We start from the raw sequence: 115343 nt of genomic DNA, 5'->3' as shown, positions 1-115343 counted from the left end.
CCAAAACCGGCTAGTATACTAGCTAAAACTGCAACTCCTATCGCTGAACCTAATCGATTTTGCACATTAAATATAGTCGTAGCTCTCCCCATAGAAGGTGGCGTGATATTATTAAATGCAGAAAATTGAACTGCTCCAACAGACTGACCTAAGAAAATACCGATACCAAACAATAATGCCCGAATTTGCCATGGGTTCGTATCGTGATTTACAAAACTTAATAAAACAAAGATAATCGCCGTACAAATTAATCCAATAGAAATTACCTTTCGAGCTCCTAGTTTCTTATATGACCATGGCACAATCTGTGACGATATCATTAACCCAATCGCCTCTGGGAATGTCGTAAGACCTGATTCCAATGCGGAAACCCCTATTACATTTTGATACATAAGTGGAAAAACAAATAACGTTCCTAGTAAACCAGCGGATGAAAACAATGAAATAAGACTCATTTTTCTAAAGACTGGTTCTTTTAATAAGCGTAAATCTAACATCGGTTGCTTTACTCTAAGTTCTACAATGATAAACAATGTAATGAATACAATCCCAGCTATTCCAGTACTTATAATCTCTGAAGCCCAGCCTTTTGACGGCCCTTGACTAAGTGCATAGATAAGCATCGCGAATCCTGGTGCTGAAAGAACAAAACCGAGAGAATCAAAGCGACCAGCTGATTTTTCAATATGCTCTTTTAAAAATAGTAGACCGAATAGTAATGCTACGATTCCGAACGGTAAATTAATATAAAATGCCCAGCGCCAAGACATTTGATCTACAAAAAAACCGCCAATAATTGGTCCTACTGCCGGTGCTACAGCAATTGGCAACACAATAAACCGTGAAATTTTCGGCCTTTCCTCTGGTGAAAATGTTCGGAATAACATCGCCATCCCAACTGGTGTTAAAAGCCCCCCGCCAGCACCTTGCATGATGCGAAAAAGATTCAATGAAGTAATATCATTCGCTATTCCACATAATGCAGACGCAGTTGTAAATACGAAAAGAGCGGTTAGAAATACTCTTTTCGTACCGAAGCGATCTCCTAACCAACCAGAAATCGGAAGAAAAACAGCTAAGCTAACTAAATACCCAACATTAACCGTCCCCATTGCAGATGGAGGCACTTGTAGTTCTTTACTTATCGTTTGGAGTGCTACATTCACAATTGTTGCATCCATCGCAGCCATAAACATCGCTGTTATATATACGATGCTTACAACTACTTTTGGATTTATTTTTGCCTTCATTATCGTTTTCCTACTAATATTTTTTCGCCCACTTGATTACTTTTCGGATTCAAATCTTCCCAATTATTTTCAACATATTGTAAACAATCATTCCTACTAGCCTCTTCATACACGACATTCCAACCAATAGGTACATCAAGAAAGACAGGCCAGAGAGAATACTGGCCCTCCTCATTTTTTAGTACTTTATATGTGTAATTATCATTTTCAAACGGATTCGTCATACTGTACTTACCCCTTTCTTATCCTGCAAATATTTCGCTAATACTTGTCCAATCTCTGTAAGTGGTCCTGGTTGACATAAATCTTTATGTCTACAATCAATATCGTGTTGCACAATTTGCCCCTCTAAATAATTTTGCCACGTATTTGGAGAGATAGGATCAAACCAGTCTGGTATAACAGTAGATCTAAAGAATAAAATATCTCCGTTATAAACTTTCGGTACATATTTCCCTAACAATCCTACCGAATTTACATATGTTTCTTTCAAATTTAAAATCGTCTCTTCTTCAAGACTTGCTAATGCACTTCCATCTTTACGAAGTATTTCTACTGCACTTTCCATCGTAAGTGGTTTACCATCCATGTTATCTGGATCGTATCCACCTAAAGCAAGTAATGCGATTAACGCTTCTTCTTCAGTAGGTGCTTCCGTATTCGGTAAGAAGTGACCTGGATAAGAATCCAGCATAACGAGTAATTCTACTTCTTCCCCTTCATTTTGCAGTTGCGCCGCCATTGCATGCACAACATTTCCTCCGAGCGACCAACCGAGTAAACGATATGGTCCGTGAGGCTGTACTTCACGAACGTGTTTTAAATAATCCGCCGCCATCTCCTCTAAACTTTTTGGAAGTTCTTCATTTTTAGCAATACCACGTGCTTGGACACCGTAGATTGGATAATCTGTTCCTAAAGATTTCATAAGTCCTGCATAGCACCAACTTAATCCACCTGCTGGGTGTACACAAAATAGTGGTAATTGGTCTCCGCTTGCTCGTAATGGAAGCAACACATCAAGTGCACTTTGTCCATTTCCCACTTCAAGTCTTTCAGCAAGACCCGCAACAGTAGGTGCTACAAATAAAGTTCCGATATTTAGTTCAACCCCAAGTGCTTCTTTAATACGACTCATAAGCTGCACTGCAAGAAGTGAGTGGCCACCTAGATCAAAGAATCCGTCATCAATTCCAATTTGCGGCACACTTAAAATTTCTGTAAACAGGTCACATAACATTTCTTCTTGCGGTGTTCTTGGTCCACGACTAGAAGATGATGCGATAAATTCTGGAGCCGGCAATGCCTTTCTATCTAATTTACCGTTTGGAGTTAAAGGCAACTCATTTACTACTACAAAAGCGTATGGAACCATGTAATCTGGTAAACTACCTCCAGCATACTTACGCATTTCATTCGTATCAATCATTTCATTATTTGATGCGACGATATAAGAAACTAACCGTTTATCCCCTGGTTGATCTTCCCGTACAATAACGGCTACTTGCTCAACTTTAGGATGTTTCATTATTACCGCTTCTATTTCCCCTAATTCAATTCGGAATCCACGAATTTTTATTTGATGATCTGCACGTCCTATATAATCTAGCGTCCCATCTTGACGCCAACGTGCTAAGTCCCCAGTACGATACATTCTTGTACCTGGCTTACCAAATGGATCTGCAATAAAACGTTCTGCAGTTAAGCCTGCTCTTCCTAAATATCCACGAGCAAGCCCTGCACCTGCAACATACATTTCTCCAACTACTCCAGGTGGCACCGGTTGTAAATAGTTGTCTAACACATACACTTTAAGATCAGGTATACTACACCCAATTAAACTGTTTGCTCGTAAAGAGACGATTGTTTCATCTAATTCAATATAACTAACATGTACTGTCGTCTCCGTAATACCGTACATATTAATAAGTTTTGGTGCGTTATGAGAATGTCGACAATACCAATCTTCTAATCGACTTAGCTCAAGTGCTTCTCCTCCAAAAACAACATATCGTAAAGATAATTTTTGGCCAATTTCTTCATTTTCATGATCTGCTTGCATCAATTGATAGAACGCTGATGGAGTTTGGTTTAAAACAGTTACCTTTTCTTTAACAAGAAGTTGTAAAAATTCTTTCGGCGAGCGACTTACAGTATGTGGTACTACGACTAAACGCCCACCATATAATAAAGGTCCCCAAATTTCCCAAACCGAGAAATCAAAAGCATATGAATGAAACATTGTCCATACATCGTTCTCGTCAAATTGGAACCAATGATCAGTTGCTCCTAAAAGTCTTACTACATTTTGATGAGGTATCATAACGCCTTTCGGTCTACCAGTTGAGCCTGATGTATAAATAACATACGCAATGTGCGAAGGAGATAACTGCTTCATGCGCTCCATTTCATCAATATTGTCTTCACTATATTTCTCAATTTCCCCTATTACTTTCACATCATCAACTAAAATTTTCAGTTCCTCATCACATTCAATTTCCACATCTGAATTTGTTAAAACACATGATGGTTTCGCATCGTGAAGCATAAATGAAATACGATCTGACGGATAATCCGGATCTAACGGAAGGTATCCCGCACCAGCTTTCAGAACAGCTAGTAAGCTTACAACCATATTTAAAGATCTCGGCATCGCTAAAGCAACGAGTTGATCAGGGCCTACTCCATTTGCTATTAGCAATCGAGCTATTTTATTCGCTTTTTTATTCAACTCTTCATAAGTTAACTTCTCATCTTCAAAGACAACAGCAATAGAATTTGGATTTATATGAGCCTGCTTTTCAAATAATTGTGGCAATGTCATTTCTGGTACAATTTGAAAACCACCATTCCACTTTTCTAACACTGTATTTTTCTCTGCTAAAGTTAATATTTCTAATGTGCCAATTGATTGATCCGGATGTTTCGCTGCATCATCTAATAACAAAATAAATCGTTCAACTAATTTTTGAACTGTTTCACGTGTATATAAATCCGTACTAAATTCTAGTAACCCGTTTAAGCCATCTGGAGTACCATCAACTCCGTTACTCTCGCTAATTTCAAATGTTAGATCAAACTTGGCAGAACCAACGCTTTGAATTTCAAGGTTCGCTTCTATATCCGGAGCATCAAACGTTGCTTCTGGCGTATTTTGGAAAGCTAACATAACTTGAAACAGCGGATGACTATTTCGAGTACGTACTGGATTTAACACTTCAACAAGTCGTTCAAATGGAACATCTTGATTTTCATAAGCTGCAAGATTTGATTGCTTCACTCTATTCAATAATTCTTTAAAGCTTGGATCTCCTGATGTATTTGTACGTAACACTAATGTATTTACAAATAAACCGACTATGTCAGAGAGTGCATCTTCATTTCTTCCAGCAATCGGACTACCAATTGGTATATCAGTACCTGCACCTAATCTTGTAAATAGCGCACTAAGTCCTGCTTGCAACACCATAAACAAACTAACTCCGTTTTTCCGTGCAAGCTCTACTAACCTACTATGCATACCCGCATCTATTTGAAAATGAATTGTTTCTCCGTGATAACTCATTTCAATTGGACGCTGGTAATCTGTAGGTAACTCTATTTTATCTGGTAAACCTTCTAACTCTTTCTTCCAAAAATCTAATTGTGTTGAAATAAGACTTTCTAGTGTAGTTTCATCACCAAGCAACTGTTGTTGCCAAAGTGCATAATCTGCGTATTGAACTGGAAGTGTCTCTAGCTGTACTCTGTTACCTTGACATCGTGCTTTATATGCCGCTGCAAAATCTCTCGTTAACGGTTGTAATGACCAGCCATCCCCTACAATATGGTGCAATAGAATTAGTAATACATGTTCGTTTTCATTCACTGTAAATAGTTGCAGACGAACTGCTGGTTCAACATCAAGGTTAAAACTATATCTTACCGCCTCTACAAGCACACTTTCTAATTTATCTTTACATGTTTTTGTTATTATCATTTCTAGATTTAAATTTTCCATATCTAAAATTTTCTGATAGGAACTACCTAATACGTTAGGGAAAATCGTTCTAAGCGTTTCATGTTTCTCAACTACATCATAAAAGGCACCTTGCAATGCTTCCTCGTTCAACTTTCCAGAAATACGAACGACTAATGGAATATTATAAGTAGGACTTGGACCTTCTAAACAATTTAAGAACCATAACCTGCGCTGTGCAAATGAAAGTGGAACTTCATTTGGTCTACTTACTTTCTTAATAGCTGGTCTTGCAGTTTTTGCTTGATCCAATTGTTTTTCCAGTTCAGCAACAGTTGGCGATTCAAATAATTTTCCTATTCCTAATTCAACACTTAACGTTTCACGAATTCTTGCCATTAGACGAGATGCAAGAAGCGAATGGCCACCCATTTCAAAGAAATTATCATCAATGCTAATGCGAGAAACACCAAGTACTTCTGCAAATAAATCACATAATATTTCTTCTTTCGGATTTCTAGCAACTCTCTCCTTGTTCATTTCATTAAAATCAGGAGCAGGTAATTTCTTTCTATCAACCTTACCATTTGGCGTTAATGGTAATTCTTCTAGCACAACAAATGCCGATGGCACCATATAATTCGCTAAACTTTCTGAAACATAAGAACGAATTTCTGAAAGGTTAATCCCTTCATTCCCTTCGGCAACGATATATGCAATGATTCGTTTATCATTTGGGCGATCTTCCCGTACCATTACTACCGCTTGTTGAATATATTCATGTCGTTGTAATACCATTTCAATTTCAGCTAATTCAATTCGGAAACCACGAATTTTAATTTGATGATCTGCGCGGCTCATGTACTCTAACACACCATCGTTACGCCATTTCACAAGATCACCTGTGCGGTACATGCGCTTCCCTGGTTTTCCATAAGGATCTGCAACAAACCGTTCAGCCGTTAACTCTGGTTTTCCTAAATATCCGTTCGCAAGCCCTTCCCCTGCAATATATAATTCACCAATTACTCCAGGTGGTACTGGTTGTAAACCTGCATCTAATACATACACGTCTGTACTCCAAATTGGCTTTCCAATAGGAGGTATACCAATTTCCTTTTTATCGATGTTCATGACAGTAGACCAAATAGTCGTTTCAGTTGGTCCATATAAGTTTGTAATAGAGCAACCTAATTCTTTTAATATATTTGCTAAATGGGCTGGAAGAGCTTCACCACCAACGAGCACATTTAGCCCTTGTAGCCTTTCTGGATATTCAGTTACTAACGCCTGCCATAACGTCGGTGTAGCTTGCATAACTGTCACTCTTTCTTCTTGTAACAGTGCCGTTAACGCAGAAGGCTCTTGAATTACCTCTTTTTGTGCAATTGTTAAACTTGCACCACTAATAAGAGGTAAATAAATCTCTAGAGCAGAAATATCAAACGCAAATGTTGTAACTGCTACTAAATGATCGTTCTCATTTAGTGAAAACATATCGTCCATAGCCAATAGAAAGTTACTTAAAGCTTTCATAGGAACAATTACACCTTTTGGATTTCCGGTTGAGCCTGAAGTGTAAATTGTATACGCAGGCTTTAAAAATGAATCATCATTTCTAAATGGTAGATTCCTATGAGAATATGCTTTTAATGCTAGTTCTGTTTCTTCTCGATCTAATTCGATTTTTTTTATATCATTTTCTATAACTAAAGTAGATGAAACAGATGAATGTGTGATGATATAAATTGGTTTTGCATCATTTACTATATAATGTATTCGCTCAGCTGGATATTCTGGATCTATCGGTAAATACGCTGCACCAGCCTTTAAAACTGCTAGCATACTAACTACCATTTCTATTGACCTTGGAAATACTAAAGCTACAAACTGATTTGGCCCTATTCCTTCTTCTACTAAATAGTGCGCTAGTTCATTCGCCCGTTCATTTAGCTCTTTATACGTAAGGTCTACTCCGTTACACGTAACCGCTATTTTATTTGGATTTTTTTGTACTTGTTTTTCAAATAATAAAGGTAGAGTAATTAAATCCTCAGCTTCCTTAGTTTCATTCCATTCGAATAAAACTTTATGATTTTCTTCTGGAAGAGTAATGTTTATATTTCCAATCGACACGTCTTTTTGATAATCATTTATCACTAATTCTAATACATTCATAAATCTCTCTTTATGCAATGCTAGTTCCGTATCACTATATACTAACGGATTCGCATCAAAATGAATCATTAGCTCATTTTGATCAAAACGTTTATATACATTTATCGATAAATCATCGACTGGTCCTGCTGATAAATTATGTGTAATACCACGATTCCCAGCAAAATTAAGCCCATAATCAAAAGGCATCACATTCACTAACGGCCCGTATAACCTTTGATTTTCACCTAGTAACTTTAAGTCTCTTCTTAATTCCTCATGACGGTATTTATGATGACGACGTACTTCTCGAATCTCTTTAGAAACTTGCTGTATGCATTCCGCAAGAGTTATATTTGGAGTTACTGTAATACGAAGTGGTACTAAATTCATTACCATGCTCGGTGTATAAATAGATGCAGAACCGAGACGCCCCATCATTGGTAAACCTAAAACAATATCATTTGCACCTGTTAATTTATGCATGTAAATACTTGTTACAGCTACAATAAATTCCGGCCAACTTGTTAAAGAAACATTAATATCTTCTAGTAAAGTTTTCGTGCTAGAACTGGATAAATAAGCTGTTTCTCGTAAAAATCCATTTGATGTTCTCGGCGCTCGTTCTGCTAAACTTATGACATCCGGTTCATCTGCAAATTTTTCTAACCAAAAAGTACGATCTTCTTGAAATTGTTTAGACTCACGATACTCCATATCTTCTTGTACAATTTTTGCAAGAGAACCAAATGGCTTTTCATTCTTTCTTGTTTCTTCTATAAGTGATGTATACTCTTTCGCTACCTTTTGGCTTAGAAGTGAAAATCCATAGCCATCCATCACAATGTGATGGATGCGCTGATACCAAAAGAAACGATTATTTTCAACTTGAATAAGTGCTTCAGTAAATAAAGTATCTCTTTTCAAATCGACTGGCATAGATAAATCATTTTTCATCCATACTTTAGCAGCTTCTTCAGGATTTTCTTCTTTACGAACGTCAATAAAATACATATGAAACTGTAATTCTTCAATAACTTGCCATGGACCAATTTCATCCTCTTCGAAGCGAACATGTAGTGCTTCTGCTTCTGTTACAACTTTACGTACTGCTAATTGGAAAATTTCTTGATTAATATTTCCGTTTATTTCAACATATTCCCCAGTATTATAAATCGGATTAAGCGGATCTAATTGCTGTGCAAACCACATACCAGTCTGCGCAGATGATAACGAATGACGAACCTTTTGACTATTAGGCATTCTTTACTACCCCTTTATTATGTAGTCTATTTGTTACAGCACCTGTGCTGTCTGTGAAGATAGTAAACTGTACCAATCGGAAACAGTTGGACGTTCTGCTAAATCTGCAAAAGTTATTTCTTTCCCTTCACGACGCCACATCTCTACTAAACTCATAATTCTGACCGAATCAAGTCCTCTATTTAGTAAGTCCTCATCAATATCAATACTCTCTACTGGCTCACGAAGTAGTTGTGCAACTAGTTCATGCACTTCCTGTAAAGTGATTCCTTCACTCTCATCACTTTTTACACTTTGTAAATCTTTTAACAGTAAGTTTGTTGATGTCGTTACTGCACATCTATTAGATGCATACTCCAATGCTTGTTTATGATGGTCTATTGAAAAATCAGCAACTGCATCTGCTACAAAAAATGATTCTATACCATCCATAAATGCTTCGCAAGCTGTTAAAAGGCAGCCGATATGCGCATAAATACCGCAAATAATAAGTTGATCTCTTCCCTGTTCATTTAAAATTTCTAATAGATTTGTCTTTTTAAATGCACTATATCTCCATTTTGTTAAGAATATATCATCTTCATTAGGAGTAAGTTCATCGACAATTTTCTTTTTATCTGGTCCAGCAGGAATACCGTCACCCCAGAAGTCTTGTAATAATCCACGTTGTTCTAACGTTTGTCCACCTGGTTGTGCAGTATAAACAACTGGTATACCAAGTTCCTTACATTTTTCTCTTATCACCTTAATATTTGAAATGAGTTCTACTTTGGGTGATTCTTTATCGCTATATGCATCAAGAAAATATTCTTGCATGTCATGGATTAAAAGAACCGCACGTTTCGGATCTGGCATCCAGTTCACTTTATTTTTTGGTAGTTCTGATTCAACTGGCATTTTGTATACTGAAATAGATGGGATAGCCATCTAATCACTTCCTTCCAATTTTTATTTTTTTATCGCTTTACCGTAATAAGTTTTTCCGTAATGACTTTACGTAACTCTTTTTTGCTTACCTTTCCAACACCTGTTTGCGGGAATGAATCAATAAATTCAATTCGATCTGGAATCTTATAAGCCGCTATACCCCGTTCTCTTAAAAACATTTTTAATTCACTTACTGTCGGAGCTTGTCCACGAGCTATTACAAACGCACAAGTACGTTCTCCTAAATAATCATCAGGCATTGATACGATGGCTACATCATGTACTGCATCATGTGCTAATAAATGATTTTCAACTTCTTCCGCAGCAACTTTCTCGCCACCACGGTTAATTTGATCTTTATCCCTACCTTCTACAATGATGTAACCTTGTTCATTTACTTTTACAAGATCACCTGTGCGATAAAATCCATCCTTTGTAAATGATCGTGCATTATGCTCTTCTGCTTTATAATAGCCACGAATTGTATAGGGCCCTCTTGTTAATAAACTACCTACTTCACCAGGTTTTACATCGTTATCATTTTCATCAACAACCCGTACTTCATCGAATGTAGACATCGGTCTACCTTGTGTATGAATAATGATTTCTTCCGGATCATTTAATCTCGTATAATTTACTAACCCTTCTGCCATACCAAACACTTGCTGTAACGTACATCCAAATGTAGGGCGAATACGCTTCGCAACTTCGGCACTAAATTTCGCACCACCTACTTGAATCACTTCTAGGCTCGATAAATCGTTATTACGGGAAGATGCAGCATCAAGCCAAATCATTGCTAATGGTGGAACGAGCGCTGTAATCGTTACTTTTTCTTTTTCTATAAGAGCAAATGCCTCATCTGGGCTCCCTCCAGTTGCTAACACTACTTTTCCACCCGCATAGAAAGTTCCAAATGTCCCTGGAGAACTCATCGGGTAATTGTGTGCTACTGGAAGAACTGCCATATAGACACTTTCTGCATTTAAATTACAAATTTCAGCGCTAACACGTAAACTATAAATATAGTCATCGTGTGTTCTAGGAATTAATTTAGAAAGTCCTGTTGTCCCTCCTGATAATTGGAGAAACGCAACATCACTTGGCTGAACTTCTGGTAATGGAACGGGATCTATATACAGATCACTTATGTTCACAAACTCTTCTTCTTCTCCCACTACAATTACATGTTGTAAAGTTGGTACTTTCTCTTTCACTTCTCTTGCTAGTTTTCGATAATCAAAGCCAAGAGCCTTATCTGAAATAACGTAAGCACTCGCCTCACCAAACTCACAAAAATAACTAATTTCACTGCTTCGATGTGAAGGTAGTGCAAAAACAGGAAGTGCTCCAATTCGAAATAGCGCAAAGCATATTTCGAAAAACTCGATAATGTTGGGTAACTGTATTACAACCCGGTCCTCTTTCTTTATTCCTAAATTCAGTAAACCTGAAGCTAAGCACTCTACTTTTTTATCAAGCTCACTATACGTTATATGCGTATTACCACTTACAACTGCAATTTCATCTCCATGCTTTTCAGCACGTTCTCTTAACAACGAACCAAATGTTTCTCCAAGCCAACATCCTTCTTCTCGATAACGATTTGCAAATTCTTCTGGCCATTCCGTGAAACCTGCTAACATTCTTTCTTCCCCCTATTTTTCATTCAGCGAATTATCACTTAACCCTAGAGCCTTCAGCATTGTTTGGAACTTAGCTGATGTTTCTGCTAACTCATCTTCTGGTTTTGACTCAGCAACAACTCCCGCTCCTGCATATAAACGAAGTGTATTTTCTTGCACTTCAGCACAGCGAATTGTAACAATCCATTCACCATCTCCATTTAAATCGCTCCATCCTAGCATTCCTGTAAAGAATTCACGGTCAAATGGTTCAATTTTTTGAATCGCCTCTCTCGCTTCTTCCATCGGTGTTCCGCAAACTGCTGGCGTAGGATGAAGAGCAATTGCTAATTCCAAAGAAGTAGTATTCGGATCCTTTAGTTCACCTTTCACTTCAGTAGACAAATGCCACATCGCTTCACTATGAATAACGGATGGTTTTTCCGGAACATGTAATGTATGACAGTATGGACGAAGCGCAGCAGCAACCGCTTCCACTACTACCGCATGTTCATGTAAATCTTTCGGAGAAGAAAGTAATTCCTCTACTCTTCTCTTATCTTCTACTGGATCATCACTACGTGGTCTTGAACCAGCTAACGGATTAGAAATAACTTGCATACCATTACGTGAAACGAGTAATTCAGGACTTGCTCCAATTAATGTTTTATTACACTCGTTTTCATCTTCCGGTAAATTCACAGCAAATGTATAACCACGCTTATTATGCTCTGCTAATTCTCGAAGAAGTTTTTGCTTATCAATCTTTTCGGAAGATTCAACATCTAATGATCTGGATAGAACGATTTTCTTTAAATCGCCGTCCTGTATTTTTTTGATCCCTTGCTTTACACCATTCATATAAACTTCAGGATCTGGTACAGGCGTCATTTCAAATGCCAGTTTCTCATTTCGTTTTATCTCATTTGTTGTCTCTAACTGTAAACGCTCAGTAATTCTACTATGTTCTGGTACGATAAGTTGAACTTCTTTTCTACGATCAAAAGGCAAAGCACCAACAACGATAGGATTCGGATTTCCAGCTTGTTTTGCATTACGTAATACCGCTTGTACAAGTTCTGTAAAACTTTCAATTTCATGATGTTTTACTGTAGTAAACTCTCCTTCTGTCAATATCGTTCGAGTTGGTGAAGCAAAAAAGAACGAAGATTCAGTTTTATAATCTTCTAATAATTTTTCCGACAGTTCCTTTACGGCTATAAGTTCATTCATAGTATTAAAACCTCCTGAATTTTTTATTAAACTCCTAATGTAGCTCCGCCATCGACACATAAATTGTGCATTGTAATATGACTCGCTTTATCAGAGGCTAAAAACAATACTGCTTCAGCAATTTCTGAAGGTTGTGCGATTTTTTGTAACGGAATACCGAGTCTATATGTATTTTGAGAACCAGCAATTATATTTTCAGCTCCATTCTCATCAGCCCATAATAATCTTTGCATTTCAGTTTCAGTAGAACCTGGAGAAACTAAGTTACAGCGAATATTGTATGCTGCAAGTTCTAACCCTAAACATTTCATAAACATCGTCGTTGCAGCTTTTGATGCAACATACGCAGCCATCTCCATTCTCGGAGTATTTGCCGCATTTGAGCCAACTGTAACAATTGCCCCTGACTTTCTTTGCATCATATATTTACTTACTGCTCGGCACATATAGAAAACTCCTGTAGAATTTACAGAGAATGTTTTATTCCAATCTTCATCACTTAAAGAGTGAATCGCTCCCATACGTAAAACCCCTGCAACATTTACTAATATATCTATCGGTGCTATATCATTTTCAATCCGTTCTACTACTTCTTCAACAGCGGCACTATCACTCACATCTAAACGAAACGTTTTCACACGTGTTTCATTTAATTCATTTTGATTTAAGAGTACGTTTAACCCCTCTTCAGTTTGATCAGCCCCAATAACTGTAGCTCCTCTTTCTAAAAACATGTTTGCTACAACACTACCTATACCTTGCGCTGCACCAGTTACTAAAACCGTTTTCCCATCAAATTCCCCTATGTTCATTTCCTCTATCCTTTCATATAAAAATTAATCCAGTTTAACATCATTAATGATAACGATTTTCATTATCACTGATGATGTAAAAAATAATACACTTACTAAACTAATTGGTCAAGTGTACTTTTCATCAAAATATTATTCATTGATAATGTTTTTCATTTAACATTCTTACAGCTAAATGATAATCTTTCTCAATAAACTTGTCAACCTATTTTTATTTTTCAGATAAAATATTTTGGTGATTCTCAATACAATTACATCTAAAAGCATTAATAAGTACTTACATTACACATTTAATTCATACTCCTCTTTTTAAACTTGTAGAAGACTAACTGTAGATACCTTCATTTACAAAGCCTTATCAAAAGCTCAAGTATATATTTTCTCAACATTTTTCTGAAAATACCGAGAAAATATATCTTGCAATTATTGATGTATGTCTTGTTTATATTTTAAGATTTAATACGTATTTCGGATATAATGTATCATTTTTTAATATTCCAATATAATCCAATTGGGTATTTCACTCGCTTTTTTGTCTCGAAAACCCCAAAGATTATATAACCTCCTTGCAATCATTCATAAAAAAAACACCCTATTTAATAGGATGCTTTTTCGTATTTATAGTGTGATAGAAGATTTATATACTTATGCTACGCTGCTATACTCTTCTTCTTGTTCTTTTTTCTGCTTAGGTGCTTGAATTAAAATTGCGATAACAAATGATACGACACATAATACACCGATCACCATGAAGGTTGGTTTGAATCCACCTAGAAGTGCACCGATAAAGGAACCTGCAAGTGCTCCAAATCCAAATCCTTGATACACAATTCCGTAGTTCTTACTATGGTTTTTCATACCGTAGAAATCACCAACGATAGCTGGGAAAATAGTGATATTTCCACCAAAGCAAAACGCTACGCTTGCTACACATACGAAGTAGATACCATAATTTAAATCTACGAAACTTAAAACCAAGACTGAAGCTGCCATAACAACAAATGTACCAGTAACGATTTTTAAACGGCCGATTTTATCTGATAACGGTCCTAAAATAATACGACCTAATGTATTGAAGATTGCAACCATAGCCACCGCATTAGCTGCTGTCGCTGCGCTAAGCTCTACAAGTTGAACACCAATGTCTTTTACCATACCAATTAAGTATAAGCCACTCATACATGATGTAAATAACATAATAAATAATAAGTATACTTGTTTTGTGCCTAACATTTCTTTCGTTGTATATTCCTGAGTTTTTGTTTCATGAACTGCTCCTTGATCTGCAGCTTGATGGATTAAACAAGCACCAAATACAATCATAGCTGTAACAATTAAACCCCAGTATATAAATGCTTGTGATACACCAACTGATTCAATTAACTGTGCGTTAACATATTTAAAGATTAAGCTACCCGAACCATATGCAGAGACAGAAATACCAGCAATTAAACCTTTACGCTTTGGAAACCACTTTATTAAATTGGATAGTGAAGTGATATATGCTGTACCATCTGCATAACCTACAACAACCCCTGCTAGTACATAAAGCAATATTAATGAGGAAGCTTGTGAACTAAGTATTAATCCTAGTCCTAATGCTAGTCCAGCTATCATAATAAGTTTACGAAGTCCCCATTTTTCTTGCAATTTACTCGCAAATAAAGTCGAAAACGCTAAGGAAAGACTAGTAATTGAGAAAGTTATAGCAACTGCGTTAAGACTCCAACCGTATTTACTAACTAAAGGCTGATTAAATAAACTCCATGTATAAATCGTTCCAAGTCCCATTTGTACTATGACTGTACCAAGGACAACAAGCCATGGATTAACATTTGATTTTTTCATACCTTTCCGCCTCCTCTTTCTATTTCAATGCTATTCGCTAAATTTTCTTTTTTTATGTTCATATTGGCCACCTCATTTGATTTAACACCTTCATTGTATAAGATGTTTCCGTTTATGTAAGCACTTACAAGATAGAGCGTCAAAAATATGGAATCAGTTACAGAAAACGAAGGACGAAATACAAAAACGAATTATTAAATACGTAAGTAGCTATTATAATGTTTTGCATCAGTACGACTTACAGCTGTTTTATCATCTCTCTTTATAAAAATTATGCCTCAAGTTATACGATACCTATATTGCAATATTTTGATTTCCTTATACAAACAGAAAAAAACTATTTTCACACTACAATGCACTTTATTTTTTATAAAATAAAAAATATTTTATTGATAAACAAAACTAAATATTCACTAATATATCTATACGTGGTTTAATATATATAATAAAAAATATTTCTGTCTTTAATGAGGAGGTACTATGAAAGCAAACGTAGGGGATACTATACTTTTTCAACGAAATAATTTAAAGATTACAGGATCTGTATTAAAACTTTATACTGAATCGGTCTTAGTTGAAATTACAAATGTAAGCGGTGGTACTTTTGAATTTGATCGAACGATTGTAAATCATAAAAACTATAAAATTTTAAATACGAATACATAAAACAACAAAAAATAGCCCCTGCTCACCAGCAGGGGCTATTTTATATGAAAATACTTCATTAGTTTATATATCCTAAAACACTTACAATCTTACTCGCTTTTAAATTATTAATATGATAATAAATTTCTAAACCTCTTCTCTCAGCTCGTAACACTTTACCTTTCATTTTTGATAAATGTTGCGAAACAGTCGATTGTGGAATATTTAGTAATTCTGTTAATTGTGTTACATTACAAGTTTTTCTCGTACTTAATTCATTTACAATTTGTAATCGGATTGGGTGCGCCATAATTTTCAAAATATCTACATCTTCTTCTGAAACTAAACTTTTTCTCATTTCACTCGTATATGTTGTCATAAGACATTCCCCTTTTATATGAATTCCTCTTATTTAGATCTATTTCCAAAATATTTAAAACTCCGATGTGAAACCTTTATATAAAAATAATAGAATTTTAAATTTTTAAAAACAGAACGAAATACAATTCACTTTATTTATTTGGTACATATACATAATACAATGTTAATATGTGCTCTATGTGAAGTTAGCATATATTTATAATGAAGATTTTTCAAACAATTCACATCTAACTATATACTCCCTCCTAACACTATCCAGTGATTTTAACATATTTTAGGCGTTTGTATATACTATCTACAAAATAAATGTTGTTTAGGGGGATTTCAAATGCCAACAATGTTACAAGAAGAAGTTGAAGAAGCTCGTGAAACATATGTCAGTCGTATCATATTAGTCAGTGGATCAGCTTTATTTTTAGTAGGTGGTGTTATATCGGCAATTTCGGCTTTTAAAGCTTATAATCGTTTGGAAAATACACCGCCTTCTCCAGATAACTCGTAGGTGAATTGTTTTATATTGAATAACAAACAAATGCCACCTCTATTAAGAGATGGCATTTGTTTTATCATAAGTTCTATACTAGAAACCCGCAAAGAATGCTTTAAGTATGAATTACACTTGAACTTACTTCACCACAAACCTCGTCTGACTACACCCATCCTTCTGCTTCGTTACTTCTAATACAGCCGGCATTGCGTTTTTCAGCTCTTGAACGTGTGAAATGACACCGATAAATCGGCCTGATTTTTGTAAGTCAATTAAGGCGTCAACTGCTTTTGTTAATGATTCCTCATCTAAAGAACCAAAGCCTTCGTCGATAAACATCGTTTCGATGGAAATACCGCCTTCATACGCTTGAATGACGTCTGCCATTCCGAGCGCTAAACAAAGTGATGCATTAAATTTCTCGCCACCAGATAATGTTTTTACATCGCGTGTTTGGCCAGTATATGCGTCGTATACATCTAAGCCTAATCCACTTTGACGATTTCTCTTTTCAACTCGTTCACTTCGTTTTAAATAAAATTGTCCATTTGATAATTTACGTAAGCGTTCGTTTGCAATTTGAACAATTTGTTCTAAATACTCAATTAAGATGTAACGTTCAAATGATATACGGCTTTCGTTATCGCCTTTCATTACTTCATATAAGTCAACAAGTTCCTGGAAAGCTTTTTCTTCCTCATGAATTTGTTCATCAATACGCCTAATATTTTCATGTAAATCAGAAATATATGTTACCGCATTTTGCGCACGTTGACGTTTTTCTTTAATGATATCAAGATTGATTTCTAAATCTTTTATATGTTCACCTAAAGCTGTAATATCCATATACTCTTTATCTTTTAATTCAGCACGTAACTCTTCAATTTGTTTTGCAAGTACTTCAAGAGATGAATAATAGCTTTGAATTTCTTTTTGTAACATATCCATCTCAGCATCACTTAATTTAGCTTCTTTATACGTAATTTGATCGGTAAATCCGCTCTGCTCAAGCTCTTTCATAAAGCGCGTAAACGTCTCTTCTTTCTTCAATTTTGTACTTTCAAATTGATTAGAAGCACTTTCCTGTTCTGCTTGAATACGTATATTTTCATTTTGCCAATGTTGATACGCTTCCTGCACTTTCTTCCATTCGTCCTCCATTAATTTGAGTTCATGCATAGCTTGGTCAAACTGGACTTTCCAAGCTTGGACTGTTTGTAAGTTTTCAGGAATATTTTTCTTATCATGTTCATATGACGTACGAAGCTGCATACACTCCATTTCTGTACGGTGCTGTACTGTTTCTACCTCACGCTTTTGTTTCTGAAGTGCATCTACTTTTTCTTCTACACTCTTTATATTCACAGCAGTTTGCTTACGCGTTTCTTCACTCGCTTTTAGCGTATTTACTTCAGTTGCTAATTGTTTTCCTTTTTGAACAAGTGCACTGTATGTTTCAACTAATTCCTCTGAGCGATAGCCTCGCTTCTTAACCTCCTCTATTACCTGTTCATATTGTAGGTGATAGAAATTCCATTTCTCCTCTAATTGAACATGTAATTTTTCAGCAACATTTTTCTTTTCTCTTAAATCATTTAACTCTTTTTCATCGATCGCATTACTTTGCTCTGTAGCTTTTTTCGGATGGTTCGTACTACCACATACTGGACAAGATTCGCCATCATGTAGATGAAGAGCTAATATACCAGCTTGTTCACTTAACCAGCGACGTTCCATATTTTCATATGCGTTAACTGCCAATCGCATCTTATTATATGCCGCTTCTTTTTCTTTCTCGAATTTTTGCTTTTCTTGCCAAACATCATATGCTTGCTTTAAAACTTTGGCATCTTCTCGCATATTCGTTAGTTCCTCTACTTTAGCTACATATTGCTCAAGTGCTCGTTCTAATTGCTGTAATTCATCAGACATTAGCTGTTTTTGATTTGTATGCTCATCTAATTGTCGATCTAAGTTTTGCATACTTTCTTTTAATTTCCCTATTTGAATTTCTGCATTTTGTAAATTCAACTGTTTCTCAGCTAATGATGCAATAATCGGTTGTAACTCTTCTAATCTTTGAACAAGTTTTTTTGCATTTTCTCTCTCAGGTTCTTTATTCTTTACCGCTTCATATTTCTCCTGAGCAAGTTCAAAGCTTTTCGTTACATTTTCTTTTTTAGCGATTATTTGTTTTAATAAACTTTCAGCCTTCTGCTCATTTTGCATTGCTTCTTCGTACCATTGTTCAAATGGTAATAAGCGCTTCGCTTCTTCCGCACGTTTAAAAGATTTTTCTTTCATTTCAATAACTGTACGATTTTCTTGTAAAGTGTTATATTTCTCATTCTTTTGTTGTAAATCTATAAATTTCTCATTTATGGATTTCGCTGCATGAAAACGTGTTTCAGCATCCTTTAATTGCTTCGTTTGAACATCTTGTTCTACTTGTAATTGCTCCACCTCTGCCTTATACACATCTGTTTCTTGTTCTAATGCTTCTACTACTTGATGCGTGTTTACATGTTCTTGTTCCACCAATGTCTCTAATAATGCTCCATCGCGGATTGGTAATTTGAAAACATTACGGAAGTATAGCTCTCGCTCTTTCTGTTTTTCTTGTAAAACGTCTTTCCATTGTTTTCGTTTTTGATCAAGTAACTCACGCATTAACTTATAACGATCCGTTTTAAAAATACGACGTAAAATTTCTTCTTTGTTTTCTGTCTCAGATGTTAATAGTTTTCGGAATTCCCCTTGTGGTAACATAACAATTTGGCTAAATTGATGTTTACTTAAACCAATTAAATCTTCCACTTTTTTATTTACATCCGTTACATGGAAACGATCAACAGCTGGAACATTCTCTTCATCAATCACTTCATATAGTTCTACTGCATGTCCCGTAATTGTCTTGTTCCCTTGTTTTTTATGTCCAAGTTGTCGTTTTATTTCATAACGTTTCCCTTTTAACTGAAAGGTTAGTTCTACACTTGTATACATATTATCATCAGCAAATTGACTGCGAAGCATGCTCGTATCACTACGTTCTTCTCCGCTTGCCTCACCATATAACACATAACAAATCGCATCAAAAATCGTTGTCTTTCCAGCTCCTGTATTCCCAGAAATGGCGAAAATACGATGATCTCCAAGATCATTAAAATCGATTACTTCTTTCTGTTTATATGGCCCAAATGCTGTCATAATTAGTTGAATCGGTCTCATCCTCGTTCACCTTCCCGTTCTTGCACTGTTTGTAGTACTTCTACAAATAGACGTTCTTTCTCTTCTGATAAATCTAAGCCTTTCATTTCTTTATAAAAAGCCTTTAATAACGATAAATCATCCGTTTTATGTCTTGAAACAGTTACTTCATTTGACTCTGTGAACTCTCGTCTTTGAATAGATCTTTCAACATGCATTGCATTTGGATATACAGATCGTATTTTTTCCATTGGCTGCAAGACAGGATTTTCATCTAATAATTTTACAAACACATAATCTTCACTTACTGGATGTTGTAATAATTCATCTATTTTCGCTTCTACTGTTCGCATTTTACGACGTGGTGCAAGTAACCTTTTTTCAATTGTTGCTTCACCTTGCTCGTCCAGTTCCACAATATAATATCCTTTTTTATGTTTTTCTTCAGAAATAGAATATGCAAGTGGAGAACCTGAATATCGAATTGTCTCATTACGTACAAAATGCGCTTGATGTAAATGTCCAAGCGCTGTGTAATGAAACTTATCAAAATAATGACTATTTACGTATTCAGCACCACCAATTGAAAGTGGTCGTTCTGCATCACTTGTATTCTCTTCCGCTTCTCCCGCAGAAGTTACGAATGCATGACCAACAAATACGTGTCTTGCTTCTTTATCCATTGTTTCAGAAAGCTCATTCATAAAAATACGCATCGCATCATCATGAGAACGTACATCTTCGTTTTTCAAAACATGTCTAACTATGCTTGGATCCGCATATGGAACGAGATGGAAGTGAACCTCGCCATATTCATCATTTAATATAATTGGCTCATATGGAAATTGAAATTGTCCCACAATAAATAATCCTTGTTTCTTCATTAAACTACTTCCAAAATGAATACGATCTGGACTATCATGGTTTCCTGCAACCGCAATAACTGGTGTTTGTAAATCAATGACTATTTTTTGTAAAACATCATTTAATAAGTCTACTGCTTCCGTAGGTGGAATTGCTCGGTCATATAAATCCCCTGCAATAATTACGGCATCTGGTTTTTCTTCTTCAACAGCTTGTACAAACTGATCTAATACAATCTTTTGATCTTCAGTCATATACACGCCATGAACGAGCTTTCCTAAATGCCAATCCGCTGTATGAAATAACTTCATAGTTTCCTGCTCCTTTTAATTTACTGATTTTAGTGATACGAGTTGATAGTTTATTGTAGTTTTTCCGTTTTCCCACTCTAACTTTTGTATCATTGCACTACCAATTCTTTCTTCATTTGATTTATATAAAGGCAATATTTCTTGAACTGTAAATAAGTGATAACCATCCAATTTTAATTGAAATATGTTTTCTTCTATATGTAATCTTACTTCTTTTTCATTTGAAATAATTTTTGTGTGCATCTCAAATTTCATGACAGATACAACCCCTTTTTCTAATCTCTACACTATTAATAGTATATTGGCTATGCAAGATTGACAAGTAAATACACGGCAAAGTACACACTTTTCTACCGCTATATGTTTTTTATTTTTATATATAATACGGTATGTGAAATTTTATTTTTATATATAATACGGTATGTGAAATTTTATTTATTGTAAAAATAAAAATGTCTAATGTGACATCTTTATTTTTGTATAAAGTCTTTCATTACATAATATAAAACTGTAATGAAAACGATCGCTACAAAAAATGAAAATACTGCGATAATGTACCCATCCTTATTTAATAAAATGCAAAAAGAAATAGATATGATAAAAATCGGAAATACAAGTCGTACTTTATCCTTCACTTCCTCTGTCGTATCTGTATGATGAAAATACTGCGTTATCCCTATCATTAAAGAAGACAAAATAATCACCGACAATAGTAAAGGTCCTGGCATTCCGATTTCTCCTTTCTCTATTTCTAATGAAAAGCAATTTTTCTTTCATCATAATCACTTCAAATACTCTTTTTGAAGTAATTATGCACAATTTACACATATATAATAGCGTGTTTATCATGATAATTTCAAATAATTACAATTACAGTAATGTTGTAATATTCATTTTCAACCTTCAAAATCCTGCAAATATAACTCGTCAAAATATGCAGTGTCGAAATTAACACGCACCGTCAAGTTTAGACAAAATTTATAAAGGACATTTCAGTACGTATCAAGAATTAAGAATAAGAAGATATGTAAGGGAGGATGAATTATGACTGAACACGTTTTATTTTCTGTTAGCGAAAACGGCGTTGCATCAATTACTTTAAACCGCCCAAAAGCACTTAATTCTTTATCTTATGACATGTTGCAACCAATTGGGCAAAAACTGAAAGAGTGGGAAAATGATGAGCGAATTGCGCTTATCGTATTAAAAGGAGCTGGCACAAAAGGTTTTTGTGCAGGTGGCGACATTAAAACTCTTTATGAAGCACGTTCGAATGAAGCTGCATTACAGCATGCGGAACGTTTCTTTGAAGAAGAGTATGAAATTGATACATATATTTATCAATATAAAAAACCGATCATCGCTTGTTTAGATGGAATTGTAATGGGTGGTGGTGTCGGTCTTACAAATGGTGCGAAATATCGAATTGTAACGGAGCGTACGAAATGGGCAATGCCAGAGATGAATATCGGATTCTTTCCAGATGTCGGTGCTGCTTATTTCTTAAATAAAGCTCCAGGTTTTGCAGGCCGATATGTTGCTTTAACAGCATCTGTTTTAAAAGCTTCTGACGTATTATTTATAAACGCTGCTGATTACTTTATGACATCTGATTCCTTACCAAATTTCCTTACTGAACTTGAAAATGTAAATTGGCATAAAGAAGATGATGTACATACTAATTTAAAAGAAGTTATTCGTACATTTGCAACTGCTCCAAAATTAGAAAGCGAGCTTGCTCCTTCATTAGAAGAAATGAATACTCATTTTGCTTTCGATACAATTGAAGAGATCGTCCATTCATTGGAGAAAGACCAAAGTTCCTTTGCTTTAAAAACGAAAGAAACACTATTATCCAAATCCCCTATTTCGTTAAAAGTAACATTAAAACAGTTTATTGATGGACAAAATAAGTCCGTTGAAGAATGTTTCGCTACTGACCTTGTACTTGCTAAAAATTTCATGAGACATGCAGATTTCTTTGAAGGAGTACGATCTGTTGTCGTTGATAAAGATCAAAATCCGAATTATAAATATAAGCAATTAAGTGATGTTTCAGAAGAAGATGTAAATCGGTTCTTTAACTTACTTAATGCATAATAAGGTGAAACATTAATCAGTGGGGGTTCATTACCCGCTTATTATTAGCCCTCACCGATCGTCCGGTCATGCGGGATAAAATTGAGGCTATATAGTAGTGGAGTTTCACTACTATATAGCCTCTTTCTCATTTAATAATTTTTAATAAAATTTAATTTTATTAAATCAAAAATGTGTGCTACACTATTTTTAATCAAATATTCTAAAAATAAAAAGGAGGAGCAACTATGATTGAAAATTATTTTCTTTTCATCATTATGTCTATTTGTCTTATTATTTTACCCGGTCCTGATACTGCAATGGCGACGAAAAATACATTGGTTGCCGGTAAGGTCGGTGGAGTGAAAACAGTGTTCGGTACATGTGTTGCACTTTTAATTCATACTTTAGCAGCAGTAATCGGACTTTCCGCAATTATTGTAAAGTCAGCTCTTTTATTTTCTATTTTCAAGTACGTTGGAGCTCTGTATTTAATTTATATTGGCATTAAAGCCCTTTTAGCGGTAAGAAACAAAGAAGGCTTTGATACGAACGATATATCTTTAAATGATGAAGATGAACACACTTCTTGCTTTCGCCAAGGGTTTCTTACGAATTTATTAAACCCTAAAGTTGCAGTCTTCTTTTTAACCTTTTTACCTCAATTTTTAAATCCAAATCATAATACGTTTATTCAACTTCTCGTAATGGGTCTTACTTACCTCGTATTAACAGTTATTTGGTTCGCTTTTTATATATTTTTAATTGATAAAATTAGTGCTTTTATGAAAAAACCGAGGACGCAACGTTATATTCAAGGCTTAACAGGAATCGTCTTAATTGGCTTTGGTATTAAACTAGCTTTTGAAAAAAATAATTAACAAGATGAAAAACACCACATCTTCAGAGTGGTGTTTTTCATTTAACAACTGTTTTGGCTGTTTACTCTCTATTAAAACCAGCGCTCTGTTACAACTTTTTTACGTGTATAGAATTGAACACCATCTGTACCATTTGTACCTAAATCACCAAAGAATGAAGCTTTATTTCCTGCAAATGCGAAAAATGCCATTGGTGCTGGAACGTTTACGTTTACACCGATCATACCAGCATCGATATTATCACGGAACGTTTGTGCATGTTTACCATTTGACGTATAAATAACCGCGCCATTTGCAAATTTAGATTGATTTGTTAATTTAATACCTTCTTCTAAATCTTTAACTCGTACAATGCTTAATACTGGAGCAAAAATTTCATCTTGCCAAATTTTCATTTCTTGATTTACACTATCAAAGATTGTCGCACCTACAAAGTAACCTTCTCCAACTTCTTCCTTAATTTTGCGACCATCAACTAATAAAGTTGCTCCATCTGCTACACCGCTATTAATATAGCCTAATACGCGCTCTTTATGAGATTCACGAATTAATGGTCCAACATAATTATCTTCGTGGAAACCGTCACCTACTTTTAACTTCTTCGTCTCTGCTACTAGTACGTCGATGAATTCATCAGCAATTTCATCAACTACTGCTACTACTGAACATGCCATGCAGCGCTCTCCACTACTTGCGAATGCAGATCCAATTACACCTTGCACTGTTTTCTCAAGATTGCAATCAGGCATTACAATCGCATGGTTTTTTGCACCAGCTAACGCTTGTACACGTTTCCCGTGTTTCGTACCTGTTTCATACACGTAACGAGCTACCGGCTCAGATCCAACGAATGAAATAGCTTGAATATCTTTACTTTCTAAAATGCTATTTACAACATCTTTTCCGCCTTGTACTAAATTCAATACCCCTTTTGGAAAACCAGCTTCATAGAATAACTCTACAAGTCGCTCTGCTAAAAGTGGCGTTTTTTCCGATGTTTTTAATACGAACGTATTACCGCAAGCAATTGCAAGTGGGAACATCCATAATGGAATCATCATTGGGAAGTTAAACGGTGTAATACCAGCAACAACTCCAATTGGGTAGCGCCAAATCGATCCATCAATGCCGCTAGCAATATTCGGAAGAGCTTGTCCCATCATTAAATTTGGTGCTGATGTTGCAAGTTCTACCGCTTCAATCCCTCGCTGCACTTCACCAGTTGCATCCGTTAATGTTTTACCATTTTCTAGCGTAATGATTTTAGCAAGCTCTTCTTTGTTTTCTTGTAAAAGCTGTAAATATTTATATAATTGTCTTGAACGATTCGGAACTGGTACTTTAGACCATGTTTCGTATGCTGCTTTTGCCGCTTCAACAGCTTTTTCAACATCTTCTTTCGGAGATAGCGGAACGTAAGCGATAATTTTTCCAGTCGCCGGATTCGGAACTGCTTCTACTTCTGTACCAGTAGATTCTACCCACTCACCATTAATATGATTTTTTACTCGTTTAATTTCAGTTGTAATCATTATATTCTCTCCTTTTTTATGATGTATATAAGTCTATTATTTTTGATTAGAAATTAACTGTTCACTAACTTTCTTATATAAAGCAGCCATATCGTTTTCACCATATCCTGCCTCACTTGCTTCTTCATATACGTTTAATAGCATTTCGCTTACTGGTAAGTGAAGTTCGCTTTTTTTCGCTAAATCTACTGCAAATCCTAAATCTTTCTTTAATAAATTCACAGTAAATCCTGGATCGTAGTTTTCAGTTGCAATGAAACTTTTATAATTACGCTCATAAATTCTACTTTGACCGTAACTTACATTTAAAATATCAAACATTTTATCTAAATCCATATTATTCTTTTTCGCTAATGTTAAAGCTTCACTCACACCAGCTGTATAAAAACCAATTAATAGGTTATTAATTAATTTAACTGTTGTGCCACTATCAATCTGCTCACTAACATGGAAAACATTCGCACCTAGTACGCCCATGATAGATTCCGTTTTCTCATATACTTCTTTCGATCCACCAACCATAAACGTTAATGTACGGTTTTCAGCTCCAATTACCCCACCACTAACAGGCGCTGCTAAAAAGTCTACTTTCTTTTCCTTTGCAGCTTCCTCTAACTGTTTGTTTAATTGTGGAGATACAGTACTTGTATCAATTAAAACTACATTCGAGTGGCTATTTTCAAATAATCCTTCTTCCCCAAAATACACCGCTTCAACAGCGCGAGGTGAAGGTAAACTTGTAAAAATCACATCGCATGTTTCTGCTAGTTTTGAGATTGATAAGCCAATAATTCCTCCTTCATTTTCAAAGGAAGCTTCGGCCTCTTTATTTAAATCCACACCGTATACTGTGTAACTCGATTTAACTAAATTTTTAGACATCGGAAGACCCATATTACCTAAACCGATAAAGCCAATCTTTTTCATATCGCTTTCCTCCTATTTACACAATATACTTTCCACGATTTATAATAGCTTTCGCAATTTCTCTCTTTTTTGTAAATACGTTCGTGTATAAAGGCACTAATAATTGACGAATTCCAGCTAAAATTACGTGTCTATCTTGTTCTTCTGTGACAGCCGCTGCAAGTATAGAAATCGCTGCTTCTTCTACTTTACGATAGCCTTCTTCACAAATAACATCAGTTATCATTTGTTTCGTACGCTCTTTCTCTTCACCATTTTTACTAATTGCTTTACTCGTGCGTAAAAATGCTGATTCCATGACGTACACGTCCGTTAACATATTTGATAATACACGTGAATATTCTTGTTCTTGGTCAATTTTTAACCCTGGAGTTTTAGAGAGCGTTTTCAAAGATTGTTTCAACAATTTTTTCGCTAATAAAATGTAACGATGGTTTCTTTCAACATTTGCTACATCAACTTCTACTTCAGTATCTTCAATTTGTTCCATTTGCTTCATTAACATTTTAGCAACTGTTAATCTATTAATTTCGTTCGTTCCTTCAAAAATACGACTAATTCTAGCGTCACGATATAATCGTTCTACCTCGTACTCTTGCATATAACCGTAACCACCATGAATTTGTACAGCTTCATCTACGATATGACCAAGTGTTTCAGAAGCATTTACTTTATTAAGTGCACATTCAATTGCAAATTGAGACATTTTCTTCATAAGATCTTCATCACTCTCATGAATTGCTTCATCAATTACACCTGCTGTACGGTAGGCTGCACTTTCTGCTCCATATGTAGCAATGATCATATTTGCAATTTTCTCTTGAATCATCGTAAAATCTACTAATTCCGTTTGGAACTGTTTTCGCTCTTTTCCATATTGAACCGACAAACCAATTGCTTGTTTTGCTGTTCCAATATTTCCAAAAGCCAGCTTTAGTCTAGCGAAGTTAAGAATATTAAGAGCTACGTGATGCCCTTTTCCAACTTCCCCTAAAACATTTTGAGCAGGGATGATAACATCTTCTAAAATTAGGGTAGCCGTTGAAGAACCTTTAATCCCCATTTTCTTTTCTTCTAGTCCAATGGATACACCTTCACATGTTCTTTCGACAATAAACGCTGTCATTCCTTTATTTGTCTTCGCAAAAACAACGTATACATCTGCCATATGAGCATTTGTAATCCACTGCTTCTCACCATTTAACTTCCAAGCAGTACCATCTTCATTTAATACTGCACTTGTTTTTGCACTTAAAGCATCAGAACCAGCATTTGGCTCAGTTAAAGCATAAGCCCCAATCCATTCTCCAGACGCAATTTTCGGCAAATATTTTTCTTTTTGTTCTTTCGTTCCGTAATATATGTAAGGCAATGTACCTACACCAGCATGTATATTAAAGGAAACACTAAATGCACCAGCGTATCCCATTTTTTCTGCTACAAGCCCTGAAACTGCCTTTCCTAACTCAAATCCGCCGTACTCTTCTGGGACTTCGATACTTAATAATCCAAGTTCTCCAGCTTTCTCAAATAATTGACGAGAAATTTTATAGTTATGTTGTTCTATATTCTCCATTTGTGGAACAATTTCTTGTTTAACGAATTGTTCTGTCGTTTTTGCGATTAAATCTTCATCTCCTGAAAAATCTTCTGGCGTAAAGAAAGTATAATTCACATCTTTATTAAGTGAAAAAAATTCATCCCACGGTAACTTTGTTTTCTCCATCTGAATCCCCCTATCATTTCGGCCTTACTTGCTACTACGTATGCTCGTCTACGATGAGTGGAATTTCTTATTTTTGAAAACAGAAGGCGATGAATTGTCACATCAAGCAGTTCATTTTGCCAAAGATGTATTCTCATCGCCTTAGTTGTTTTATCTATTGATCCTCTGATAATACTGTTTTTGCAATTCCAGTATCTAGTTCTTCAAAGTCATGATATGAAATTGTTTCATATAACTCACTTCTCGTTTGCATACTTGAAAGTGCATCTTTTTGAGAACCTGTTTCCTTAATTAAAGTAAACACATTCTCATATGCTTTCGCTGCAACACGAAGTGAAGTTACAGGATAAATAACCATTTGGAAGCCCATATTTGCAAATTCCTCTGCACTATAATACGGCGTTTTCCCGAACTCAGTCATATTCGCAAGTAAAGGCGTATTTACTTTACTATTAAATAGACGGAACTCTTCTTCTGATTGAAGCGCTTCAGGGAATATTGCATCTGCACCTGCTTTTACATAAGCGTTCGCTCTTTCGATTGCTTCATCTAAGCCTTCTACACCGCGAGCATCTGTACGTGCCACAATATATAAGCTTGGTGCAACTTCTTTAATCGCTTTAATCTTTTGAACTAACTCTTCTGTAGTAACAAGTTTCTTACCATTTAAATGTCCACATTTCTTCGGTAATTGTTGATCTTCAATTTGAACAGCCGCAACTTTTGCTTCCACCATTTCTACTGCTGTTCTCGCTACGTTTAATACACCGCCAAATCCTGTATCAATATCAACAAGAACTGGTAAATCTGTAGCTCTTACTAGATCCCTTGCTCTCTCTGCTACTTCAGTAGACGTCACGATTCCTAAATCTGGTAGCCCTTTACTTGCAGTATAAGCAGCTCCCGATAAATATAAAGCTGAAAAACCTGTATTTTTCGCAACAAGAGCAGCCATTGCATCATGAGCACCTGGAATTTGCAAAATCCCATTTGCTTCTACTAAAGCTCGGAAGCGATTTGCAAGCTCCTCTTGTGTTGACTGTTTATTCACAACCCAAGCCATTCTAAATTCCCCCTATTATTAATTTAAGAATAGATCTACAAATTCGTTTACATTCATATTTTCTAGTTTTTCTTCATTTAGACAAACTTCATGAATTTGTTCTTGTTGCTTACTAGAATAATGACCTGCCATATTTGCAGTGAATTTTTGAACAACTTTTGGAATTGCTTCGTCTCTACGGAAACGGTGACCAAGTGGATATTCACATTCCACATTTTCTGTTACAGTGCCATCCTTGAAATGAACTTGAACAGCGTTGGCGATTGAGCGCTTGTTCGGGTCAAGGTAATCTAAACTGTACTGTTTGTTTTCAACAACAACCATCTTATTACGTAATTCATCTACACGTGGATCATTTGCTACTACATCCTCATAATCATCCGCAACGATATCTCCTTTTAACAAACCAATTGCCGTAATGTATTGTAAGCAATGATCACGATCAGCTGGGTTATTTAATGGACCTTCTTTGTCGATAATACGAATTGCTGATTCATGAGTTGTAATCGTAATACGATCAATTTCATCTAATCTTTCTTTAATTTCTGGATGTAATTTCACAGCACACTCTGCAGCTGTTTGTGCATGGAACTCTGCTGGATATGAAACTTTAAATAATACATTTTCCATTACATAAGACTCTAATGGTCTTGCTAACTTTAATTCTTGTTTATTGAATAATACATCTTGGAATCCCCAGCCTGGTGCAGATAATGCTGTTGGATATCCCATTTCACCTTTTAGAGCAGTCATTGCAAGATGAACACCGCGGCTTGTTGCATCACCTGCTGCCCATGATTTACGTGAGCCTGTATTTGGTGCATGACGATATGTACGAAGACTAGAATTATCAATCCATGCATGTGATAATGCATTAAAGATTTCTTCACGTGTTCCGCCGAGCATTTTTGCAACTACAGCAGTTGTTGCTACTTTTACGTATAATACATGGTCAAGACCAACACGATTCAAACTATTTTCTAAAGCTAGTACACCTTGAATTTCATGTGCTTTAATCATCATTTCTAATACTTCACGTACTTTTAATGGTTCTTTTCCTTCTGAAATACGAACACGGCTAATATAATCTGCAACTGCTAAAATACCGCCTAAGTTATCAGATGGATGTCCCCACTCTGCTGCAAGCCAAGTATCGTTATAGTCTAACCAACGGATCATACATCCGATATTAAATGCACCTTTCACTGGATCAAGCACATATGACGTACCTGGTACACGTGTACCATTCGGCACGATCGTTCCTGGTACAACTGGTCCTAGTAATTTCGTACACTCTGGATATTGTAGTGCTAAAATTCCGCATCCAAGTGTATCAAGTAATACGTAACGAGCAGTACTGAATGCTTCTGCGCTAGTTACCTCTTTATTTAATACATAATCCGCAATTTCTTCTAATAATGCATCTTTTTGTTTAATTTCATTTGTTTTAATCATACTATTCTTCCCTTTCTGTCGAAAATTCGTTATTATTAATGATGGGTGTCGGTCAAACACCCATCTAGCGGGCGGCGCTAACAACTCCCCAGTTGTTCTTATTTACTAAGTACATGTCGCTCGCCAACATAATTTACACGTGGACGGAACAATCGATTGTTCGCATGTTGCTCAATTACGTGCGCGCATAGTCCTACTGTTCTAGAGCTAAAGAAGATTGGTGTGTAAAGTTGAATTGGAATACCAAGCATCCAATATACTGGAGCTGCATAATAATCAAGGTTCGGATAAATTCCTTTTTCCTTCTCCATAATCTTTTCTCCAGCTTCACACATTTCATATAGTGTATAATCGCCTTTTACATCACATAACTGCTTTAAAGCTTCCTTCATCATCAGTGCTCTTGGATCCATCTTCTTCATATACACACGATGTCCAAAGCCCATAATTTTTTCTTTGTTATATAGTTTCTTCTGTAACAACTCTTCAAACTTCTCAACATTACCAGCTTCTAAAAGCATGTACATAACCGCTTCGTTTGCACCGCCGTGTAAGCTACCTTTTAAAGATGCAACTGCACCTGTTAAAGCACCATATAAGTCCGATTGCGTTGATGCAATAACGCGCGCTGTAAATGTAGAGTTTGGCATTTCATGTTCACTATATAAAACAAGGGAACGATCAAAGATCTTCTCCTCAAGTTCAGTTGGTTTTTTACCTGTTAACATATAGAAGAAATTCGCGCTATATGTTAATTCCTTAAGAGGTTCGATTGGGTCTTCATTATTTAAAATATGATAGCTATTCGCTACAATGTTTGGTACTTTACTCAATAATTTGTACCCGCGGCTTTTGTTTACTTCTAACGAACGGTTTTCGATATCATTATCATAACCAGCTAATGCGGACACACCTGTACGCAATCCATCCATCGGGTGCGTTTCTTTCGGTAATGCCTTTAATACGTTGAATACACCTTCTGGTACCGCGTATTCTTCTTTTAATTTCTTTTCAAGTTTTGCTTTTTCATCCTCATTCGGTAGATGTTCTTCCAATAAAAGGTGCACAATGTCTAAATACTCTTTTGTTTTTGAGAGTTCGATTAAATCATACCCTTGAATTACAATTTCACCTTTCACTGTGTCAAGAAACGAAATTTTCGTCTCCGCTGCCACTATACCATCTAAACCCGGGGAAAATTTTTCTTCAGCTTTCATCATTATTTCCTCCAATCCTAATAGATCTTCGTGCACATAACTGTAAGCCTTTACAAAATCGTGAAACTACATTTCTATTTCAATGTATCAGAGTTTTTAGAAGATTTCAATTTATTTTATAATGATAAGTTTCCTATACTTTTACCGATGTAACAATACAATTTTTCAAAAATAATTTTCATATTTTATAAAGAAAGGACAGACTTCTTTGTTCGCCTTATTAAAACAAAATATAAGGATGAATCAGAAAATCCTACAGAACAGATCATTCTCCCATTTTTTTAAGAAAATAAAAAAAACGAGCTGCACACATATACAACTCGTTTCTTCATAATATTTATTTCACTATCTCTTCAATATAATTCTTATATAAAACTTATTTACTTTTAAAAAAGTTATTATTTTACATAATTAAATTAAATTCCTACGTTTCCCCGTACTAACCTACAACTAAATGATAGTTTTGAAAGTGCTAAAGATCATCAACTTACATAATTTACCATATAATTTCCTAAAGACTATTCCTAAAGAATATCCAGGCTGAATTAGACTATTAACATGCTATATTCAGAATTCTTCCTTAAACCATTGTAGAGCGTCATGTTCAATTAAAATTTTGATCTTTGTTCCTCTCGTTTACGCAAATTCTTTTTTACCTAATCGCTGTTTTACAAAAATGACAAAAATAATGAAAGCGATTAGTCCTGAAATTGCACTACCTGCAAATAAAATACGGTAACCGAACATTTGCGAAACAACTCCAAGTAAAATCGCACCAAGTCCAATCCCTAAATCAAATGCGGTAAAGAATGAAGCGTTAGCAACTCCTCTTTTACTCGGATCAACAATTGTAAGCATCGCTGCTTGTAATGCGGGCTGTGCTGAACCGAATCCAACACCATATAATGCAGCTGCGATAACTACCCCTATTAAACTATTTGAAATCGTTAATACAACTATCGCGATAATCGTAATACATAGTGCCGGGAGTATAATAAATACTTCTCCATACTTATCTAATAGTTTTCCTGAAATTGGTCTTACAATCGTTAAAGCAACTGCATATACAAGAAAGAATGTCCCAGGATTCACATCGATTGAAGATGCAAATAGCGGTAAAAACGTCGTAATTCCTCCATATGCAAATGATAAAAAGAAAACTACAATTGTAATGGAGAGAACCGATTTTTCAAACAACTGCATTTTCCCTTTTTCTTTTTGTGGTGTGAATGGCATTTTCGTCATGAACGATAATAGGACTGCCATAAAGGATAAAAGAGTTGCCAACAAGAATAGGCCGTGAAATGAATAATGTTGTACAACCGATAATCCAATCATTGGGCCGATCGCCATTGCAATTGTCATAGCCATCCCGTACCAACCCATACCTTCACCCCGGCGTGAATCTGGAATAATATCAGTTATCGCTGTTCCAACAGCTGTTGTAGAAACAGCCCATGTCACGCCATGAATAACCCGTAAAACAGCTAAAAGAACAATAGTCGATGCTAAATTATAAGAATACATCGTTATCCCAAAAAAGACGAGTCCGAAAATAATAAAAGATCTTCTCCCATATTGATCTAACATTCCTCCGATAATCGGTCGTATTACAACTGCTGCTATTGTAAACATTCCCATCATAAGTCCAACTTGTGATTCATTGCCGCCTATCTCTTTAATAAAGAGCGGGAGCGTTGGTACAAGTAAATAAAATCCTGTAAATAAAAATAACATTGCGAAAGTCATTTGAATAAATGATTTCGTCCATAATCGTTCCATTAAAATTCCTCCATAAACACGTATATTCTTGCAATTAACACCTCCATTTTACATTTTCTTAGTCCCTTTTCCCTCCGTAAATAGACGTAACTTTTTATAATAAATGGTCCACCATCAATATAAATTGGTCTTACAACTTTATAAGTATACATTAGCCTAAAGTCCTATCTATATGTACCTTTATACGCGTGAAAAGAATATACTATTTTATTATCACAACTTAGGAGTGATTATGTTATGTGGGTATCTTCAAGAGTAACAGCCGTCGTTCCTTCGACTCCTGGGATACACGTTCCAGCCGTTCATACAGCTAGTTCCGATGTAGGAATTGAACTTCCTGCAACTTGGCAACAATATCAAATTCCAGGTCAAGTTACTCCCTCATTTTGGCATCATGGCGCACATCCAAGTAGTACTACCTTTTACAACCCCAGTTATACTCCATTGCCTCAGGCTCAAGTTTTTTATCATTTTCCATCAATTTATTTTCAAAATTTCTACGGTACTTTTAACATTTAAATTTAAACGATAAAAAGCACTTAAGATTGTAATTTTTACAAATCTTAAGTGCTTTTTTGTACTTTTTATTAACTTCTCTTATTGTCCATTATTGACAGGGGCTTCTCCTGCATTCCCGCCAGTATCTGGTTGTGTGGTCGCTGGAGGTGTTGTATTTCCTTGACCTCCTCCATTATTTGCTGGAGGTGTTGTATTTCCTTGGCCTCCTCCATTATTCGCTGGAGGTGTTGTATTTCCTTGGCCTCCTCCATTATTCGCTGGAGGTGTCGTATTTCCTTGGCCTCCTCCGTTATTCGCTGGAGGTGTCGTATTTCCTTGGCCTCCTCCATTATTCGCTGGAGGTGTTGTATTTCCTTGGCCTCCTCCATTATTCGCTGGAGGTGTCGTTCCTTGGCCATTTCCATTATTTTGTTCATTTTGTTTCTTTTCTTCTTCTTGTTTCTTTTGTTCTTCTTGCTTCTTCAGTTCCTCTTGTTGCTTTTGTTCTTCTTGTTTTTTAAGCTCTTCTTGTTTCTTTTCTTCTTCTTTGTTTTTCTCTTCTTCAGTTTTTTGCTTTTGATCTGGTTTTGGTTGTTCCGTTGTATCCGGTACGCTCGTATTTGGTGAAGAATCACGTTTTTCACCTTTTATACGTAGCTCACTACCTTCTTGAATAACACTACTTGGCATTTTAAAGCGTGATTTGTCAGTAGCAAACTCACTCATCATTTCTTTAAAGATCAACTGTGCAATTTTCGTATTTTTACTACTAATATACTCGTCTTTACCATCTTTCATATATCCAGTCCATACCGCCATCGTATATTGCGGCGTATAACCTGCAAACCAACTATCACGAGTCGCACTTTCTGGAATTTTATATTGAGCTAGTTGTTTTGAATCATAGTTTGTTGTACCTGTTTTACCAGCTACATCTAAAGAACTAATATTTGCTGCTGTACCAGTACCAGATGTTACTACTGAACGAAGCATATCAGTAATCATATATGCTGTAGAGTCAGCTATAACTTGTTTTGGTTTTTGCTCAAAACTTTGTGACTTGCCGTCTGGATAAACTACTTTCTTAACAAAATGCGGTTTTGCATACTTTCCACCATTACCAAATGTCGCATAAGCACCCGCCATTTCAGTTGGTGATACTTCGTTTGTACCAATAGCGGTAGATTCTGCCGGCGGTTTATTAAATGTAATACCTAATTTCTCAGAGAATTCCTTTGATTTATTAAGTCCTACTTCTTTTGCAGTTTTAACTGCTGGAACGTTACGTGACATTTTTAATGCTTCACGCATAGTAATTGGGCCTAAATGACTTCTGTCCGCATTTCGAAGTTCTTGTCCAGTTGAATATTTAAATGGAGAATCATCAATTTGATGGTACGTAGCCCATTTTAAATATTCAATAGCAGGACCGTAATCAAAGATTGGCTTCATCGTTGAACCAGCTGCACGATCTAATTCAATTGCCATATTATGCCCTTTAAATACTGCTTTATTTTCACCGCGCCCACTACCTATAGCACGAACCTCACCTGTTTTCGTATCCATAAATGTGAAAGCACCTTGGAATTTATCATTTGGATAATTAATAATATTTTCATTTAATATCCTATCAGCAGACTTCTGTGCATCTCGGTCTAAAGTTGTATAAATTTCTAAACCGTCAGAACCAATGTTAGCATCTGGCAATTCTTTTTCAACTTCTTTCACAACCGCATCCATAAATGCAGGATATGGCATTGCCTGAACAGTTGCAGTTTTAAGTCCATCTGTTACTTTAACTTTCGAAGCTTCTTCCATTTCTGCCTTCGTAATATAACCATGTCGATTCATTAATTTTAGTACAACATCTCTTCTTTCTGTTGCTCTTTGAATATTGTCCGTTTTCGTTGGATCATAGTTATTCGGTGCTTTCGGTAAACCTGCAAGCATCGCAACTTCTGGTAATGTTAACTCTTTTAATTCTTTACCATAGTAGTTTTGTGCTGCTGTTGCGATACCATATGAACGGTTTCCTAAATTAATTTTATTTAAATACATTTCTAAAATTTCATGTTTTGAATACTGTTGTTCTAGCTTATACGCTAAATATATTTCCTGAACTTTACGTTTTGATGTTTTTTCCATCGATAAGAAATAGTTTTTAATAACCTGTTGCGTTATTGTACTTCCACCTTGTGAGCCGTAATCTCCTTTAAGGCTCACCAACACAGCACGGGCAGTACCTTTAAAGTCTACTCCACTATGCTCATAAAAACGTGAATCTTCTGTTGCTAAAAATGCATTTTCTACTAATTTAGGAATTTGATCATACGTAACATTCGTCCGTTTTTCTTTCCCGTATTCATATACCAAATCGCCATTTTTATCATAAATTTTTGAGGATAACGGATTAACAAGTTTTGCTTTCTCAAGTTTTGGTGCATCCTTAATCATTACGAAGAAGGTAGCAACCCCCGCCACTAAACCAACAATACCAAGTAATAAACAAGTAATTAAAAACTTACGAAAGAATGAAGTTTTCCCTTTTGGTTTTTGTGTTTTAGAAGCTGGCTGTTTTTTCTTTTTAACTTGTCGTCGTTCCTCTCGAGAACGATAATTTTCTGACATGTTACTTTCTCCTGCCTTTCAATTCTCCCGTTGATTTACTTAAAAATATTGAGGTCACTTTCTAAACTGAAGTTAATTAAGAAAGTATATCGACCTGGAGCATTCAATATTTTCCTAATTCACAGATTATAAATTTTAGAATACTTCTTATACAAACTATTTTCACTTCTATTTTTCCTAATAATGCTGCCCCTTTAAGCATAGAATGTAAAAAGTGAATTTTTAATACCTCGTATAAATAATATACCTTTTTTTCAAATGGTCAATATTTTCTTATTTATAAATCAAAGGTGAAATAAAAATAGCACAACGATATGTACTTCGTGTGAACTTCCTTATAATTACGTATAACGAACATTTAATATATTGCATATAAGTATAATACCTCTTTAATTATAAGGATTTCAACACCACAACCTCAACATCTACAAGAAATTATTAAAAATGAGAAGTGAGGAGTTGCGTAATGATGAAACTATCTCCCGTGATTTCAAAAAATATAGTTGCTGTTGGCTATAATCCTTTTTCTATGATTTTGCGCATTCAATTAAAGAATGGAATGTATGATTTCTTTAACGTGCCTGAAAACATTTACACCGGTTTATTAAGCGCACAATCTAAAACTAATTATCACAATACTTATATTAAAAATTCTTACCGCTATACTAAAATTTAAACTTAAACAGAATGAAAAAAAGAAAGGAGGTAGTCCCCCTTTCTTTTTACAATCATTTCACGACTTAGCTATCTTCTATTCCTCTTATTCATTTCATCATATGCTTCAATTTGTTTTTTTAATCTCCGGTCTGCTTTTTTATCATGTACAACTAATATCGCATGTATAACTCCTGGAACCCAAAATATTAATGTTAATAGGAAGTTAATTATTGCTTGAAATGGTTTTCCACAAAATAATACGGCTACTGGTGGTAGTAGAATTGCCAATAAATACATCATCTCTTGAAAACTCCTTGTTTTGTATTTTTTATCTCTCTTCTTTTCATACGCTCACAAAACCAATTATTTTTATATTTCATAAATTCCAATTAAGCATGAAAAACTTTTCTACTCTTATATATTCTATTCAAATGCCTAAAAACCTACTACTTCAATCTTACCACGTATGTAAAATTAAAATCCCCCTTCCTTTATCAAATGTGTATTTTCATATTTTTATTTTTTCTAATCTGTCTTCTTTCTCTATTATAGTTAATCCAATCGCAGAAATAATAGTTCCTATTGCTTGTATCCAAATACCAATGAGTGCTATTATCTTCTCATTCTTCTTATCAACCATACTGCCTTCATTTTCTATTTCGTTCTTTGATACATTAATAATACCTTGATACGCTTGAAGTCCAGCACCTAAACTTTGCAAAGAATTACCTAGTATTATAATTCTCTGTATTGCTTTCATCTGAAGTAAAGCTGCTTCTACTCCTAAAAAAGCACCAATCGATTGTAAACTGTTCCCGATAATTATGAGATAATCATTCTCTTTCAATTGTTTATTTATATTAAAATATGTTCCTATTACATTTGATATATTCCCTAATGCTAATAATTCAATGCCCATTTTATCAAGCATTTCACTTTTATTCTCCAAACACATATTTTGATTTTCTCTTTCAGCTTCATTTCCGGTATCATTACTCGCTATTATTTGTAATATATAACCGAGGGCTTGTAATGAGCTTCCTACAATTACAAGATCTGATTCAACTTTCTCTTCTCCAATAAATCCTCTTGTCGTCCCAATAGCCGCAGTAAGATTTCCTCCTACTTGAAACCATGCTCCTGTCACTTTTAAACCGCTTGGATTCATTTTTATCACCTATTTAGAAATTTTCTAGTGCTTTTTTCGCCATACACAAATGACATCCTTTATCTCATATTTATTTTCTATATGTAATTTTGTGCATTCTAAAATGTGTTAATCATACAAAAAAGCACCTTTAAGGTACTTTTTTTAGACAAAGCGTATATCACTGAAAATATGCTAATTAAAAGATACGTATACAATTCAAAATATATTTACATACATTCTGGGCATGTCAATGAAGCTCCATTTTTATCTATTGTTATATTTAATATATATTGAATCGCATGATGTGACCACATTTCAGGTGTGGGTGATTCATTTACATACTGTGGTGCACATGAATACAGCATTGGGCTCCTAATACTTCCGCCCGGATCTAAAGCAACTACAGCCATACCATAGGGTAATTCAAGTGCCATAGATTTCGTGATACCTTCAATTGCAAACTTTGAGGCACAATATGGCGCCAGCTCAGCTTCTCCCTCTCGGCCCCAACTAGAACTCATATTAATAATCATTCCTTCTTTCCTAGCTACCATCGCTGGGACAAATGCCCTAATTACATTTACTACACCATTTACGTTTACATTCATTACATTTTCGAATTCTTGAGCTGTTACTTTCCACAGTGGCGCATTTTTATTAACAATCGATGCATTATTTATTAACAAGTCAGGTGCTCTATATCTATGAAGTATATAACTCGCCCAATTACTTACTTGCTGGGAGTCTGAAACATCGATTATTTGAAAATCATGTATATTACCGTAATATTTTTTCAATTCTTCAATTTTATCTTTTGAACGTCCACAGCCATATATATTCCATCCCAATTCATGAAATCGATCAACCATTGCACGACCTAATCCTTGCGTCACTCCTGTAATCATTACAACTTTTCCAGTTTCGTTTCGCTGCATATACCTCTCCTCCTTTATAAAATTTTACACTCTCCCTTTTCATTCAGCCATTTACTAAAGTATCAACTCATTTCATACTTTAGTAGGAGTTTTTATGTAAGCAAAAAGAGTAACCATAACAGTTACTCTTGCTTATATATCAAAAAAGTCATTATTTATTTCGTTATTGCTTTTATATTTCAGCTTCTCTTTCCCGCATTTCTCACACAATATATAAAAGTTACACCTAGATTACCTCTTTTAAAATCTTCATTATCCTTAATAAAACCATATTTATGCTTACAGTGAGATTCATCTAAAAAAATTTTAAACCATTTTTTCAACATAGAACAGTTAACCTCTATGAAAGAATCTTCATCTATTCTGATTACCGATTTTTATTTAAATTCTCAATCTCATTTTGCAACTTTTTGAATTGTTCAAAATGCATAGTGATAGATTGACTATTTCCATAATCAACACTATGCTTCACAAATAAAACACCAGTGTCATGAAAAATTGCTTCCAGTTCTTTTCTGATGGATACTTTCATTATATGTGCTGTTTTAATAGCCGATAAAATTGCAATTTCATTAAACTTTAATTTTATTTCATTTGGACAAAATGCTTCTTCAACCAATATAACTTCATTGCTATAAATAAGTGCAACAAGATTACTTGATTTTGCATCTGTTAAATCTACTTTTTTTATAACATTATTCATTACATTTTGCCTCCTTTGATTTTGTATATATTAATTATACAATTGTTTTTTAAAATTAATCGACCTTACATTAATTTTAACATACTTTTATTGTAGGATTAAGCTACACTTCAAACGTTTTACTATTCCACAATTTTTGTTACATGAACCATTTGGACTATAAGGCCATATAGTAATGTTAACAAATGATTGTAAAGCGGGTGAAAACTATGCCCTCAGTTGTAGGGAATTTAGTTGTACAAAATAGTAACGGTTCATTTAACTTAGGCGATTTCTACAACGTTTCTCCGAAAGAAAATACGAAGGCTTATAATGGATCTGGTGCTTCAAACGTTGGTTTTGTTGTTAATACTTTTAATGGCGTGAGCGCGACTAATACGTTTGATTCTGACCTTGCAGATCAAAACCAAGTGGGTACAGCCTAATCCTATTTTTTCATCGTTCTGTTTAGGAATTTTAAATTTGTCTATACTATAATTAGGCTGTTACACAGCTATTATTGATTTTTGGAGTACCCTATCTTTTTCTCCCTTTCCCTGGGGCTCAGCAGCTAGTATGAAGCTAGCTGCTTTTTCGTTTCATTATTTATATCCCTCATCTAAAATAACGTAAAGGAAGCTAAAATTGAAATTTCAGCTTCCTTTACGTTATTTCAATAATATCAGAAGTATTAAATACGTAAGTTTTATAAAATGCGTCCGTACATATTACAATGCGCTTTAGCGGGTTTATATGCACTACTGTCATATAACTTGTAAGGATGTAACCATCTTCAAAATATGTCACCAATATTTCTTTCTCAGACAATAATGACGTTAATAATTTATCAGAAATTCTCTCTTTTGCTTCGTTTGTTAAGAGCGGTTTTTGTACTTTAAACTTCTCTCCAATAACCTTTCGCAAACTTAACAACTGTTCCGACATTACTGTAAATGGAACCCATTCTCTTTCTATTTTCTGCACCTTTACATCATTCATTTCTTTATCTCCTTGATCATTTATCCATTCAATTTCACACATAATGGTACTCAATTATTCTTTCATAATGCTAGGCTCATATTTATCCGGCATTAACAGGTAGTGAAGCTCCTACCTCAAAATCCGCTATATGCGAGGAGGTAAGACGAAAATCAACTGCCCGTTAACGCTTAATTGGTGAAAGCTAATAAATAACGGACGATGAACACCCTGCTTATTAAAGTTTCACTTTATTTCTTATTCGTATACTATCTACACATACAAGAACATTCGTTCTAATTATACACGAACCTACGTTCTTTTGGAATGATTTAAATTATATTTTTATCCATCATTTATTTTTTCTTCATCAAGTGAGCTTTTCACTTCTTATATAATAGGCCGTCCACATATCAACAGAAAAAGCGACTTCATACAAAGTGAAGTCGCTTTTTTCTAATAACGTATATTTCCATATTTACTTTTCTATCCTGACAAGCGTTCTTTCCGGGATACAAATCTCATCTATATTAAAATGATTTATTTTTAATTTAATTCTCCCACTCGTTCCTGATCTTCATCACCAACCCAACAACTGAATAATTCAAAATAGTCCCCCTCATTTAAATAACCTTCCATAATCGAGCATAAAGCTAATAGCTTTTTTTAGCTTCTTTCTTCTCCTTTTCACTTTGCCACTCAACAAGTTCAATGCCCCAGCTCGTTGAAACTTCATACGTGTAACTTGTTTGAAATTGAAACTCTTGTACAATTTCAAGCATACTTTCATCTGAAAAGCACGACCCAAAAACAATTACATCATTAGAATCTGGATCCGTTAACGGAATTTCTACATTGCACCCTATATAACTTGCTAAACTCATTTTTACTCCTCCAATATTCATATATAAAATACTTTATATGAATATTTATCTGCTCGAATATAAAATCCCTGCCTAAACTAAAAAGTTTTAATTTTTCAAGTTTATTAACCAACTATAAATGAAAGCATATATTATAAAGAACGAACTCACAAAATTTAAGGAATTTATAACGAACCACAATTCATTCCTTATGAATTTCTATGAAAAGAGAGCAATTTAAACACTCTCTTTTCGTACATAATGTATAAAACTATTTATAAATAATTGCCCCTTATTATTACATATATTTTGGTTGTACTATTATATGTAACTCCCTCTCTGTTACTGCTTTTTTTGGGTTACGAAAATACTCTAATTCGTATTTTAATACTTCATACTCAACCATCCCAATCTTGATCCCTTTCGTTTCTTTTAAAATAGCTAATAAGTTGCTTATATCTTCATCATACGATTCAAAAACCTTCCCTCCACCTTCTCTTTGAAAAATTACTTTCATATTTTCTCCTCCTACGTAATATATTTATCTATTAAATAATTTCTTTAAAAGCATTCTTTCCTCTGAAAATTTCATACTAAAAAGAACATTCTTTTTTAGTAGAATGCTCTGCTTTTCACTTCATTTAACATCAATATTTTTTCAATACTATTGTATGTTTCATTCTGCAAATTATGTTTATCCACTTCAATAAAGAAAAACTTAAATCACTTCAGGTTTTAATTAGCCCGCGCCAATCAGACTACATGCAAATAGTGGAATGAAATTAAGCAAACGAAACATTATAATATCAACATTCTATGAAGCATTGATCATTCCAATTTTTAAAAAATACATAAATTCCCATTGAAATTCTTAATATTTAAATGTAATATTATATTGTCTTACTATCTATTTATAACACACACACTAACTAGAAAAGGGAACCTATATAGGTTCCCTTTTCTAATTACAATCATTATTTCTTTTCTAGAAATTCAAATGTATTTTTAAATTCTTTATCATTCACTTTAATACCAGCATCTTTCAATAAATCATTAACTACTTGCTGTTTCCATTTACCTGTCGTATCTTGTAGTCTTTGCTGTTCTAAATCTTTACGAATTTGATCTTTTACTTCATCAAATGGCTTCAATTCTTTTTTATCTGTCACTTTAATAATATGGTACCCGTAAGTTGTTTTTACTGACTCACTTACTTGTCCTGCATTTAATTTATATGCAGCTTCCTCAAATTCTTTCACCGTTTGCCCTGGAGCAAAACCAGTTATTTCCCCACCTTGTTCTTTTGAACCAGTATCCTCTGAATATTGCTTCGCTAAAGCTGCAAAATCTTCTCCATTATTTACTTTCTCTTTCACTTCTTTAGCAGTCTTTTCATCTTTCACTAAAATGTGACTTACCTTCATTTCTGGTTTATAGTTATCTTTTACATCTTTTTCTGTGACAGTCGCTTTAATCGCTTTCTCAAATGCGATTTCTGGCTTCATTTTTTCTTTTAATTCATCTTCATTTTTCAATCCAACTTGCTCTAAAGTCGATTTGAAGTTGTCACCCATTTTATCTTTTGCTTCTTCTACTTGTTTTTTTGCTTCCTCATCTGAAACTTTATATTTATCTAGCAACGCCTTACTTAACACCATTTGGTATAAAGTACTTTCCCCATATTTTTGTCTTAATTCTTTACTTAACTCTTTCTCTGTAACATTTCCTACTTTTGATGTTACTACATTGTCTGAGGAACCACATGCCGATAATGCCAGTAGTACGCATGAAATAATTGTTCCTAAAAATAGCTTTTTCTTTTTCAATTCAAAATACCTCACTTTTATTATTATATAAGAATAACTATACAATGTACTTGTGTTAACAATGTGTTTTCCACATGTAATTCATTTCATTTGAATAAACTATGTATCTTGTTCTTTTTTGTTCAAATATTAAAGGTCATCTTACTATTTATCAGTAAAATGACCCTTTACGTATTCCTATAGATTCTTAATAGTTACATGTTCTTCCAGTATCCAATTATTTTGCCCGATATCTACTGCATTTTTGGCTCTTCCCCACACACGAAAAGATTTTGATCCATCAATATTTCCTTTATAATTTATACATTCAGGCTCTGCATAATAATTCACTCCATACCCAACAGGATATTTTGAAACTGCATAAAACCATTCTACATCAAAATGTTTTACATATACCCACTGTTTATCATTGCCTAAGCAAATCATATCTTTATCTGCGTCTTCCCAATAACCATGTAAGACTAAATATGGATTTTTTTGAGTGATTGTACCTGTAAACTGAGGATTCGTAGGATTTTCATATACGTTTATGCCATATCCATCAGGATATTTTGAAACTGCAATACCAATACCATTTGATTGCTGTGTATTCTCTTTGTTAAATTGAATAGATTGATTTACTTGATCCGAACCTATAAACCAAGAAAGCGACTTATTTCCTATTAATTGATTTAAATCACATTTCCCAATACCAGGAACATTTCCCGCATCAGTATATTGCCAAATATCACACGGATATGCTGGCTTATTTCCTCCATAACGAGGAATCCATACAAAATCAACTTCAATATTACGTGCTCCAAATGATACATACGTGTGATGCCCCACGTATAGCCCTACTTTTTTCGCACCTAAACGGCGTAATTCATCTATAAACGCTTGTGTCCCCCCTTGCATATCCATCATCGTTTGAATTTCTACGTCCACCACCCAAAACTTAGCAGATTTATCGCCACGACTCCAAAAATCTTGTGCCTCTTTCCTTGCATCAGCAATAGATATAAAGCGACAAAATGCATAATTACCAAATGGAATACTGCGTTTCTTCATTTCATTCACATAATTTTGATACATAAAATCTACCGTATTCGAGCCATCTTGAACTCTAGCAATAACTAAATCTAGCCGAGATGCTGCAATATCCCAATCAATAGTTCCATTCCATTTTGAAATATCGATAATATACCCCACTACAATTCATCCCCTTTTTAATATCATATTCAAAGCTTGTCTTATTGAAAGCCCCTTATGCCTAATACTAGCTATCTATAATATAAATAAGGAGAATCTATATTATTTTTCAAAACATATAATCTTTTAATTAAACTTCCACTAATTTTATTTATTTTTCATACAGCTCATTCACAAATTCGAGATATGCACTATCATCTATTAGTAAATAATATCAATTAATTAACCTTTCATTAGCGCTATTATTAGAAACGTTTTCATTATTACTACTCATCGATATTAATCTTCTTTAGACTAATAAACATATGTATGACAGCTAACTTACTGTGTTTCTTGCGATTATTCTATATTCACGAAAATGATTTCCCTCACATTTCTTATATATTTTCAATTCAAACAGACTACTTTTACATACTATATGAAATTCTGTAACTCTTTCATCAGTGGCAGTTTCGTTCATGATTCACAGCTTGTTAACCTGTAATTAGCTAGACAAAGTAACGTTTATGCATACAAAAAAGACATTTTCTATTAATGAAAATGTCTTCTTACAATTTAGTAAAACAGTTTTGGTGTCAACTCTGTATTTTGTAATTGTGCACTCTCACCGCTCGGAACACAGCTTGTGGAGAATAAAATTGGGATATCACAAATGTCATCGTTCATTACATCATGAAATACATTTGCAGCAACACCAGTAAATGTTTGACATAAATTTGAAATATCATCATTAAAAAATTGAATCACTTGCGCAGTAAAAACTGGAAAGACAACATTTGATCCACCAGGAAGCTGCGGCTGTACAACAACTTGTTCAAAATAAGGATTATTTTCTAACGCCACTTGAAATAAATGAGCAATTTCAAATGCATCTAGTGGACATGGAAGTGGATTTACAATGTTATTTTCATTATTAGTTACAATAACTGTTACACTTACATTCCCAAATTCTACAAAAGATTTTAGAAGCGTTGCTAACGCTATCGCTTTTTCATTACTTAACGCATGCACTAAAATAATATAATTCCCGCCAACTGGAATTAGCGGACCAACTGAAACAGTTGGATCAGCACCAATTGAATTTTTTAACTCATTGAAATATGTGATCCACGGTGGTGAAAGCTGAGCTTGTACATTTTCTTGCACTCTTTCATTACCTCCTAATACAATTCTTACTACTATAATATGTATCAAGGAAAAAAGTGTATTAGATAAATTACTTATTTTTTGCTTTTACCTATTATATCGATTAAACATTTTATAGAACATTCTCAGTTTCCTATGCATTTCCCACATTTTCACCACGGCATAAAACCCCATATTATTATCAACTCAACTAAAATTTCATATTATATTAATACGCCTTTATAATCTGAACGAAAAAGTGCAGAATAAGATGCTGCATATGAGGAGCTGATTTTATGAAAAAAAAACCTATCGTGGTTAAAGTTCCACCAAACTCAAAACTAAAAATCACATTTTTCGGTCCATGTAACGAGGTAATTACAAATGTTTCTATAATTAACCAACTTTCCACACCTAAGTGTCAAACTATTACGCAATATCCAAACTATAAGAAATACGAAACTGAAGTACGATCATTATCCAGTTGTTAATCCATTCTATTCACAATCCTTACAATTTGGTTAGCTCCGCGACTACGGGAATAGACCAAAATTACTCATTTCATGTTATTCCATTGATAATCTATTGATTTTTCACACGTTTTTATTAACCGAGCATATATTATCGTATGGAAATTATCCACTCATAAAACCTATCTTTCTTTAGAGCGTACTTTTTATGTATGCTCTTTTTTTTATTTATCTCTCATTCTGTAAACATAAACCTGCTCACTTTTATATTTCACGGGCGATCAACCTATCTACTGCTTATAAACAATTTAATCAATGTGTAATCAACAATACTCCTTTATTTATTATACGTTCACTATTCTGTTAAATTAGTGTATTGATTCAATCATCATTCATTAATATATTCCCCTTCTAAATTGACCAAATATGTATTAAAATTCTTTATATACTCAAGGAGGTCAAAAATGTTCAAGTTGCATCCCATACTACTCATCTTAGGATTTATTTTATTTTTATATAGTGTAATCGTCTTAATGTTTTTCCTTTCTATACAATAGCAATACCTACACAAACCTATGTTAAATATGTAATTTCTATATAGTAAAGAAAAAGCCCGTAATTATACGGCCTTTTATGTATTAATAAATTTAGATATCTTTTCTATTCCATAAGACTACTAGCAAATGTAATGCCTAAGAACTTTCACAACCATGTTTCTTGTTTCGTTGTACTCTTTTTATTACCTGCAGAATATCTAATACTCATAATAAGCTAGCACTTTCAACCTTACATCCTAGCATGTGAAATTCTCCTGAAACAAACTATATTTAGCCTATTTACTTATATATTTTAGAAAAATAATAATAATCCCCCACCATTTGGTGTAGGGGATTAACTAAACCTACTGAAAAGTATTTTATTCTCTTCGTTATTTAATTGGAGAAGGAAATCTTGCAGCTTCAAAATGTGAGCCGTCTTCTGAAGGACTTAAAACTCCGTCTATGCTACTTTGTGCATAAACCTCAACTTGATCTCCTTCATTCAATTGAATAATCGTCGAAACACTTACTACATTTCCAAAACCTATTGGACCGAAAAAGTCATTATCTATAGCTATTGCTGCGTTTCCATTTACACGAATTTCTACACGAGCTCTATAATTTAAACTAGGATCGTTTGGAAAGAAACCAATCGTTCCAATAATAGAGTAAACTCCCCTAGTCTTCGGAATAAAAATAGACGTTACTGGATTATACTCATTTGCTAAATCAAATTGTTCATTTTGGAACAATACCTTTACAAAAGTATTGGCAGGAACCGTTTGATTCACCGTATTTCTAGCTCTAAATGCAGATGCCCTAACAAGCTTCTCCTCGTTGTCATTACACTTACTCGTGCTCTTACAACAATCATGCTGTTTCTTTTTATACTCTTTACAATACTTACAGTAGTAATAGCAAGACATGCTAGTTCCCCTTTCATGCTTATTACCACATATTATGTAAGGGGGATTCGCAATGTTTGGACGAGCTATTGTTTTAGCACTATACTTATCGCCTATTTATATACACTTGAGAGGAAAACATATTAATAAAAACACAACCTAGATGTATCGTGCAATCCATTCAAATTTAATGAATTCTTCACTTAGCTATTTCACTTTCAATACAAAAAAGAGCGAATCTACATTCGCTCTTTTTTTATGGCCCAAAGCTTATCATCCAACCTAACATAAATCCAAATACAGCAAACAACAGCATAAAAACAAATAAACTACATGCCCACAATGCATATTTTCGACTTTTGCTTTTTGTGATCATACCTACGACTGAGCACACCACGCCAATACCAACTATTTGCAGAAAACCTTTACCTATAAATGTTTCTTGAGTAAGCAATATAATGTTCAAATACAATAACGCTAGAAAGGCAATAATTAATGAAATAGTCCCCATCCACGTTTCCTGTTTATACATATGATTCTTTCTTTTTTTTAAGAATGCCAATTCCATAACCTCGCTTCACCTACTTTCAATTTTCTAACTTTTTCGTGGCTCATCAATTTTTCAACTTCTACTTTAGGCCCAGTTACAACTGCCCCGTATGTTTTCACCCCATTTTTTTCAAGGAAAGAAATACGCTTTGACAACTCTAATACTTTCGCTCTAGATAGCTTCACAGCTAAATCTTCATGCTTCTGTAATGACTTTAAAACATCAATAAATTGTTCCTCATGAGGTGAATCACTTTCAAAAGCACCACTTGGCCTTGAAATCATTTCTGCTGGAAAGCCAATCGGGGCTACATACATACCCTCTTCATTCGTTTGCTTCTCCTCTAATCCTGTATTAATGGCATACCACACAATATCAATAGTAGGAAACATATCCGTTACCTCTTGTACACTTAATAATTCTCTAAAAGATACAAATGCTTCTACAACAGATTCTTGCGGAAGACCCTTTAATACTTGCACTTCTTCGCTACTATTATAGGACGCATTATAATTATTAGGATGAGACAATACTTCGTTGTCTATATACGGGATTTTCGGAATTTTTTCATCTGTTGTATATTCACGGCTTACTTTCGTTGCTCTACTAAATACATAATCTGTTTTCTCTTCTCCTATTCGAATATCTTTCTTTCCTACTCTTTTATACAAATCAAAATGCAATTGCAAACTAAGCGGTAACAACGTTTGCTCCATGTCCCTATCTTTCAAAAATACATTTGGTTCTGTTACACTTAACGTTTGATTTACTACATTCCGTATCTCTATTGCGTTTGTAGGTGCCAATGTATAATATAAGAGTGTTGATATATATATAATAGGTTGAATAAGTAATAAAAAAGTAAATACAATTAAAACATTCGTAATACGTGCTCTTTTTTTACCTATTTTCAACAATTGCTCTTGTTTTCCATCAGATAGTGAAGCCGGTCTTTGATGAATAGCTTCTTGTAACAGTTCTTTATAATCATCTTGTTCAGAATGAGGTTTATCATTTGTCATTTTGACTCTTTTCCTCCTTTAACAATTCTTTTAATCTCTTTCTCCCGCGAAACATGTGACTTTTATACGTATTTAACTTTAAATCTAATACAGAAGCACCCTCTTCGTACGTTAATTGATGTACGTCACATAATAAAATAGCTTGTGCCTCTATTACCGGTAAAGTATGAATAATCCGAATTAACTTTTCATAACTATTTTTTGCGACTACATACTCTTCTGTAGATTCCTCCGCTTGTATTGTCTCTAATTCCTCCGTTCCTACAAAGGTTACTTTTTTCTCTTTCCTAACATAATCAATAAACGTATGATATGCCACTTTAAAAAGCCATGATTTTACCTTTTGATTTTCATAGTCTTCTAAATAAAGATACGCTCGATAAAAAGTCTCTTGCATCAAGTCCTCCGCTACGTGATGGCTACGAGAAAGGGAAAATAAATACCGGTACACATCGTTTATATAAACCTTATATATTTCTTCAATCTCCATCCCCCTCCTCCTTTCATATATAACACGAATAAACAAATTCAAAAGTTGCATTATTTTTCCTTTTTTCTTTTTTATTTATAAAAAAACATCTTTTATACATTTTAATAACTATTTACAATTATAAACAAAATACTAGATATTATGGCTGTAAATATCTTTCAAAACCAGTAAAAAAACGATTCAGATGTTCTCCCACTTTTTGTAAGTTGATAGTTATATGACAATCATCCTGTACGATATACCCGCAGATAGGACTTCGTTGTTACATCTGAATCTGGTCCGCGTAAATAAATGTTCATGTATCCTTTCATACAGAGCCACTAACCATCATTTTTCATGATAAATTAATCCCCACTTTTTCTTTAATCGGTATCATCTCATCAAAAAACATTTGTAGTATGTACGGAGATTATCTCATCGGCTATTTACAAATTGTAGGTGAGGACTATTTGACGCTTACATATCCCCCTCTCCATTTGTGGGTAATAAGACTCCAAAAAAATTTCGGAACATGCAAGAAAGGTAGGTAGGAGCCAGATCGTCCGTATATGTCCAATTGGCGAGGACTAATAATCGGTTTGGGATACCTGCCCCCTACTGATTAAACTTTCAATTTATAGATTAAATACAGTTCCATATGGGATAGTAAGAAAAGAACTTCCATACGGTGTGATTTGATGCACTGGGTAAAAATACTCCATAGATGAATAATACGGCTGGATACCTTGTTGCTGCATTTGCATTTGTTGTTGCATTTGTAATGCTTGTTGAACAGCTTGAACTGTACTTTGTGCTCCACTAAACGTTATTGATGTACCATACGCTGGTCGCATACCAGCTTGAGTAGCAAAATAAGAATAAAACATTACTTTCATCTCACTTCCCTAAAAGTAATTACAAGTTATGTTATGATTCTTTATTTCAGTGGGTGCGGAGAGTTAATCTATTAGCTTTGATTAGGTTTAAAGATTTTTATTATCTGTTACACTTTCATATTTCATTTACAAGGTTCATCTACTAATACTAATTTAATTTTTGAAGGGGGCATTTCATTAACAAGTTTCTGATAACTATTTTTTAAATTCGACTACTTTCAAAATTTTAGAAATGAATGTTTAAGATTACTAAAAATAGATTACTTATCTATACAACCTTCACAAAATAAAAACACCCTAAACGGATGCTTTATTTTTCACTACTTTTATTCATTAACAATAATTCAATTGTCCTCGTATTTCACCATTAGAATATTGTACTGTATGAACATTAATATATATGTTTCCAGATATGATTTCATTTACAAGAGTACCTAATGTTTGACCCGCTAACGGCCCGACCAAATCTTCTTGAGTAATCATTCCCGTAAGAGTTGCACACTCTATTGAAACTGGATTTGTTATAGGTCCAAATAAAAAAGCTACAACAGGACCGTTCGTTCCTTTTGACCCAAGATGCAGATGGGCAGCTACTACATCCTCTATATCGAATAAATCTAGCTTGAATTTTAAGCTAAGCTTGTCCGGGCTTAATTTAAAGAAAGCCTCTCCTCGAGCACCTGTTTCTACTGGTGGAACTTCATTCCTTCCTACCGCGTAACTTTGCAAAGAACATATTTACCACTCCTACGTTGTTATATACTCCTAATATATTCTTGTCCTTCATATATAGTGTTAATAAATCAGGTATTAGTCTACTTAATTTTTTTATACCATAGATTAAATTATCAATTTCTATTAAATCCATTAATCTGACTATTACGTATTTGTATTTTATTCATATGCTATATTAGATTACTCGGAAGGAGGCGAAAGTATGGAAAGCTGTGTTTTGTTCGTTAATGGACAACCTCTTTTAGTGGTCTCAGTCGCTGGAATCGAAATTGCTAGATTAGAACTTTCTCTTCAAGTAGCATTGACCTTAATAGCATTAGGAATTCCAATCTGTGCATAAACGTTAGGTATCTATTCAAAAGAGAGCTTAGGCTCTCTTTTTTATTTATATCTTTCCTTCACAACAAAAAAAGACACCACTAAAAGCACGGCATCGCGTAAAATAACTGCTATTTGTTTAATCATTTCTTCACTAGCAACCCTAATTCATGTAGAATTTCTGAGAACGAATAGCCATATGCAAAACCTACAATACGAATCCCTGGAATCCATCTATGTTCTAAATTTTCATTGTATGTTTTCTTATAATACTTTAATTTAGAGTCTATACTGTATTTGTCGTTAATAATTACTTCATCGCTATGAAATCCATCCATTTCAATCTGAACAGCTACGTACTCTGCTCCCTCAATAAAGGCTTTGTTATAACACTTTTCTAATTCTTCTAATGTCACTCCCATTATTAACCTCCTTTCCAAATGGGTGTTTTGTTCAATAAAAAAAGAGCATCTAGATCAGTAGATGCGAAGATATATATAAGGTAAGCTCTTGGAGTATTTAATAGATTATAAACTGGTTGCTTGTCCTACAATATATTATATGATTTTCATATAAAAATGGTTCATCAAAAAACAAGGTGAAAATTACTCATTGTCATTTTAGAAAATAGTTACATTTTACTTTTTTAAACTAGTCTATCAATCGCTCCCTTCCAACTCCTCATTTTCTTCACTTATTTGTCCAATTAATGAAATTACGGAACCGACGGCCTGTATCCAACTTCCTGCAATTTCTATCAGCTGTCTTCCTTTATTTTTTCATTCGGTTCGCTATTTATTTGAGTGTTTGAATTTTTTCCATTTATATTACTTTTCCTATAAAACAAAGTAGTTTTTGCAAATAGATGATTTCTTCACTAAAACACTTAATAAATTACTCTTTTATGTTTTAAGTTAATAAAAATATATTTCCATTTTGTTTTCTAGCCTTACTTACACTTCTTGTTAATAACCAAGTATTAATTATACGTCCCATAAGAACGTCTTGATTTTCTAAACATATACTTAGAAGAAAAATATTCCTGAACATTACACAAATACTTACAAATCCTTTAAATGCAGAAGAAAATACAAACTCTTAAAGCATACTTAACGATGATAAAATTTTAAAAAGGAGGTAATTATGAAAAATAATCAAAACTCAAACGATCCGTGCAAAAAATTCCAATTTCCCTGTTTTATTTCTATATCCCCTTGTGATCAAAGTAATTGTTGTACACCTGTTTTTTTCTCATTTTCTCAGCAACAAGAATTATTGTCCCTAATTAACCAATTAAATCAAGCTATCCTTTCTTTCTTTACCACGCCAAATCCGACAACTATACAAATACTCCAATCATCATTACAAGCGTTAAATGATTTAATCATTGCAGTACAACCAAATACTCCAAATAAAAATTTAGTTATACGAACTATCACTCAATTACTCAATTCTTTGCCCACTGCATCTCTTACTCAAATCTCTGCGTTATTCCAATTTCTATTCCAAAATTTATCTTCGCTCATTAGTTGTTCCAATATATCGGACCCATTGTTACAACAAACATTCAACTTAATTTTGCAAGGAATATTGAATAGTTCTCTATTAAATATTATCGGAATACCCGGTCCTACTGGAGCGACAGGACCTAGAGGATTTTCAGGACCTAAAGGAGCTACTGGTCCTCAAGGTGTGCAAGGAATTCAAGGGCCAGAAGGACCAGAAGGAGCTACTGGTCCTCAAGGTGTGCAAGGGCTTCAAGGACCGGAAGGACTTGCAGGAGCTACTGGACCTCAAGGCGTGGAAGGGCTTCAAGGGCCAGAAGGACCGGAAGGACCGACTGGACCCCAAGGTGTGCAAGGGCTTCAAGGACCACCTGGACCACCTGGACCCACTGGCTCTGGGACTGGAATGGGAGTTCCTGGACCCCCAGGACCGACTGGACCTCAGGGAGTACAAGGAATTCAAGGGCCGGAAGGACCAGAAGGAGCTACTGGACCTCAAGGTGTGCAAGGCATTCAAGGGCCGGAAGGACTCGAAGGGCCGACTGGACCTCAAGGTGTGCAAGGTATTCAAGGACCGGAAGGACCAGAAGGGCCGACTGGACCTCAAGGTGTGCAAGGTATTCAAGGACCGGAAGGACCACCAGGACCGACTGGAGATTGTGAGTGTCCAACAGGACCTACGGGACCGACTGGGCCAACCGGCCCCACTGGACCTGCATGTAATTTCCTTGTTTATGTTACAAACGCAGGAGCCATAGACGATCCCACAGATGATACAGTATCTGTAATTAATACCGGAACAAATACAGTTGTTGCTACAATTACTGTAGATAATGCTCCTCTTGAAGTAACCGTTTCACCAAATGGGACTCGCGCTTATGTTACTAATATTTTTTCTGATACTGTATCCGTTATTAATACTTCTACAAATTCTGTTATCGCTACCATTCCTGTTGGAAGCGACCCGATTGGTGTAGCTGTTTCTCCAAATAATACAACTGTTTATGTTGGAAATCACGGTAATAATACTGTTTCTGTTATAAATGCTGCTACTAACACAGTTGTTGCTACCATTCTTGTTGGTAACGCTCCGCAAGGAATCACCGTTTCTCCAAATGGAACCTTTGCATATGTCGCAAACGAATTAAGCAACACAATTTCTGTTATTAATACTGCTACTAATACAGTTAGCGCTACTATTCCTGTTGGCATTCGTCCTAGAATAATCGTCTTTACACTAGATGGCACTCGTGCCTATGTCACAAATCAAAACAGCAATACTGTTTCTGTTATTGACACCGCTACTAATTCCGTAATTAATACAATTAACGTAGGTACTGAACCGGTTGGTATAGATATTACACCAGATGGCACACGTATTTACGTTGTAAATAAAGTTAGTAATAATGTATCAGTAATAAGCGTGGCGACAAATACTGTAATTAATACAATTCCTGTTGCCTTATCCCCGGATCAAGTAACCATCATACCAGATGGCACTCTCGCCTACGTTACAAACCAAGGTAGCAATACTGTTTCTGTTATCAATACTGCTACAAATATGGTTATAGATACTGTTCCAGTAGGCGTTGCTCCAACTGGTATAGCAACTGGAACTATTTGTGAATAAAAAAAACAGAGAGACAAAAATATATGTCTCTCTGTTTTTTTGCGTTCCTTAAAAACTTCATATTCAAAGTCCCCCCTTGTATGAAATGAAGTAACTGCTTAACTTTACGAACGTGAAAAACAGTCACAAATTATCTATATCACGCTCTAATCATATTTTCTAATCTTCTAAAATTCTTTTATAAAATAAAAAAGCAGCTGTTAAGCTACTTTACATTCGTTTTATCCCCAAGAGAAATGATATATATATTCTCCCGTTACACTTTGATTAATCCCATTAATTCTAGCAAACCGCATTAAGTCCGCTCCTTGAAGAAAATACATCGCAAGCATTACTGGCACTTGTGACCACATAAACTGATAAAGCTCCTCGGCTCTCAAGTTTGTCGAAACAATTAAATCATTTACAGGTCCTTGATTCCATACAGAAGTTCTAACTGAAATAAACGGAAGATCCTTTCCATTTACCACTATTCTTGCCATACTTTGAGTTATGTCCATATCAATGCCCTCCATCATTACAAAAATCGGACCTGTGTATTTACTCCTATGGTTATAAATATTCTTGACTTTCATAAATGACTAAGGCAAACCTCTATTTTTCGCTTCTATTCAAATAAATTTATTTATTACAGTAAAAAACAAATGAAATTTTAGTATTACTCTCCCTCAACTTCCGTATTATTTAAATATTCCATACCCTTGTTCGCTTTAAAAATCTGGTATGCAAAATTACATATCTTATTATCTCAATATCACTTTATTAACTACAATTTGATAGAAATTCATTTGAATCACCTGACAAATCAACATTTGTAATTTAATTTCTTATTTAAAATTCCACCTTATTATTCTTAAACACTATATTCAAATAATTATATTGGGATTTCTTGTTGTATACACATCTATCTTTTTCATGTATTATATACGAGAAGAGTAAGGTAAGAGTTACTCTTTGCCATTTTAGAAAAGGTCCTGTTGGAAACAACAGGACCTTTTTTCATATAATTGAATTTCCGTTTATTTCCATAATGTTATTTATCAAAAACACTATGCCCACGTAACAAATATCTGTAAATCCATGAATATGCATGCGCTTTATGAAAAAAATAAAAAAGCACGTTATTCGTCATTTTAACGATAGCGCGCTTCACTCATCTTCTTTATTTGCTTTCTTTGATTTTTCATTCTCTTCTTTCTGGGCTTTCTCCACTGCTTTTAAAAACCCTTCCAATGCTTTTTTCGGATTATTATCATTTAGTGGGTGTAGATCCATTCCAGTTTCCTCCTCTTAGAAAGTATTCCATGAATACCAAGCTCAATAAGAAATACAAAAGCCACAGCACTCACACACCGTGGCTGAATATATAAAATAAATTGGGATTTTCGTCATTTTTGCGAATCAGCTTTACAATTACCATTGTGTATGAACATCGGTTTTTCTAGCATCTAGTTCACCTCCTTAAAAATGCAGGATTTCCCTTTCCAATATTGAATTAGTAACATTTGGAAAGGAGGTGTAACATGGCGGAAATTAAAGTGGGACTTACACAATTTTTAGACTTCACACTAAAAAGTAGTGCAGCTAAAACAAATTTTGTAAAGAATTTAAAATCTCAACCTGAATATCACCCGGTTTTTGATTACTGGAAACAATTACGAGAAACTGTTATTAAATTTCATAAAAACGAACTACCTTTTGATTGTTTTGAAACATTAGTACAAACTGTTGATCAGAAGAAAAAGCAAAACTACATTGATGTTATAAAGCAGTACAAAAAATTTATTAAAAACAAAGAAGTCTCTTGGTTTGATCCAGGTAAATCACATTGGTTATCAGATAATTTAATCGTCCGCTCATCACCTGAACTCGGTTTGCTCATTAATGATGAGCCGCATCTTATTAAACTATTTTTCAAAGGAAAAAAAGAGCGAATTGATAAATATAACATCAACTCAACACTGACATTATTAAATGAATCAACATTTTCAAATGAATATAACGATGTGAATTATACTGTCCTTAACATCCAAAAGAACAGAATGTATACGAATAACTCTATTAATAATGATCATTTAATAGCTCTTGAATCAGAAGCCCACCAGCTTTGTTATTTATGGAATAAGATATAAAGGGTATAGGTATCTCTTTCAATACCTGGTTCATCCGTAATTTGGGCACAATTTTCACAAATCTAATTCGTTTCTGTTAATTGAAGCTCACCTTCTTGTTTCTCACAAACAATGCAGGGTGGGCGTTTTTTGAAAACAGTTTCTTTACCCATTTCAACATCCTAATTTCTCCCTCTGAAAGAATAATATAATGATTTTTTTCTACTACACCTACATCCCCCCTTATTAGTCACGCTTCTTTCACCCACATTTCTTTATTTGGTTGTGATTATTGCTGGAACTCAGCTAACGCCGCCCTAATCTCTTCTCTCACAACTTCACGAATAAGTTCTTATAACGATTCCTCTAAATTCATATATGCATCCCCTACATCTTTTTTTGAATTTCCTGCTTGTTGTTTCATTCACTCATAAAATTTATGAGTAATGATCATCCACCGTTTACCTTCTCTAAGTACCGGAAAGAGATTGCTTGTTTTATCCGACATTACATTTCAGTCGCTTCATAAACATTTCATAAAAATATGTGAGGAAAAGAACGTTATAGCGATGTCTATCATGAATACAATTTGAATTACCCTACTTATAATAGTAACCTTACAATTCAGAAGTTTGACACAACCCTAGAAAAAGCTTATAAAGAAAAGTGAGGTTCCTAATATTCGTTTCTAGTTTCTAAAGTATACATCCGAAGATCATTAGCGAACGTTTAGGACTTAACAGAGTAGGTATCACATTGGACAATTACTTCCATGTTGTACCAGGACTTCAAGAAACTGCGGTGGATCAATTTGCAAACGAATTATTCTGAAAGAAAAGCTCTCGTTTGAAGTTTTCATTTCACAGCAAATACACCAACTAAACAATCAAAAATATTGATAGTGAAAAAGGAGAAACAAAACATGAAAGAAATCAAATCTGAACAGGAATTCAAAGACATCATCGCAAGTGAGGAGCCAGTAGTTGTAAAGTTCTTTACTACATGGTGCCCAGATTGCGTTCGTATGGATAACTTTATCGGAGATGTAATGGAAGAGTTCAATAAGTTTGAATGGTATTCTATTAATAAAGATGAGTTCCCAAGTATCGCTGAAGAGTATCAAGTAATGGGTATTCCAAGTTTACTTGTATATCAAAATGGTGAGAAACTAGGCCACTTACATAGTGCTAACGCAAAAACTGAAGAGCAAGTTACTGAGTTTTTAGAAGCATACTAAGATTAAAACCCTCTGAAAAATAATTTCTAGAGGGTTTTAATCTTTTTTCACAATTATCTTTTGTAGTTGTTTCGTCATTTCTTCAGAAGTGTAGTATACAGTTTCTTCATGACCAATGTACATAATTACACTCCTTTCCCCTTCATCTCCAAGGCATAAATGGATACCCTTCGTATCACTATTTTCATATGTAATTAATATATCGTATTGTGGTGTTTCGCCTCTTCTCTTTTGTTTTTTCATACCATTAAACATATTATTAATCCCATTGATTATTTGTTTGTCTTCTATGTTTAGAAAATAATTTTCATTTAATCCACCGTAGCCATTAAAAGTAGATATGGATACTTTAGAAATATTATGTTCCTTCACATTTTCGATATTTGATGAATTACACCCAGTCATTATAAGAACAATACATAGTAAGAAAAATATTAGTTTTTTCATCCTCTTACCCTCCCACCTTTTAATTGTAAATAAACTCCAATTATTTTTATACCCTAACTTTGCACTTTACAACATATTTTTCCTTCACGAAACTTTGTTATCCCCTTCTCAAAAACCTAAAAAACGTCAACAATGTTTGTATAGACCCACACGAGTTTCGTTTGGTACTCTATTTATAGAAAGAAATCCCTTGTAGAAAGGTGAGTGATTAAAATGGATACTCTTTCTCATAAAGAAGCTGATAAAGGTGCTATTGTCAGCATTATGGCCTACATATTTTTATCCTCTATGAAAATTATCATCAGTTATATTACCCTCTCTAGCGCATTACGTGCTGACGGTTTAAATAACTTAACGGATATCGGTGCTTCTTTAGCGATATTAATTGGTCTAAAAATCTCTCGTAAACCTCGTGACCCAGATCATCCTTATGGGCATTCACGCGCAGAACAAATTGCATCACTTGTTGCTTCTTTTATTATGGCAACGGTCGGATTAGAAGTTATTATTAGTGCTATTCAATCTTTTTTAAATCCGAAACAAGTAGCGCCTAATGTACTTGCTGCATGGGTAGCCTTATTTTCTGCTGTCGTTATGTACTTTGTGTATTTGTATACGAAAAAGATTGCAGCGCGCACAAAAAGCAAATCATTAGAAGCCGCTGCAAAGGATAATTTATCAGATGCTCTCGTAAGTATCGGTACAGTAGTAGGTATTGTCGGTTCGCAGTTCCAAATGCCTATTTTAGATCCTATTGCCGCTTTAATTGTCGGCCTTATTATTTGTAAAACTGCATGGGAGATTTTCGTAGAAGCTTCTCATATGTTAACGGATGGAATCGATCCAGATAAGATGGAAGAGTACGCTGGTGCTATTGAACATATTGGTGGCGTGGAAAACATCGTAGATATTCGCGCTCGTATGTACGGGAATCAAACGTACGTTGATATTACAATCGAAGTAGATGCTCGTATGGATGTTGGTGAAAGTCATTGTATTACTGATAACATCGAGGCTATGCTCCGGAAAAAGTTTGGCATTTACCATGCACACATTCATGTTGAACCAATGGAAAAAGAACCTATTATGACATAGGTTCTTTTTTAATGAACGCTTTATGAAATATAACACATAAAACGAGCCAGCTACCGCCAGCTGCCCATCCTGCTAATATGTCAGATGGATAGTGAACGCCAAGATATATTCGGCTAACTGAAATAGATAATACAACAAAGCTCGCTATAAAAATAATCAACAATTTTTTATGCAATGTAATACGTTCTTCAGTAATTGTGACGTATGCAATAAATCCTAAAAAAGCAGTAGCATTCATCGTATGACCGCTCGGAAAACTATATCCAGTTGCAGTAACAAGCTGCGTTACATCAGGTCTTGCTCGTTCGTACCATAGTTTAAGCATACTGTTTAAATAACGAGATCCATAATAATTAATTGTTAGAAGTAATGCACTAAGCAACTTTTTTCTAACGAGAAAATACATTACAAGAATGATGAGTAACGGAAAATATATTCTTTTGGAACCGATAAAAGATACCCAAGTAAAGTAGGCTGTCAAGTAATCGTTTCGAAAGCTTTGAATAAAATGCGCGACTATATTGTCAAATTTCTCAATACAAGCGGTATGATACGAAAGTGATAATACGACAAAACAAATGAGTAGCGTAAAACTTAACAAGTATAAATGTCGATATCGTTTCACATACATAACCTCACTATACAAAAAAATGGAGCGGTTGTTTTAGTTTTCCTCTCCATTTCTTTTTTATGCATAGTTTATTTAAAAATATAATTGTTAATTTTTTCTTGCATTGTTTGAATATCTTCATTCGTTACTGTAAAGCGAATCACTTTCTCGTCTAGATCAAGCGCTTCTGCAAATAAACCTGCTAATCCGCGAGATTTTCTGTCTACTTCCATAATAATCTCTAGGCGATCGTAAGCGCTTGGTAAGATTAATAATTCTAGTTCATCTAATTTCCCATAATACTCTCCGGAAACAGGAACAAACTCAAATTCTTGTGCAAACGGAACTTGCTTACGTAATCGATACGGTAATTCTTCACATTCTATATGACGCGCTTTAAAACCTAATTGATTTACACTCTCTAACACACTATTTAATAGTGCATTGGGCAACACTTGAATGTAATCACGATCACTTGGATCTATACTGCGTTTAATATCAAGACCTGTATGCACCCAAACTGTTTTCATTCCAAGTGTAAGCGGGGTTTCAACTGGCATTATAAATGAAAATGGAATTTCTATTTTTTCATTCGGCTCAACAGAAAAAGGTTCTGTTAAACGAACTCGCTCTAAATCATATGTTGCTGTTACTTTTTTATCATCCACTTCTCGTACATACGACGTCGATAATGTTAAGTAAATGCTTTCAATTTGTTGGCTAACTGAACCACCAGTTATATGAACCTTCCCTAGTATCTCTTCTCCAACAATATACTCATCTTTTTCAAGAACTGTATCTACTTTTGCATTACCAATACCAACACTTGCTAAAAACTTTTGAAACACGGAACCTCCATCCTTTCTAAAGCAAAAGCTATATCTTTTTTTAAATCTTGTACATTCTCATAGTACGGCGTTTTTATTTGTAACATTCGCATAAGCATTTCACGGTTATAATTTTCCAAAGTTAATTCGTCATACCATGGTTTTTCATGTTTTTCATTAGATTCATAGCCTGCATATAATAAAAATAACGAGAAATGACCAAGCGCATAAAAATCGCTACGAAAGTGAACTTCTCGCATCAAAGCTTGTTCACCTTCATAAGCTGTAGCTCGTTCATCACCCTCACCCTTCAATTTAGCTAATCCAAAATCAATAATACTAATTTGGTTTTCTTTCATTAATATGTTTGGAATGCGTAAATCTCGGTGAATTATACCTTTATTATGAAACACCGATACAATTTCTAATATTTCATATAAAATTTTTAAAACTTCACGTTCTGTATATACATGCCCATCTAAGAAAATATAATCTTCGAAATTTTTACCAGGCATATATTCCATCACGAAAAAGCTTTTTTTCTCCCATACGAAATGATCATATAAACTAGGAATTGCATGATGATTTAATGTTTGTAAAATCATTTTCTCTTGTTCAAATGATTTTCTACCTGACTCATACCTTTGTTTACTCTGTCTTAATTGTTTTAAGACTTTATTTCTATTTATTTGTAAATCATTAACGACATATGTAACCCCATAACTGCCCATTCCAATTACTGATTCAATTTTATAACGTTCTGCAACGATTGTATTTTTTCGCAGTGGTCTATCAAATAAAGCTAGTATACGACGCCATTTCATCAGCTACTTGAAAAGAAGCTACGACTTTTACGTTTTCTTTTATAATGCTGATGCCCATAACCAGATGAACGTCGTTTATAATCGCTACTTGAATAAGAGCGACCTCTATGGCGATAATCACTACTAGAATACGAACGATTTTTTTTCCTACCTAATAAAGAATCAATAATTTTTTTGAACATCCCTTCACCTCTTGAGTAAAATTTCCTTTTAATTATACCAATAATTTCCGAATATATTTGTGACAAGTTTGTAAAGAGTAAAAAACGACGAGTTAAGCCCGCCGTTACTTTCACTCATCCTCTTCATCAAAAACTTCATCAATCATACATTTCTCTAATAAATACTCAAATGTAATATCTGCGAGATCTTCAATTTCTTCTCGTTTTGGGACGTACCCTCTTTCAATTAGTTGCTCATAAAAAAACTCCGCAATCTCTTCCGTATCAATTACGACCTCAATTTCCTTCATGAGCATCACTCCTTTATTTCTGTTTTATGAAAAAATCTCAAAATTATGTATATGAGATTAGAAAAATAGTTTTTCTTTTTTTATAGGTCATATCCTTTGGACGAGATGCATACGATGGTAGTACAAGCTATCAAAAAGGGGGATTTAATTATGGAATACCAATATGAGGTAGAACAAGAAGTAGGGCAAACAAAAGAAGAGTTCATGCATGAAGATCAATGGGCAGACTCTCTTATTAAATGGCTTTTTATTTTTTTAATAATTGTAGGCATACCTTATACTGCATATGTTGTTGTTCAATTCATTCTCTCTTTCTAGTTAACTATTTTTTCTCTGTCAATTTAACTAAATAATTATGAACAACATCCATAACAATTTTGTATTCTTCATCTTTAAATGTATCGAATAACAATTGATAATCGTTATAAATATCAAGTAATCCATCAATGATCTCTTGACGATTTGTCTTAACACTCACTTTTTTTGAGTTGTTAATTGACTTTAATTTTCCTAAATCTAATTTATTCATACCAGCTTTATCTTGTTTCATTTTCTTCAAAATTGCATTTGCCGTTTGAGCATTAGCAAGTAACGTTAAATCTGACTCATCCGCTTCTAACCATTCACCATCCGTAATTCGTGACAATTCGTATATAGTATCTTCCCATGCGTCATTTTTATATCTCCATACTTCTGTACGAAAACCAACAATTCGAAACACATCTTTATCGTATCCTGTTACTTGCACGAGATCACCAAATGTGAAATTATAATTTAATTCAATCCACTCAGTTTCACCTTTTTTCATATCTTGCTCTGAAACGTGCTGCAACGTTTGCTCTACGTAAAACCCATCGTGATTATTGACTTCGTAAACGTAAACTCCATCTAAAACCTTCATATTTGTGATTTTACCAACGGTTCCATATAGCGTAATCACGACTATGTCCCCTACGTTATATTTAGGTTGCTTTTTTCTCGCCATCTATATCTCTCCTTTTTTTGACGTCGTGATTTTGATAACAGTATATGCAACCTACATAAAAACGCTTATCACAGAAGCGTATATTCATAAATTTTTTCAATAAAAAATATCACCGTATAAAAAAATTATTTACAACGTAAAAAAAAGCTAGCAAATAGACTAGCTTCACGTCAAAAAATTCATATAGTTCTTATCTCTCTTGTATGTATAAATCCCAAGCTTCATCAAATATAGACATACTTTCTAGCAATCCACTTAACTCTAAGTATGAACTAATTTCATCATAATCTTCAGATTGCTTTGGAAAGCTTAAATCATCATACATTGCTTCTGCTAAATTCGATACTTCATTACTAAATAAAGCTGCACGATGCTTCATCATATAGTGGTAAAATGTCTTTTTCAAAAATATTCCCTGCCTTTCTAACTTGGATACATTATACAAGGCAAAAAAGAAAAAAACCAGCATAAAAGCTGGTTAAAAGTCGAAATAATTTCTTTTTAATAGACGTGGTCTTCCCATTAATTCTTCATATGTTAGTTGTTTTGGTAGATCTTTCGTATAAATTAGAAACAATTGATCTTCTATTTCTTTCACTGTTTGATCTGCTTGATAGTCCATACCACATGAGGAACAAGAAATGCATGGTGTCTCTTGGATTTCAATGGCTTTCGTACCATCTGGTAATTCCCAATATACAGTATTCAAGCTTTCTTTCGCTTCTGTACTGTCACACCACATACAATTCATACTGCATCACCCTCATTTTTTTTGTCGTTTTCTTCTAATTTAGCCATTTGCGATTGATACTTTTTATCTTTAAGTTGATCACGCTTATCACGTTTATCTTTTAGTGATGCATGAGTGTCATTATCTTCATAGTCTTTACGACGGCTCATACGCTGTAAGTCGTCTGGAACAAGGTTAAATTTCTTATCACTCATAAGACCTGCGATACCAACATCTGAACGTTTTTCTTCGTAGTTTGGATAGATTTCTTTAAAGTACCCTTCTGCTCTTCCTGGGATATAGCTCTCTGGCTCTGGATACGTTGTAATAACACCTTCAAAGTTACGAAGCACAACTTTATCTGCACTTTGCGAAATTAAATAGTTTGGTTGAAGCGCAATTTTCCCGCCGCCTCCTGGTGCATCTACAACGAATGTTGGAACCGCATAACCAGATGTATGACCGCGTAAACCTTCAATAATTTCAAGACCTTTAGATACTGGTGCACGGAAATGACCAATACCTTCAGATAGATCACATTGATAAATGTAGTATGGACGTACACGGATTTTTACTAAGTCATGCATAAGTTTTTTCATAATTGGAACGCTGTCGTTAATACCAGCTAAAATTACTGCTTGGTTTCCGACTGGAACACCAGCATTCGCTAGCATTTCACATGCTTTTTTCGATTCCTCTGTAATTTCAATAGAAGTATTGAAATGTGTATTTAACCATACTGGATGGTATTTTTTAATAATGTTACATAAGTTTTCTGTAATACGCTGCGGGAATACTACCGGCGCTCTCGTTCCGATACGAATAATCTCGACATGCGGAATCTCTCGTAAATTTTTTAATACATATTCTAAAATTTTATCGTTAATAAGAAGACCGTCTCCACCAGAAATTAATACATCTCGTACTTGTGGTGTATCACGAATGTAACCAATTGCATCATCTAATTGTTTCTTCGGCACACCCATTCCAATTTGTCCACTAAAACGACGGCGTGTACAGTAACGACAATACATAGAACATTGATTCGTTACTAAGAACAATACGCGGTCTGGGTAACGATGTGTTAGACCTGGAACTGGTGAATCTTCATCTTCATGAAGCGGATCTTCTAAATCATATTTTGTTTTATATAACTCTTCCGAGATCGGTACAGATTGCATCCGAATCGGACAGCGTGGGTCATCAGGATTCATTAGCCAAGCATAGTACGGTGTAATATTTAACGGGATCGTTTTTGTTGAAATTTTAACGCCTTCTTCTTCTTCAGGTATTAAATTAATCACTTTCTTTAAGTCATCCAAAGTTTTGATCGTATTCGTTAATTGCCAAACCCAGTCATTCCATTGCTCTTCAGTAACATCCTTCCACAACTCGATATCCTTCCAGTGACGATTTGGTTTGTATACATCATGTAACATTGCTATTCCCCCTTTTTATACGCTCATCCTTTATATAAGCAATAGTTATGCCAACTTTACATTATTGATAAGTAAATGTACGGTGAACGCTATTACATAAACGAAAAAATATTTGTAAGCACTGTATAAAATCCATACATACTATCATATTCATTACTTTTTATATATGTAAACGCTCTTTTATTGGTGCAAACACACAAAAACCGCCAATTATTCGGCGGTTTTGTCGTACTTACTCAATTTATATTGAAGCGTTTGGCGAGGGATACCTAACATTTTTGCAGCTTGTAATATATTCCCTTCCGTTTCAATTAACGCTTGATCTATTAATTCCTTTTCTGTTTGATGAAGTGCTTCTCTAAGTGGCAATATGCTCTTCTTCTTTGGCAAATTCTCTTTCCGAAATGTACGCGGTAAACAATTGGCTGTTAGTGTATCCCCTTCTGCAATAATGACAGCATGTTCAATCGTATGTTTTAGCTCACGAACATTGCCAGGCCATTGATAAGCTTGTAGTCTTTCTTTCGCTTCCTTATCCATTTGAAGTACACCTTTTTTATAACTTTTATTATATTCGTTCAAAAAATAAGACGCTAATAATAAGACATCCTCAGTTCTTTCACGTAGCGGCGGAATATACAATGAAAAGACATTTAATCGATAATATAAATCAGTACGAATTTTATTCTCTCTTAAACATATTTCTGGTGGCTGATTCATTGCAGTAATAACGCGAACATCTACTTTTCTCGTCTTATTATCACCAATTCGACGAATAACACCATCTTCTAATACACGTAGCATTTTCGCTTGTAAATCGAGAGGCATTGAATTCAGTTCGTCTAAAAACAATGTCCCACCATCTACAAGTTCAAATAATCCCGCTCGTTCAATTGCCCCAGTATAGCTACCTTTCGTCGTTCCGAACAATAAACTTTCTAATAGCGACTCTGGCAAAGCTGCGCAGTTTTGTGCAATAAATGGCTTGTTCTTCCGTTTAGAAGCTTCATGAATCGCTTGTACAAATAACTCTTTCCCTGTTCCTGTTTCCCCATATATTAAAACATTTGCATCAGTTGGCGCTACTTTTTGTGCTAATTCTTTCGTCTGTTTAAATCGAGCATCATCCGTCACAATCGTCTCAAATGCAACATGCTTTTTAATTACTTTTTTTCTAGATGACCGCTTTATTTTTGACTGCAAATCTACAATTGTATCCGTAAGTTTTTGAACTGTGGAATAATCCTTTGCAATTTCAACAGCCCCAGCAATATTTCCATCTATAAAAATAGGTAACGTCGTATTTACTGTACAAATGTCTTCCCCATTTAAATTTTGATAATGCTGAACTTGATGAACGATTGGTTTTTTTGTATCTAACACTTTCATTAACGTACTCGTTTCCCTAGATAAAGAAGGAAACGCTTCTAACAAATGTTTTCCTAACACTTTTTCAATTTTTGACCCATCGTGTTTTGCAGCTACAGTATTATAGAAAATTGTAATACCATTTTCATCTACTGCGTGTATAGCCTCATCAATACTGCCCAAAATCGCTTCAATGACTTCTTGTGTCGAAACTGCTAGCAATGTCATCCCCCCTTTTGCCGAAAATCCAGCAATCACATGCCGAATTTCCGGCATACCTATATGCGATTATAAGCATGACGATTCCGTTCTATTTTTTATACCGTACTATTTAGACAAATCTTTCACCCATATATTCATATCTTCCAGCTTATCGAAAATGTAGCAGTTGTTCGCCAGTCTTCCTGTATACGTATAACCTAACTGATGAAAGGCCGCATTCATTCCGAAAGAAAGCGATCGAGCAATTGTATAGGAGCAGAAAATCGATTTTTCTTGCAGTTCTTCTTCTAACTTAATTAGTAAACTTTTCATAAACCCATGCTTACGATATTCGGGTAAAGTAGCACAATTCGTTAATTCTGCATTTCCTTCTTTTATATTCATTTCTGCAGATGCTGTACTAATTATTTTCCCCTCGAATTCGTACACATAGTATATTGTATCGTCTTCCTTCATCGTTTGTTTTACATAACTCGCTTCGTTTAAAGGAGTCGGATAAACTTCAAATACTTTTCCAAAGACAGCCGCTAATTCTTCCGCATCCTCTTCTGTCGCTTTTCTTAATAAAAATTTCTCTGGTACTATTTTTTCCTTTACTTCTTTTGCTTTAACACCGCTTAAAATGGTATCTTCCTCAGCCCAATGAATACTATTTCGTCTTTCATCATTAATAAATTTCACGAAGAAGTATGCATCGTGACCTTGAAAATAATGCGGTATTGTTGCTTCCAATAAAAAACCGAAAGAGAGCCATGTAGAAACATGCTCTCCCTTTCCTTTAATAATACATTTAGTGAAAGAATGCTTCTCTGCTAATTCGTCAATTGTTTGGATAACTCTCTGAATATTTCCTGTGTAGTGGTCTACTCGAATACGTTTATTAAAATAGTCTAAAACGCCTTCTACTGTATAGCCATTCGTCTGTTCTCTAAAAGATTCATAGTATTTCATTTTTTCACCTCACACCAATCTAGTAATGTACATGCAATAATTTTTGCGGCAGCTATCATTTTATCAACTTCTATATATTCGTTTGGATAATGTGCTACTTTCGTCTCTCCTGGACCAAATACTATCGTTGGTACACCTGAGATTTGTGTAAATAAACCTCCATCAGTCCCCCACGGAGATGCTTCAATAATCGGTTCATTCCCTTCGATTTCAACAAAGTTATGCTCTAGTGTCGTAATTAACTCATGATTTTCTTCTAGTTCACCAGGAACCCATCTCGCTCCAAACCATTCTACTTCTACAGGATTTTCAACAAACCAATTGTCCACATTATTTAATTCAGCGATCCAATTCTCGAACTCTTCTTTTGCTGCCTCTATAGTCTCATTCGGCGCAATACCACATCTTCCTTCTAAATTTAATGAATCAGGAACAGAACTTGGCCAACTCCCACCTTCAATTTTCCCAATATTAATTGGAATTGGAATGGGGATTCCTTTAAATAACGGGTCTGTAATTCGGTCATTTCTCTTCACTTCCAATTTTCTCAAATGATCTACAACAAACATACTTTTTTCAATTGCACTTACTCCTTCATAACGCGTTCCACCGTGTGCTGCTTTGCCTTTCACATGTAGACGAAACCACATGGACCCTTGTTGTTTCGGGAAAAACTTCATATTTGTTGGTTCTGGAATAATGACACCATCTGCTTTATATCCTCGTAATATAGTCGCTAATGTTCCTGCCCCGCCACTTTCTTCTTCAATTACACTTTGAAAATAAATATCTCCTTTTAATTCAATACCAGATTCAATAATAGCTTCCATCGCAAGCATCAGTGCGACATTGCCGCCTTTCATATCTGTTGTTCCACGACCATATATACGATTCCCTATTTGCTCACCACTATAAGGGTGATGGTCCCACTGATTCACATCTCCTTCTGGTACGACATCAATATGTCCATTTAATATCATAGATTTCCCGTCGCCACTTCCTTTTAAAGTTGCCACTATGTTCGGGCTATCTGAAAAACTTGTACGCGGTGATACAAAATAAGGATGATCTTTCATTTTAGAAAATGAAGGTTCCCAAATATCAAGATCTAAACCTAGCTCACGTAATTTTTCAATCACAATTGCCTGCGCACCACTTTCATCACCAGATACGCTTTTTTCTTGAATTAATCGTTTTAAAAATTTTACGCTTTCCTCTTCATGACTCTCGATATAATCACAAATTTTCTTTTTTAATTGCTCCATATATTACATCTCCCCTCATTCGATTACTAGTAAGTTAGAGCCAATTTTGAAATCAGCTTCTGTATGTTGTTTTATATCTTCCACTGTGTATGGACTCATTAATTCTTGTAAAACGAGTCCACCCTGCGTCACTTCCATAACTGCCATATCCGTAATAATTAAATCTACACATTTCTTTGAAGTTAATGGTAATGTACACTCCGAAACAATCTTTGCATTTCCGTATTTATCGACATGATTCATCACAACAACGACCCGCTTCGCTTTTTGTGCCAAATCCATCGCTCCCCCAATACCTGGAACGCGTTTTCCTGGTACAATCCAGTTCGCTAAATCACCATTCTCACTTACTTGTAATGAACCAAGAATCGTTATGTCTAATAAACCTTTTCGAATCATCCCAAACGCTGTGCAACTATCAAAATAACTCGCTCCTGTAATTAGAGAAGTCGGTAAACCTGCTGCGTTACATAAATTTTCGTCTTCATTCCCTTTTCTTGGCGTAGGTCCCATACCTACAATTCCATTTTCCGCATGAAACATAACGTTTATATCGTCAGGAAGATGATTCGGTACAAGCGATGGTATACCAATACCTAAATTTACAATCATACCATTTTGTATTTCTTTCGCCGCGCGCCTAGCAATCTTATCTCTCACTTCTACGCCCATACCCATTTCCAATTCACTCCTTCCGACGGTACAATATAATTTACAAATACTCCTGGGACAACAATTTCTTCTGGATCTAAACTTCCAAGTGGAACGATTTCTTCTGCTTCTACAATCGTTATATCCCCTGCCATAGCTACGTGAGGATTCATATTACGAGCACTTTTATCAAACACAAGATTACCAAACGGATCCGCTTTTTTCGCATATACAATTGCAACCTCAGCAGTTAATGCTGTTTCAACTAAATATGTCTTGCCATTCATTTCAACTGTACGTTTTCCCTCTTCTACAATCGTATCAACACCTACATCAACTAATACACCTCCAAGTCCTACACCACCAGCGCGAATACGCTCTGCTAATGTTCCTTGAGGAGAAAACTCGATTTGTAACCTTCCTTCGTTTAGCTGTCTTCCTGCATTTGGATTTGAACCAATATGTGAAGTAATTAATGATTTTACTCTTTCATTCGTAACAAGACGACCGATTCCTACATCAGGAAATCCCGTGTCATTTCCTATTAAATTTAAATTTGTAACTCCTTTTTCTAAAATCGCCTGTATTAAAGATGGAGGGGATCCAATCCCCCCAAATCCTCCAAACATTAATGTCATATCATCGTGGAACAAAGAAATTACTTCCTCTATCTCTTTTAATTTATCGAATGTATTCGTAATAGTTGTCATGCGATACTATGCCCTCCTTTTTGCATCATTTCTTCTACACTTTTTGCAAAAATTGAAAGTAATTCATCTAACTCGGAATATGTAGTTGTCATCGGCGGTGCTACAAGCAGTGCACTATCTTCTTTTCCTGCTTGCCCTGAAACAGCTTGGTATAAAAGAAGACCATTTTTAGCTGCAACCGAAATAAGTTCCGACGCTTTTGTAAACGGTTGCAATTCTACTCCAATCAGCAACCCTTTTCCGCGCACATCAGCAATGATTGTCGATTGTTGCTGAACTTTCTGTAGTCCTTTTATTAAATACTCTCCCTTTTCTGCTGTTTTTTCAGGTAGATTATGTTTCTCCATATATTCAATAACAGCTAGAGCTGTTGCTGCAGATAATGGATTTGCACTTAACGTATGCCCACTCATTACAGAACGCGATCCACGTAAAATTGGCTCCATAACACGGTCACTTACAATCGTCGCTGCCATCGGTGTATATCCAGCTCCTAAACCTTTACCAAGAGTCATAATATCCGGTTCTACACCCCAATGCTCCATCGCAAACCATGCGCCAGTACGACCAAGCCCTGTCATTACTTCATCAGCAATAAATAAAATATCGTAATGACTACAAATATCTTTAATGACTTTATAATATTCTTTCGGCGGAACGACTGCGCCTCCAGCTGCTCCGATAATCGGTTCAGCGATAAAAGCTGCGATATGTTCTGCACCAATTCTTTCAATTGATCTTTCTAGTTCAGTCGCACAAGCAAGCTGACAAGTTGGATATACCTTTTGCACCGGACATCTAAAACAATATGGAGCTGGAATAGTTGGATAATCTTCTAAAATTGACACGAAACGTTGTCTGCGCAGTGGATGCCCAGACATTGATAAGGCTCCCATCGTAATACCGTGATAACTCATCCATCGTGACAAAATTTTATGCTTCCCTTGAATACCTCGCTCTTGAAAATGCTGGATTGCAATTTTCATAGCTGTTTCATTTGCTTCCGTACCACTATTCACAAAAAAGCTCCAGTTCAAATCTCCTACACTTAAATCGCTTAATTTCTTCGCTAATTTTTCAGCTGGTTCACTCGTAAACTGTGATCTATAAACGAAAGCAATCTCCTCTGCTTGCTTTTTTATAACATCTGCAATCTCCTTTACGCCATGCCCAATACCTGCCGTAATTGCCCCTGACGAGCCATCAAAATATTTATTTCCGTTTTGATCATACAAATACACACCTTTTCCATGTGAAATCATTGGATACGGCTGACCAACAAGTGGTTTAATTAAGTAATCGCGCATAGCGCTCCCCCATTTCTCCAATTTGTATATATATATGAAGAAAATTGACGTTTCTTTCATAAAAAAGAACCCTCTGCGAAAGCAGTGATTTTATCAAAAAACTATTATAAAATATACAAATGAGTGCTAAATATCAATTTCGAAAACAGAAAATTCAGAACTTAAAACGAAGACCAACCCTTATCTATACGCTCCAATAACCCTCCTTTATATAAAATAAACGCTTCACTACATATTTTCTTAACATAATATCAGCTTCCCTCAATTGCCGACATTGTGTAAACTTCGACGAAACTCCCTTTAAACTCCTTCCTATTCTCCTACTTTATATTGCATATTTTCAAACAAATATCGACAATTAATCCTACTAAATGCATAGCAATTATTTTTATAGAAACCTATATTTTACATACATTCTCCTCCGTTTTATACAATAAAAAAAGAACCGATTAACCACATTAATCAGTTCGGCACGACGCTCTTTTATCGGTTAATACTGCCACTTGCTAACGTAAATAGAAAAAATAATGTTACAAATTCAAAATTCATCCTACATCGTAAAGCACAAAATCGTCCATAACTCCATTCACAATTCCTTTTTGGATATCCCCATCCCAATATTTTATTCCTTTCCTTATGTTTAAACTACCTTTCCTTTATAATTTATGTAGGACAATTATCACTTTGTATGTGTATTTGCCCATTATTAAAAAAATCCCTAGTTTTCTAAGGATTTTTGGACATGTTTTCGATATGTTACTTCATACGCTCTTAAGGTTTTTTATTTCGAAATATACGTTGTAATCGGTACATCATCATCCAACATAGATGATATATTGCTGTATACTCTAAAAAATTATAAGGCTCTTTCGCCTAAAAAACACTTATCCATAAGCAATACTCTTTATTAATTTTCAACTTTTCTCCTTCAAAAAACAATTTTTTCGCATAACCTCTTTCTTGTTAAGCATATAGTTTTAATGATGACAAAGGAGGAATATTCATGTCTCAATCTGAAATCGAAAAATATGGACAAGAAGCTGCACGTTACGAACAGCTCGCTCGTTACTATCAATTTAAAAATCCGAAAAAATATGTAGAACTATATATGAAATATTACGATGCGCTTACGAAACTTGTACAGGCGTATGAAAAAAGAGATTCACAAGAAGCTGCTTTACCGTCACACATACGTTTTTTTCACTCTGCTTCCAATACACCTGCGGTTGACATTTTAGTAAACGGGCAAAAGGTTATTAAAAATATTTCATTTAAACAATTTAGCCCCTATTTAACATTAGTGCAAGGTAAATACCGTATAGATATTGTCCCTGTTGGAAATGAAACTCCCATCTTTTCAGCTTTAGTACCAATAATGGGGAATCACACTTATACTTTTGCCGCAATAAATAGTGACAATCATCTACAATTACAACCTATGCTTGATAATACACATTTACCAGCTGGTCAAGCAAAAATACGCTTTGCACATTTTTCTCCAGATACCCCTGTTGTAAATGTAGATTTAAAAGGTGGAGATCATTTATTTGAAAATGTACTCTTTAAACAAATAACAGATTTTTTGGAAGTTAGTCCTGGTACAGCAGATATTGAAGTTTCACTCGCCGATAATCCCAGCGTCTTACTAACTATACCGAATTTCAAAGTCGAACCGAACATCATATATACAATTTCACTTTTAGGTTATTCAACTAAAGATCCTAAATTAGAAGCCGTTATACTTACGAATTAAAACAGTCTACACCATTCATTTGGTGTAGACTGTTTATTTTTGAAATACAATTTGAAATTCTGTCCATTCGTTATCTGAACGGCACATGATGGACCCATTATGTTTTTCTACAATTTGTTTACATACAAATAATCCAATACCAGTTCCTAACTTTTTAGTAGTTACAAATGGTTCGAAAATCATTTCTACACTTTCAGCTGGAATCATTGGCCCATTATTTTTTATCACAATTCGAATCGATTGATCTTCTTCAAATACATCAATGATAATTTTCCGTTCTTCTTTCATTGATTCTAGAGCGTCAATTGAGTTCATTAATATATTTAAAAATACTTGTCTCACTTCACTCCGATAGCCAACAAGTGGAATTGGATACGGTAAATTCTTTTCAATCGAAACATTTGCATTGACCAAACTCGGATATAAGAACTGTATAATATCTTGAAACAAATCATTAAGCCAAAATTGTTCTGATTTATTCCACATTTCTTTTTTCGATACGAGTAAAAATTGCGAAATACGAAAATTTAATTGGTCTAATTCATGCGAAATAATATCTAAATAAGATAAACTTGGATGATCTGCCTTTAATAATTTAACAAATCCCATAATTGAAGTGAGTGGGTTACGGAATTCATGTACAAAACTTGCTGACATTTGCCCTAAAATCGTCAGCCTTTCTTTATGTGTTTCGTTAATATATTGCTGTTTTTCCTCTAAATTTTTTGATATAATTTCCGAGTATTTTAAAACAGTATAATAAATTAATTTATCAAAACAAGTATGTATTTGGGCCATAATCGGTTTCAATTCACGTGCGCTAACATCTAATTCACACATCGCTTCGAAAAGTTCATTTCTTCCCACATTTGCATTATAAACAAAGTCTCCAATATTCGCATCTGCCCCTGCACGTTCAATAGCAATTTTCTCGCATAATGGCTGAAGATAATCTATATCTTTTTCTTCCATAGTAAGTTCGATAATTAACTCTAATAAATCCTCTCCATTTTGAACTGCTTCTAGTTTAAATGGATCTTTATCGGAAATTATCATTTTGTTTTTCCAGTTCTCAACGAATTGGTGCCTGTTGTTTTTCAAGTGCGAACAAAATACTTCTTTAATATCCTTATCGATTGGAAAAACCCCCATTCCCTCCATTTCCATGCGACGAACACCCTTTATATTTTGAATATTAACACAAAAAATGCGATTCGTTAATAGATTATTGTCACATTTTGTTAATATGTGTTGATAAAATTTTTAATGTCCTTATTAATTGTTTAGATTGATACATTCCATTTTCCTTCCTTTCATTCAAAATTTTTTACATTCGATGCGACTTTTTTTTGCATCCTGCTTCATTCTTTCGTACAATAGAAAATGAAAGGTGTGAAAAATATGGTAAATAAAAATGTGGAAGATTATCTCCAAGAAGGCATTTACGGCCAAAAGCAGAACAAACCAGAAGAACGTAATATGTATTTAACTACGTTACGTGAGCGTGTAGAAATCGCTTTAACTATCGGTCAAGTAATGCAAAGTAATGTATATTCTGAAGTAGCTAGTAGCATGCGCTCTTCTCAATCATTACAAATATTCCTAAATGGTGGCATTGCTTACCCACATTTATCAAAATACATTAAATTAGCAAATGAAAAAAATGTTCCTTTTACAATTGTTCAAAATAAAGGTATAGAAACACCAATCGGTTTAGTATTATCTCATAGCACTGCTGTTGACAAAGAACAAATTTATGTAGAAGATGCTATTTTCAAACAAGAAATGAAGTAAAAGGTACACTTGGTTAAATTAAATCGTTCCGAGAAACGTAAAACAAACAATAAAAAAACGAGTATGGAATCGTAAACATTTCCAGCTCGTTTTTTATTAGGATATTTAAGCTCGCTCTACTTTACTTTTTAATACACACTAATTTCATTTCTGTCATTTCTTCTATTGCATATTTAATTCCTTCACGCCCCGTACCACTTTCCTTAACACCACCGTAAGGCATATGATCTACCCTAAACGTTGGAATATCATTAATCATGACACCACCAACCTCTAGCTCATCAATTGCACGCATTGCTTTAAACAAATTATTTGTAAACACACCTGCTTGTAGACCGTAACGTGAATGATTTACTTGCTCAATTGCCTCATCAAATTCTTTAAATGTATTTACTGTCATGAGTGGACCAAATACTTCTTGGCACTGAACAGATACATACTCTGGAACATTTGTTAATACAGTTGGTTCAAAAATCCTTGCATCACGTTTCTTACCACCGTATAAAACAGTAGCACCTTCCTTAATAGCTTCCTGCACCCACATTTCTATTCGCTCTACATCTTTTTTCGAAATTAAAGCCGATACGTCCGTTTCTTCCAGCAATGGATCACCAACAATAACTGTTTCCATCGCTATCTTTAGCTTTGAAAGAAATTCATCCATTCTCTTTTCATGTACAAAAACACGTTGTACCGAAATACAAACTTGTCCATTGTTTACATATGCTCCCCATTTTACACGTTCAATTACTTCATCTGTTAATTCTACATCTTCATCAATAATAACAGCAGCATTTGATCCCAGTTCCAACGTAACTCGCTTTAACCCAGCCTTTGCCTTAATTCCAATTCCAACTTTCGGACTTCCCGTAAAAGTAATGGAAGCAACATCATCATTTGTAACTATCGCCTCACCTACAGTTGAACCGGGACCAGAAATAATATTTAAAGCTCCTTTTGGCAATCCTGCCTCTTCAAATAATTCAACTAATGCGTAAGACGATAATGGCGTTTGATCAGCTGGTTTTAACACAACTGTATTTCCGGCAGCAATTGCAGGGCCGACTTTATGTGCCACTAAATTTAATGGGAAATTAAATGGTGTAATAGCTCCTATAACCCCTATCGGTTTTCGTATTGTGTATGCAATACGCCCATCTGCACCAGGTGCTGCATCAAGTGGCAGTGTCTCGCCGTATATACGCTTCGCTTCTTCCGCTGCAAATTTGTATGTCTGAACGGTACGATCTACTTCTCCCCTCGCAGCACGAATTGGTTTTGCAGCCTCTTTTGCAATAATCTCTGCAAATTCTTCTCTTCTTTCATCCATTTTTTGTGCAACCTTCTCTAAAATAGTCGCACGATCATATGCAGATAATGTATTCATTTTTTTCATTGCATTTTTTGCAGCAGTAACAGCCTCTTGTACATCTTCTTCCGTTCCTTGTGCAATTTCCGCTAACGTTTCTTCAGAATATGGTGCGTATAATGGTTTATAAGTGTTTACAGACTTCCAATCTCCATTTATATATAAATGCTTTTTCATAAATCTTCTCCTTCCAAATATATGTATACAACAATATTTCACCTAGTGAAAGGTCTGGCTTATGCCATTGTATCATAGCCCTTATTCTGCCAAAAATATTATGCTCAAAAAAACCCTGCCATATAGCAGAGTCTACGAACTAATTTGTTCTTGAAATGGAATTTGTTTTTCATCTTCTAAAATAACAATTGATTCTACAGTTTTTGTAACTTCTAATCTCTTTATATAGTGTCCATCTAATTCTTTTACACAAAACTTATAATTTTCAATTTCAATGAAATCCTCTTCAGCAATTTCTATATTCTTCGTTAAAATCCAACCACCGATTGTATCAACACCATTATCATCAATTGTTAAACCTAATAACGTATTCACTTCACTAACAAGTACTTTTCCCTCTAGTATTGTTTTCGTTTCACTAACTTGTTGAATTTCTGGCTGTTCATCCGTATCAAACTCATCTTGAATATCTCCCACTATTTCTTCTAAAATATCTTCAACTGTAACAAGTCCAGACGTACCACCATATTCATCTATCAATATAGCAATATGCGTTCTTTCTTTTTGCATTTTTAAAAATAAGTCGTGTATTGGGATAGAGTCGATAACTAAAATGATTGGCCTAATATATTGCTCTACTTTCTTATTACTTACTGCATTATGCTGCACAAAATCTGTGAAAATATCTTTAAAGTTTACAAAACCTATTACGTGATCTTTGTCCCCATCTACAACTGGATATCTCGTATATTTTTCCCGAGACATTTTTTGCAAAGCTTCTTCAGCAGGCATTTCTTTACTTATAATATGCATCTCAGTTCGGGGAACCATTATTTCTTTCGCTATACGATCATCAAATTCAAAAATTTTATTTACATATTTATATTCAGATTGATTAATCTCTCCATTTTTGTAACTTTCTGAAACTAACAACCGTAATTCTTCTTCTGAATGAACCTCATCGTGCCCTTTCGGTGGTTTCAGCCCTAACAACTTCGTAATAATTCGAGCTGATCCATTTAGGATCCAAATAAATGGAAACGCCATACGATAAAAGAAAATTAACGGTTTAGCAACAAACAAACTCACTTGTTCAGCTTTTTGAATCGCGAATGTTTTTGGGGCCAATTCCCCTATTACAACATGTAAAAATGTAATAAACAAAAACAAACACTAAAATTACAGCAAAAATGTCTGCTAGTTGAGTAGAAATGTTCAAATTTACAAAAAGCGTGTCAAACATTTGCTTTAACGCCGGTTTACCAAACCACCCAATCCCCAGAGCTGTAACTGTTATTCCTAGCTGACAAGCAGATAAATATTCGTCTAAGTTTGTAATGACTGTTTTGACAGATGTTGCGCGATTATTTCCTTCTGCAATTAAATAGTCAATTCGTGAACTTCGCACTTTAACAATTGCAAATTCTGCTGCGACGAAAAATGCCGTTAAGGCAATTAAAACAATCACTATACTTATACTATATATGTCCAAATACTTCTCCTTACTTACATTGTAAGCAAGGAAGCCACCTCCTACTTAATTTTATTCAAGTGAAGTAAGCATTCTAATACTCTAACAAAATTCTACATTAGCAACCACCTTTTTATATATTATATGCATACATAAAAAAGATATTTATCATTATGATAATCTAATTCATTTCCCTTAGTCAAATAGTTCTAAAAAATCTTAAGATAAAACATTTTATATAAACGATATATTCTTCACAGGTTCATTTCGTGAAAAAACACTTTCTTTGCCGATTCCACACTTCTTTTGTCACACTAGAAGGGAACTTCCTTCATAGATCGAAATCATTCAACAGGATATATATAGGAGGGATTATTTTGGAATATAAAACACCATTTATCGCAAAAAAATTAGGTGTTAGCCCAAAGGCTGTTGTCCGGATTGCACAACAATTAAATCTTACGATAGAAAAAAATAAATATGGTCACTTTATTTTCACACAAGAAGATTTAGATCAAATGTTAGAATTCCATCTTTCACAAATAGAGCAGTCTCAAAACTCTCACCCTACTCAAAAAACATCATCAAATGATGTTGAAGAATTAAAAACTCCAGTAAATACAATCGTTCAAAACAAATCATCACATGAATTTGAGCAATTAGCAGCTCAATTAAACACTATTACGAGAAGGCTAGATCGAATGGAAGAACAAATGCAAGATAAGGCAAATGATGATGTTGTTACGTACCAACTTTTACAACATCGCCGTGAAATGGAGGAAATGTTAGAGCGAATTCAAAAGCTAGAAGCTTCCCTCAAGAAAGAAGAACCAATATATATTACTCCCGATTCAAAACCAACATATGAACGAGAAAAGAAGCCGAAGCGCCGCAAAATGATTTTTAGTATATTTGGATTATAATTTTTAGACCCTTATTAAAATAATAAGGGTCTTTTTTCATGAAGAATGACTTCATATTAAAATAGTATTCTCTTTATTGTATATATTCATTTCGCTTTATTTTGTTAACATAATATTCTTACTGTATTCTGCGATTAATGCCTGTGCATGAGCATTCCCTTGAATCACATCTCGAAATTCTTTTAAAGAATACAAATGCGTAGCCCCTTTTCGGGCATGAATTCGCACTGGTACACCTTGTAAAGTATCATGAAACTGAAATGGCTTATCTACCGGTTCAATTGGGAAACCGAGTGTTAATAAATACATATACATTCTTTTTGTCACACTGCTGCAATATACCATTCTGCTTTCGTTTCTAATGCATGCATAAATAAAATAGCTGTTAGTCTTTTGAAGTGTCCTCTCCCACGAGACGTTTTCGCAATACTCAACTTGCCTATTTCATACACATTTTTTAAATCTTTCACTAAATCATTTTTAGAAAACGGATAGAAAAACTCAGAATTCGATTGCTCTGGTTCCGTATACTTAATACATTCTACTGTACCAATATGATGTTCATCTTCTATTAATAAAAATCGTGATGGATTTAAATTACGTTCTACGAACATTAAGTTTCTTTCTTCACAAAAATCTCCCCATAGTTGCTCGAACCAAAAATGTTCTTCTTTTGTTTGAACACGCTGGAACATATTTACCCGCCTTTCCCATCGCCGCTCTGTTTTTTGATAACGCTTTCACTATCTATCATATAAGAACAAATCTTCGTATGCAACTAAAAATATTTATGACTTATTATATTCTGCAAAACGAATTAAATTCCATCTTAATCGTCTTTTATATCCCTCATGTACCGTTCTTCTAACAATATATTTATATTACTTTCAAATTCAAATCGTATAAAGCTGTCTTCCATACAGCATATATTTCTTCTTAATCTAAAAAAATCCTTTATAAAAAAGGATTTTTTTACTTCTTCATGCTTTTTAACCACTTCTCAAAAATTTGTACCATTCCATGTTTTCCGGCTAATTTCTCTTCCCCTTGTTTCGTTTTATATGGATATAATTGCAAGAACACACCACATCCAGACTCAATTTTTTTACTATGCATATGACTTCCTGGATATACACAAATAACTTCATAAATGGCCCTTCGATAATAGACTCTCTTTCCATCCTGTTCTTCTACATATTTTATAGACCAGTACTTATACATTTGCTCAGTTGCCTTCGTATTTCCAACGTGCTGAAAAATGTTGTACATTGGGCTATACTTCACTTCAATAATAATAGAAGATTGATATACGTATTTTCCTTCTTCCTTTACATAACAGTCTAAGCGAATGTCTGGCTTTTCTTCGTATCTTCTCCATTATAAAAATTACTCCCTTTACTTAATGCAATAAGGGGATGAGTTTCAATTAAATCATTAAATGCGACATGTACTCTAATATCATCTCGGTGTAAAACTACTGTCGTTCCATCCTGTAATCCATCTACATAAAAATGTTCTTGAATTTGTTCACGAATGGAATTTCTAGCCTCAAAACCAATTTGCGCTAACATGGAAATAACGATAAAAAAAGCGTAATATTCATACACTAAAAATGTTGGTTTATAAACAAATAATAAAGATGGAGATTGTTCTGTATATTGTGGAAGTACATCTAAATGCTGTAGTAGTTGTTGATGTGGTATCGGTAAATTATGTGAGTACATGTTACCTGTTTCGGAAACTTCTCTCCAAAATGGAGAATGCATTAAAGTTTGAAAGTATTGTACACTTTCATGTACAAAGTGCGCTAATATTTTATATTCTTGTATCTTCATAGAGCTTTTTCGCAAATCCGCCTCTTTTAGTAAATGAATATATTTTTATATTTTTGTTTCTCTCTATCGGTCACTGATCCATTACGCTCAATTGTTTGTATAATCGTTTTTACAGCTTGAAATTCTTCTGATTTCTTCCTTTTTGCTCTTTCTAATATTTCAATTGTTTGGCGCAAAAAACTTTCAGCTTCAAGTAAATAGAAATAAAATTGCATCGCTTTAAATTTAAGAAATGCATTTTCCTTACTATTTTTTTGTTCTATAAACTTACGATTATAATATTTTGCATACGGTTTTCTTTCCGCCACTATGGCTCCTTTTCTCGTTGCTTTCCGCTCTTTTTCTTCCCATTTATATTCATGTATAAATTTTGAACTCGATTCTATTTTCTTAAAAATTTGCTTTATCTTTTTCATTTTTTGCGGCAACTTTCTAAGTAACACTAAATAAGAAGAATCTTCAATATCACTAAGTGCAGAGAAAGTCTTTTTATAATAACCTCTATCTAAAATCAACTCATTCAAAATTGACTTTACATAGTTTTGAATCATTTCAAAAATTGATCATCAAAAAAATTTTTGGGAACGATTTGAAATGCGCCATAATACGTTCTATCTTCTATATTCACTTCAAAATGATATAATCCACAACGCCATGGATAAAAGAATTCCGTTTTTCCATGTTCATATATTAATACCTTTTGTTTTTTTTCATTTATTTCATATTTTGACTCTTTTATATTTTTCTGTCCCTCATATACTTTATTCCATATAAAAGTAATATTCATTGGATTTTCATAATGGTAATGCAATCTAATTGGTTTTAATTCTTGTACTTTATAAATACATTGAACTAATGCTGTAGTAGATGTACAAAGACGATTTAATAAAATATATTCCCCCTTTGCCTCAGTTCCAATGATTAACTTTAATACAAAAGGGAGTGTTTCTTTCGTATCAACGATTTCTGTTTCATATCGCCCTTCATTTTGCATAGCCATACAGCTCCAGTTCTCTACGCTTTTCTCTTATATATGCTAAAGAGTGTTCAAATGTAGATACTCTGTTTGCAAGGTGGCGATTGCAAAAGAGGTAGTAATGTCGCCCCCCTTTTTACGTCTTCAGAAAGTAAAGACCCAACCATCATTTCAGTACCTCTTATTTTCGTCAATACACGTTGCTTGATTTGTAAATCAAATCCCTCTTCTCTACTGATCATATAGGAATGATTATTTTGGAACGGTATATTTTGCAAGTAAGTAGCGATTGCGTTTGCACATCGAAATGAAATTCCCTTTGACATATCATGTGATGACAATACAACATGTAACTTATCTAATAGTTCTAACTCTTCTTCAGAAAACACCTCAATCATCGCTTTATTCCTGACCCAGCTTATACGAAATTCTCCTGCAGTTACTTTCAGAGGTGGTTGTAATACAATTTTCTCTTGTTCCATACACATCTCACAAAACGGAATCTTTTGTAACGTTATTAAATTCGTCCGATCTAATAATCGATCTGAGAGTTCTTTCGTTGTTTCATCAAAATTTACTGTACCTACAAATATAATATTTTCACCAATTTCAATTGTTGATGGAATTGGATTTTCTTTTTCTTGTACACCTTCATACAAATTTAGAATACGGTTTTGCTTTTCAAGTTGAAGAACAGATAGAAATGGAGTAAACCAATGCTCAATATGTGACATATTCATTTCATCAAAAACGATTATATATAGTTGATTTTGATTTTCTTTTGCCTTCATTAACGCCCTAACTAATTTTGTTTCACTTTCAATAAAAGTACCATTTGGGTGAAGGTAACCAAGTAAATCATGTGGTTCTTGATACGATGGTGAAATCGGAATCCAAACCAATTCTTCCCCATACTGTAATCCAAGTGCTTCTGCATAAGCTTGCACAAATCGGGATTTCCCAGCGCCTGGTATACCACCTAGAATCGTCAACATATTTGTTTTCGCACTTATATGGAAATTATAAATGTCCGTTTCATCCAAATATAGCCCTTTATTACGTACAAAACTTTTTACATACTGTAAAAAGACGGATTCACGCTCATCCCATTCCCATTCATCCTTGTGCACTTTTATTTCCTCTACTTCTACATACTTACCTTCTTCAGTCATTCGTTTTTTTAATTGCTCATACATGTGATTGCTTACAAAATACAATTGATCTTCTACCGCTATTTCCACATACTTCATCCAGTCATTTAAGTCTATATACTTACATTCCCGCTGCTGTTCAAAATATGCGATTGAACTAATTGATGATGACTTTAAAGATATATTTCCATATAACCTTCCATCGTGCCACAATAATTCGGGAGGCTCAAAGTCTTTCGGATATTTTGGCATTAGAAATGACAAATAGCCATTTCCAAGTTTTCTTTCTAAAGACTCTCCTTTTTTGTATTCGGAAACTTTAGGTACTGGAATCATTTTATAGCCATTGGCCATTTCTCGTGGTTCTTCTGCACAAATTAACTCCACGTATATATGTCCTCTTTCATAATAGAGACGAAACATAACCAATTGCTTTTCTAATTTTCTTTTCTTTAATTCCGAAAAGACTTTTTCATTCTTTTTATTGCTACATAAACCTTCAAATACGTAGGGTTCATTTTTTAATTGCTCTTGTAACGTGAATGGTATTGGCGATAGGCATTGTACAAAGAAGTTCTCTCCATTCTTCTCTCTCTCTGCTTTTGTAAACTTTCCGATAAACCTCATATAGTACATTCTTTTTATAAAACTTGGCTGAAGAGCTTTATGTAATCTCACCTTCGTCACCTTCTTTTTTTCATACTATTCTTAGTGTATGAAAGAAACGAAAAACTAGAAACAAAAAACCTGACGTTATCCGCCAGGTTCAAAATTAAAACGTATATTAATGAGATGGAAATGCTTTTTTCTCTTGTAAAATGGCATTATGAGCAATTTTCATTTTAGCAAGTACATATCGTAATCGATCTTCAGCGTTTTCATCTGTATTTTGCTGTAATTCCGCCAAATTCTCTACAGCACTCGCTAAATTTTCAATCACTCCTCGTAGTTCAGGATGATGATTAAAAAAGGATTCTTGCACTAATACTTTCCTTACTTCACTCGCTAAATCAACAATTCTGGTTAACTGTTCTTTTTCTTCCATTTTCATCCCTCCTGAATATCTTATGTATTAAATATTCTCTAGACAAAGAAAAAAGCCCTTTATTTAAAAGGACTTTTACATTTTTATATTTCCAGTTAATAACATATAAAGTGATGTGATAGCTGCGATAACAATTGCCCACATTACATATCTCTCAATACCTTTAAAACAACGATTTCCTTTTTCTTTTCTTGCATACATGTAAACAATAATCCCAATTCCATACACGATTGAAACAAGTAATAAATTTTTCAAACCTGCTGCATATAGAAGCCATACAGAATAAGTAGAAGCAATTAAAGCTAACGAGCCGTTTTTTACTTTTGCATCTTTTAGTTCGTTTGTAATAACTAATTTAAATTGGAATAACGCTGATAATAAATATGGTACTAAAATTGATGTTGAAGCAATAAAATACATAATTTGATATGTTGATTCTGAAAACAGAACGATTATAAATATAATTTGGGCAACGCCATTTGAGATCCATAATGCCATATGTGGCGTTTGTTTTTTATTTGTTTTCGTAAAGACTTTCGGAAACACGCCATCTTTTCCTGCTACGTGGGAAATTTCAGAAACAAGTAAAAACCAGCCTATTAATGTACCTACTAGTGAAGCAACTAACCCAATGTTAATCGCAACGGCGCCCCATGTCCCAACAACATGTTCTAATACATGTCCCATTGACGGGGTTTCTAACACGGAAAGCTCTCCTCTTGTCATCGCTCCCATAGACAAGACAGAAATTAAAATATAAATAGACATTACTAAAATAAGTCCAAGTACTGTCGCTTTACCAACATCTCGGCTATTTTTCGCTCTACCAGATAATACAACCGCTCCTTCAACCCCAATGAAAACCCAAAGAGTTACAAGCATTGTATTTTTCACCTGACCAAGTATAGAGGAAACTGATATAGTTCCTTCTCCCCAAAAATCATGTGTAAATGTATCCCAGCGAAACGCTGTTACCATTACAACAATAAATAATACGATTGGAACTAATTTCCCTATCGTTGCAATAACATTCATAATAGATGCTTCACGAATTCCAAATAAAATTAGAAAATGAAGTGTCCATAATAAAAGTGATGCACCAACGATAGACGCAACATTATTTCCACCTTTAAAAATGGGGAAGAAATAACCTAATGTACTAAACAGTAACATGATTGTTGCAACGTTTCCTAAAATTCCTGCTAGCCAATATCCCCAAGCACTGTTAAATCCGATATATTCTCCGAAACCAGCACGTGCATAACTATAAATTCCGCCCTCAAGCTCCGGTTTTTGTCTTGCTAACGTTTGATATACGAGCGCGAGTGGAATCATTCCCATCGCTGTAATACACCAACCAATTATTATAGAGCCGCTATTTGCTCCTACTGCTAAATCATGCGGTAAACTAAAAACACCGCCACCAACCATCGTTCCGACTACTAATGCAATTAATGGAAAAAACCCTAACTTCTTTTCTATTTGTACCACCCCATCTGTCATTCTAGGTGTTATGTTCGTTCAACTATTAAAGTCACCTTTTTCTCTAATAGACGTTTCTCTTATATTTTTTCAGGAAAACATTACTTATTCTAAAAGAAAATGAAGAAAAATGGAATACTTTTTTGAAAAAATGTATAAGTATGCACAAAAAAACCGTTCATTTTGTAATGAACGGTCATTTCATACATATAAATTTGTATATTTCTTGTAAAATTAACGAAGTAAATTCTCTTTTTGTAAAAATTGTTTCGCAACTTCTTCACTACTTTTTCCATTCACATTTACTTCATAATTCATTTTTCGCATTTCTTCATCTGTAATCTTCCCAGATAATGTATTTAATACTTTTTCAAGTTCAGGATATTTCTGTAACGTCTCTTTTCTTAATAATGGTGCACCTTGGTACGGTGGGAATAACCCTTTATCATCTTTTAGCACTTTCAGTCCATACTGCTCAAGTTCACTATCAGTTGAATATGCATCGATTACGTTAACATCCCCTGATTGAATTGCACTATAACGTAGTTTCGGTTCCATCGTTTTCACATTTAAAAAATTATAGTTATATAATTTTTGCATTCCTTTATAACCGTCTTCACGATCAGCAAATTCTAATGTGAATCCTACTTTAGCATCCTGTGCCATTTTTCCTAAATCAGAAATTGTATTTATATTATTTTGATCTGCTATTTTTTTCGGCATAGCTAGTGCATATGTATTGTTATACTCCATCGGCTTCAACATAACCATATTATATTTCTTTTCCATTCCAATGCGAGCCTGCTCATATACTTCATCCCGATTTGTGCTTTTTGGCTCTTCTTTCACAAAAGTAGATAAAGCTGTTCCCGAAAACTCAGGGTATATATCTACTTCTCCTGATTTCAATGCTTCAAATACAAATGCTGTTTTTCCAAGACCTGGTTTTAATTCTACGTGTAAATCGGTATCCTGTTCAATAAGCTGCTTATACATTTGAATTAAAATTTCAGGTTCTGATCCAAGTTTTCCGGCAATAACAATATCTTTCTTTTGTGTGTTCCAAAGAAAGGGAGAAGCAATCATTATACAAGTAATACATATCGTCAATATAATACGCTTAGAAGAGCGTTTTGGACTCTCAAGCACTCGAAGTACTACATCAAAGAATAAAGCGAGTAACGCGGCTGGTACGGCCCCTAAAATGATAAGCGCATGATCATTTCGATCGATACCAAGTAATATGAGTTTTCCGAGCCCACCAGCACCTATAAGAGCTGCTAATGTAGCTGTTCCAACAATTAATACCATCGCCGTACGAATACCGGCCATAATAATTGGTAATGCAAGAGGAAGCTCTACCTTCCACAGTCTTCTCCAGCTATTCATCCCCATAGCTCTCGCTGCTTCGATTAAAGATTCATCTAACTCCCTTATTCCTGTATATGTGTTTCGTAAAATAGGTAATAGTGCATACACAACTAATGCAATAATGGCTGGGAGTTTTCCAATTCCTACTAACGGAATTAAAAGTCCGAGTAATGCAAGTGATGGCACTGTCTGCATAACCGCAGAAGTTCCTATTATAAATTCAGCCATTCGTTGTTTTCTCGTTAATAAAATGCCAAGTGGCACCGCAATAATTACTGCAAAAAATAGTGAAATAAGCGATATTTGTAAATGCTCACTTAATGCAGTTAGTAATTCTATTTTTCGCTCTTGGAACGTTTGTATAAAATCAGTCACTGTTTAGCCTCTTTCCTTCATTTGTTCAACAATGTAATTAACAATATGACGACTTGTTAAAGCTCCAACATATTGACCATTTTCTTCAACTGGAACGACTTCGTCAGCTCGTACACGAACTAATGCTTCTTGTAAAGAAGAATGCAATGATAATGCATCCCCTTCTACCCGTATACTTTCATCAAGTGGCAATACATCTTCTATACTTTTCCCCTCATACCAAGGTTGTCCACGATTTCCAATGAACTCTTCTACAAACTCATTTTTCGGATTATGTATAATACCTTCTGGTGTATCTAATTGAACTACTTTTCCTTCTTTCATAATACAAATACGATCTCCAAGTGATAATGCTTCTTGCATATCATGTGTTACGAATACAATTGTTTTTTGAATCTTCTTTTGCAATTGTACGATATCCTTTTGAAGCTGTTCCCTACTTAATGGATCTAACGCACTAAACGGTTCATCCATAAGAACGATTTTCGGGTTTGCGGCTAATGCTCTTACGACACCAACGCGCTGCTTTTGCCCTCCTGACAATTCATCAGGCATACGATCGCGATATACGTCTGGGTCTAGCCCGACCATCTGTAGCAACTCATCGACACGAGCTTTTATTTTTTCTTTGCTCCATTTTCTCATTTCAAGAACAACTGCAATATTTTCTGCAATTGTCATATGCGGAAACAAAGCGATTTGCTGCAATACGTATCCTATATTCCAACGCAATTCATTAATATTATATTGTTGAATATCTTTTCCATCGATTAAAATAGATCCTTCAGTCGTTTCAATTAAACGGTTAATCATTTTCATTGTCGTTGTTTTCCCGCAACCACTCGGACCAATGAGAACAAAAAATTCTCCCTTTTTAATTTCTAAATGCAATGAATCCACTGCTTTCATGCCATCTTCATACGCTTTTGACACATGATTAAATTGAATCACAAATACAACTCCTTTAATGTTGTTTCCTTTATTTTGATGGAATACGGCATTCATTTCAAATGATACGCTTTATAATTAAAAAAGAGCTCAAATTTGAGCTCTAACGGTCGAACAATATCGTTTTCATTATTGCAGCATATTCACGTACATACATTTTTTTCTTAGAGCGCATTGGTGTTTCAGCAGCTAGTGCCTCCATCTTCATGCCTAAACGCTTTGCAATTATTTTGGTCCTATACAAATGATACGTATTACTTACAACTACCGCATGTTTCACATCATATAAATCCATACTAAACTTTAAATTCTCATACGTATTTGTAGATTGATCTTCTATTAAAATACGACTCTCATCTATACCATGAACCATTAAATAGTTTCTCATACTATGAGCTTCCGGTATATCTTCATCTTCCCCTTGACCACCTGAAACAATTACTTTCGCTTCAGGATGGGAATGTAAATATTCCAACGCTACATCCAAACGGTTTTGAAGAGATAAAGACGGTCTATCTCCAAATAACTTTGCGCCTAAAATAAGAACGTACGGAGAGTGATTACTCAATTTTTCACGAGCAACTTTCTTCATTCGAAACGTCATATAAAGAATGTACAGTGGTGGAAATAATAAGATTATAAGCAAGATCCATTTGTTCATAAATAAGTTTGCACTCCGATACGATAAACTTAACTAAATCTATACAATTCAATCAAATTTACACGAGTTAGTGCTTCATCGTGTTCTCGCAACCCCGAAGGGACGAGGGGTATAACACTCCACACGAGGCAGTATCGTTACCTCCTATTATCAAGCATTTATTTTACCCATCTTGATAAATTTATCGAAGCATTAAAATCTCTATCGTGGTGGCTATTGCACCCAACACAACGCCACTCACGTATTTTTAAACTCCACTGTCCTTCTGGTTGAACTGAATGGTCGTATTTTACTCCGCAACATGAGCAAATCTTGCTTGAGGCGAACCATTTATCAGCTTTTACATACTCAATACCATACTTCTCGCACTTGTATGATAAACATTGAAAGAAGAAGTGTAATTTTTGAAATGAAAATGCTTTCGATAGTTTTTTGTTTTTTAACAGGTTTGAGATAGGTAAGTCTTCCACAACGATCCTCATTGGTTTGTTTTTCACCAATTTAGCTGTTGCTTGATGGATATGGTTAATTCGGATATTTGTAATTTTCCTAGATAACCGCAGGTGCTCAGTTTTAGCTTTTTCATATCCGGCAGATTGAATTTTTACACCTTTTTTAAATCTCCTAGACATATCTCTTTGTGCTAACTTTTTCCTTTTCAAAAGTTTTTTAACCTTGGCATCTTTGTTTATATTTCGTTCTTTCGTACCATTAGAAGCTACAAACAGCTCTTTTAAACCAACATCCACACCAATCGACTCATTGGTTAGTTCTTGTGATTCAAAGTTTTCTTGGAACCCTACACTAATCCACCAGTGACGACCGTCAAATGTAACTCTTGGATTGGATGTTTTTTTGTTTCTTGGTAGTTGTTGGCTTGTTTTCACTTCTCCAATAGACTGAATATGAACTACTTTCTTTCCTATAATCAGTCTTTCATAATTGGCATAAAATCCTTGGATTAAATCTTTTTTGGATTTATAAGAAGTGTGATAACCATTTTTGTACTTTTCGAACGAATTTTTCCTCGCCTTATCAAAATCTTTTGAAGCCTGTTTAGGAACTTGTGCGTTGATGTCATTTAACCACTCATATCTCTTTCGCTTCTTGATCTTTGTAAATCGTTTCTGTAAAGCTAACTGTGAAACAGATTTTCCAAATAGCTTATAATATCTATCACTCATTCTTTTACAATAGTTATAGGCGAATCTTGCAGCACCAGCATGGTTTCTAAGCACTTTTTCTTGTTCAGGCGTTGGAATCAGTCTAACTTTCTTCGCCAATATCATCAGAAGCCTACTCCTTTACTGTGCGATTATTCGAGCACTCACCTTTCAGATGATAAAAGATTGATTCTTCTGAATAGTAGCATGTTCCATCAGCATTCTCCTAAGACTACTAGGATACAAACCTGTTAATTCCGATACTTGACTAACTCGTAAAAACTCCATTATTATTCTCACCTCATTGAATTTACCATAATGCATAGATTCGGTAGATTCAATGAGACTTGATAGATTTAATTAAATTTATCTCGTTCAACTAAGGGCGCAATTCCTTAGCCAGTTCTCTTATGAACTTCTCATGCTTTCACATGAGCGCAGACTATATGTTTATCTACTTAGAGATAGAGGATTTTTCCACCACCATAGGCTTGTGGTGTACTCTCGTCAGTTATACGAGATAGTCGTTGAACGTTCATCTTATCCATTTTGACTTAGATGATTCGAGGCGGAAGACCCATTGTTCTAGTGTTTAGGATTTAACCTTGCACGATCTGATTGATTTTTTCTGCTTTCGCGACATTCACGCTCGCTATTTCTAGCCACGTTGTAGTTCAATCAGCTTTAGGGATTGCCCGCAGTTAACCCTCACTACTAGCCAATCACTTGACTAGCAGGGCTTACTGATATGTTTAATTAACTTTCGTTATAATTGGTTAAATAAATCGTAACAGTTAATTACCCTTTCTTTTTATTATATAGAAAAAGAAAGGAAGGCAGAAGTATTTTTTAAACGATCGATTTATTAGAAACACTCGCTTCGAATTTACGTTTTGAGATTACATATTTTATAGCAATTCCTAACGAAAGGATCAATATGAAACTTAGTAAATAAAACGGTACCATGACACCTACTTTAGATACACCAGCTGTAAACAGCATTAATAATACAATTCGTATTCCTGTACCAATTAATCGAAATAAGCTGTCTACACGTCCCATTACTTCATTTGGAATTTCCTCCATCATCAATACATTTCTTGCCACTCTTGTACCCGCATTTCCAATTGCATGAAAAATTGCAAGTCCATATAACAACATTACGGAAGGTTCAATAATCATTACGGTAATTGAAATTACATATATGAACATCGTCATGACGATTGAAACTTCTGTCTTTACATATTTCATCATAATTGGAATACTTATTCCCGCAAGAACCGCTCCGACACCGTACATCATACCTTCTATTGCGTATACAGAGGCACTGGCTTTTAATAGATCTGAGATATATACCGGGATTAAATAATTTGCCATCATGACACCGATAAACGGCATATAAGTCGCCAGTAAAAACCAAAAGAACTTCGGACGCTTTTGCATAAAGTGAATCCCTTCGAACAATTGCTTCTTAAATGTTACTTTTCTTTTTACTTCCTTTTTCTTTACATACGGTATACATAAGAAAAGGAAAAATGCTCCTGCAAAAGTTAACATATCTACTAACAAGATCCATTTTAAAGAAATGATTTCAATAAGGAAGCTAGCAGCCGCTCCTGAAATAACTTGAGTTAACTGTCCTTGTATTTCCATTGTTCCACTTAAATTTTTATAATGTTCTGCTTGAAATATCTCTTGGTTAAACGCAAATATTGTAGGATAAAATAATAAATAGTAAAATGACCCTGCTATATATATTAGAATATAGTGAATAGAATGATAAGGTTGCCCAGTAAATCCCCATATAGCCATCATTCCAATAACGACTATCCCAATACCTTCATTACATAATAATAAAGATTTTCTTGAAAAACGATCAATACTCTGCCCGATAAACGGTGTTAATAAAAACATAATAAGAGTTGCGATGATGGATACATAACCAAACGTTGTCTCTCCTCCATTCTCTTTAATTAACAACCACGGAATCGTTATCATAACAATGCCGGAACCAATAGCTGATAGACTATTGGCCCCTAGAATGAAATACAAGCGTGAATCTTTATACAGAGATGGCATATCACTCAACTCCTAGTTGTTTTTTCACCTCTTTATATACGCTCATATATGCTTTTAATTCTTTAACTAGATCATGAATTAACGGTTTTGCATCTTCTCCCAGTTCACCGTCTTGTACATGAAGTCCATCAAGCACAACTTGTTTTGGGATTGCATTTGCGTACACCCCTCTAGCAACAATACGCATATTGTTTAATGCGTTAATGCCACCTTTACCGCCTCCAGCAACTGCAAGTAATGCGACAGGTTTATGAACAAATTCACTACTGCTTAAGTAATCTAACGAATTTTTCAACGCTCCACTCATTGCATTATGATATTCAGGTGTACATAGTACTACACCGTCTGCAGTTTTCACTAATGCCTTTAATTTTTTTACCGCTTCTAATTCACGTTGTGATTCTTCCCCGTTATATAAAGGCAGTTCCTCTACTGATAAATCGTATAACTCCCCTTCAAATTGATCAGCAATATATTTTGCCACCACACGAGTTCTACCGAATTTTCTTGGCGTACCGTTAATAACGACTAGTTTCATAATTATTTCTCTCCTTTGTTTTTCAGTTATACTTATATATTATCAGAAATTTCTATACAAAACACAATATAAAGAGGGAACTAGCTTGATAAAATAGTATGATAGACGAAAAAAAGAACTCATACGAAAGTAGGAGTTCTTCACAATTACTTTTCTTCCGCTTTATCGCTCAGTATGTCTATGCTTCTTTTTGCTTCAAAATGGTTATACGCTTTTTCTGCTAATTTAATACGTTCTTCTGGTAATTCTATATATTTCATAACGTTTTCTATTATTTTTTCATACGGAGTAAACACTATTCCTGGCCACTCTATCTCGTCCTCAGGATTACTATTTTCAGAGATAATAAATTTCTTATTTGCCACTGCATAAGAAACTCGAGGAGTTTCAAGAATACCCGATAAGTAAAAATGAATATTTAATATAATTTTAGACCTAGCAATCAACTCATTTCTAACAATTCCCCACGCATTATTTTTAAAAACAATATTTAAATTCGGGGCAACTACTTTTAATTGATTAAAAATAGCTTGTCGCCTTGGGTTAAGAGCACCTATAAACAGTATATCAATGTCTTCAGTTAACTCTTCATCAAATGCATCTTTTTTTATTTCTAGAGTTGGGGCATAGTTCATTTCCACATGTTTTATTTCTTTTCCTACTCCTTTTTGTTTTAACCATTCTATATTTTGTTTACTATAATCCCAAATTTCCTTATCTTTTAATAACATTAAATAAAGAGGATGCGCATAAGGACTTCCTTCATATAGCTGTTCTAAATTATAAACAATTGCATTTTTTGGTAGTAGATTCGGATTATGTGCGTACGTATGCGCTCCAAAAACAATTGTATTTTTCACATTTTCTAGTATTGTTTCTGAAATAATTGCTGTATTTCCCTCCTGCTCCAATCGCCATTTCAAAGCTCGCGCAACATCTATAAAACTACCATACGTCTTTGGGCATATAAAAAGACAATAATCATATTCTTTATTCAAATAAGCTTCCATTAGTCTTAAATTATTTTTATATAAATCCACATCCGGATATTTAATTAAAAGCTCACTTGCATGTTTTTTTGCTACTTTATACATTCCTGCATAATAAGCAGCAATGCACCTTCTTAATTCGATTTTTTGCCGATGCTCTTCTGCTACGTCCATGTCTATAAGGAGATTTGCGATACAATACGCTTTTAAATGATCACGATCATAATAATAATCTAGTAGTGGCATCAATTCTTCATACGTATTTCCATGCACGGATTCCCCTAGTTCTAGCGCCCATCGTATTAATTCCATGATTACTCCACTACTCCTTTAACCGACAATGTATTTAATAAAATTTCGCATTACTTTCTACCATATTTGCTATATGCAACGGTAGCTCTTCTTTTTTCGATTCCAAATATTTTTGTGATACTGCACCTAAATGTTTTTTATGCGGTATATAAAAAGCACTTATAGAAATCTCATAGTCAAATAAGTAATCATACACATGATAATCTACAAATAGCAGATCATTTTTCGGAAAAGGAATTTCCTTCCCTTGCAACGCATACATCAAAGCAATATTATTTTGAGATTTTAATCGATACATTCTTGCAAGTTGGTATAATGGCTCAGCCCGAGTTGGTCTATATTCCCACGCTTTTTGAAAATAAAGAATAGCTAATGCTGTATATTGCTCTTCTTGCGCCTTAGCATTTTCTTTTTCATCCACTTCTGTTACCTCATATTGTTTATTTGCTGAACGGTTTGCTAATTGTTCATAACAAAATCCTATTCGCAATAACGAATAGAACACCTCTTCAACCCATCCACCTGCTTCCACTCTTTTTTTGTACCATTTAATCGAATCTTCAAATTGACTTAAATGAAAATAAGTTTGGGCTAAGTAAAATAAATATCTTATATGCAAATCTGGCGTTGTTTCTGAATCACTCAATCCTTGTAACAACAACCGCTCATCTCTCTCAAATTTATCAGCTTTACTACCACCATCCCCAGGATCGTTAACGACAAGCGTCTCTAACCTAGCTACCCTCGTATTGTAATTCGCACCAACTTTGGAACGATCTATATCCCAATACTCATGAGTAACACCGACAGATTTCCATGGTAAAGAAGCTTTCAAAAGGCGTGTAAGCCAATACTTAATATGAATATCATATTGCATTGTAAGATAGTGGTCTTCCGTTAAACTAGTCTTATCAAACTCGGGATCAACTTCTAATATCATATCTGCATCTAATATTAATAAATAATCTGCTTCTGGATATGTTTTTTGTGCTAATGAAACTGCTAAACTTCTGTTATAGCCAAAATTTTGAAATGGTTCATGATGAACTGTTCCAGGGATTTCATTTTCTTCACACCAATTTTCAATAATTTCAGGTGTATTATCAGTTGATCCCGTATCACAAATAGAAACAAAATCTACAATTGATTTTGTAGCATTTAAACATCTTTCCATAATTCTAGACTCGTTTTTAACAATCATACAAAGACATAACTTTTTTTCTTCCCCTGCATTCTTCACTTGCTCATTTCCCATTTAACCACCTCATATTTTATTAACACGCTCTTTTCATATGTAACACCACTTCATAGCTACACTGATGACATAATCATCCTTTTACTATTTATGAAAATTTCATTTTATTTATTCTTATTTTTATGTTGGGACATCTTTCATGCTTCACTATATATTTGATACAATCAGTACAAATAAACAATGATTGATTGATATTTTTAAATTAGAGATTTCTTACACTATAAAAAAAGAAACTTGCGCCTATGCACAAGTTTCTTTTTAAAAACAACCTTATTTTTTCACAACTTCATGTCCACCGAACTGATTACGAAGAGCTGAAACTACTTTTCCGTGGAATGTATCATCTTCTTGAGAACGGTAGCGCATAAATAATGACATTGCGATTACCGGTGCTGCCGCTTGAAGTTCAAGTGCCGTTTCCACAGTCCATTTCCCTTCTCCTGAAGAGTTCATCACACCTTTAATGCCATCAAGTTTAGGATCATCTGCAAATGCCTTTTCAGTTAAGTCCATTAACCAACCGCGGATAACTGATCCGTTTGCCCATACTTTAGCAACATCTTCATAATTGAAATCAAAATCACTTTTATCTAACACTTCAAAGCCTTCAGCGATTGCTTGCATCATTCCGTATTCAATACCGTTATGAACCATTTTTAAGAAATGACCACTTCCGACGCGGCCTGCATAAGAATACCCATTCTCTACTGCTAAATCTTTAAATAAAGGTTCTAATTGATCATAAATTTCTTTTTCTCCACCAACCATTAAGCAAGCACCGTATCTAGCTCCTTCTACACCGCCTGATGTACCGATATCTACGTAATGTAAACCAAAACTTTTCGCTTCTTCAGCACGGCGTAACGTATCTTTATAGAATGAATTCCCGCCTTCAATAACGATATCGCCTTCCTCTAATAATGGATATACATCTTTTAGTACCGATTCAACAACTTCTCCCGCAGGTACCATTACCCAAATTGTACGAGGAGCTTCTAGTTCAGCAATCATTTCTTTTAATGTATGACGAGCAGTAATCCCTATTGCCCCTGCCTTTTCAACAAGCTCTTTATTAACGTCATATACAACTACTTCATGCTTGTCTTCATATAAATGTTCTGCTAATGGGAATCCCATTTTTCCTAATCCAATTAAACCTAGTTTCATATTCATCAATCTCCCATTCTATACAAATATATTTAATAACGAAATGAGTCCAAGTGCTACAACAGATAATATCGTCTCCATTGCAGTCCATGTTAATAATGTTTCTTTCACAGTCATTCCAAAATACTCTTTAATCATCCAAAATCCAGAATCATTTACATGTGATAAAATTAATGACCCTGCACCTGTTGCAAGTGCTAGTAGTTCAACATTTACACCTGATGTACTTGCTGCAATCGGTGCTACAATTCCAGCTGCTGTCATCATAGAAACTGTAGCAGATCCAGTCGCAATTCGGATAAGTGCCGCAATTCCCCAACCTAATAATATCGGTGAAATATGAGATTCTTTCGCCATTTCTGCGATTGTCGTTCCAATTCCAGAATCTAATAATACTTTATTAAACGCACCGCCTGCACCGATAACTAACAGTATGTTCGCAATAGGCCCTAAACAATCATTTGTAAATTTTAATACTTTATCTTTTGAGAAACCTTTTGCATAACCAAGACTAAAGAAAGAATATATCGTTGCAATTAATAACGCGACTATTGGATCTCCAATGAAGTGCAATACTTGTGCAAGTTGACTTGTTTTGCTTAGCCCTACTTCCGCAATCGATGCACCTAGCATAAGAAATACTGGAAGTAAAATAGTAAACAATGTATTTCCGAAACTAGGAAGTTCCTTCTTCTTATCTCTTTCAATAAATTGCTCCGCTATATCTAATGGTACTTCTTTATGTATACGAGCACCGATCCATTTCCCGTAAAGCGGACCTGAAATGATTGCAGTTGGAAGTCCGACGATTAAAGCATATAAAATTGTCTTCCCTACATCTGCTTTAAAAATACCTACTGCTGCCATCGCCGCTGGATGCGGTGGCACGAGTCCGTGTACAACAGATAGTCCTGCTACTAGTGGAATACCGATTGTAATAAGTGATACCCCTGTTTCTAACGCAATTGTAAATACTAATGGAATTAGTAGTACAAATCCAACTTGGAAAAATACTGGAATCCCTACTAAAAATGCAACGAACATCATCGCCCAGTGAACACGTTTCTTCCCAAAACGATCTATTAATGTGGTAGCAATTCGTTCAGCACCGCCAGATTCGGCCATCATTTTTCCTAGCATGGTTCCTAATGCTAAAACTATCGCTAAAAACCCTAACGTATTACCAAGCCCTAGTTTAATAGAATCGATAATCCCTGGATCTTTTGGTGAAGTTCCAATCAATGGCATTCCCATTGCAAGTCCTACACCAATTGCTGTTAAAATTAACGCGACAAACGGATGCCATTTTACTACTGTAATAAGTAAAAGTAGTATGACAACTGCCGCTAGTACGATTCCAACTACCATTTCTCCCAATCCCCCTATTGTTTACGTTGGAAAGCAGCTATACAATCAAATTCTTCTTTCAAGCGATTGTAAAGTCGTTCATACATATAAAACATTTCTAAATATATAGCCGTATTTTCTTTATTCGGTACATGATGATGAACAATATCAATCCAATCCTTTACCTCTTCAAGAGAATCAATTTTTCCTACAGCATATAAAGCAACTGCCGCTGCCCCAAGCGCAGATGCTTCATGACTTTCAGGAACAAGCAATTCTTTTCCCATCATATCGGATAACATTTGTCTCCAAAATGCAGATTTCGCAAAACCTCCTGAAACGCGTATTTCAGTAAGTGGCCCTGTACAATCCCTGATTGCGAGTGCAACAGAATATACGCTCATACAAACACCTTCCATGACTGCACGTATAAAATGTTCTCGTTTATGCTGAAGGTTTATTCCAAAGAATGTACCACGAGCATTTGCATTCCAGTACGGTGCACGCTCTCCAGATAAAAACGGTAAAAATAGCAATCCACCCGCTCCAGCTGGTACACTTTCCGCATACTTAATTAATAAATCATACGGATCAATGCCAAGTTTTTTTGCTACTTCTTGCTCTGGGCTACCAAATTCATCACGTAACCATCTCAGTAATATTCCGCCGTTATTCGTTGGTCCGCCGATCACCCAGTGCTCGTCTGTTAATGCATAACAAAACGTTCTTCCTTTTTCATCTGTATTAACACTTGATGAAATTGTTCGAACCGCACCACTTGTACCAATTGTAATTGCAGCTGAGCCAGGCGATATTGCCCCAACGCCCACATTCGCAAGAACACCATCACTTGCACCAATAACAACTGGCGTATCTTCACGAATACCCATCTTTTGTGCTAATTCCGGTTTCATACCCGACAAAATATATGTAGTTGGCACTGGTGTTGATAATTGTTCTGGTGACATATGTAACAACGTTAAAACATCTTCATCCCAGTTTAATGTTTCTAAATTAAATAACCCAGTAGCTGATGCTATTGAATAATCCACTACGTAACGTGAAAACAATTGATACATAACATACTCTTTAATGGAAATAAATTTATATGCGCTCGCATATAATTCTGGCTCTTCCTCTTTCATCCACAATAATTTAGAAAGTGGCGACATCGGATGAATTGGTGTACCCGTTCGTCTATAAATTTCATGACCATTCATATGTTGTAATAATTTTTCTGACTGTTTCGTACTTCGATTATCTGCCCAAATGATAGAACGCGTTAATGGTGCACCGTTTTTATCTACTGCAATTAATGCGTGCATTGCTGTACTAATACCGATTGAAGAAATATCCTCTGGTAACACGTTACCCTTTCGGATGGCAACGCTTACAGTTTTATATACAGCAGCACATATTACATCAGGATCTTGCTCAGCCCATCCGACGTTCGGTTGAATAATTGGATAATCAACTGCATGTGATGCAACGACTTTTCCTTTTTCTGTAAATACAACCGTTTTTGTACTTGTGGTACCGATATCAATCCCGATTACTCTCCCCCTTGTTTCCATGCGGATCTTCCCTTCGTTTCTAGCAAAATACGATCTAGTAAACCGTTTACATGAATTAGTATATAAAATATTTTTTCATTAATCAAGTTTTAAAAAGAAAATTTTTTTCATAACAAAAAATATATCCCCATCATTCCATTTCACTTACATACTAAATTTAGATTTTCCCCGCGGTAAAGTTGCGTTATATTCGTTACGTTTCGCAACACACTCTCTTTTTCTTTCATTAACAACACATACATAGTCCTTCCTTACGTTCTACTCATTTGTATGAAAAAGGAGTTGTACAGCAACTACCTCCGCAATGGAAATTTTGTGCACTTTGCTCGTTTTTATTGTATTAAGTTCACTCGTCCTTTTATCTTAATAGTCTTAGAGTGCGGATCCTACTATCACTTTATTAACTTGTAAATATATGTTCCATACTATAAAATCTAATAGTATTTTTATTTTTCAGAAAAATAAAACAATATTTTAGACTTTATTGTATAATGTTGTAAAAAGATGTCGGAGGGATTTAATGTTACATAAAATATCTCAATTCACAATTAAGCTTTCATCAATTCTTTTATCACTGTTACTATTATTAAATTTACCTTATTTATTTATCACTCAACAAGGATTCACCTTTCAACCAATTTATTTTTTTAACCAGATCGTTACTATGTTAAAACAGGTTTTCTCACCTGAATCATTGTTGGTTATAGGATCAGACCCAAAGTTTGGTCATTTAAAAACAACACCATTATTTCCAACTGTTTTAGAACCTTACCTATATTCGTTTATTGTATTATTTGTGGCCTTTTTGCTTGCGCTCTTTATCTCATCTAGCATGGCATTTTTTTATTTTTTAGCAAAAGATTATATAAAAAAATGGATAAACCGAATTGTGTTCATATTAGAAGCTGTCCCTGATATGATGATGATGATTTGTTTGCAAATATTTTTCATTTGGGTACTTAAGAAATTTGGGGAAGCTCCTTTCACCATTATTTCTTTTAATGAAAATCGCGCTTATTTACTCCCTATTTTATCTTTAGCGGTCTTACCTACATTACAAATGTTTCGGATGATGGTGTTATACATACAAGAAGAACATGGAAAACATTACGTAGAGGTTGCATATGGAAAAGGTCTTTCATCAAGTTATATACTACGCATTCATTTATTCAAAAATATATCTATCCACTTCTTCTACCATTTAAAAACGATTTTTGTTTTCTTACTTTCTAACTTATTCATTTTAGAATTTGTTTTTAATATGCAAGGTATTATTCAATTTTTATTTAAGAAGGCGTTTATTTCACCTCCCGCTGCATTTATTATACTTGTCATGATTATTTTACCGTTTTATGCCATTTTTCAAATAATCTCTCTCATGATGAATAGATGGCAAAAACAATTGAAAGGAGTAGCTTTATGAAATCTATTTGGAAATCAAAACGCTTTTTAATCGGCTTTACTTATTTATTCATACTTGTTTCAGCTAGTTTTATTTATAGTTGGTTCTTTAAAGATAACATCCCAAAACCTCCTCAGTTACTTTACAATGACAATAACGAATTACTTGGAAAGGCCCCCTTTCCACCATCGTTAATACCGCCTTTTGGATCTGATCGTTTTGGAGAGTCTGTTTTCTTACAAATTATAGAAGGAGCAAAATTTACCATTTTATTAGCCGTGGCAATTAGCTTCTTTCGAATTTTATTCGGAACATGTATAGGAATCCTCTTAAGTTTATATGCTCCAAAATTCAAGAGATTTTTCCAGTCATGCTCAGAAGTTTTTTATTACATTCCTACTTTATTTATCGCATTTATACTCATCACGCCCGTTAATATTGTAATCGTATCAAATGCTGATAGATTAGATCCAAATATTTCATTTGCTTTTTATCAAGTACTCGTACTTATTTTCGTCGCTCTGCCTACACTTTCTTTATATATATCCTCAGAGGTTGAGGAATTTATGAAACAAGATTACATTTTAAGTTCCCAATTGCTAGGGGCTAGCCGTTTTCATATTATCAAAAAACACTTACGAGTCTTATTACTTGATCGCTTATTTGTGTTATTCATGGAACATATCGTCCAAGCACTCATACTCGTTATCCATTTAGCGTTGCTTGATATTGTAATTGGCGGGATACAAATGCGTGAACTCTATGACGGAGTACTCAAACCTGTTTCTCTATCTAATGATTGGGCAGGCCTTATTGGATTAAATCGTTATGAAATGAATATTTCATGGTGGATTATTTTGTATACTCTCGTTTCATTCTTTATTACGATTCTATTTATAAAGCTTATGACAATCGGGATTCAAGATGCACTGAAAGCAAGAGATTCGCTAGTTGTAGCAATTCAAACCGTTCCAAATCATAAAAAATTTGTTAAAAGTAAAGATTCTTTTTCGTTTGTAGATAAAGTGAACCTTTAATCCTTTCTCGTTAGTCGACATTGATAGTAGTGGAATGCAAAGAAGATGATTCCTGTTGAATGCAGGGATCATCTTCTTTCTGCCGTCTAACTTTTTTACATGTCTTTAGCTAGACTCATGCTTTTTATATTTAAAATGAATTATTTGCAATCACAATTATGCTGTTTAAAATCGATTACCATACGTCCTTGAATTCTACCTTGTTCCATTCCTTCGAATACATTTTGTACTTTATCTAGAGAACAAGTTTGAACAACCGGCACTACTTTTCCTTCTGCACCGAACATGAATGCCTCTTCTAAGTCTTTACGAGTACCGACTAGAGAACCAACTACTTCAATTCCATCTAGTACAAGTCGCGGAATGTTTAAATCCATCGTTTCTACTGGTAAACCTACTGCAACGACTTTACCACAAGCACGTACTGCATCAACTGCTGAATTGAACGCTACTTTAGAAACGGCTGTTACTACAGCAGCATAAGCACCACCAAACTCATCTTGAACAATCTTATCAGCAGGACCTTGAGAAATTGGATTGATAGTCATATCCGCACCAACCTCTTTTGCTAATGCTAATTTATCGTCATTAATATCTACTGCAATTACCTTTGCACCAAATACGTTTTTAGCATATTGGATAGCTAGGTTACCTAATCCACCACACCCATAGATGACGATAGGTTGACCAGGTTTAATGTCTGATACTTTTATTGCTTTATATGTAGTTACGCCCGCACATGTGATTGATGATGCTTGAGCAGGATCTAATCCTTCTGGTACTTTCACAGCATAATCAGCTGTAACAATACATTGTTCTGCCATACCACCATCTACTGAATAACCAGCATTCTTAACTTCACGGCAAAATGTTTCTCTACCAGTTATGCAATATTCACAACGTCCACAAGATTGGAACATCCATGCAATACTTACACGGTCACCTATTTTTAGTGAAGTTACATCATCAGCAATTTTCGTAACAATACCTACACCCTCATGACCAAGAATACGGCCATCTGTGTTTCCAAAATCATGATTTGCAACGTGTAAATCAGTATGACAAACTCCACAATACTCTACATCTACTAGCGCTTCACCTGAGTGTAACGGACGTAATTCCTTTTCAATAACTTCAATGTTTGCTTTACTATTTTTATTAACTACTACTGCTTTCATATGTGATCTCCCCTTTAGTGTTTTAGAATTTTAATGAGTTCATCTCACAACTTCTACCTGCACTGTTTCGGCCAATTATTGCACCAAATTTAAATGTTCAATCATCATTACACGTTCATCATAACATGTAATTTTAAAAGCTTATTGTTAAATATTGAACAATATTTGAATTATTAACCAAATGTTTATTTGAAGGGAAAACCGAAATTGCATCTATGTATAGTTTATTAGAACTCTACGCGGGAGTAAAAAACTCAATTAATAAAGATTTTTTAAAACAGGAAATTATAATCATCAAATTTTCACAAAAGACTATTTGCCAATATAAAAAGCCCTTCAATTGAAGGACTTTTTATATTCGTTTCATCGAAATTGTTTCGCGTATACTTTGTAAATTTTGCAATGTCTCTTCTTGGCGTTGTAACGATAACCCAACGTATAAAGTATCTAACAAACTTAACTGTGCTAATCTTGATGAACTTGCTTCTGTACGGAATTCCGTCTCACGTGTTGAAGTATATAATGTAATATTAGCAAGTTGACTTAATGCTGATTTCTGATAGCTCGTAATTGCAATAATGCGAGCTCCTCTTGCTTTTGCTACTTCTAACGCTTCCAGTAACCCTTTATTGCTACCAGAATGAGAAATTGCAATTACCACTGCTTCTTTAGTAAGTAAACCCGCACCCATAATTTGAAAATGTGAATCTGTATGAGCAATACAAGAAATACCCGTTCTCATAAATTTATGATATGCATCCATCGCTATAATACCAGAACCACCATTTCCATAAAACTCAATACGACTTGCATCTTGCAATACCTTTACGGCTTGCTCTAGCGCTGTATCATTTAACAAATGCAATGTATCTTGCAGTCCTGTAATATGCGAATGAAAAACTTTTTTAGCAACAGTTACCATACTATCTTCTGCCGATACTTCTTCATGAATATTTTGCATAGGAGTATGTACAATTTCACGAGCTAATGTAATCTTTAAATCTTGAAACCCTTGAAAACCGAGGTGCTTACATAAGCGGAATATCGTAGCTTCAGAACTATTCGTAACTTCAGCTAATTCTGTAATAGATTTATGTACAACATCTTGTGGATGTTTCAATATATGTTCGGCAATACTTCGCAATTTCGGTGATAAACCATTTAACGAAGCCTGAATCTTTCCAATCCCACTTCTTGTACCTGGCATAGCATATCTTCCCCTTCCATCGTAGTTTTATTGTACCTAATTATAGAAAGAAGAAAAACCTTTATTTAGCACTACTATAAATTGAAACTTTAATCAGTGAGAGTATTGTACATCTCCCACTAATTATAAGCCCGCAAATAGCGGGATAAATTTTAAATACTCCTATGTATTCTGTCGTAACATGGGACATAATTATTCATACTTATTATTTCCCCCGTGCTTCACCGCATATAATGCAGCTTGCGTACGATCATCTACTTCCAATTTAGCTAAAACATTTGAAACATGTGTTTTCACAGTCTGTTCTGTAATATGAAGCTCTGCTGCAATTTCTTTATTACTTCGCCCTTTCGCAATTTCACGAAGTACTTCTTGCTCTCTTTTTGTTAACATGGAAAAAGGGTTCTCTTTTTCTTTCTTAACTGCTGATCGTCCGAATAGTGCTGGTGTTACTTTCGGATGAAAATTCGCATTTCCTTCATGTACTGCAATGATAGAAGCAACAAGTTGCTCTGGTTGTACTTCTTTTAATTGATAACCATCTGCTCCAGCTTCCAGTGCTGGTAAAACATAATCTTGCTCTGAAAAACTGCTTAATATAAGTATCTTTATTGTTTTATCATATTGCTTTATCCGTTTTGTTGCTTCTATACCATCCATCTTCGGCATTGATAGATCCATTAATACTACATCTGGTCTTTCCGTTTGAATGAATGTTAATGCCTCTTCACCATTTTCTGCTTCCCCAACTATTTCAAATTCTTCTCTCGTTTTTAAAAAGAACACAAGTCCTCTTCGAACGATATGATGATCCTCAACTAGTAGTAATTTAATCTTCAATCTTCTTCTCCCCTTTAAACCGGCAATTGAATTTCAATTTTTGTACCCTTTTTCAGCTCAGTTTTTATTTGAAATGATCCCCTCATTAACTGAATACGTTCCTTCATACTTTTTAAACCGAGCGCTGACTCTCTTACGTGATCTTGTATAAATCCTATTCCGTTATCCTCTATGTAAAAATACAACTGGTTATTTTCTATTTTTAAAAGAACATTTACCTTTTCACATGAAGCATGTTTTTTACAATTATGTATTGCTTCTTGACTAATACGCCATAAAACTTCTTCAATTTCATCTCCAATTGAAACCATACCATCAATTCGAACTTCCACGTGGGTCCCTAACAACTTTCCGTAATTTTTAATTGCTTCTGCTAAACCTTTCTCTAATCCTTCCGGTCTTAATTGCCAAATTAAAAGTGTCATTTCTTGTAATGCTTCCTGTGATAATTCTCCAATATAGCTCAACATCTCTTGCAAGTCTCTATCTTGCGTCATATTTAAAGTACCTTTTGCTGTTAGCATTATAGAAAATAACAATTGTTTTACTGAATCATGTAAATCACGTGCAAGTCGATTTCTTTCAGCTACCACTACGTATTTACGTTCTTTCTCTACTAACTGAATACGTTGTATTGTCGTTCCTATTTGAAATGCAATCGATTCTAATAATGCCAATTCTTCCTCTGAAAAGTGTGTTTTTTGAGGTGAGGCTACATTTAATAGACCAAACTTCTCCGATCCAGACCTAAGTGGAATCGTCGCATGATGCGTAACATCTTCTGTCTCTCCCCAATTACACTCAATCGCATCCTCTATTCGCTTACATTCAATAATATTTGTCGCTTTTTCCAATCTGCCATTCACAAAACGCTCTACACACCAGCAGTCCCCTTCACACATCGGCTTCTTCTCTTTCCATGTAAGAGCCGGTGGTAAGTTTTCATCTACAAGCATACGGTGCTTTCCACTTTCATCGATAAAGAATATCCACCCTGTTTGTAAATTCATAACTTGTAACAATGTATGTAACACTTTTTCTAACATGACTTGTAAGTCTGTTGCTTCATTTAATAATTCTGCAATTGCTTTTAATGCTTCTAAACGATGCATCTCTTTTTCTTCAAAGTTCATTTTCATCACCATCTATCATTATAACATTAAGAAATTTCTAAATTCTACAAATAAGAAAGAACTGAATTCCTTCAGTTCTTTCTTTAAATTAATCATTTTATTATTTTTCTATCCAATGTTGGAAGCTAGATTTTTGTTAACAAACTATTCTATTTTAGCTGTCCGATAAAGATTGTCCACCATGGTTATGCTGTAAACTTTCAGTAGTAACGACCATATTTGCTGCTGGCATTTGCACTTGATTCTTATGGAACATAGACATTAATTCAAACCTTACTTGTCTAGAAGTTTCAAAATAATCTTCTGGCTTTATTAAACCTGTAATACAAAATTCATATCCAACATATTTAAGGTTCGGGTTTAAATCTGTGACACCAACATATTTAAACGGCTCAACAGCTTCATCCTCTACTTTATAAAGACTCGAAGCCAATCTTTCATTACAATTAACACAAACTTCTTCTAACAATTCCTTAACTCTTGTAGGATCTTCCTGATAACTTACCGTAATCCGTTCAATTACGCGCATCCATCCTTTATTAAAATTTTGTATCGTCCTAATCTCTCCGTGTGGTATCGTAAGAAGTTTTCCTGACCATTCACGAATTTGCATAAAACGAATACTAATTTCCTCAATTGTTCCTGAATTTGTTCCGTTAAAAGTAACAAAATCGCCAACACGAAACTCTTTGTCCGCTAATCTCGCAAAGCCTAATATAACATCTTTTAACATCTGTTGTGCAGCAAAACCAATAACGACTCCCGCTATCCCTGCACCTGCAATGATACTTTTTATATCTACAAATTGGCTAATTAAATATATGATTAGACTGATGATAATGATATATCTAAAAATAGATCGAATCACACTTTGAATCGTTTGCTCTACCTCTTCATCAAAAAAGCTTGATTTCCTAAAAAACCAATCAATAATACGGTTGATTACAAAAGAGATAATGATTAAAACTAATGCAAATAGTAAAAATCTTAAAAGTAAAAACTCACGTACATAATTAAAAAATTCTTCAGTATACGTTAATAAACTCATCCATCCACACCCTTAACTAATGAAAATTTCATGAAAAACTAATTTATTGTCATACCTTTTGATTTCCTTAAAACTTGTTACACTTTCTTCTATAAATATACCCTTTTTCATTATCTAAAGGGAGATTACATTAGAATTTTTTTATAACCGACTTTATTTTATGACTGCGCTACATATCTCAAAAAAGGAAAATATTAACACAATACCGAATAGTTCATTTGTAAATATTTTGACTCGCGGAGGTTAACTAACAATGGGCTATATCGAAGAACTAAGAGAAGTTATTGGATCAAGACCACTCAATTTATCTGGCGTTGCTGTAGCTGTCTTCAATGAAAAAGAACAAATATTACTACAACAGAGACGAAGTGGTATTTGGGCTTCTTCCGTTGATTCGTTGAACTTGGCGAATCAACGGAAGAAGCCGGAAAACGGGAAGTGCTTGAAGAAACAGGGATTGAAATAGGCTCTTTACAGTTAATAAGCGTATTTTCCGGAAAAGAATTTTTTGTAAAATTACCGAACGGAGATGAATTTTACCCTATAACAATCGCATATCTTTGCAAAGATATTACAGGTGGTACGTTAAAAGCTGATGGATTAGAATCATTACATGTACAATTTTTTGACTTAAATGGGTTACCAGAAAAAATTAGTCCGTTCATAAAAAAACTAATCGAGCGAAACCTCGTCTCAATTTAAACGAAAAAAGAGACCTTTTTAAAGGCCTCTTTTTTTCACTTCACTTCTGCATGTAAGCATGACTTAAAATGTCCAAGTGCAAATTCATGTCCTTGCGCATTAAAAGATGCAACTGCCTTTTCGTAAACTACAATTTTAAATCCTTTATTATAAGCGTCTACTGCTGTGTGAAGAACACAAATATCAGTACAAACACCTACAAGATGAACTTCTTCTATTCCTCTTTCTCTTAACTTCATCTCTAAGTTTGTTCCTGCAAATGCACTATATCGTGTTTTATCCATATAATATACATTCTCTGCATTTTTATATGTTTCGTACACATCTTGTAATTCACCAAACAAATCTCTTCCATTTGTACCAGCTATATTATGAGGCGGGAATAACTTTGATTCTGGATGATATACATCATTTTCATCGTGTTTATCGATCGCAAAGACAACATAATCTCCATTTTCAATATATTCTTTCGTTATATGGACAATTTCCTTCTCAATTTCTTGTCCTGGTTTCCCGCATGTTAAAGCACCTTTTTCAGCTACAAAATCATATGTATAATCAATATTAATAAGAGCTCGTTTCATAACCACTATCTCCCCTTCTCCTGTTTCACAGTAAACAATAGAAAATTTGTTATTACGACATCGTATGTACTATTCGACATTTCAAATGAAATACCTACATTTTTCATGTAAAACTTACCTTAACCATTGTTTATCATATAATAGATAAACAATGGTAAAACAAATAGCTCCTATTAACAAATCATGAATTTGCTAATTGAGCGTAATTTGAGTCACCTCTTGGATTATAAACCAAATGACTGACATCGTTAAAATAATCAAGACGATACGAATACATCGATTCACATCTTCAGCCTCTTTCTCTATCATAGTAGAAACAAGTGATTTCTTCCTACTTAATCGTATTAGAAAACGAAACAAGTTATTCACTGTTACATCCTCTAGTATAAACAAAAAAGCACACTACTTTTTGAGTAATGTACTTTTTATTCTTCTTATGACGCTGGTTTTGTTTCGAATGTTGCTTGATTTAAACTAATAACCTTTCCTTTTGGATCATTGTTTTCATACTGAACTGCAGTAATCGTATGACTACCTGTCTCAAGTGTCTTTTCTTTTAATTGTACTGTTGTCTGTGTTGTACTAGTGACTTGATGTTTATCTGCATATACTTGATCTACAAATATAAATGTTTCTTTATCATTTTGAAAATTAGAAAGCTCTAATTCAACATGTTGAATTAAAGTATCCTTTTTGATGAATACAGTTGGTATATTGCCGTTTTCAGAAGTACCATCTGGTGTAATAACTTTTACTTTTCCTTCACCAACTGGTACTGCACCTTCAGGGAATACTACTATATTCTCATTACTTGCATTTACAACTCGTTCTTCCTGCTTTGATTGCGCATCCTCTTTTTCTTGTGGAGCACCGCAACCGGCTAATAACAATACAGACAATCCAGTGATTATGAATTTTTTCAAAATTCATCCCCCCTGTCATTTCATTATAATTTATTATCCAAAAATAACTTTTAAATTTTAAGACTATTTTCAACACTTTCATGAACAAATAGAATCTTGCCCACGATTAATGTATCATACTTTCCTTAATAGAACATTAATTTTTTTTATGAAATAAATAGTAATTCCCTCTTATCTATCATTTTAGCCCAACAAATTAATTACATACCTGTCCAAAATAAAAAGACATTGTTCATTCAATGTCTTTTTATTTTAAGCTTTAAAAAACAAATGTTGTAATCTCATCTACTTCTTTTCTTGGAAGTTTCTTCGGCTTATCTTTCGGAAAACCGAGTGAAATAACCATATTTATTTGTTTTTCAGACTCAATTTGTAAATATTGTCGTAGTTCATCTTGAGCTAACAATACCGGTCCTGTCATTGGACAAGTACCCAGCCCTTTCGCATGTGCAGCCAACAGTAAGTTTTGTGCCGCTAAACAGCTACTCTTAATTCCTTCTTCTTCCCAAACTGAATCTGGAACAAAAGCAATTGGATCAAATATCTTTTCGCGAAATTTTGATTCATATGGTGTTGCCAAACACACGATTAATACAGGTGCCTCTGAGAAAGCTGTTGCATATGGTCCAAATGAACGGGTAAGTAATTTCCCTGCTTTCTCTTCTCCGTTTTCTGCCGCTTTTGCCGCAAGTTTATGTAATGCATCCCAAGTCATTTGCTCAATTTCTTTAATTTTCTCTCGGTTCATAATGACCAAGAACTCCCAAGTTTGTGAGTTCGTATCACTCGGTGCATAACGAGCACAATCAATAATTTCTTTTATGTCACTAATGGATACTTCTTGTTCTGTGAACTTCCTAACACTTCGTCTACCGTGAATTACTTCTTTAAAATCTTCATAATTCATACATTAAATCCCCTTTTTACAACGTTTTCAAATCTTGTCCTATGTTTGAATTATATCATGAAAAAAAGCTGGAGGAATACCAGCTTTTTTCTTCAATATTAGTTCGTAACTTTAAATAAACGAATACTTTCTTCATATGCAACTTGGAGTTTCTTTGTAATTGGTCCTCTTTCGCCGGTTCTAAACTGTTCATCACCTATTTGAACGACTGGGAATATTTCAAGTGGTGTCGCTGTAAAGAAGCACTCATCAGCCTCATATACTTCTTGTAGTGAAAATTCTCGTTCTTCTACTTCAATATGTAACTCTTTCGCTAATGTAATAACGAAGTGACGTGTAATGCCGTGTAGAATGAAGTTGTCAGCCGGATGTGTAATCAATTTATTATTCTTCACCATAAAGAAATTTGAATGACACCCTTCAGTTACAATTCCATCTCGTACTAATATCGCTTCTTGATAGCCTTGTTCGTTTATTTTATTTTTAATCATAATATTAGGTAGCAGATTTAAAGATTTTATATGACAAAACTTCCACCGTATATCCTCTTCTACCGTAACTTTTATTCCCAGTTCCATAGCAGCAATTGGTCTTGGAAACGAAACAATATTTGCAAAATATGTTGGTTGCATATTTGACTCATATACATGATTACGTGCTTGAGCACCTCTTGATATTTGCAAATATACATTCCCATCTTCTTGAAATTGATTTTTTTCAATCATTTGATGCAACTCTTCCACTAACTCCTCCTTAGTAAGAGGTGGAATTAGTTTTATTTCTTCCATAGAATTAAAGAATCGTTCCAAATGTAGATCTAATAAATGCGGCTTCCCATCATATAGTCTGAATACCTCGTATATACCATCACCAAATTGAAAGCCTCTCTCCTCTAATGGAATCATCGGCTGTTCTTCCTTCGTATTTACAATTCTTCCGTTAAACAAAATCCAATCTTTATGAGTAGCTTTCATTCATTCCCACTCCTTTATTCCATAATTGGTTTAATTGTACAACTTATCCACACTCAAAAAAAGGAATTTTCTGTATTTTCACAAAAAAAAGTACATCACCCATTTAAGGTGATGTACTCGACCATTCATTTACTTTAAAAAATATTTTTCAATATCATCTAACATAAGGTTTGCAGCTACAATACCACCTGCTGTATTCCAAATCACTTCATCTACTTCGAATACTTTATTATCTTTAGAAGCCTGTAACTGCTTAAAGAGCGGATCTTCTGTCCATTCTTTCGCTAACGTGTTTCCTTTATTATTCTTATCCGCATCTTTATCAGATGTGAAATAGAATAAGTAGTCCCCGTCCATATTTGGTATTTGTTCTTTTGTAATTCCTTTTATCGCAAATTCATCTTTATCTTGTAATGGTGGTCGTTTAAATCCAATATCATTTAATACAACGCCTGAGAATGAATTTTTTTGATAAATACGAACATCACCTGGGACGAAGCGAATAATTGAAACTTTAGAGTTAATTTTATCACCTAATTGTTCTTTTATTCCTGCAATACGCTTTTTATAATCATTAAGAGCATTTTGCCCTTCTTTTTCTTTATTTACAGCTTTTGTATAAAGCGTAAAGTTTTCTTTCCAATCACCGCGCAATGTTTCAGCATATACTGTTGGCGCGATTTCTTTTAACTGCTCGTATATTTTTTCGTGACGCATTTTATTTCCAATAATTAAATCCGGCTGAAGCTTCATTACTGCCTCTAAATTAATGTCACGCTCAGTTCCTACTACTTTCGTATCTTTTAACTCATTCGCTAAATGAGGATACCATTCATCCCCAGCTCGTGGTTTTGTCGTTCCAACTGGCGTTACTCCAACAGTTAAAAGTGCCTCAGCACCCTCATTCGTTAAAACAACAACTCTTTTTAGTGTACCATTTACTGTCGTTTCGCCCATTGCATGCTTTATACTATATGAATCTTTTGCCTTTACTGATGTATCTTTATCTTTCTTCTCTTCTTCTTTACCGCAACCTGCAATTATGACCATTAATAACATAATGCAAAGTATAAGAATATTTTTAGTGCGTGTCATAAATCCTCCTAGTTGAAAATGATTTTCATTAACATTTAAAGATTAATGTATATCTCATACATTGTCAATAGATATATCAGAAAACTTTTTCAATATATATAATTTCGACCTCATTTTTATTCAAAATATTTTTGTACTTATTTGCTATTCACTTTTTAACCGTAACATGTGAAACATAAACGGACATAAGAAAGTAATTGTAATTCCAGTCAATGCATAACGTACATAATACATATCAGGTATTACTTTTTTTAGTATGAGCTGTATCATTAACATGAAACTAAGGCCTAAAACTGTTTTTACTACTTGTATTTTAAAATTATTATTTTCATTCATTTTAATAAAGTGATTTTCTAACATGATACCAATCGTAGAACCTGTCAAAACTCCAAGTAATTTTAAATTATCTATTTGGTCAGTCATAAAATACATAATGAGTGAAACTGCCAATACAATTCGTTGTAACAATATAAATTTCCTATCACTTAATTCCCCTGTTACTTTCGTATATAAATAAACAACTATGACACTAATTAAAACGGCACCTATTATATCACTGAGCCAATGTACACGTAAATATAGACGAGAAGTAGCAACCAATATTATAAAAATAATTCCAATGATCCAAATGATTCTCTTTTTACATAACATCATAAAAGAGCCCCAAAATGTTGTCGCTAACTGGACGTGTGTACTTGGAAAAGAATAACCTGCAGCTGATTTTTCATATAAAGCCTGAATTCCTTCGTATGTATACGGTCGCGGGATTTTCATGAATTCTTTTACCACTATCCCTATATACCCAGAGAAACAAAGCATAACAATCATATGAAATGCTTTTCTTTTAGAAACGCACCAATATAAAATCGAAATAATGACTAAATACAACGTTTCATTTGCAATACTAGATATAAGTTTAAAAAGTATTGTAAGCACACTTCCCTCCACACTGGTCATCCATTCAAGAAATAAAATATCCAAATTAAACATAAAAAAAACGAAACCTCCCCAAAATTTAATCCTGCTATTTGTCAGCACTTAAGATAAACTAGTTGATTAACATTTCAAATTTATACACCTACTTACGTTACAGATTAAGAATATATAGTACCACATACTAATAATAGATAATATGTTAAATCATCTAATTATTTTTATAAATTTTAATGAAATTTTGAGCTTTATATACAAAAATATCTGTATCTTGTTATCCACTTATTTATATTCCATGTCAAATTGCACCTCGTTGTTTTTTGATATATGGAACTACTATTAAATAAATCAGCATACGTATAACTTTCAAAACCATTACAATTACAAATAAAAAAACCGCCTTATGTAAGGCGGTTTCTATCATTGTGCTTTAACCAATTTAAAATAAATATATACGATTGATAGTGAATATAACGTATGCAAAATAAAAGAAATAAAAGGGCTATTCCAGTGCTACTATACAGCAAACCGAACTTTAAAAAAATATTTAAAAGCGGTGGAAAGTTCGTTATGTTTTGTAATGTAATAAGCATACAAAATAAAAGGAAAAACACAGGGGCATATTGTAATTCATACGGCTTTCTTTTCTTATTCATTCTTTTTCGAATGAACATATGGATTAGCTCTGCTACTATAAAACACCCTCCAATTAATACAAGACCAGAAGTCATCGTCATATATCCACCTGCCTTATATTTATCTCGCACAACTACTCATCGTTATATTTTCTTCACATATATTCCATCTTCTTCATTAAAACCAAAGCTCTCTATGAAAGTTTTTGCTTGTTCTGTTAATTCCGTTTGTAATACCTTTATCTCTTTCACGTTTCTTTCTTTCATCATCGTTTCAAATGTAAAATACGTATTTGTCCCATAACCGTAACTTTGATAATCAAAGTGAATAATTAACTGCGATAAAATTGCACTCTCCTCTTGTACACTATAGTCTATTACACCAATATATGTATCATCAACTTTCACACAATACTGTACTTGATTCTCAGTTAAACTATGTGAGCGAAACATTTCTTTAACAACGCTTTCATTATCTACAGTTACTTTTTCAAACGTAATCATATGTTGTCCATCCTTTTACTATTATTGTATCAA

At 34.4% G+C, this 115343-nt stretch carries 101 protein-coding genes and 10 pseudogenes (1 of these 111 running past the window's edge); 20 read left to right on the top strand and 91 right to left on the bottom strand.

What is annotated here, in order from left to right; genetic code table 11:
- The 8 genes from ACU8YW_RS11410 to ACU8YW_RS11375 form a co-directional block, all read right to left on the bottom strand.
- On the bottom strand, positions 1-1250 hold the 5' portion of the coding sequence (locus tag ACU8YW_RS11410; RefSeq protein ID WP_046955743.1) for an MDR family MFS transporter. It extends 190 nt beyond the left edge of the window; the window shows 1250 of its 1440 coding nt (coding positions 1-1250); it begins with the start codon at positions 1248-1250; the stop codon falls past the left edge of the window.
- Positions 1250-1474 (bottom strand): MbtH family protein, encoded by a 225-nt coding sequence (locus ACU8YW_RS11405; RefSeq protein ID WP_088096376.1) that lies wholly within the window; start codon positions 1472-1474, stop codon positions 1250-1252. The genes ACU8YW_RS11410 and ACU8YW_RS11405 overlap by 1 nt, the downstream gene beginning before the upstream one ends.
- Positions 1471-8628: a non-ribosomal peptide synthetase gene (locus ACU8YW_RS11400; RefSeq protein ID WP_426933687.1), complete on the bottom strand. Its 7158-nt coding sequence runs from the start codon at positions 8626-8628 to the stop codon at positions 1471-1473. Before ACU8YW_RS11400 ends, ACU8YW_RS11405 begins: the two co-directional genes overlap by 4 nt.
- Positions 8629-8661: 33 nt before the next feature.
- A complete protein-coding gene (locus tag ACU8YW_RS11395; protein WP_199695806.1) occupies positions 8662-9555 on the bottom strand; it encodes an isochorismatase family protein in 894 nt (297 codons plus the stop codon).
- Positions 9556-9584: 29 nt separating this feature from the next.
- Complete coding sequence (locus ACU8YW_RS11390) at positions 9585-11201, bottom strand: (2,3-dihydroxybenzoyl)adenylate synthase (protein ID WP_199695805.1); 1617 nt, start codon at positions 11199-11201, stop codon at positions 9585-9587.
- A gap of 12 nt (positions 11202-11213) precedes the next feature.
- A complete protein-coding gene (gene dhbC / locus ACU8YW_RS11385; RefSeq protein WP_426933688.1) occupies positions 11214-12413 on the bottom strand; it encodes an isochorismate synthase DhbC in 1200 nt (399 codons plus the stop codon).
- 26 nt (positions 12414-12439) lie between these two features.
- Positions 12440-13225, bottom strand: a complete 786-nt coding sequence (gene dhbA / locus ACU8YW_RS11380) for a 2,3-dihydro-2,3-dihydroxybenzoate dehydrogenase (RefSeq protein ID WP_001020440.1) — start codon at positions 13223-13225, stop codon at positions 12440-12442.
- Positions 13226-13870: 645 nt separating this feature from the next.
- The gene (locus ACU8YW_RS11375) at positions 13871-15073 is read right to left on the bottom strand and encodes an L-lactate MFS transporter (RefSeq protein WP_199695803.1); all 1203 of its coding nucleotides are present in this window, start codon (positions 15071-15073) and stop codon (positions 13871-13873) included.
- Positions 15074-15553: 480 nt separating this feature from the next.
- Between ACU8YW_RS11375 and ACU8YW_RS11370 the strand changes: the two genes are divergently transcribed.
- Positions 15554-15739, top strand: a complete 186-nt coding sequence (locus tag ACU8YW_RS11370; RefSeq protein ID WP_000646791.1) for a YkvS family protein — start codon at positions 15554-15556, stop codon at positions 15737-15739.
- Positions 15740-15797: 58 nt separating this feature from the next.
- On the opposite strand, the gene ACU8YW_RS11365 is transcribed toward ACU8YW_RS11370, so the two are convergent.
- Entirely contained in the window at positions 15798-16097 is a 300-nt protein-coding gene (locus tag ACU8YW_RS11365) for an ArsR/SmtB family transcription factor (protein ID WP_000214798.1), read from the bottom strand.
- A gap of 330 nt (positions 16098-16427) precedes the next feature.
- Between ACU8YW_RS11365 and ACU8YW_RS11360 the strand changes: the two genes are divergently transcribed.
- Entirely contained in the window at positions 16428-16601 is a 174-nt protein-coding gene (locus ACU8YW_RS11360; protein WP_001142749.1) for a hypothetical protein, read from the top strand.
- 123 nt (positions 16602-16724) lie between these two features.
- Here ACU8YW_RS11360 and ACU8YW_RS11355 read toward each other — a convergent pair whose 3' ends face one another.
- The 4 genes from ACU8YW_RS11355 to ACU8YW_RS11340 all read right to left on the bottom strand — a co-directional run bounded on the left by ACU8YW_RS11355 (position 16725) and on the right by ACU8YW_RS11340 (position 21696).
- Positions 16725-19814, bottom strand: a complete 3090-nt coding sequence (locus tag ACU8YW_RS11355; RefSeq protein WP_327957743.1) for an AAA family ATPase — start codon at positions 19812-19814, stop codon at positions 16725-16727.
- Positions 19811-20968, bottom strand: a complete 1158-nt coding sequence (locus tag ACU8YW_RS11350) for an exonuclease SbcCD subunit D (protein ID WP_060488683.1) — start codon at positions 20966-20968, stop codon at positions 19811-19813. The genes ACU8YW_RS11355 and ACU8YW_RS11350 overlap by 4 nt, the downstream gene beginning before the upstream one ends.
- 15 nt (positions 20969-20983) lie before the next feature.
- Entirely contained in the window at positions 20984-21223 is a 240-nt protein-coding gene (locus ACU8YW_RS11345; RefSeq protein WP_000667347.1) for a DUF2584 family protein, read from the bottom strand.
- Between the two features lie 215 nt (positions 21224-21438).
- The gene (locus ACU8YW_RS11340; protein ID WP_046955733.1) at positions 21439-21696 is read right to left on the bottom strand and encodes a hypothetical protein; all 258 of its coding nucleotides are present in this window, start codon (positions 21694-21696) and stop codon (positions 21439-21441) included.
- Positions 21697-22012: 316 nt separating this feature from the next.
- Here ACU8YW_RS11340 and ACU8YW_RS11335 point away from each other — a divergent pair, with 316 nt between their 5' ends.
- On the top strand, positions 22013-23068 hold the full coding sequence (locus ACU8YW_RS11335) for an enoyl-CoA hydratase/isomerase family protein (RefSeq protein WP_426933690.1): 1056 nt from the start codon (positions 22013-22015) through the stop codon (positions 23066-23068).
- Positions 23069-23295: 227 nt separating this feature from the next.
- Entirely contained in the window at positions 23296-23928 is a 633-nt protein-coding gene (locus tag ACU8YW_RS11330) for a LysE family translocator (protein ID WP_426933691.1), read from the top strand.
- Between the two features lie 71 nt (positions 23929-23999).
- On the opposite strand, the gene ACU8YW_RS11325 is transcribed toward ACU8YW_RS11330, so the two are convergent.
- From ACU8YW_RS11325 to ACU8YW_RS11295, 7 genes are all read right to left on the bottom strand, one after another.
- A complete protein-coding gene (locus ACU8YW_RS11325) occupies positions 24000-25460 on the bottom strand; it encodes a CoA-acylating methylmalonate-semialdehyde dehydrogenase (RefSeq protein WP_426933692.1) in 1461 nt (486 codons plus the stop codon).
- Positions 25461-25496: 36 nt separating this feature from the next.
- Positions 25497-26387 carry an NAD(P)-dependent oxidoreductase gene (locus tag ACU8YW_RS11320; RefSeq protein WP_199695800.1) on the bottom strand — a complete coding sequence of 297 codons (891 nt, stop codon included), beginning with the start codon at positions 26385-26387 and terminating at the stop codon, positions 25497-25499.
- Between the two features lie 16 nt (positions 26388-26403).
- Positions 26404-28113: an acyl-CoA dehydrogenase FadE gene (locus ACU8YW_RS11315; protein WP_426933693.1), complete on the bottom strand. Its 1710-nt coding sequence runs from the start codon at positions 28111-28113 to the stop codon at positions 26404-26406.
- Between the two features lie 154 nt (positions 28114-28267).
- On the bottom strand, positions 28268-29176 hold the full coding sequence (prpB, locus tag ACU8YW_RS11310; RefSeq protein ID WP_426933694.1) for a methylisocitrate lyase: 909 nt from the start codon (positions 29174-29176) through the stop codon (positions 28268-28270).
- Positions 29177-29194: 18 nt separating this feature from the next.
- Positions 29195-30631, bottom strand: a complete 1437-nt coding sequence (prpD, locus tag ACU8YW_RS11305; protein WP_000598118.1) for a 2-methylcitrate dehydratase — start codon at positions 30629-30631, stop codon at positions 29195-29197.
- 98 nt (positions 30632-30729) lie between these two features.
- Positions 30730-31851 carry a citrate synthase gene (mmgD, locus tag ACU8YW_RS11300; RefSeq protein ID WP_137036222.1) on the bottom strand — a complete coding sequence of 374 codons (1122 nt, stop codon included), beginning with the start codon at positions 31849-31851 and terminating at the stop codon, positions 30730-30732.
- A gap of 633 nt (positions 31852-32484) precedes the next feature.
- A complete protein-coding gene (locus ACU8YW_RS11295; protein WP_000440677.1) occupies positions 32485-33630 on the bottom strand; it encodes an MFS transporter in 1146 nt (381 codons plus the stop codon).
- Between the two features lie 237 nt (positions 33631-33867).
- Here ACU8YW_RS11295 and ACU8YW_RS11290 point away from each other — a divergent pair, with 237 nt between their 5' ends.
- On the top strand, positions 33868-34149 hold the full coding sequence (locus ACU8YW_RS11290) for a hypothetical protein (protein WP_060488674.1): 282 nt from the start codon (positions 33868-33870) through the stop codon (positions 34147-34149).
- Positions 34150-34227: 78 nt separating this feature from the next.
- Here the strand turns inward: ACU8YW_RS11290 and ACU8YW_RS11285 are convergent, their stop codons facing one another.
- On the bottom strand, positions 34228-36756 hold the full coding sequence (locus tag ACU8YW_RS11285; RefSeq protein WP_088609404.1) for a PBP1A family penicillin-binding protein: 2529 nt from the start codon (positions 36754-36756) through the stop codon (positions 34228-34230).
- A gap of 466 nt (positions 36757-37222) precedes the next feature.
- On the opposite strand from ACU8YW_RS11285, the gene ACU8YW_RS11280 reads away from it, so the two are divergent.
- Positions 37223-37432, top strand: a complete 210-nt coding sequence (locus tag ACU8YW_RS11280; RefSeq protein WP_131933606.1) for a KTSC domain-containing protein — start codon at positions 37223-37225, stop codon at positions 37430-37432.
- Between the two features lie 68 nt (positions 37433-37500).
- Here ACU8YW_RS11280 and ACU8YW_RS11275 read toward each other — a convergent pair whose 3' ends face one another.
- The 5 genes and pseudogenes from ACU8YW_RS11275 to ACU8YW_RS11255 form a co-directional block, all read right to left on the bottom strand.
- The gene (locus ACU8YW_RS11275) at positions 37501-37713 is read right to left on the bottom strand and encodes a YqaE/Pmp3 family membrane protein (protein WP_000990228.1); all 213 of its coding nucleotides are present in this window, start codon (positions 37711-37713) and stop codon (positions 37501-37503) included.
- A 208-nt stretch (positions 37714-37921) separates the two neighbouring features.
- Positions 37922-38581, bottom strand: a complete 660-nt coding sequence (locus ACU8YW_RS11270; RefSeq protein ID WP_088063293.1) for a DUF6944 family repetitive protein — start codon at positions 38579-38581, stop codon at positions 37922-37924.
- A 209-nt stretch (positions 38582-38790) separates the two neighbouring features.
- On the bottom strand, positions 38791-39498 hold the full coding sequence (locus ACU8YW_RS11265) for an SDR family oxidoreductase (protein ID WP_088063292.1): 708 nt from the start codon (positions 39496-39498) through the stop codon (positions 38791-38793).
- Between the two features lie 132 nt (positions 39499-39630).
- A pseudogene (locus ACU8YW_RS11260) lies at positions 39631-39824 on the bottom strand (hypothetical protein).
- 41 nt (positions 39825-39865) lie between these two features.
- Entirely contained in the window at positions 39866-40201 is a 336-nt protein-coding gene (locus ACU8YW_RS11255; protein ID WP_001066867.1) for a hypothetical protein, read from the bottom strand.
- Between the two features lie 209 nt (positions 40202-40410).
- Between ACU8YW_RS11255 and gerPF the strand changes: the two genes are divergently transcribed.
- The gene (gene gerPF, locus ACU8YW_RS11250; RefSeq protein WP_001141565.1) at positions 40411-40626 is read left to right on the top strand and encodes a spore germination protein GerPF; all 216 of its coding nucleotides are present in this window, start codon (positions 40411-40413) and stop codon (positions 40624-40626) included.
- Between the two features lie 217 nt (positions 40627-40843).
- On the opposite strand, the gene ACU8YW_RS11245 is transcribed toward gerPF, so the two are convergent.
- The 6 genes and pseudogenes from ACU8YW_RS11245 to ACU8YW_RS11220 form a co-directional block, all read right to left on the bottom strand.
- Entirely contained in the window at positions 40844-41179 is a 336-nt protein-coding gene (locus tag ACU8YW_RS11245; RefSeq protein WP_088063291.1) for a YolD-like family protein, read from the bottom strand.
- A 457-nt stretch (positions 41180-41636) separates the two neighbouring features.
- Positions 41637-42042, bottom strand: a pseudogene (locus ACU8YW_RS11240) (hypothetical protein).
- Between the two features lie 277 nt (positions 42043-42319).
- Positions 42320-42538, bottom strand: a complete 219-nt coding sequence (locus ACU8YW_RS11235) for a hypothetical protein (RefSeq protein WP_087980343.1) — start codon at positions 42536-42538, stop codon at positions 42320-42322.
- A gap of 457 nt (positions 42539-42995) precedes the next feature.
- A complete protein-coding gene (locus ACU8YW_RS11230) occupies positions 42996-43847 on the bottom strand; it encodes a peptidylprolyl isomerase PrsA (RefSeq protein ID WP_088063290.1) in 852 nt (283 codons plus the stop codon).
- Between the two features lie 177 nt (positions 43848-44024).
- Positions 44025-45038 carry a glycoside hydrolase family 25 protein gene (locus ACU8YW_RS11225; protein ID WP_088063289.1) on the bottom strand — a complete coding sequence of 338 codons (1014 nt, stop codon included), beginning with the start codon at positions 45036-45038 and terminating at the stop codon, positions 44025-44027.
- A 555-nt stretch (positions 45039-45593) separates the two neighbouring features.
- The gene (locus tag ACU8YW_RS11220) at positions 45594-46184 is read right to left on the bottom strand and encodes a hypothetical protein (RefSeq protein WP_087982465.1); all 591 of its coding nucleotides are present in this window, start codon (positions 46182-46184) and stop codon (positions 45594-45596) included.
- A 275-nt stretch (positions 46185-46459) separates the two neighbouring features.
- Here ACU8YW_RS11220 and ACU8YW_RS11215 point away from each other — a divergent pair, with 275 nt between their 5' ends.
- Positions 46460-46654, top strand: a complete 195-nt coding sequence (locus ACU8YW_RS11215) for a hypothetical protein (RefSeq protein WP_060488666.1) — start codon at positions 46460-46462, stop codon at positions 46652-46654.
- A gap of 907 nt (positions 46655-47561) precedes the next feature.
- Here ACU8YW_RS11215 and ACU8YW_RS11210 read toward each other — a convergent pair.
- From ACU8YW_RS11210 to ACU8YW_RS11185, 6 genes and pseudogenes are all read right to left on the bottom strand, one after another.
- Positions 47562-48098, bottom strand: a complete 537-nt coding sequence (locus tag ACU8YW_RS11210) for a C1q-like domain-containing protein (protein ID WP_001278094.1) — start codon at positions 48096-48098, stop codon at positions 47562-47564.
- 235 nt (positions 48099-48333) lie between these two features.
- Positions 48334-48645 carry a hypothetical protein gene (locus ACU8YW_RS11205; protein WP_088063285.1) on the bottom strand — a complete coding sequence of 104 codons (312 nt, stop codon included), beginning with the start codon at positions 48643-48645 and terminating at the stop codon, positions 48334-48336.
- Entirely contained in the window at positions 48627-49649 is a 1023-nt protein-coding gene (locus ACU8YW_RS11200) for an anti-sigma factor (protein WP_426933695.1), read from the bottom strand. Before ACU8YW_RS11200 ends, ACU8YW_RS11205 begins: the two co-directional genes overlap by 19 nt.
- Positions 49639-50139 (bottom strand): sigma-70 family RNA polymerase sigma factor, encoded by a 501-nt coding sequence (locus tag ACU8YW_RS11195; RefSeq protein ID WP_426933696.1) that lies wholly within the window; start codon positions 50137-50139, stop codon positions 49639-49641. The genes ACU8YW_RS11200 and ACU8YW_RS11195 overlap by 11 nt, the downstream gene beginning before the upstream one ends.
- A 614-nt stretch (positions 50140-50753) precedes the next feature.
- Complete coding sequence (locus tag ACU8YW_RS11190; protein WP_033656336.1) at positions 50754-51005, bottom strand: DUF3947 family protein; 252 nt, start codon at positions 51003-51005, stop codon at positions 50754-50756.
- A gap of 342 nt (positions 51006-51347) precedes the next feature.
- A pseudogene (locus ACU8YW_RS11185) lies at positions 51348-51750 on the bottom strand (CHRD domain-containing protein).
- 201 nt (positions 51751-51951) lie between these two features.
- On the opposite strand from ACU8YW_RS11185, the gene ACU8YW_RS11180 reads away from it, so the two are divergent.
- Positions 51952-52089 (top strand): DUF3956 family protein, encoded by a 138-nt coding sequence (locus ACU8YW_RS11180; RefSeq protein ID WP_000443219.1) that lies wholly within the window; start codon positions 51952-51954, stop codon positions 52087-52089.
- A gap of 121 nt (positions 52090-52210) precedes the next feature.
- Here ACU8YW_RS11180 and ACU8YW_RS11175 read toward each other — a convergent pair whose 3' ends face one another.
- Both ACU8YW_RS11175 and ACU8YW_RS11170 read right to left on the bottom strand, forming a co-directional pair.
- Positions 52211-52489: a hypothetical protein gene (locus tag ACU8YW_RS11175; RefSeq protein WP_000539238.1), complete on the bottom strand. Its 279-nt coding sequence runs from the start codon at positions 52487-52489 to the stop codon at positions 52211-52213.
- A 237-nt stretch (positions 52490-52726) separates the two neighbouring features.
- Positions 52727-52896 (bottom strand): annotated as a pseudogene (locus ACU8YW_RS11170) (DUF6944 family repetitive protein); the annotation flags it as partial.
- A 314-nt stretch (positions 52897-53210) separates the two neighbouring features.
- On the opposite strand from ACU8YW_RS11170, the gene ACU8YW_RS11165 reads away from it, so the two are divergent.
- Positions 53211-55202: a collagen-like repeat preface domain-containing protein gene (locus tag ACU8YW_RS11165; protein ID WP_426933697.1), complete on the top strand. Its 1992-nt coding sequence runs from the start codon at positions 53211-53213 to the stop codon at positions 55200-55202.
- 221 nt (positions 55203-55423) lie between these two features.
- Here ACU8YW_RS11165 and ACU8YW_RS11160 read toward each other — a convergent pair whose 3' ends face one another.
- The gene (locus tag ACU8YW_RS11160) at positions 55424-55777 is read right to left on the bottom strand and encodes a hypothetical protein (RefSeq protein WP_088063282.1); all 354 of its coding nucleotides are present in this window, start codon (positions 55775-55777) and stop codon (positions 55424-55426) included.
- Positions 55778-56351: 574 nt separating this feature from the next.
- Positions 56352-56477 (bottom strand): hypothetical protein, encoded by a 126-nt coding sequence (locus tag ACU8YW_RS11155; protein WP_255288454.1) that lies wholly within the window; start codon positions 56475-56477, stop codon positions 56352-56354.
- 248 nt (positions 56478-56725) lie between these two features.
- On the opposite strand from ACU8YW_RS11155, the gene ACU8YW_RS11150 reads away from it, so the two are divergent.
- A complete protein-coding gene (locus tag ACU8YW_RS11150) occupies positions 56726-57334 on the top strand; it encodes a hypothetical protein (RefSeq protein WP_098649470.1) in 609 nt (202 codons plus the stop codon).
- Between the two features lie 901 nt (positions 57335-58235).
- Positions 58236-58550, top strand: coding sequence for a thioredoxin family protein (locus tag ACU8YW_RS11145; RefSeq protein WP_000658777.1), 315 nt, complete (start codon positions 58236-58238; stop codon positions 58548-58550).
- A 36-nt stretch (positions 58551-58586) separates the two neighbouring features.
- Here ACU8YW_RS11145 and ACU8YW_RS11140 read toward each other — a convergent pair whose 3' ends face one another.
- Entirely contained in the window at positions 58587-58997 is a 411-nt protein-coding gene (locus ACU8YW_RS11140) for a YhfM domain-containing protein (RefSeq protein WP_088063280.1), read from the bottom strand.
- A 213-nt stretch (positions 58998-59210) separates the two neighbouring features.
- Here ACU8YW_RS11140 and ACU8YW_RS11135 point away from each other — a divergent pair, with 213 nt between their 5' ends.
- On the top strand, positions 59211-60092 hold the full coding sequence (locus tag ACU8YW_RS11135; RefSeq protein WP_142291726.1) for a cation diffusion facilitator family transporter: 882 nt from the start codon (positions 59211-59213) through the stop codon (positions 60090-60092).
- On the opposite strand, the gene ACU8YW_RS11130 is transcribed toward ACU8YW_RS11135, so the two are convergent.
- The 5 genes from ACU8YW_RS11130 to ACU8YW_RS11110 all read right to left on the bottom strand — a co-directional run bounded on the left by ACU8YW_RS11130 (position 60082) and on the right by ACU8YW_RS11110 (position 62825).
- Positions 60082-60717, bottom strand: coding sequence for a phosphatase PAP2 family protein (locus tag ACU8YW_RS11130; protein WP_000833364.1), 636 nt, complete (start codon positions 60715-60717; stop codon positions 60082-60084). The two genes, ACU8YW_RS11135 and ACU8YW_RS11130, sit on opposite strands and share 11 nt — an antisense overlap.
- A gap of 74 nt (positions 60718-60791) precedes the next feature.
- Positions 60792-61550 carry a sporulation protein gene (locus ACU8YW_RS11125; protein WP_088063278.1) on the bottom strand — a complete coding sequence of 253 codons (759 nt, stop codon included), beginning with the start codon at positions 61548-61550 and terminating at the stop codon, positions 60792-60794.
- Positions 61532-62353, bottom strand: coding sequence for a serine/threonine protein kinase (locus ACU8YW_RS11120; protein WP_088063277.1), 822 nt, complete (start codon positions 62351-62353; stop codon positions 61532-61534). The genes ACU8YW_RS11125 and ACU8YW_RS11120 overlap by 19 nt, the downstream gene beginning before the upstream one ends.
- Entirely contained in the window at positions 62353-62535 is a 183-nt protein-coding gene (locus ACU8YW_RS11115) for a hypothetical protein (protein WP_000473373.1), read from the bottom strand. Before ACU8YW_RS11115 ends, ACU8YW_RS11120 begins: the two co-directional genes overlap by 1 nt.
- 110 nt (positions 62536-62645) lie before the next feature.
- Positions 62646-62825 carry a YozD family protein gene (locus ACU8YW_RS11110; protein WP_000658451.1) on the bottom strand — a complete coding sequence of 60 codons (180 nt, stop codon included), beginning with the start codon at positions 62823-62825 and terminating at the stop codon, positions 62646-62648.
- Between the two features lie 150 nt (positions 62826-62975).
- Here ACU8YW_RS11110 and ACU8YW_RS11105 point away from each other — a divergent pair, with 150 nt between their 5' ends.
- Entirely contained in the window at positions 62976-63143 is a 168-nt protein-coding gene (locus ACU8YW_RS11105) for a DUF3930 family protein (protein WP_000456535.1), read from the top strand.
- A 4-nt stretch (positions 63144-63147) separates the two neighbouring features.
- On the opposite strand, the gene yodN is transcribed toward ACU8YW_RS11105, so the two are convergent.
- The 10 genes from yodN to ACU8YW_RS11055 all read right to left on the bottom strand — a co-directional run bounded on the left by yodN (position 63148) and on the right by ACU8YW_RS11055 (position 72453).
- The gene (yodN, locus tag ACU8YW_RS11100) at positions 63148-63810 is read right to left on the bottom strand and encodes a germination protein YodN (protein ID WP_000101496.1); all 663 of its coding nucleotides are present in this window, start codon (positions 63808-63810) and stop codon (positions 63148-63150) included.
- A 190-nt stretch (positions 63811-64000) separates the two neighbouring features.
- Positions 64001-64216 carry a YozE family protein gene (locus tag ACU8YW_RS11095; RefSeq protein ID WP_000750728.1) on the bottom strand — a complete coding sequence of 72 codons (216 nt, stop codon included), beginning with the start codon at positions 64214-64216 and terminating at the stop codon, positions 64001-64003.
- A 72-nt stretch (positions 64217-64288) separates the two neighbouring features.
- Positions 64289-64561, bottom strand: coding sequence for a YokU family protein (locus ACU8YW_RS11090; protein ID WP_000995761.1), 273 nt, complete (start codon positions 64559-64561; stop codon positions 64289-64291).
- Complete coding sequence (kamA, locus tag ACU8YW_RS11085; RefSeq protein WP_000902134.1) at positions 64558-65979, bottom strand: lysine 2,3-aminomutase; 1422 nt, start codon at positions 65977-65979, stop codon at positions 64558-64560. Before kamA ends, ACU8YW_RS11090 begins: the two co-directional genes overlap by 4 nt.
- A 210-nt stretch (positions 65980-66189) precedes the next feature.
- On the bottom strand, positions 66190-67575 hold the full coding sequence (gene rocR, locus ACU8YW_RS11080) for an arginine utilization transcriptional regulator RocR (RefSeq protein WP_087982480.1): 1386 nt from the start codon (positions 67573-67575) through the stop codon (positions 66190-66192).
- A gap of 99 nt (positions 67576-67674) precedes the next feature.
- Positions 67675-68520, bottom strand: a complete 846-nt coding sequence (ablB, locus tag ACU8YW_RS11075; RefSeq protein ID WP_098133856.1) for a putative beta-lysine N-acetyltransferase — start codon at positions 68518-68520, stop codon at positions 67675-67677.
- Entirely contained in the window at positions 68517-69785 is a 1269-nt protein-coding gene (locus tag ACU8YW_RS11070) for a peptidase (RefSeq protein WP_075311881.1), read from the bottom strand. The genes ablB and ACU8YW_RS11070 overlap by 4 nt, the downstream gene beginning before the upstream one ends.
- Positions 69786-69800: 15 nt before the next feature.
- Complete coding sequence (locus ACU8YW_RS11065) at positions 69801-70463, bottom strand: CoA transferase subunit B (protein ID WP_000525267.1); 663 nt, start codon at positions 70461-70463, stop codon at positions 69801-69803.
- Positions 70448-71146, bottom strand: a complete 699-nt coding sequence (gene atoD, locus ACU8YW_RS11060; protein WP_000208097.1) for an acetate CoA-transferase subunit alpha — start codon at positions 71144-71146, stop codon at positions 70448-70450. Before atoD ends, ACU8YW_RS11065 begins: the two co-directional genes overlap by 16 nt.
- A complete protein-coding gene (locus ACU8YW_RS11055) occupies positions 71143-72453 on the bottom strand; it encodes an aspartate aminotransferase family protein (RefSeq protein WP_001205889.1) in 1311 nt (436 codons plus the stop codon). Before ACU8YW_RS11055 ends, atoD begins: the two co-directional genes overlap by 4 nt.
- A gap of 1003 nt (positions 72454-73456) precedes the next feature.
- Between ACU8YW_RS11055 and ACU8YW_RS11050 the strand changes: the two genes are divergently transcribed.
- Positions 73457-74206 (top strand): DUF4397 domain-containing protein, encoded by a 750-nt coding sequence (locus tag ACU8YW_RS11050; protein WP_000083266.1) that lies wholly within the window; start codon positions 73457-73459, stop codon positions 74204-74206.
- A 33-nt stretch (positions 74207-74239) separates the two neighbouring features.
- Here the strand turns inward: ACU8YW_RS11050 and ACU8YW_RS11045 are convergent, their stop codons facing one another.
- Entirely contained in the window at positions 74240-75373 is a 1134-nt protein-coding gene (locus ACU8YW_RS11045) for a BA2291 family sporulation histidine kinase (RefSeq protein WP_000425101.1), read from the bottom strand.
- A gap of 234 nt (positions 75374-75607) precedes the next feature.
- On the opposite strand from ACU8YW_RS11045, the gene ACU8YW_RS11040 reads away from it, so the two are divergent.
- Positions 75608-76000: a YueI family protein gene (locus ACU8YW_RS11040; protein ID WP_000247570.1), complete on the top strand. Its 393-nt coding sequence runs from the start codon at positions 75608-75610 to the stop codon at positions 75998-76000.
- 121 nt (positions 76001-76121) lie between these two features.
- Here ACU8YW_RS11040 and ACU8YW_RS11035 read toward each other — a convergent pair whose 3' ends face one another.
- Both ACU8YW_RS11035 and ACU8YW_RS11030 read right to left on the bottom strand, forming a co-directional pair.
- Complete coding sequence (locus ACU8YW_RS11035) at positions 76122-77546, bottom strand: aldehyde dehydrogenase family protein (protein WP_048546594.1); 1425 nt, start codon at positions 77544-77546, stop codon at positions 76122-76124.
- Positions 77547-77678: 132 nt separating this feature from the next.
- A pseudogene (locus tag ACU8YW_RS11030) lies at positions 77679-79038 on the bottom strand (hemolysin family protein).
- Between the two features lie 356 nt (positions 79039-79394).
- Here ACU8YW_RS11030 and racA point away from each other — a divergent pair.
- Entirely contained in the window at positions 79395-79940 is a 546-nt protein-coding gene (racA, locus tag ACU8YW_RS11025) for a chromosome-anchoring protein RacA (RefSeq protein WP_446894066.1), read from the top strand.
- A gap of 96 nt (positions 79941-80036) precedes the next feature.
- Here racA and ACU8YW_RS11020 read toward each other — a convergent pair.
- The 16 genes and pseudogenes from ACU8YW_RS11020 to gntK form a co-directional block, all read right to left on the bottom strand.
- A pseudogene (locus tag ACU8YW_RS11020) lies at positions 80037-80635 on the bottom strand (hypothetical protein).
- Between the two features lie 277 nt (positions 80636-80912).
- Positions 80913-82769: pseudogene (locus ACU8YW_RS11015) on the bottom strand (hypothetical protein).
- Positions 82759-84580: pseudogene (locus ACU8YW_RS11010) on the bottom strand (DUF8727 domain-containing protein). Before ACU8YW_RS11010 ends, ACU8YW_RS11015 begins: the two co-directional pseudogenes overlap by 11 nt.
- 106 nt (positions 84581-84686) lie before the next feature.
- Positions 84687-84947 carry a hypothetical protein gene (locus ACU8YW_RS11005; protein WP_000391452.1) on the bottom strand — a complete coding sequence of 87 codons (261 nt, stop codon included), beginning with the start codon at positions 84945-84947 and terminating at the stop codon, positions 84687-84689.
- A gap of 75 nt (positions 84948-85022) precedes the next feature.
- Positions 85023-86450, bottom strand: a complete 1428-nt coding sequence (locus ACU8YW_RS11000) for a basic amino acid/polyamine antiporter (protein ID WP_000129474.1) — start codon at positions 86448-86450, stop codon at positions 85023-85025.
- 213 nt (positions 86451-86663) lie between these two features.
- A complete protein-coding gene (locus ACU8YW_RS10995) occupies positions 86664-88175 on the bottom strand; it encodes an ABC transporter permease/substrate-binding protein (RefSeq protein ID WP_098133859.1) in 1512 nt (503 codons plus the stop codon).
- Positions 88176-88178: 3 nt separating this feature from the next.
- Positions 88179-89126, bottom strand: a complete 948-nt coding sequence (locus ACU8YW_RS10990) for an ABC transporter ATP-binding protein (protein WP_446894065.1) — start codon at positions 89124-89126, stop codon at positions 88179-88181.
- 100 nt (positions 89127-89226) lie between these two features.
- Positions 89227-89784 carry a YdcF family protein gene (locus tag ACU8YW_RS10985; RefSeq protein WP_088063268.1) on the bottom strand — a complete coding sequence of 186 codons (558 nt, stop codon included), beginning with the start codon at positions 89782-89784 and terminating at the stop codon, positions 89227-89229.
- Positions 89785-89942: 158 nt separating this feature from the next.
- Positions 89943-91073 carry an RNA-guided endonuclease InsQ/TnpB family protein gene (locus tag ACU8YW_RS10980; RefSeq protein WP_446894064.1) on the bottom strand — a complete coding sequence of 377 codons (1131 nt, stop codon included), beginning with the start codon at positions 91071-91073 and terminating at the stop codon, positions 89943-89945.
- Between the two features lie 723 nt (positions 91074-91796).
- Entirely contained in the window at positions 91797-93026 is a 1230-nt protein-coding gene (locus ACU8YW_RS10975; protein WP_097908308.1) for an MFS transporter, read from the bottom strand.
- A gap of 1 nt (position 93027) precedes the next feature.
- The gene (locus ACU8YW_RS10970; RefSeq protein WP_046955699.1) at positions 93028-93564 is read right to left on the bottom strand and encodes an NADPH-dependent FMN reductase; all 537 of its coding nucleotides are present in this window, start codon (positions 93562-93564) and stop codon (positions 93028-93030) included.
- 146 nt (positions 93565-93710) lie between these two features.
- Positions 93711-94865, bottom strand: coding sequence for a CgeB family protein (locus tag ACU8YW_RS10965; RefSeq protein ID WP_088063266.1), 1155 nt, complete (start codon positions 94863-94865; stop codon positions 93711-93713).
- A gap of 34 nt (positions 94866-94899) precedes the next feature.
- A complete protein-coding gene (locus ACU8YW_RS10960) occupies positions 94900-96120 on the bottom strand; it encodes a tetratricopeptide repeat-containing glycosyltransferase (RefSeq protein WP_060488647.1) in 1221 nt (406 codons plus the stop codon).
- A gap of 270 nt (positions 96121-96390) precedes the next feature.
- Positions 96391-97287: a phosphogluconate dehydrogenase (NAD(+)-dependent, decarboxylating) gene (gnd, locus tag ACU8YW_RS10955; protein ID WP_060488646.1), complete on the bottom strand. Its 897-nt coding sequence runs from the start codon at positions 97285-97287 to the stop codon at positions 96391-96393.
- 18 nt (positions 97288-97305) lie between these two features.
- The gene (locus tag ACU8YW_RS10950; RefSeq protein WP_142291725.1) at positions 97306-98655 is read right to left on the bottom strand and encodes a GntP family permease; all 1350 of its coding nucleotides are present in this window, start codon (positions 98653-98655) and stop codon (positions 97306-97308) included.
- Between the two features lie 14 nt (positions 98656-98669).
- Positions 98670-100208 carry a gluconokinase gene (gntK, locus tag ACU8YW_RS10945; protein ID WP_088063264.1) on the bottom strand — a complete coding sequence of 513 codons (1539 nt, stop codon included), beginning with the start codon at positions 100206-100208 and terminating at the stop codon, positions 98670-98672.
- 520 nt (positions 100209-100728) lie between these two features.
- On the opposite strand from gntK, the gene ACU8YW_RS10940 reads away from it, so the two are divergent.
- On the top strand, positions 100729-101631 hold the full coding sequence (locus tag ACU8YW_RS10940) for an ABC transporter permease subunit (protein ID WP_064470577.1): 903 nt from the start codon (positions 100729-100731) through the stop codon (positions 101629-101631).
- The gene (locus ACU8YW_RS10935) at positions 101628-102647 is read left to right on the top strand and encodes an ABC transporter permease (protein ID WP_142310507.1); all 1020 of its coding nucleotides are present in this window, start codon (positions 101628-101630) and stop codon (positions 102645-102647) included. Before ACU8YW_RS10940 ends, ACU8YW_RS10935 begins: the two co-directional genes overlap by 4 nt.
- 140 nt (positions 102648-102787) lie before the next feature.
- On the opposite strand, the gene adhP is transcribed toward ACU8YW_RS10935, so the two are convergent.
- The 5 genes from adhP to ACU8YW_RS10910 all read right to left on the bottom strand — a co-directional run bounded on the left by adhP (position 102788) and on the right by ACU8YW_RS10910 (position 108053).
- The gene (adhP, locus tag ACU8YW_RS10930; protein WP_426933698.1) at positions 102788-103825 is read right to left on the bottom strand and encodes an alcohol dehydrogenase AdhP; all 1038 of its coding nucleotides are present in this window, start codon (positions 103823-103825) and stop codon (positions 102788-102790) included.
- A 352-nt stretch (positions 103826-104177) separates the two neighbouring features.
- Positions 104178-105032 carry a MurR/RpiR family transcriptional regulator gene (locus tag ACU8YW_RS10925; RefSeq protein ID WP_088063262.1) on the bottom strand — a complete coding sequence of 285 codons (855 nt, stop codon included), beginning with the start codon at positions 105030-105032 and terminating at the stop codon, positions 104178-104180.
- Between the two features lie 192 nt (positions 105033-105224).
- On the bottom strand, positions 105225-105872 hold the full coding sequence (locus ACU8YW_RS10920; protein WP_048541220.1) for a response regulator: 648 nt from the start codon (positions 105870-105872) through the stop codon (positions 105225-105227).
- A 14-nt stretch (positions 105873-105886) separates the two neighbouring features.
- Positions 105887-107005, bottom strand: a complete 1119-nt coding sequence (locus ACU8YW_RS10915; RefSeq protein WP_088063261.1) for a GAF domain-containing sensor histidine kinase — start codon at positions 107003-107005, stop codon at positions 105887-105889.
- A gap of 154 nt (positions 107006-107159) precedes the next feature.
- Entirely contained in the window at positions 107160-108053 is an 894-nt protein-coding gene (locus ACU8YW_RS10910; RefSeq protein ID WP_088063260.1) for a mechanosensitive ion channel family protein, read from the bottom strand.
- A 253-nt stretch (positions 108054-108306) separates the two neighbouring features.
- On the opposite strand from ACU8YW_RS10910, the pseudogene ACU8YW_RS10905 reads away from it, so the two are divergent.
- A pseudogene (locus ACU8YW_RS10905) lies at positions 108307-108755 on the top strand (NUDIX hydrolase).
- Between the two features lie 35 nt (positions 108756-108790).
- Here ACU8YW_RS10905 and ACU8YW_RS10900 read toward each other — a convergent pair.
- The 9 genes and pseudogenes from ACU8YW_RS10900 to ACU8YW_RS10860 all read right to left on the bottom strand — a co-directional run bounded on the left by ACU8YW_RS10900 (position 108791) and on the right by ACU8YW_RS10860 (position 115310).
- Positions 108791-109339, bottom strand: a complete 549-nt coding sequence (locus ACU8YW_RS10900; RefSeq protein ID WP_088063423.1) for a cysteine hydrolase family protein — start codon at positions 109337-109339, stop codon at positions 108791-108793.
- 114 nt (positions 109340-109453) lie between these two features.
- A pseudogene (locus ACU8YW_RS10895) lies at positions 109454-109708 on the bottom strand (hypothetical protein).
- A gap of 65 nt (positions 109709-109773) precedes the next feature.
- Entirely contained in the window at positions 109774-110262 is a 489-nt protein-coding gene (locus ACU8YW_RS10890; protein ID WP_048541213.1) for a putative periplasmic lipoprotein, read from the bottom strand.
- 259 nt (positions 110263-110521) lie between these two features.
- Positions 110522-111169 (bottom strand): nitroreductase family protein, encoded by a 648-nt coding sequence (locus ACU8YW_RS10885; RefSeq protein ID WP_426933699.1) that lies wholly within the window; start codon positions 111167-111169, stop codon positions 110522-110524.
- Between the two features lie 98 nt (positions 111170-111267).
- Positions 111268-112143: a D-amino-acid transaminase gene (gene dat, locus ACU8YW_RS10880; protein WP_088063259.1), complete on the bottom strand. Its 876-nt coding sequence runs from the start codon at positions 112141-112143 to the stop codon at positions 111268-111270.
- 129 nt (positions 112144-112272) lie between these two features.
- Positions 112273-113238 (bottom strand): ABC transporter substrate-binding protein, encoded by a 966-nt coding sequence (locus ACU8YW_RS10875; protein ID WP_446894063.1) that lies wholly within the window; start codon positions 113236-113238, stop codon positions 112273-112275.
- 144 nt (positions 113239-113382) lie between these two features.
- A complete protein-coding gene (locus ACU8YW_RS10870; RefSeq protein ID WP_088063257.1) occupies positions 113383-114228 on the bottom strand; it encodes a phosphatase PAP2 family protein in 846 nt (281 codons plus the stop codon).
- Between the two features lie 344 nt (positions 114229-114572).
- The gene (locus ACU8YW_RS10865) at positions 114573-114902 is read right to left on the bottom strand and encodes a hypothetical protein (protein ID WP_046955685.1); all 330 of its coding nucleotides are present in this window, start codon (positions 114900-114902) and stop codon (positions 114573-114575) included.
- 48 nt (positions 114903-114950) lie between these two features.
- Positions 114951-115310: a GNAT family N-acetyltransferase gene (locus tag ACU8YW_RS10860; protein WP_048541207.1), complete on the bottom strand. Its 360-nt coding sequence runs from the start codon at positions 115308-115310 to the stop codon at positions 114951-114953.
- Positions 115311-115343: the final 33 nt, after the last annotated feature.

It is taken from the genome of Bacillus pretiosus (assembly GCF_052947655.1).
This window is presented reverse-complemented; position numbering and strand designations above follow the sequence as displayed.

Bases quoted from the DNA above. Each gene is read 5' to 3' on its own strand.
- ACU8YW_RS11405 (WP_088096376.1), bottom strand. From the start codon at position 1,474: ATGACGAATCCGTTTGAAAATGATAATTACACATATAAAGTACTAAAA.
- ACU8YW_RS11400 (WP_426933687.1), bottom strand. From the start codon at position 8,628: ATGCCTAATAGTCAAAAGGTTCGTCATTCGTTATCATCTGCGCAGACT.
- ACU8YW_RS11395 (WP_199695806.1), bottom strand. From the start codon at position 9,555: ATGGCTATCCCATCTATTTCAGTATACAAAATGCCAGTTGAATCAGAA.
- ACU8YW_RS11390 (WP_199695805.1), bottom strand. From the start codon at position 11,201: ATGTTAGCAGGTTTCACGGAATGGCCAGAAGAATTTGCAAATCGTTAT.
- dhbC (WP_426933688.1), bottom strand. From the start codon at position 12,413: ATGAATGAACTTATAGCCGTAAAGGAACTGTCGGAAAAATTATTAGAA.
- dhbA (WP_001020440.1), bottom strand. From the start codon at position 13,225: ATGAACATAGGGGAATTTGATGGGAAAACGGTTTTAGTAACTGGTGCA.
- ACU8YW_RS11375 (WP_199695803.1), bottom strand. From the start codon at position 15,073: ATGAAAAAATCAAATGTTAATCCATGGCTTGTTGTCCTTGGTACAGTC.
- ACU8YW_RS11370 (WP_000646791.1), top strand. From the start codon at position 15,554: ATGAAAGCAAACGTAGGGGATACTATACTTTTTCAACGAAATAATTTA.
- ACU8YW_RS11365 (WP_000214798.1), bottom strand. From the start codon at position 16,097: ATGACAACATATACGAGTGAAATGAGAAAAAGTTTAGTTTCAGAAGAA.
- ACU8YW_RS11360 (WP_001142749.1), top strand. From the start codon at position 16,428: ATGCCAACAATGTTACAAGAAGAAGTTGAAGAAGCTCGTGAAACATAT.
- ACU8YW_RS11355 (WP_327957743.1), bottom strand. From the start codon at position 19,814: ATGAGACCGATTCAACTAATTATGACAGCATTTGGGCCATATAAACAG.
- ACU8YW_RS11350 (WP_060488683.1), bottom strand. From the start codon at position 20,968: ATGAAGTTATTTCATACAGCGGATTGGCATTTAGGAAAGCTCGTTCAT.
- ACU8YW_RS11345 (WP_000667347.1), bottom strand. From the start codon at position 21,223: ATGAAATTTGAGATGCACACAAAAATTATTTCAAATGAAAAAGAAGTA.
- ACU8YW_RS11340 (WP_046955733.1), bottom strand. From the start codon at position 21,696: ATGCCAGGACCTTTACTATTGTCGGTGATTATTTTGTCTTCTTTAATG.
- ACU8YW_RS11335 (WP_426933690.1), top strand. From the start codon at position 22,013: ATGACTGAACACGTTTTATTTTCTGTTAGCGAAAACGGCGTTGCATCA.
- ACU8YW_RS11330 (WP_426933691.1), top strand. From the start codon at position 23,296: ATGATTGAAAATTATTTTCTTTTCATCATTATGTCTATTTGTCTTATT.
- ACU8YW_RS11325 (WP_426933692.1), bottom strand. From the start codon at position 25,460: ATGATTACAACTGAAATTAAACGAGTAAAAAATCATATTAATGGTGAG.
- ACU8YW_RS11320 (WP_199695800.1), bottom strand. From the start codon at position 26,387: ATGAAAAAGATTGGCTTTATCGGTTTAGGTAATATGGGTCTTCCGATG.
- ACU8YW_RS11315 (WP_426933693.1), bottom strand. From the start codon at position 28,113: ATGGAGAAAACAAAGTTACCGTGGGATGAATTTTTTTCACTTAATAAA.
- prpB (WP_426933694.1), bottom strand. From the start codon at position 29,176: ATGGCTTGGGTTGTGAATAAACAGTCAACACAAGAGGAGCTTGCAAAT.
- prpD (WP_000598118.1), bottom strand. From the start codon at position 30,631: ATGATTAAAACAAATGAAATTAAACAAAAAGATGCATTATTAGAAGAA.
- mmgD (WP_137036222.1), bottom strand. From the start codon at position 31,851: ATGATGAAAGCTGAAGAAAAATTTTCCCCGGGTTTAGATGGTATAGTG.
- ACU8YW_RS11295 (WP_000440677.1), bottom strand. From the start codon at position 33,630: ATGGAACGATTATGGACGAAATCATTTATTCAAATGACTTTCGCAATG.
- ACU8YW_RS11290 (WP_060488674.1), top strand. From the start codon at position 33,868: ATGTGGGTATCTTCAAGAGTAACAGCCGTCGTTCCTTCGACTCCTGGG.
- ACU8YW_RS11285 (WP_088609404.1), bottom strand. From the start codon at position 36,756: ATGTCAGAAAATTATCGTTCTCGAGAGGAACGACGACAAGTTAAAAAG.
- ACU8YW_RS11280 (WP_131933606.1), top strand. From the start codon at position 37,223: ATGATGAAACTATCTCCCGTGATTTCAAAAAATATAGTTGCTGTTGGC.
- ACU8YW_RS11275 (WP_000990228.1), bottom strand. From the start codon at position 37,713: ATGATGTATTTATTGGCAATTCTACTACCACCAGTAGCCGTATTATTT.
- ACU8YW_RS11270 (WP_088063293.1), bottom strand. From the start codon at position 38,581: ATGAATCCAAGCGGTTTAAAAGTGACAGGAGCATGGTTTCAAGTAGGA.
- ACU8YW_RS11265 (WP_088063292.1), bottom strand. From the start codon at position 39,498: ATGCAGCGAAACGAAACTGGAAAAGTTGTAATGATTACAGGAGTGACG.
- ACU8YW_RS11255 (WP_001066867.1), bottom strand. From the start codon at position 40,201: ATGAATAATGTTATAAAAAAAGTAGATTTAACAGATGCAAAATCAAGT.
- gerPF (WP_001141565.1), top strand. From the start codon at position 40,411: ATGCCCTCAGTTGTAGGGAATTTAGTTGTACAAAATAGTAACGGTTCA.
- ACU8YW_RS11245 (WP_088063291.1), bottom strand. From the start codon at position 41,179: ATGAATGATGTAAAGGTGCAGAAAATAGAAAGAGAATGGGTTCCATTT.
- ACU8YW_RS11235 (WP_087980343.1), bottom strand. From the start codon at position 42,538: ATGAAAGTAATTTTTCAAAGAGAAGGTGGAGGGAAGGTTTTTGAATCG.
- ACU8YW_RS11215 (WP_060488666.1), top strand. From the start codon at position 46,460: ATGAAAAAAAAACCTATCGTGGTTAAAGTTCCACCAAACTCAAAACTA.
- ACU8YW_RS11210 (WP_001278094.1), bottom strand. From the start codon at position 48,098: ATGTCTTGCTATTACTACTGTAAGTATTGTAAAGAGTATAAAAAGAAA.
- ACU8YW_RS11205 (WP_088063285.1), bottom strand. From the start codon at position 48,645: ATGGAATTGGCATTCTTAAAAAAAAGAAAGAATCATATGTATAAACAG.
- ACU8YW_RS11200 (WP_426933695.1), bottom strand. From the start codon at position 49,649: ATGACAAATGATAAACCTCATTCTGAACAAGATGATTATAAAGAACTG.
- ACU8YW_RS11195 (WP_426933696.1), bottom strand. From the start codon at position 50,139: ATGGAGATTGAAGAAATATATAAGGTTTATATAAACGATGTGTACCGG.
- ACU8YW_RS11190 (WP_033656336.1), bottom strand. From the start codon at position 51,005: ATGTTTTATTCTTATTTTGCTACTCAAGCTGGTATGCGACCAGCGTAT.
- ACU8YW_RS11180 (WP_000443219.1), top strand. From the start codon at position 51,952: ATGGAAAGCTGTGTTTTGTTCGTTAATGGACAACCTCTTTTAGTGGTC.
- ACU8YW_RS11175 (WP_000539238.1), bottom strand. From the start codon at position 52,489: ATGGGAGTGACATTAGAAGAATTAGAAAAGTGTTATAACAAAGCCTTT.
- ACU8YW_RS11165 (WP_426933697.1), top strand. From the start codon at position 53,211: ATGAAAAATAATCAAAACTCAAACGATCCGTGCAAAAAATTCCAATTT.
- ACU8YW_RS11160 (WP_088063282.1), bottom strand. From the start codon at position 55,777: ATGAAAGTCAAGAATATTTATAACCATAGGAGTAAATACACAGGTCCG.
- ACU8YW_RS11155 (WP_255288454.1), bottom strand. From the start codon at position 56,477: ATGGATCTACACCCACTAAATGATAATAATCCGAAAAAAGCATTGGAA.
- ACU8YW_RS11150 (WP_098649470.1), top strand. From the start codon at position 56,726: ATGGCGGAAATTAAAGTGGGACTTACACAATTTTTAGACTTCACACTA.
- ACU8YW_RS11145 (WP_000658777.1), top strand. From the start codon at position 58,236: ATGAAAGAAATCAAATCTGAACAGGAATTCAAAGACATCATCGCAAGT.
- ACU8YW_RS11140 (WP_088063280.1), bottom strand. From the start codon at position 58,997: ATGAAAAAACTAATATTTTTCTTACTATGTATTGTTCTTATAATGACT.
- ACU8YW_RS11135 (WP_142291726.1), top strand. From the start codon at position 59,211: ATGGATACTCTTTCTCATAAAGAAGCTGATAAAGGTGCTATTGTCAGC.
- ACU8YW_RS11120 (WP_088063277.1), bottom strand. From the start codon at position 62,353: ATGAAATGGCGTCGTATACTAGCTTTATTTGATAGACCACTGCGAAAA.
- ACU8YW_RS11115 (WP_000473373.1), bottom strand. From the start codon at position 62,535: ATGTTCAAAAAAATTATTGATTCTTTATTAGGTAGGAAAAAAAATCGT.
- ACU8YW_RS11110 (WP_000658451.1), bottom strand. From the start codon at position 62,825: ATGAAGGAAATTGAGGTCGTAATTGATACGGAAGAGATTGCGGAGTTT.
- ACU8YW_RS11105 (WP_000456535.1), top strand. From the start codon at position 62,976: ATGGAATACCAATATGAGGTAGAACAAGAAGTAGGGCAAACAAAAGAA.
- yodN (WP_000101496.1), bottom strand. From the start codon at position 63,810: ATGGCGAGAAAAAAGCAACCTAAATATAACGTAGGGGACATAGTCGTG.
- ACU8YW_RS11090 (WP_000995761.1), bottom strand. From the start codon at position 64,561: ATGAATTGTATGTGGTGTGACAGTACAGAAGCGAAAGAAAGCTTGAAT.
- kamA (WP_000902134.1), bottom strand. From the start codon at position 65,979: ATGTTACATGATGTATACAAACCAAATCGTCACTGGAAGGATATCGAG.
- rocR (WP_087982480.1), bottom strand. From the start codon at position 67,575: ATGACATTGCTAGCAGTTTCGACACAAGAAGTCATTGAAGCGATTTTG.
- ablB (WP_098133856.1), bottom strand. From the start codon at position 68,520: ATGAAATACTATGAATCTTTTAGAGAACAGACGAATGGCTATACAGTA.
- ACU8YW_RS11070 (WP_075311881.1), bottom strand. From the start codon at position 69,785: ATGGAGCAATTAAAAAAGAAAATTTGTGATTATATCGAGAGTCATGAA.
- ACU8YW_RS11065 (WP_000525267.1), bottom strand. From the start codon at position 70,463: ATGGGTATGGGCGTAGAAGTGAGAGATAAGATTGCTAGGCGCGCGGCG.
- atoD (WP_000208097.1), bottom strand. From the start codon at position 71,146: ATGACAACTATTACGAATACATTCGATAAATTAAAAGAGATAGAGGAA.
- ACU8YW_RS11055 (WP_001205889.1), bottom strand. From the start codon at position 72,453: ATGCGCGATTACTTAATTAAACCACTTGTTGGTCAGCCGTATCCAATG.
- ACU8YW_RS11050 (WP_000083266.1), top strand. From the start codon at position 73,457: ATGTCTCAATCTGAAATCGAAAAATATGGACAAGAAGCTGCACGTTAC.
- ACU8YW_RS11045 (WP_000425101.1), bottom strand. From the start codon at position 75,373: ATGGAAATGGAGGGAATGGGGGTTTTTCCAATCGATAAGGATATTAAA.
- ACU8YW_RS11040 (WP_000247570.1), top strand. From the start codon at position 75,608: ATGGTAAATAAAAATGTGGAAGATTATCTCCAAGAAGGCATTTACGGC.
- ACU8YW_RS11035 (WP_048546594.1), bottom strand. From the start codon at position 77,546: ATGAAAAAGCATTTATATATAAATGGAGATTGGAAGTCTGTAAACACT.
- ACU8YW_RS11005 (WP_000391452.1), bottom strand. From the start codon at position 84,947: ATGGAAGAAAAAGAACAGTTAACCAGAATTGTTGATTTAGCGAGTGAA.
- ACU8YW_RS11000 (WP_000129474.1), bottom strand. From the start codon at position 86,450: ATGACAGATGGGGTGGTACAAATAGAAAAGAAGTTAGGGTTTTTTCCA.
- ACU8YW_RS10985 (WP_088063268.1), bottom strand. From the start codon at position 89,784: ATGAACAAATGGATCTTGCTTATAATCTTATTATTTCCACCACTGTAC.
- ACU8YW_RS10980 (WP_446894064.1), bottom strand. From the start codon at position 91,073: ATGATATTGGCGAAGAAAGTTAGACTGATTCCAACGCCTGAACAAGAA.
- ACU8YW_RS10975 (WP_097908308.1), bottom strand. From the start codon at position 93,026: ATGCCATCTCTGTATAAAGATTCACGCTTGTATTTCATTCTAGGGGCC.
- ACU8YW_RS10970 (WP_046955699.1), bottom strand. From the start codon at position 93,564: ATGAAACTAGTCGTTATTAACGGTACGCCAAGAAAATTCGGTAGAACT.
- ACU8YW_RS10965 (WP_088063266.1), bottom strand. From the start codon at position 94,865: ATGGAATTAATACGATGGGCGCTAGAACTAGGGGAATCCGTGCATGGA.
- ACU8YW_RS10960 (WP_060488647.1), bottom strand. From the start codon at position 96,120: ATGGGAAATGAGCAAGTGAAGAATGCAGGGGAAGAAAAAAAGTTATGT.
- gnd (WP_060488646.1), bottom strand. From the start codon at position 97,287: ATGAAACTAGGTTTAATTGGATTAGGAAAAATGGGATTCCCATTAGCA.
- ACU8YW_RS10950 (WP_142291725.1), bottom strand. From the start codon at position 98,655: ATGGTAGTTGGAATCGTACTAGCGGCAGTTGTCATACTACTTTTACTT.
- gntK (WP_088063264.1), bottom strand. From the start codon at position 100,208: ATGGAAACAAGGGGGAGAGTAATCGGGATTGATATCGGTACCACAAGT.
- ACU8YW_RS10940 (WP_064470577.1), top strand. From the start codon at position 100,729: ATGTTACATAAAATATCTCAATTCACAATTAAGCTTTCATCAATTCTT.
- ACU8YW_RS10935 (WP_142310507.1), top strand. From the start codon at position 101,628: ATGAAATCTATTTGGAAATCAAAACGCTTTTTAATCGGCTTTACTTAT.
- adhP (WP_426933698.1), bottom strand. From the start codon at position 103,825: ATGAAAGCAGTAGTAGTTAATAAAAATAGTAAAGCAAACATTGAAGTT.
- ACU8YW_RS10925 (WP_088063262.1), bottom strand. From the start codon at position 105,032: ATGCCAGGTACAAGAAGTGGGATTGGAAAGATTCAGGCTTCGTTAAAT.
- ACU8YW_RS10915 (WP_088063261.1), bottom strand. From the start codon at position 107,005: ATGAACTTTGAAGAAAAAGAGATGCATCGTTTAGAAGCATTAAAAGCA.
- ACU8YW_RS10910 (WP_088063260.1), bottom strand. From the start codon at position 108,053: ATGAGTTTATTAACGTATACTGAAGAATTTTTTAATTATGTACGTGAG.
- ACU8YW_RS10900 (WP_088063423.1), bottom strand. From the start codon at position 109,339: ATGAAACGAGCTCTTATTAATATTGATTATACATATGATTTTGTAGCT.
- ACU8YW_RS10885 (WP_426933699.1), bottom strand. From the start codon at position 111,169: ATGAATTATGAAGATTTTAAAGAAGTAATTCACGGTAGACGAAGTGTT.
- dat (WP_088063259.1), bottom strand. From the start codon at position 112,143: ATGAAAGCTACTCATAAAGATTGGATTTTGTTTAACGGAAGAATTGTA.
- ACU8YW_RS10875 (WP_446894063.1), bottom strand. From the start codon at position 113,238: ATGACACGCACTAAAAATATTCTTATACTTTGCATTATGTTATTAATG.
- ACU8YW_RS10870 (WP_088063257.1), bottom strand. From the start codon at position 114,228: ATGTTTAATTTGGATATTTTATTTCTTGAATGGATGACCAGTGTGGAG.
- ACU8YW_RS10865 (WP_046955685.1), bottom strand. From the start codon at position 114,902: ATGACTTCTGGTCTTGTATTAATTGGAGGGTGTTTTATAGTAGCAGAG.
- ACU8YW_RS10860 (WP_048541207.1), bottom strand. From the start codon at position 115,310: ATGATTACGTTTGAAAAAGTAACTGTAGATAATGAAAGCGTTGTTAAA.